A 114,438-nucleotide genomic window follows, 5' to 3' on the forward strand; every position below is an offset into this window, starting at 1 on the left:
CCGGCCGCGTGGGGGGGGCCCGGGGTGGGGCAGCACGGGGGGGCGCCCGCCGCCGGGGACGCGGCCCGCCGCTCCGAGCGGCGGGTGGCCGCGGCGGAGGAGGTGACCCGGGTGCTGGCCGCGCCCGACGCGCGCAGCCGCAGCGGCCGGATGGCGGACGGCTCGACCGGCACGGTGGTGGTCTCGCGCGGGCTGAACCAGGCGGCCTTCCTCGCCTCGGGGCTGCCCGAGCCGCCCGCCGGGCGGATCTACCAGCTGTGGTTCAGCGACGGCGGCACCATGCGCCCGGCCGGTCTGATGGACTCCTCGGGCCGGAGCGCGGCGGCGGTCCTCAGTGGTGCGGTCGGGAAGGCGTCGGCGATGGGGGTGACGATCGAACCGGCCGGAGGGTCGAAGGCGCCGACGAGCGATCCGCTGGTCCTGTTGACGTTCCCCCCGGCGTGACGCTTCCCCCGGCGCGACGTCTCCCCCGGCGTGCCGTTTCCCCGGCGTGCCGTTTCCCTCGGCACGAGCGGGCGACATCGGGCGAAATGCGCCGATCCGCGGGGCCGCGTGGGGTAAGGGAGAGGGATGAGCACGTCCCTCTCCGTCTTCACCTCCGATCTGCGACTGTCCGACAACCCCGTGCTGCGCGGCGCGACGGGCTCCGCGGAGCGGGTCGTTCCGCTGTTCGTCGTGGACCGCGACCTGGCCGGGACCGGGTTCGCCGTCCCCAACCGGGTGGCGTTCCTGGCGGATGCGCTGGCCGACCTCGACGCGGGCCTGCGCAGACGCAGTGGGCGGCTGGTGGTCCGCGAGGGCGAGGCGGTGGCCGAGATCCTGCGGGCGGCGCGGCAGACGGACGCGGACGAGGTGCATATCGCGGGCGGGGTGAGCGGCTACGCCACCCGCCGCGAGCGGCGGCTGCGCGAGGCGCTGGAGGCGGACGGACGGCGGCTGCGGGTGCACGGCGCGGTGGTGACGGCGGTCGAACCGGGCGAGGTGACCCCGGCGGGCAGGGACCACTTCGCGGTCTTCACCCCGTACTTCCGCGCCTGGCAGCGGGCCGGGCTCCGGCAGCCGCTCACCGCGCCGCGCACGGTCGATGTGCCGTCCGGGGCGCGCTCGGAGCCGGTGGCGGCGGTCACCTCGCTCGCCCCGGGCAGCCCCTCCCCCGGGCTGCCCGAGGGCGGGGAGACGGCGGGCCGCCGCCGTATGCGCTCCTGGTGGCGGTCGGGTTTGAGGAGTTACGCCGACCGGCAGGACGACCTGGCGGGCGACGCGACCTCCCGGCTCTCCCCGTATCTGCACTTCGGCTGTCTGTCCCCGGCGGAGCTGGTGCACCGGGCGCGGGAGGCGGGCGGACCGGGCGCCGACGCCTTCGTACGGCAGCTGGCCTGGCGGGACTTCCACCATCAGGTGCTGGCCGCCCGGCCGGACGCCGCGCACGCCGACTACCGCCCGCGGGGTGACCGGTGGCGGGAGGACACCGCGGAGGTCGCGGCCTGGAAGGCGGGGCGCACCGGCTATCCGCTGGTCGACGCGGGGATGCGGCAGCTGCGCCACGAGGGCTGGATGCACAACCGGGCGCGGCTGCTGGTGGCGAGCTTCCTCACCAAGACGCTCTACCAGGACTGGCGGATCGGCGCCCGGCACTTCCTGGACCTGCTGGTGGACGGGGATGTGGCCAACAACCAGCTGAACTGGCAGTGGGCGGCGGGCACCGGCACCGACACCCGCCCGAACCGGGTCCTCAACCCGCTGGCGCAGGCCCGGCGGTTCGACCCGGACGGCACGTATGTGCGGCGCTGGGTGCCGGAGCTGGCCGAGGTGGCGGGCTCCGGCGTCCATACGCCCTGGCGGCTGCCGAAGGCCGAGCGGGACCGGCTGGACTACCCCGACCCGATCGTGGACCTCCAGGAGGGGCTGGCCCGCTTCCGGCACGCCCGGGAATGACCTCCGAGGTCAGCCCGGACCTCTGGGGTCCGTACGGCCGGTCAGTCGGCGCGGGCGCCGTGCTGCGGGGCGATCTCCTCGATCCGGCCGGCGAGCTCGAAGTCGAGCGCGGTCACCTTGCCGCCGACGCTGTGGGTGTTCACCGAGACGCCGACCTTGTTGTAGCCGAGGGTCAGATCGGAGTGGTGGTCGAGCTCCTCCTGGATCGTGGCGATCTCCGCCACCAGCCCGGCCGCCTGCGGATGGCCCTTGAAGACATACGTCCGTGAGAGCCGGTCGTCCGCGAACGACCAGCCGGGAAGCGGCTCCAGACGGCGCTGGATCTCCTGCTCTGTGAGCGGCTGGACCGCCATGACACATCCCTTCGTCGCGGGTGACCGGTGGCCCCTCCACCCTGCCATGGGCACCGCCCGCCGTCGGCTACCTTCGGCTCATGACGACTGCCGCGCCGCCCCGGGTGGGCACACTGCTGCGCGAGTGGCGGGACCGCCGCCGGATCAGCCAGCTGGAGCTCGCGCTGCGCGCCGACTCCTCCGCCCGTCACATCAGCTTCATCGAGACCGGCCGGTCGCGGCCCAGCCAGGAGATGGTGCTCCGGCTCGCCGACCATCTCGACGTCCCCGTCCGCGAGCGCAACGCCCTGCTGATCGCCGCCGGTTACGCCCCGCACTATCCGGAGCGGTCGGTGGACGACCCGTCGATGAACGCCCTGCGCGAATCCCTGGAGCGGCTGCTGACCGGCTATGAGCCGTTTCCCGCGCTGGTGGTGGACGGCACCTATCAGGTGCTGGCGGCCAACGGGGGTATCGCGGCGCTCCTGGAAGGGGTGGCGGACCATCTGCTGAAGCCCCCGCTGAACGCGATGCGCCTCACCCTCCACCCCGAGGGGCTCGCCCCGCGCATCCGCAACCTCCGCGAATGGCGCGGCCATCTGCTGGACCAGATGGACCGGCAGCTGGCGCTGATGCGCTCCTCGCCGCTGCGCGCGCTGTACGACGAGGTGGCCGCCTATCCGCTGCCCGAGACCGGCGGCCGGGAGACGGCGACCGCCGGTGACACCCCGCCCTTCGCCCTGCCGATGATGATCGAGCACGGCGGGCGGGTGCTGTCGTTCATCTCGACGATCGCGACCTTCAACACCCCCATGGACGTCACGGTCTCCGAGCTGGCCATCGAGACCTTCCTCCCGGCCGACCCGGAGACCGCCGCCGCCCTGGGCGGGTTCAGCCGGTCGTAGGGACCCGGTCCAGGAAGCCGAGGACGGTGCGGATCCGGCCGTCCTCGGCCAGGGTGATCACATCGGTCGCGGCGACCGGCGCCGAGCCGTCGGCCGTGGAGACCAGCTCCCAGCTGAAGCGGGCCATGTCGTGGTGGCCGTCCACGGCGCCGGTGAGCCGGAACTCGCAGCCGGGGAACTGCTTCTGGGCCCCGGCGATGACGGCGGCCAGCTGCTCATGGCCGCGCGCCTCCGCCAGCGGGTCGGTGTAGCCGCCGTCCTCGGTCCAGGCCGCGGCGACGGCCTTGGCGACGGCCTCGGGGCCGGTGGCGTTCCATGCCTCGAAGTAGCGGGCGACGGCGGTGTCGTACTGCGTCATCTGGTCACTCCTCCATTGAAATGCCCTGGTTGGCATCGGATCCCGGACCGGAGGGCGCCAGCCCGGAACCCGATGCCTCAACCCTGCCGCCGCCGCGCGCGGGGGTCGATTACCGCCCAGGTAATGGAGGTGCGGAAGCCCCTGGCGCATACCGCCCGGAGGTGGCTCAGGAGCGCTGTGACTCCACCAGCGCGATGGTCGCCCAACGGCCCGAAGAACGACCCTCCCAGCGGCCGGACCAGAAAGGCCACCGGGAAAGTCGCGAGGGAGGAGAGCACCTGGGCCGTGCCATTTCCGGGCGGGAAGAACACTTTGCCGACGGTGACCGCGCGACAGCGGCGCTCATGGCCTGCCCGGCGTGCCACAGGCCACCCATGACGAGGGCCACGGCGCTCCAGGAACGTTCGACCCCGGCCCGAGCAGGGCCGGGCATCTTCAGGAAAACGCGGCGGGTTGCTTTACCGTTTCTTGGCCTTCCCCAGACCTATCCCGCGCAGACGTGACACCGTGCCGCAACGCCGAAAGGCACCGAACTCAAGGGGACATCATGCGCTACGGCAATGCCCTCCGAAATGCCGTCAGTTCGCCTCCCACCACTCCTCTCATCGGCATCTACGACATGTACTCGGCGTCCATCGCCGCACAGCACTACAACGGCTTCTTCGTATCCGGATTCGGGTTCGCCGCATCGCATTACGGGCTTCCCGATATCGGCTTCATCGCCTGGCCCGACATGCTCGCCTTCGTGGAGCGGCTGCGGCTCGCCTTCCCCGAACACCATCTGCTCGTGGACATCGACGACGGCTATGTGGACGCCGAGGTCGCCTGCCATGTGGTGCAGCGGCTGGAGCGCACCGGGGCTTCCGGGGTGATCCTGGAGGACCAGCGGCGCCCGCGCCGCTGCGGCCACGCGGACGGCAAGCTGATCCTCCCGCTCGAGGAGTACCTCGAAAAGCTCCAGCTGGTGCTGAGCAGCAGGAAGGACATGGTGGTGGTGGCGCGGACGGACGCCACCGAGGAGTCCGAGATCCTGCGCCGGGCGGCCGCGCTGGCGGAGACCGAAGCGGATGTCGTCCTCGTGGACGGGGTGCGCAGCGTGGAGTGGATCCGCAAGGTCCGCACGGTCATCGGCGACAAACCCCTGCTGTTCAACCAGATCGCGGGCGGGAAGTCGCCGAGGCTCTCCCTGTCCGAGCTGACCGAACTGGGGGTGGATGTCGCCATCTACAGCACACCCTGTCTGTTCGCCGCCCATGGGGCGATCGACGGGGCGCTGAGCGATCTCAAAACGGCGGACGGGCGGCTGCCGGACGCCCGGAAGTCCGGATCCATCGGGGTCAAGGGCGCCACGGAGCTGCTGGAGAAGAACATCAGCAGGCACCATGGGGTCCTTCGTCCCGCCAGGGTCTGAGCCGAGGACGCGATATGCCCTCATTCCTCGGGCCCGGCCCCGGCCGCCACCGTAAGCCGGGCAAGGACACCGGCTCGCCCCGCCCGTCCGGCTCGCCCCGTCCGTCCAGGGCCGGGTTCGTCCTCGCGGCCGCCGCGAGTCTGCTGTGCGCGGTCCCCGCCACGGCCACGACCCCACCCGCGGGCGGCACCCGGCGGGACGACTGCGGGCCTGACCACACTCCCGCGGTCGTCACCGGGCCGCACAGCGGTCTGGTGGTCATCGACAACTCCGGTGCGGACTCCTGGCTGGAGGTCGACCGCACCCTCAACACCCTGCTGCTGAGCCGTGGCACGGCGGGCAGCGATCACGACGGGGGCGGCGGCGCCATCGACATCCTGGCCGGCGACATCGCCGGCGCGGATCGGGTGCTGCCGCAGATCGGCCATCCCCCGTGGCAGGACGGAAGCGGTGATTGAGGTGGGGCGGAAGTCCTGGCCACTGTCGTGGCCGGGCCGGCTCGGGAGGGCGGTGGACCCCTATGTCGCCGCCCTCCTCGGGACGGTCGCGCTGGCGGCGCTGCTGCCCGCGAGCGGGGCGGCGGCCACGGCCGTCGGCAGCGCCGCGGACATCGCGATCGGGCTGCTCTTCTTCCTCTACGGTTCGCGGCTGTCCACCCGTGAGGCGCTGGGCGGACTGCGGCAGTGGAGACTGCACCTGGTGGTGGGCGCGAGCACCTTCGTGCTCTTCCCGCTGCTGGGGCTGGCCGCGGGCGGCCTCGCCCCGTTCCTCCTCACCGACCGGCTCTACACCGGTCTGCTCTTCCTGTGTGTCGTGCCCTCGACCGTCCAGTCCTCGGTCGCGCTCACCTCCACCGCCCGGGGCAATGTCCCGGCCGCCATCTGCGCGGGCACGTACTCCAGCCTGCTCGGCATGATCGTCACCCCGCTGCTCGCGGCGTGGCTGATCGGCTCGGACGTCCGCTTCTCGGCCGACGGGCTGCTGGCCATCGCCACCCAGCTGCTGCTCCCCTTCCTGGCCGGGCAGGCGCTGCGCCGCTGGACCGCGTCCTTCATCGGCCGCCACAAGAAGGTGCTCGCCCTCCTGGACCGGGGCTCGATCCTGCTGGTGGTCTACACGGCGTTCAGCCGGGGCATGACGGAGGGCCTCTGGAACCAGATCACCCCGGCCCGGCTGTTCGGGCTGCTGGGGCTGGCCGGGGCGGTGCTGGGGCTGGCCCTCACCACGACGTCGTTCGCCGCACGGCGGCTGGGCTTCGGCCGGGAGGACCGCGTCACCATCGTCTTCTGCGGCTCCAACAAATCCCTGGCCACGGGGTTGCCCATGGCCGCGGTGCTGTTCGGTGACGCGGCCGGGCCGGTGATCCTGCCGCTGATGCTCTTCCACCAGCTGCAATTGATGGTGTGCGCGATCATCGCGGGCCGCTGGTCCCGCCGGGCGCCGGAGGCCGCCACGGCTTCCGGCGAGCGTGTCCAGATCCCCGAGTCGACCGGGTAGCGGGAGGAGGAGCGGGCGGCGCCCAGGCACATCGGGCGATCACCACGATGGCCGCGTCGTCGTTGACGGCCCCGCCGGTGTGCCGGAGCAGATCGGCGTGGAGATAGTCCACCAGCGACTGCGGGCTGCCGCCCTTCCAGCACGCGAGCCGTTCGGGCAGCGGATAGAAGGCGCCGCTCTCGTCCCGGGCCTCCACGACGCCGTCGGTGTGCAGCACCAGAAGGTCGCCGTACTCGAAGCGGAACATCTCGACCTGGAAGTCGCCCTCCTCGGGCGGCTCCATGCCCAGCGGCACCGCGGGCTCGCGCACGTCCAGCGTCGCGATCTCGCCCTTGTGGAGCAGCAGGGGTGAGGGATGTCCGCAGTTCACCATCCCGGTCACCGGGCCGTCGTCGTAGACGTCCAGCATCACCGCGGTCACGAAGGACTCCAGGGACTTCCGCTCGTCACCGCCGGTCTGCTGCCAGTTCCAGCACATGGCGCTGCCCAGGTGGGTGGCGATGCCCGGCAGTGAGAGATTGTGGTAGGCCGACCCCTGGAAGGCCCCGATCAGCACGGCGGCGTCGCCGACCGCGGCCAGCCCCTTTCCCCGTACGTCCCCGATGACCAGCCGGGTCGCCCGCTCGGTGCGGACGGCCGCGTACAGATCACCGCCGATCTGGGCCTCCTCGTCGGAAGCGAGATACAGCGAGGCGATATTCAGCTCCCCGATCCGTTCGGGGAGCGGCCGCAACAGCACCTCCTGCGCCGCCACGGCCACCGAACGGACCTGTCTCAGCCGGCGTCGGTGCCGGTCGGTGGCATAGCGGAAGCTCGTCACCAGCCCGGATATCAAGAACAGGGCGACGATCTGCGCCTGGTGGTTGGAGGTCTCCAGACCGCCGTGGAACACACCGATGATGATCTGGGCCACCACCGCGAGGGAGCCGATCGCGGCGGTTCCGCCCGCGCCCGCGAAGGACGCGGTGATCGCGGGTGCCGCGATCAGAAAGGGGCCGAGGTGGACGGTCGGCGGCATGTGGAGGTCGATCACCGTGACCGCGAGGATGATGACGAGCGGGACGGCGAACAGCGCCCGGCTCGACCGCGAATCCCCACCGATACGGGTGAGGTCGGGCGGAACGCGCATATCTCCTCCTTACACCCGATACGGGCGGGCGCCGAAACCGCGTCCACGAGATGGTCGCGGTACGCGCTCGGACGACGCGGCGTCCGCGCCCTCCGGCGCCCGGCTCTCGCGCCGCGCCGAAATCAGCGGGTTTTGTCCGGCACCACCCGGCTGACCACGGTAAACGGCGCGGCGGGCGCTCCGTCCCACCGGGAGTCCCGCACAGTGCGAGCCGGGCCGGACGCCTTGGGCGGCCCGGTGTCGACGGGCACCTCGGCGTCCGTCGCCCCCTCCGCCGACCGGCCCTCCGCCACCGGTTGCTCCGCCGCCGGGGCATCCTCCGCCGCCGATGCGTACGTCTCCCCCGCGGCCGCCGTCTCCCTGTCCGGCACCTGGGGTCCGTACGCCTCCTCCAGCCAGCGCCGCAGCACGCGGTGCACCTGCTCCGCCCCGACCAGCTCCTCCCCCGCCGCCACCGGCGGGGTCAGCCCGGCGGGCCACAGCAGAAAGGGGTGCCCCTGCTCCCCGCCGAGCCCCCCGTGCGAGCCGATCTGCTCCTCGAAGGCGTGCACCGTGCCGCGCGCCGGGTGATAGGCGGAGTTGACCATGATGTCGGGGGTGTTCCGGAAGTGCGCGGTGCGGCGTACGGCGGCCTCCGCACCGGGGCCGAAGACCGTGAGCGGGCTCGTCCCGAGGACCTCCCCGGTGTCCAGCCGGTGCTCGGCGCCGCGCGGGCCCAGGACCACCGCGCCGTGTGCCTCGGACCGTACGAGCACGAAGCCCACCCCGGGGTGGTCGGCGAGCGTGCGCAGCAGCGCGGGGTGGCGGGCGTCGATCTGCTCGCGGCTCATCCGCCCCGGTACATCGGGGAAGGAGACCAGGCCCAGATTTCCGGACGCGAGCACGATCGGAACGGAGACGGCGGTGTCGTGGGCGCTGACGACATCGGCGGCACCCCGTCCGGCGCACCGCACCTCCCCGTCCGCCCCGGGCTTCTCCGGCCGGTGCAGCGCCGCCCGCCCCGCCTCGCGCGCCTCGGCCCCGCTCGGGGTCCGCCCGGCACGCCGCGAGACGGGCAGCCCGCAGCCGGCCCGCACCAGGTCCTCCAGCCTCAGCCCATACGCCCCCGCGAAGGTCTCGCCGGGGCTCTGCCCATGGTCGGACAGCAGCACGATGCGGTAGTCGCGCGGTGCGTGCTCGGCGACCTTGGCGATCAGCGCGATGGAGCGGTCCAGCCGGGCGAGCACCTGCCGGGCGTCGCGGCTGCGCGGCCCCGAGTGGTGGGCCACCTCGTCGTACGCCACCAGGTCGGCGTAGATCGCGGTACGGCCCGAGAGGATGTCGCCCATCACCGCCGTCACCACCACGTCCCGCTCCACGACGGTGGCGAACGCCCGGATGAACGGATACAGCCCGCCCCGTTTGACCCGGGGCGTCTCGCGGCGCAGCTTGGCGCGCGTGGACTGGCAGATCTCGCGGACCACCTCGGCCAGGAACGACACGGCGGTGCGGGTCGCGTTGGCGGGGTCGGAGAAGTACGCGAAGTATCCGGAGCGGGAGCGGTTGTGCTTACCGCGCCGCGCGGCGACCGAGAGGACCAGGGCCAGCTGATCGGCGCCGCCGGTGAACAGGTTGCCCCGGCTCGCCCCGTCCATCGTCAGGAGCCCCTCGTGCCCCGCCCGGGCGGCCGCGCGGCGTTGAAGCACCGCCGCGCTGGTCGGCCGGTTGCTCACCATCACCTCCCGGGTCTTCTTCTCGTACCAGCGGAAGGCGGGCACGTCCTCGTTGGAGCCGTGCAGGATGCCGAGTTGGCTGGCGCCGGTCTGGCTGGACCAGTCGGTGCGCCAGGGCGTGACCTTGTGGCTGCCACGGATCCAGCCCGCGACGGTGGGCATCACCGGGGGCCGGTTCTCGCGCTCCCGCAGCGCCTCCCTCAGCACCGCGTGCCCCACCCCGTCGAGCTGGAGGAACACCGTCCCCGGGGGCTGTTCGCTCCCCCCGTCCTCACCGAGCCGCCTTCTGCGCCGCCCGGCCAGCCGCGCCAGCCGCCGCCGGTAGGCGCCGTCGTCCCGCACGGTCAGGAAGGTGCTGGTCGCCGATGACGCGGCGGACATCACGGCCGCGACCACGACGGCGGTCTCGGGTTCGGCGGCACCGCGCCCGTCCGGGATCAGGCTGAGGGCGAGCAGCAGCATCGAGCCGTTGAGCACGAACACCAGCAGCCCCAGCACCAGCGCGGGCATCAGCAGCAACGCCCGTACGAGCAGCGGCCACACCAGCGCGCTGAGCACCCCGAAGGCGCCCGCGCCGCTGGCCGCCGTGATGGCGATCTGCGTCGCGCTGTCACCGTCACCTGACTTCAAGCGGAATTCGGGGAGGATCCCGGCGAGCGCCAGCATCGTGAGCGTGGACACCGCCCACACCGCCGTCACCCGCAGCAGGGTTCCCCCCACGACCTTCCATCGGGGCTTCTGCACGCCGCGGCCTCACTTCACGTCACCGGCCCGCACCATGCGCGCGAACCGGCCTCAAGCGTGGCACAGCGCCCCCGCGACCCGGCGGACACCGGGTTACCAGGACCGATCGATTCCGCTTACGGCAGCCCATGAGCTCGCCAGGAGCGCGACACGTCGCGCGCGTCGCTACGAGTACCGGGAAATCGGCCGGGCTACGGGACCCGGCAACCGGCCGAGCTACGGGGACCAGGAATCGGCCGGATCGTCCAGCCACACCCGCCGACCGGCGGGGCCGGGCCCGACCGTAAGGCCGAAGCGGGCGTGGTCCGGCCTGCCATGGCCGACCCACCACCCGTACGCGGCCTCGACCTCATCCCACAGCCGACGCTCCCCCGCCTGCCACACCCGCGCCTCCGCCTCCCCCTCGCGGAATACGACGCACGCCCAGGAGCGGTCGGTCAGCCCGTAGAACCACACGGCTCGCGCGCCCTCGTGCGGGGCGGCCACGACCTGAACGCAATGCCGCACCCGGAGCCCCAGCGCGAAGGGCAGGGCGGAGTACGGCGGGGTGAGGAACTCCCCCTCGGGGATGCCGGTGGTGGACGCATCAGCGCCCCCGTCCTCGTCCATGACGTAATGCTTGTGCGGCGGCAGCGACAGCCGCTGGCCACGCAGCTTCATGAACTCGACGGGGCCGGTGAAACGCCCCGACGCCGTCCCGTCCCGGCGCACCACCAGCCGGGCCACGGCGTCCGCGTGGGTGTAATGCGTGCCCCAGGGGGCGACGATCAGGCCCCCGGGCCGCGTCTGCTCGATCCACGCCCCAGGGATCTCCCGGACGCCGACGGTGGCCAGGACCCGGTCATACGGTGCGTTGCCCGCGCAGCCCTTCGCACCGTCACCGAGCACGACGTGCGGGTGCAGCCCGGCCGTGTCCAGCCGTGCGCCCGCATGGCGCGAGACGGAAGGATCCACCTCGACCGTGGTGACCTTACGGCCGCCACAGCGATGCGCCAGCGCCCCGGCCGTCTCCCCCGTACCGGTGCCCACGTCGAGCACGGCCATGCCCTCGTCCACGGCCAGGTCCCGCAGCAAGGCATAGACGACGGAGGGCATGGAAGACGAGCTGGTCGACACCCGGCCCGGCCCGGGGCCGGTGTGCTCGCCGTCGTCCCACTGCGTCACGATGGGCGCATCGCTGTCGGCAGCGGCGAACCAGGCGTCCGGCTCCTCGGCCTTGTCGACGGCGACGGCCTTCTGTGTCCGCGTGTCGAACGGCCACATCAACTCCGGCAGAAACGCGGCCCGGTCAACAGCGGCGAAGGTCGGCGCCCAGCCCTCCCCCATCGCCCCCGCACCGAGAAGCACCCGCCCCAGCGCGGCCCGGCCAGGCCGGTCGATGCCCTCGAACGTCATGCGACCTTGGGCGGGTTCGGCACGCCGGGTCCACCGTCGGGCGTCGGCGGCGGATGCGGGCCGGGGTAGGGCTGACCAGGCAGCTTGTCACCGTTTCCGCCATCGTTTCGGCCCCGGATGATCCGCGACATCGACGCTCTCCCCTCCGTCCAGCCGAGCGGCCGATCCCGCTCGGGCCTCACCTCTCATCACCATAGGACTCATCCCTCAAGTCCCGCCCGAACCCAGCCGCCCATCACTCGCCTCGCGGTGATCGTTCGTCATGGGCCAATTCGCTGATCCGCAGCGCGGCGATCGTGGCGCCGAGTCCGCACGCCGCCGCCGCGAGGACGAGGGTCGGCCAGGCGCCCGCCTGCTGGGCCAGGACTCCGGTGGCCATGGTCCCGGCGGCGATGCCGAGTTCCTCGCCCGCGACCATCCACATCATGGACGCGACGGCCGTGCCACGGGGTGCGTGTGCGTCCAGCAGCTCGAACAGGCAGACCGTCATGGGGGCGAACGCCGCCCCGGCGAGGGTGAGGAGGATCGCGATGAGCGGAGGTGCCGATATGGCGGCCAGAAAGGCCAGGAGCAGTGCGAGCCAGGTGAGGGCGGTGAGATAGCCAGTGGCGGACCGGGCCGCGCGGTCGCGGGTGCCGAAGCGCGCGCCGGCGAGTGCGCTGCCCAGGCCCAGGCAGGCGAACATCCAGCCCGCGCCCGCCGCCGAACCACTCTCGGCGGCACGGGCGGGAAGGCCGACCGTCAGTGCCCCGAGGCAGACTCCGACGCAGACGTTGGTGAGGAGCAGCAGCCGCAGCGCGGGCGAGCCGAGGACGCCACGGCTGCCGGTGTCCCGGGCGGAAGCGGCGCGGGCGGAGAGGGCCGGAGGGTGTGACATCACCAGGCACGAGCCCGCCACCAGGAGCACCCCGGCGACGATCACCCCGAGCCGAGGGGACCGCACGGCCACCGCCGCCGCGACGAGCGGGCCGCAGATCTTGGTCACCTCGGTGAGGACTGCTTCGAGCGCGTAAGCGCCGCGCAGCAGGTCATGAGGGACGGCCCGCGCCCACAGGGAGCGTGTGCTCGCCACGATGGGCGGCGCGCTCGCCCCGGCGAGCGCGCCGGAGAGCACCAGCTGTGTGGTCGCCGTGGCCGTCACCAGACCGGCCACGGCGAGCGCGGTGAGCACGGCCATGGCCCCCATGGGCCATCGTTGCCCATGACGGTCCACCAGTCTGCCCCGGAGCGGCGCCGTCACGGTGCCGCCGACGCTCCAGGCCCCGGCCACGATCCCCGCGTCCAGGAACGAGCCCGACGAGCCGTGCCCGAGCAGGACGGTGGCCAGGGGGAAGACCGCAAAGCCCAGTTTTCCGGTGGTGGAGGCGAACATCAGCCGCCGAGCCGATCCATGTCGCATCAGTTCCGCATAGGCGCGCATCGCCGTACGTTCGCGCGTCGCGGCCGAGGCGGTCCAGGGGGGCGTGAGAGACTCGGCCGATGATTATCGAACGTGCGTACGCACATATTGACTCGGGGTCGCGGGAGGAGGAGGGGTGGCCCTGGTCCGTGCCGTGTGTGCGGGGCCTGCTGGCGGACGGGCTGCGGTTCACCGCGCCCGTGACGTTTCTCGTCGGGGAGAACGGGTCGGGCAAGCCGACCCTGGTCGAGGGCCTCGCGGAGGGGTTCGGGCTGGACTCGTACGGTGGCTCGCACCATTGGCGTTACGCCAGCCACTACGCCAAGTCGGCGCTGGGTGCGCGGACCCGCTTCGACGCGGCACCGCCGGCGCGGACATCGTGGAAGTCGGCGAGCACGGGATGCGGCGGGTGGCCTGGAGCGAGCTGGCCCTGGTCGACCACTGGCGCCGCTATCTCGCCGATCCGCAGAGCTATCTGCGGCATGTCCTGGAGTGAGCGTCGGGGCCGTTTGTCGTTTGCCGTCTGCGGCGCCGTTTCGCGCCTTCGGCGCATTTGAGCATGGGGGCGGGCAGGTGGGGAGCGCGGGCCGCGTCGCCGGCCGCCGGGCCAGTGGGAAGCCGGGCCCGGTGGCGGCTTCCGCAGTCAGGGGCTTGGGCCGACGCCGGACAACCCTGCCGGGGTAGGGCACCCTCCGGAGATTGCTTGACTTATTAGTTGCGCCAGGTCAAGCGTTTTTGAGGGAGGTACCCGGAGGGGCCACGCCGTACGGCCAGCAGTCCGGGCCGACCCCGGCACCCGAGCCCGGATGCCGCCACTCGCCACGCCCCCAACTGCCCGGCGGTCGGCAACGCGGCCCCCGCCCCGGCACCCCCGACCCATGCTCAATCGCGCCGAAGGCGCGAGACGGCGCCGCGCCTGGCCGAGTACCGCTACAGGCGGATCCGGGCCCAGACCGTTTTGCCGACGACGCGTTCCCGGACGCCCCATGTCTCGGCGAGGGCGTCCACGATCGCCAGGCCGCGTCCGGATTCGTCGTCCGGTGCCGGGTCCGCCAGGGTAGGGCGCCCCTCGCGGGGGTCGGACACCTCGACCCCGACCATTTTTTCTGCGTCGTATGCGATACGCACTTCGAAGTACCGCCCCGGTACGCGTCCATGGCAAACGGCGTTGGTCGCCAGCTCGCAGACGACGAGCAGGACGAGGGCCGCCGAGCTCCGCTCCAGGCCCCAGGCGCGGAGAGCGGCGTCGGCGGCGCGGCGGGCATGGGGGATAGACAGGGGGACGGGCGTAAACCTCTGCTTCCAGCCATGGAGCGGGTTTACGTCGTGACTTTCCGCGTTCATGCTCCCACTGTCAGTACAGGCGGGCTACCTTCACCAGTAACAGAGCGTCGACTGCGGCGACCGACAACTCTGGTCGAAAGCACGTTGATTGGTGTTGAGGGTTGTTGAGGGGGTGGCCCGCGTGGCCCAGTCGAAGAAGAAGGACTCCGCTCCGCCGACCGTGCAGTACTTCGCCGCTGTCCTGCGGCTTCCGCGGGAGCGGGCGGGGCTGACCCAGGACGAGTTGGGTGCGCTGATGAACTACACGGGGTCGGCGGTGAGCGCGGTCGAGACGTGCGCCAAGCCGCCGACGGACGAGTTCATCGACGCGGCCGAGAAGGCGCTGGACGCGGGTGGGTTGCTGAGGTCTGCGATCAAGTATCTGAAGCTTGAGCGGTATCCCGCTCACTTCCAGGGTTTCGTTCAGCTGGAGCAGGAAGCGCTGAGTGTGTCGTCGTACTGCACGCACCTGATCGACGGTCTGCTCCAGACCAAGGAGTACGCCCGCGCGCTGTTCGACTACGCATTCCCGCCGGTTGACGAGGAGGAGGTGGAACTGCTGGTCGCGGCTCGCATGGACCGCAAGGCACTCCTCGATCGCAAGCCGGTAGCAGTGGTGAGCGTCATCCTCGAAGAGGGGGTGCTTCGCCGATTGATCGGCGGTCCAGACATCATGCGTCCGCAGTACGAGCGCCTCATCGCATGCGCTGCCCGCTCCAATGTCGTCGTCCAGGTCATGCCGATGAGCCGAGCCGGACACGCTGGGCTGGCGGGTCCGATGACCTTGCTCGAGACCCCAGATGAGACACCGCTTGTCTATCTGGAAGGACAAGGCAAGAGCATCCTGGTGTCGAAATCGGACGAGGTTGGGGTCCTCGCTCGCCGCTATGCCATGATCAGGTCCCAGGCTCTCGGGCCAGAGGAATCCGTCGTGTTCATCGAGCAGTTGATGGGTGAGCTATGAGCAGACTCGTGTGGTTCAAGAGCAGCTACAGCGACAACACGGGCGGCCAGTGCATCGAAGTCGCCTACGACTGGCACAAATCGAGCTACAGCGATTCCGGCGGCGGCCAGTGCATCGAGGTCGCCACCACCCCCACCACCGTCCACATACGGGACTCCAAGAACCCTGAGGGTCCCAACCTCCGTATATCCGCCGCCGCCTGGGCGGGCTTCCTCGCCGTCGTCACCGGTTGATCAATGGCCGGAAGGCCGACCGCACATCGGCCGTCGACGCCTTGACGTACTGGTCCCCCGGTGGGCCGAGATCCGTGGGGCCGTACGTGGTGTACCTGAGCTTCTGGGGGCAGCTCGCGCCGTTGATCTCCACCGTGCGGTGGGCCACCGGCTTTCCGGTCCGCAGTTCGTAGACCTTCACCGGGATCTCGATCTTGTGGAACGTCACGTCCCTGGGGAAGTTAGGGGAGATCTTGCTCTCGTAGGGGCAGGTCCGGACGGGGGTGCCCTCCTTCTCCTCGTCCGCGCAGACCACCAGGACCGCCTTCTTGACGTCGGTGGTCCGCCAGCCGGACGGGAGCTTCCTCGTGTACGTGTCGTTGCCGTAGAACAGCGCGCGGTTGGTGCCCCTGCCGTATGGGGCGGCGCCGCTGTACTTCGCCGGCCGGGAGCAGTACGAGGGCTGGGTGTCGGTCGAGCCTTCCAGCAGGCTTCGGACGTGTCCCAGCTCGATGGTCAGCGTCGCCCGCCGGACCCCCTTGCGGGCCTTGGCCGCGAGGTCGTCGTGGGGGTACTGGTCGAGCAGCTGCCGGTAGCGGGTCCGTGCCCTCTTCCAGTCGTGGGCCGCCGTCAGGTCATCACCGCATCCGAGGAGCGCCGCGGGCGCGGTCCGCCGTACGGCGTCGGCGGACCGGTCCAGCGCGTCGTGGGTCGGCTCGCGGTGGCGGAGCCAGTCGGTGACGGTGACGGTGCGGCAGGGGTTCTTGGCGGGGAGGCCGTCGAGGAACCCGTCCAGCACCCGGCCGACCGTCTTCTCGTTGCCGGGTTTCGCGAGGACCGAGGCCAGGGTGTCGAAGCCCGTCTCCAGGGCCCGGGTGTCACCCGTCAGCCCGGAGGTCAGCAGGGTCCGGGCGGTCCGCAGCCGGTGACAGGCGTCGACGATCGCGTCACCGCGGGTGGTGAGCGGGGCGTCGGCCAGCCGGGTGCCGAACCACGCCTTGTCCTTGGCGCTCAACACCCGTGCGCAGTCACCGCGTTCACGGGCCTCGGCCATGCTCCGCCCGATCCCGGCGGCGTCGTACCGCAGCAGCCCCACGACCAGCAGCACCGGCACCGTGACACCGAGCGCCACCAGCCGCTGCCGGCGCAGCGTGACCCGACGCCTCCGTCCGCCCGCCAGGAACCAGCCGTGTGCGATGACGGCCGCCCACCAGATCAGCACGGCGAACTCGCACCACGGCCGGGCCACCGCGAGCAGGACGGCGAGCAGGGCGACGGTGATCGCGCCGGCGGCGACGGCGAACCCGCGCCGCCCCAGCATCAGATAGCCGGCCCCGAGCAGAGAGGCGTTGCCGAGGGCGACGGCCACCGGATCGTGCGCCGCCCGGTCCCCCGGTGGCGCGGGCTCCGGCACGGCGTGCGCGGCGTGCGTCGGGTCTTCCATCCTGGTGTCTTCCCATCGCGGAACGGACGTGGGCCGACCCGTATGGTGCGCGCCGGCGCCCGGGACCGGTCCCGGGCGCCGGGCGGTCTAGGCCCGGCCGTGGGCCCGCTGTGCGCGGTGGGAGAGGGAGTCGATCACGACGGCGAGCAGCAGCACCCCGCCGGTGATCATGAATTGCACGGCGGTCTGGATGTCCATCAGCGCCACACCCGAGGCGATCGACTGGATGACCAGCACACCCAGCAGGGCGGACCAGGTGCTGCCGCGGCCGCCGAAGAGGCTGGTGCCGCCGATGACGGCCGCGGCGATGGCGTTCATCAGCAGGTCGGTGGTGACCGAGGTCTGGCTGACCGAGTTGATCCGGGAGGCCAGGAACAGACCGCCGATGGCGGCCATCGTGCTCGACATCATGAACGCCGAGGTCCGCACCCAGGCCACATTGATCCCGGCGCGGCGGGCCGCTTCGACCCCGCCGCCCAGCGCGAAGATCATCCGCCCGTAGGTCGTACGGCGCAGGACGTAGTCGAGGACGACCAGGACGACCAGGAAGATCAGGAGGGCGAGCGGCAGGCCCTGGAACCGGTTGAGCACATACGCGGCGGCGAAGGCGATCACCGCGAGCGCCCCCGTGCGCAGAGCGATCACGGCCGGGGGTCGGGTGGGCACTCCGGCGGCGCGGCGGCGCTTGACGCCCCGCCAGGCGGTCAGGAAGTACCCGGCCGTGCCGAGCGCCGCCAGTGCGTAGGCGGCGGCGACATCGGAGAAGTAGTAGTTGGTCAACTGGGCGACCAGGCCCTGATCGTTGAGGTTGATGGTGCCGTAGGTGCCCATGATGAAGAGCATCAGGCCGTACCACCCCAGCAGTCCGGCGAGGGTGACCACAAACGCGGGGACGCCGACCACGGCGGTGAAGAAGCCGTGGACGAAGCCGACCGCCGTACCGCAGAGCACGCCCAGGACGATGGCGGGTGGCTCGGCCATGCCGAGGTTGACGTTCAACACGGCGTACAGGGCGGAGGCCAGACCGCTCACCGAGCCCACCGACAGATCGATCTCGCCGACCAGCAGGACGAAGATCACGCCGAGCGCGAGCATGCCGGTGCCGACGATGTCCACGCTGAGGTTGGAGAGGTTGCGCGGGGAGAGGAAGTGCGGATTGAGGATCTGGAAGACGGCCCAGATCGCGAGCAGCCCGAGCACGACCGGGACGGAGCCGATCGTGCCGCCGCCCAGTCTGCGGCCGAACGTGTCGGCGAAGCGTACGGCCCCCCGTACCGTGGATCCACCGGGTACGCTCACAGCTCCCCTTCCCGCGCCACACGCCGCGTCACCGCGTTGTCGGAGGCGCCGGTGATGGAGGAGACGATCTGCTCCTGGGAGGTGGTGGTGACGTCGAAGAACCCGTTGTTACGGCCCAGGCGCAGCACCGCGACCCAGTCCGCGACGGCCTTGACATCGCCCAGGTTGTGACTGATCAGCAGCACCCCGAGCCCGCGCTCACGGAGCCGTTCCACCAGATCGAGTACCTGGGCGGTCTGTTCGATGCCCAGGGCGGCGGTGGGCTCGTCCAGCATCACCAGGCGCGGTTCGCCGAGCAGCGCCCGGGAGATGGCGACGGTCTGCCGCTGGCCTCCGGAGAGGGAGACGACGGGCCGGCGCACATCGGGGATGCGGATGGAGAGGGTCGCCAGCAGGGCCCGGGTGCGGCGCTCCATCTCCACCTCGTCCAGCACGCCGATCCGGCTGAGCTCGCGGCCGAGGAAGAGATTGCCGACGACATCGAGGTTGTCGCAGAGCGCGAGGTCCTGGTAGACGGTGGCGATCCCCAGGTGCTGGGCGTCGTGCGGGCGGCCGATATGGACGGGGTGGCCCCGCCATTCGACGGTGCCCGTGTCGGCCGGTTCGACGCCCGCGATCACCTTGACCAGAGTGGACTTTCCCGCGCCGTTGTCGCCCACCAGGGCGATGACCTCACCGGCGTGGATTTCCAGCTCGACGTCCGTGAGCGCCTGGACCGCGCCGAAGCGCTTGAAGACGCCACTCAGCGCCAGCAGGGGCGGGGCCGACGGTTGGGCCATCCGCTCCTCCCTTCATTCCGTCATGCGATTCGTTCCGCGTCGTGCTACGACCCGCCCGGGCCGATGAGCCCGGCCCTGCGGCAGTCATCCGCATACTTCTCGGTGCATATCTGATCGACGCGATACAGACGGTCCTTGATGACGGTGCTCTTTATGTTGTGCACGGTCACGGCCACCGGCCTGAGCAGCACCGTGGGTATGCCACGGACGGTCTCGTTGTCGACCCGCCGCGTCGCGATCCCGTTGAGCGACTTGCCCTGCCCCAGCGCGACGGCCATCTCCGCGGCGGTGTACGCCTCGGGCTTGAACGGCTTGTAGACGGTCATGTACTGCTCGCCCGAGAGGATCCGCTGGATGCCCGCGGCCTCGGCGTCCTGGCCGGTGGCCGGGGGGAGCGGCCGGATCCGGGCCGTCTTCATGGCGGTGATGGCGCCCGCGGCCAGGCCGTCGTTGGCGGCGAGGACGCCGTCGATGCCGTGGGGACCGAGGGCGGCGATGGCGGCGGTCATGTTGCGGTTGGCGTTCTCCGGCCGCCAGCCGACGGTCTCGTAGGACTTGGCGATCTTGACCTTGCCGCGGAGGACGGACCGCGCGCCCCGTTCGAACCAGCGCGCGTTGGGGTCGGTCGACGAGCCGTTCATCATGACGATCCGGCGGTCCTCGGCGTGCGGGCCCAGCGCCTTCAGCAGCGCCTTGCCCTGGAGCCTGCCGACCTCCGCGCCGTCGAAGGAGACATAGCCGGAGATGGGCCCCTGGGCGAGGCGGTCGTAGGCGACGACGGGGACGTTGGCGCGGCGGGCCTGGATCACGGAGTGGCGGACGGCCTTGGTGTCCACCGCGTCCAGAATGAGCACATCGACCCCGTTCGTGATCATCGCTTCGATCTGGTAGCGCTGGGCGGCCGGATCGTGCTGGGCGCTGGCGTAGTTCACTGTGCAGCGCGGGCACAGCTCCTTGACCCGCTTCTGGATCAGGGGCTTGTCGAACCGCTCGAAACGCACTATCTCGTTCTCCGGGAGCAGCAGGCCGATCCGCAGGGCCGCGCGATGGGTCCCGACCGCGCCGACCCTCTCGCCGACCTGGGCGGCCTTGCCGCAGGCGGCGAGGGACACGGCCAGCCCAAGACCCGCCGCGACGGCGACGGCCGCACGGAGGCGATCGCGCGTCAGGGAGCGCGTGCGGGAGCGCGGGCGCGCGGGCGTATCGGCGGACGTACGAGGGTGCGTACGGGAATGTGTCCGGAGGTGCGTCCACGAACGGCTCATCGACTCGTCCTCCTGTCTCTGGTCCGCGTGGCCCCCTCCGTCCGCCGTTCCTCCCACGGGGACGACAGCGAGATCTCACCCCACACCTGCTTGCCCCCGCTCAGCGGCACCGAGCCCCAGGTCTGCGACATCGCCTCGATGAGCAGCAGCCCCCGGCCGCCGGTGGCCTCCCAGTCCACGGCGGCCGGTTTGACGGGGGTGCGGGGCGACATGTCGTTCACCGCGATCCGCAGCCGGTCCGCGGTCAGCGTCAGACTCAGCCGCACCTCGCCCCGGGTGTGCACCAGGGCGTTGGTGACCAGCTCGGAGGTGACCAGCAGGGCCACGTCCAGATCGTCCTCCACACCCCAGTTGCGCAGGGTGCGCGCGGTGAAGCGGCGGGCGTGCATCACGGCGTCGGGCAGCCGCCACACCGTCCAGCTCGCCCGGGTGGGCCGCACCCGCATCCCGTCGTAGCGCAGCAACAGCAGCGCGACATCGTCCTCGCGGCGGCTGTCCCCGCCGAGCAGTTCGTCCGCCACCCCTCCGGGGTCGGCCGGGTCGGCGCGGGCGAGCGCCTGGCGCGCCCGGCGCACCCCGTCGTCCAGGTCGAGCCGGGCGGACTCGACCAAGCCGTCCGTGAACAGGGCGAGCAGGGTGCCGGAGGACAGCCCGGCGGCGGTCATCGGGAACTCGGCGTCCGCGACCACGCCCAGCGGCGGGCCGCCCTCGACGTCGAGCTCCTGGGTGGTGCCGTCCGGGAGGCGCAGCAGCGGCTGCATGTGTCCGGCCCGGACGAACCACGCCTCGCCCTCCTCCATGTCGAGGTCGGCGTAGCAGCAGGTCGCGAAGAGATCGGTCTCCATGCCGACGAGGAGGCGGTTGGCGTGCGCCACGGCCACATCGGGCGGATGGCCCTCCACGGCGTAGGCCCGGATGGCGGTGCGCATCTGGCCCATGATCGTGGCGGCCGCGGCGCTGTGGCCCTGCACATCGCCGATGACCAGCGCCACATGGCCGTCGGGCAGCGGGATCACGTCGTACCAGTCGCCGCCCACCTCCAAGCCCATCGTCGCGGGCAGATAGCGGGTGACGGCCACCCCTCCGGGCAGCTCCGGCAGCTTCCGGGGCAGCAGGCTGCGCTGGAGCATGGTGGCCAGTTCGTGCTCGGCGTCCAAGGAATGGGCGCGCACCAGGGCCTGCCCCACCAGACCGGCGGTCGCGGTCAGCAGCGAGCGCTCCTCCGGGCCGAACTCATGCCGCCGCTCCCATCCGATCAGGCACACCCCGACGATCCGGCCGTCCGCCGGGAGCGGGAGGACGGCGAGGCCGCCGGGGCCGATACCGGCGAGCCCGGGTTCGAGGTCGGCGCCTTCGGGCCAGATGCTGACCTGCCCCTCCCGCAGCGCCTCCGCCAGCGTGGGCAGGGCGTGGCTGGGCGGCTCGGGCCATTCGGACCGCCAGGCGGCCCGCCACACCTCGGGCCAGGCGGTGGGTTCGGCGGGGGCGAGGACGCCGACCACGAGCTGATCGGCCTGGGCCTCGGCGACCGCGACCCGGCCCGCCCCGAGCGGATCGCGCAGCGCGCCGACCACGGCCCGGCCCACGTCCCGGACGGTGGTGGCCCCGGCCAGGGCGGTGGACAACCGCTGCACCAGGGACACCTCGTCGGCGCTCGGCCGCAGATACGAGGTCTCCGCGACCACGCCGAGCATCCGCCGGGGTCTGCCGTCCGCCCCCGTCTCGATCCGGGCGCGCAGGCCCAGCCAGCGCAGCTCGCCGTTGGGCCGACGGATCCGGAACTCCTGCTGCGCGGTGCCGGAGGTCAGCAGGTCGGGTTCCAGGACCGTCATCAGGGCGGGCACATCGTCCGGGACGGTGACCGACAGCAGGGTCTCCACCCGTCCGTCGAAGTCCTCCGCGGCGATGCCGAAGAGTTCGAGCACCTGGGTGTCGGCGGTCATCCGCCCGCTGTCGAGGAGCAGGACGAACGAGCCGACCCGCAGCCGGTCCAGGGTCGGACCGGGCAGTTCGGGCCGCGGCCGGGTGAGCGCCTGCGGACCGGCCGCCTCGACCCCGGCGGCCACATGGTGGGCGTAGAGCTCGATGAAGCCACGGCGGTCGGCGTCGATACCGCCGGGCGCGTCGTCCACGACCACCAGACACCCCAGCCCCTTGCCGTCCCCGCCGAGCGGCAGCGCCCCCAGCGAGACACCGGGCGTGGTGGGGGGTTCGGGCGTGGTGGGGCCGGCCGGACCGTAGGCGGCGAGTTCGGTGGGGGTCAGCCACAGGGGGCGTCCGGCGCGGAAGGCATCGGCGACGGGCGAGCGCCCGGACACGGGGTAGTGGGCCGGCAGCGCGTACGACCGCCCGGCGCTGCGCACCGTCTCGGCCAACCGCAGCTCGGCACCTTCCGCGTCCAGCACATAGACAGCCACCAACGCGGTCCCCGTGAACGCCAGAACATGCCCGGTCACAGCACGCCTGCACCGCCTCCGTGCGTGAACCGCCGGTCTCATGGGCGTACCCGGGCCATTGAATCGGCCTCCGCGCGGCGACCGGACACGACCACCGGCGGGGCCTTCGCTGCCGCGCCCCCTCGAAAGGGATGGCGCCTCTCCTCAAAGCATGGCACAGCGGGCCGAACCCGGCCATCTCCCTCGCGGGGCGGGCGCGGCTGTATGCGGGCCGGATGAGGGCCGGATGAGGGGATGGGCGGGGGGCCGGGTGTGGGCCGGGCAGGCTCGACGCGGTCGGCGGTGCACGGGAGACTGAGCCCCATGGTGCGACTGCGGGCGGTCTCGACGGACGACTGGCCCCTGTGGCGGGACGCCCGCCTGGCCGCGCTGACCGAGGCGCCGCACGCCTTCAAGGCCCGGCTCGCCGACTGGCACCGCGGTGGCGAGGAGCGGTGGCGCGCCCGGCTGGAGCTGCCGGGCGCCTACCACGTCGTCGCCCTGCTGGACGGCCGGGCCGTCGGGATGGCGGGCGGCATGCCCGGGGACGGCGGGAGGCCGCCGGAGCTGAGGTCCGTCTGGGTCAGCCCCGAGGCGCGCGGCCACGGCGTCGGCGCCCTGCTGATCGGGGCGGTCGAGACCTGGGCCCTGCGGTCGGGCGCCACGGCGCTGCGGCTCGCGGTGCTCCCGGACAACGCGCCGGCGATCGCCCTCTACGAGCGGCATGGCTTCGTCGCCACCCGGGAGCCGGGTCCGGTGGCCGGGGTGTGCGTGCCCGTCCCGGCCCCCGGGACGATTGGCCACAACAGGGCCCTCCGTCGGCCCTCACCGTCGGCCCCCGTCGCCGGGGGCCCCGCCGTCGCGCCTGCGTCGGCGGACGGCTCGACCAGGGAGCTGGTCATGGAGAAGGCGCTCCGGCGGAGTTGAGCCCCGCCGCCTCAGTCCCCGGGGTCCACCCGGGACTTCGCCTCGGACGGCTCGGACGCCACCGCGGGGTCCTCCGGGAAATCCGCCGGGGACGAGGAGAGCAGCTCCGGCAGCGGGGTGTGCCGCGCCCCGGCGAGGAGGACGTCGAAGCCCCAGGCCAGCCGGTCCTGGGGAGAGCCGGACAGCAGCCGTGGGCCGAGTGCGGCGATATGCGGATGGGTCCGCGGTGAGACGTCCCGCACCACCGAGGCGAGCGCCCGCCAGTCGTCCTCGCTCTGGGGGGTGTCGCCGGGGGTCCGGTGGGCGTGCTCGGCGGCGGTCGCGGTGGCGAACTGGAGCAGCAGGTCGATCAGCCACGCGGCCCGGTCGGGCTCGATGCCGCCCTCGTCCAGCAGGGCGAGCAGCGCCTCCACCAGGTTCAGATAGTGCTTCCCGAAGAGGCGGGCCACCAGGGCGGACTGCGCGAGACCGGGGTACTCGAACAGCACCGAAGTGTACGAGGTGAGGATCCGCACCAGCCGGTCGTGCCAGTCCCCGGCCGCCCTCGCCGGGCTCAGGTCGACCTCGCCGAGGAGTTCGTCCAGGACCGCCGCGTGCAGCTCGGCCATGTTGCGCACGTACACGTAGAGCGAGGCCGGCCCGGTGTCCAGCTCCTTGGCCAGGCGGCGCATCGTGACCCGCTCCAGGCCCTCGGCGCGGATGAGTTCGACCGTGGTGGCGATGATGCCTTCGCGGGTCAGGGCCGGTTTCGCCGGACGTTCCCGGCGGCTCCGCGGGGCGGTGGGGTGCGCTGTCATGGCGCCATCGTACCCATTGGCGAACGCGTTCGTGACGAACGCGTTTGCCGCGAACGCGTTCGTCGCCCTACGCTCATGCCATCCGCCGCGTACCGGCGCCGAGCCGGGGCCGAGCCAGGGAGGCATCTCCATGTCCACAGCACCCCGTATCGCCATCGCCGGAGCAGGGCTGGGAGGGCTGACGCTGGCGCGTGTCCTGCACGTCCACGGCATCGCCTCGACCGTCTACGAGCTGGACGCGTCGGCGACCGCCCGCGACCAGGGCGGCTCGCTGGACATGGATCCGGAGTCCGGCCGGCAAGCCCTGCTGCACGCCGGTCTGCTCGAGGAGTTCCGGCCGCTCAGCCGCCCCGAGGACGGGGAGCTGCGCCTGCTCGGCAAGGACGCCACGGTCGGCTTCCGCATCCCCGCGCCGGAACCGGGCGAGGGGGACGAGGGCGAGGAGCGCCCCGAGATCGACCGCCGGGCGCTGAGGGATCTGCTGCTGCGCTCACTGCCCGAGGGGACGGTCCGCTGGGGCCACAAGGTCCGCTCGGCCTCCCCCGGCGCGGGGCGGCCCGCGCTCACCCTGTCCGACGGCCGGACCGTCGAGGCGGATCTGCTGGTCGGCGCGGACGGGGCGTGGTCCAGGATCCGGCCCCTGGTGTCCGAAGCCGACCCGGTCTACTCGGGGCTGTCGTACGTCGACTGTCTGCTGCGCGACGTCGACACCCGGCACCCCGCCGTCGCCGAACTCGTGGGCCGGGGAACGATGTTCGCCCTGGCGGACGAGAAGGGGCTGATCGCCCAGCGCAACGGCGGCGACCGGGTCCGCGTCTACGCCGCCGTCAAGGCGCCGGAGGAGTGGAGCCGTTCCGGCCTGATCGACCCCGCCGACCCGGTGGCGGCCAAGAAGCGGCTGCTGGACCTCTTCCCCGACTGGGACGAGGGGCTGCGCGCGCTGATCGCCGAAAGCGACGGCCCGCTCGTCGCCCGGCCCATCCACGCCCTGCCCATCGACCACCGCTGGGACCGGATGCCCGGTGTCACGCTCCTGGGCGACGCCGCCCATCTGATGTCCCCCTTCGCCGGGGCGGGCGCCAACCTCGCCATGCTCGACGGCGCGGAACTCGGCCTCGCCCTCGCCACCCACGACGATCTGGAGACGGCTCTGAACGCCTACGAGACACCCATGTTCCCGCGCGCCGAAGCGGCGGCCGCGCAGTCCGCCGACAACCTCACCGACTTCTTCCACCCGGACGGTCTGCGGATCGCACGCGAGACCTTCATCGCGCTCACCTCGGGCGGTGAGGCCCGATGACCACCCACCGGACCGGCGGATTCACGCTCGAGCCCTACCCCGGCCTCCCCCTGACGGTGCGGGACGTGGGCGCGGGCCGGCCCGTGCTCGTCCTGCACGGCGGTGGCGGGCCCGCCACCATGGCCGGTGTCGTGGACCACTTCGCCGCCACTTCCCGGGTGCTGGCGCCGACCCACCCGGGCTGGGAGGACACCCCGCGGCCCGAGTGGTTCTCGGACGTGGGCGACCTCGTCGAGACCTATCTGGACCTGTTGGACGACCACGATCTGCGCGATGTCCTGGTCATCGGCAGCTCCTTCGGCGGCTGGATCGCCTCCGAGATGACCGTGCGCGACCGGGGCCACCGCATCGGCGGGCTGATCATCACGGGCGCCTTCGGCACGGAGGTCGAGGGGCATGAGGTGCGGTTCCCCACCGCGCCGCCCGGCCCGCCGCCCGGTGAGGGGTCCGGCGCGCCCGCACCGCGCCGGGGCCCCTCGCCCGCGGCCCTCCAGGCGCTGGTGGCCTACGCGGGGCCGTCGAAGTCGGATCCGAAGCTGCTGCACCGGCTGGCCCGGGTGACCGTGCCCGCCCTCGCGGTGTGGGGAGCGGACGACACCGTCGTCCCGCCCGACTTCGGCCGCGCGTACGCCGCCGCCATCCCCGGGGCGCGCTTCGCGCTGATCCCGGGCGCGGGCCACCTCCCCACCCGGGAGGCCCCGGAGACCACCTTCGCCGCGATCGACGACTTCCTGGCCTCCATCGGGCGGTGAGCGCTCCACCGGGATGGTGTGGGAAGCGCAGTGGGATGCCGTCGCTCGACCGCGGCACCGTCGTGGCCGGACGCGCCCCTTCGGGGCGGCCATTCACCCTCTTCAGACGGGGCGGTCCTCAGGCGGGGCAGTCCTCAGGCGGGGCGGCCCAGCTCCTTGCGGAAGAGCTCCAGCACATTGCCGCCGAGGATCTTCTCGATGTCCCCCTCGGGAAGGCCCCTTCGGACCAGCGCCTCGGTCACCAGAGGCAGTCCGCGGGGGCCTTCGAGGCCGGGCACCAGCCACCGGGCGTACTCGACGTCCTCGCAGCAGGGCGGGGTGGTGTCCACACTGACCTCCTTGATGAAGTCCGGCCCCAGACCCACATGGCCGACGCCGATCACCTCGGCGATGTGGACGATGTGATCGGCCAGCCGGTCCACCGTGCGGTCGGCCTGGTCCATGGCCAGGAACTCACCGAGGAAGTTGACGCACACCGTGCCGCCGGTCGCGGCGATCCCGCGCAACTGCTCGTCGGTGAGGTTGCGATGGTGGTCGAGCAGGGCGCGGGCGGAAGAGTGGGTGGCCAGCACGGGGCGGGTGGCCAGCTCCAGCACATGGGCGACCCCGGAGGCGCCGAGATGGGAGACGTCGAAGAGGATGCCCAGACGCTCCATCTCCTTCAGCGCCAGGACCCCGGCCTCGGTGAGCCGACTCCCGGTGGCGTCCTCACCGCTGCCGTCGGCCAGGGCGGTACGGCCCCAGTGGGCGAGCGAGGCGATACGCACCCCGAGGCGGTGCAGGGTCGGCAGGAGCTCCACATTCGCGTCCAGCCCAGGGGCGCTCTCCAGCGCCAGCACCAGGGCGATCCGGCCGTCGGCGAGCGCCGCGTCGATGTCGTCGCCGTCCAGGCACAGCCGTACCTCGCCGGCGTTGCCCTCGGCGAGGGTGTGGGCGCACTCGATCATCCGCAGCGTCTCGCGCAGCGCGCCCTCGGGGCGGAACTGGTCGTCGATGAAGACCGGCAGCACCTGGAGGTCCACCCCGCCCTCGCGCAGCTGCGGCAGCCAGCGCTCCCGGAAGTAGCCGGCCCAGCGGTGCGGCGGGCGGGCGGTGACGGCTATCAGCAGGTCGTTATGGGCGTCGGCGACGACGGCGCGCCGGTGGAGTACATCGCTCATACGGGTGTCGATGGCCTTTCGTGGGACGGCGGGGAGGGGGACGGCGGCGGTCATGGTGACCTACGAACCGCCAGCCGGTCCATGGATTTTCCTGCGGCGGACGGGGATCGCCTCCCCGGCGTGGACACCGTGGACCCGGCGGACCCGGCGGACTGATCGTGGACGCGTTGGTCCGCCCCGCCCCCGGCCGCATCCAGTGGGGGTGGTGCCGAAGCAGAGCGCCGAGGCGATCGTCAGCAGCTCACCCATGGTCCGTACGGGCCTCGTCCCCGGCGGCGGACCCGGCGGCCGACCCGGCAGGGGATCCGGCCGCTGCCCGGGTGGCCGCCCGGTCCGCCGCGCCGACCGGGCACTCCACACCGTCGGGGGCGCAGGCGGCCCGGTCGCACAGCCGGCACATCCGGTCGGCCGAGCCGCTGCCCTGGCAGAGCCCGTCGAGCAGCTTCGCCAGCAGTGCGCCGAGGTCGCGGACCTCCGTGTCGCCGAGGCCGTCCAGCACCCCGGTGAGCCGGGAGGTTCGCGAGACCAGCAGCTGTCCGGCGGTCCGCCGCCCTTTGCCGGTGGGGTGGACCCCGGTCCAATTGCCGACCGTGCGCCGCCGCTCGACCAGCGCCTCCCGCTCCAGCCCGTCGACCATCCGCACCGCCGCGGACTGGGTGAGCCCCACCCGGCGGCCGAGCTCGGTCACGCTCACACCGGGGTCGGCGCGGAGCACGATCAGCGCGGCGGCCGCGCTCATGCTCAGACGGGAGGCGGCGGCCGGGGCGCCGAGCGGATCGTCCGTGATCGCCAGCGCCGTGGCTGGGTGAGCCGATGCGCCGCCCGGCGGGGTGAGAGGATCGGACACACGGCCCGAGGGACGGAGGCGGCAGATGTCGGTGGAGATCACCTGGTGGGGGCATGCCACCGCGACCGTGCGGGACTCCGGCGTACGGGTGCTGACCGATCCCCTCTTCGTACGGCGCCTGGCCCATCTGCGGCGCCGCCGCGGGGCCGTACCACCGGCGGCCGCGGCGGTGGTGGACGTGGCGCTGGTCTCGCATCTGCACGCCGACCATCTGCACCCCGGCTCGCTGGCCAAACTGCCGCCCGGCACCCGGCTGGTGGTGCCACGCGGGGCCGGGCGGGCGGTGCCCGGGCTGCGGCGGGTGGTGGCGGCGCGGGGGCTGCGGGTGACCGAGATGGTGCCGGGGGACGTGTGCGCGGTCGGCGAGGTGCGGATCCGGGCGGTTCCGGCCGCGCACGACGGACGGCGGCTGCCGTACGGGCCGAGCCGGGTGCCCGCGCTGGGGTATGTGCTCAGCGGCGAGTCGACCACGTACTTCGCGGGGGACACCGGGCTGTTCGACCGGATGCCGGAGGCGGTGGGCCCGTGCGATGTGGCGCTGCTTCCGGTGGGCGGCTGGGGACCCTACCTCGGCCCCGGCCATCTCGACGCGGGCCGCGCCGCACAGGCGCTGGCGCGGCTGGGGGCACGCTGCGCGGTGCCGGTGCACTACGGGACGTACTGGCCGATCGGGATGGACGCCATCCGTCCGCATGAATTCCACTCCCCCGGCGAGGACTTCGTGCGCCACGCCGGGCGGCTGGCCCCCGACACGGTGGTGCACCGGCTGGGGCACGGGGAGTGCGTCCGGCTGGAGCCCGCCAGGTGATGGGGGATCTGGCGGATCTCGCGCGGAGCGTGCCGTCCGAGTCGACCCAGCAGGCGGTGGGGTACCCCTCGCTGTTCCTGCTGGTGGTGTTCGGGTCGCTGGTGCCGGTGGTGCCCACCGGAGCGGTGGTCTCCTCGGCGGCCGTGGTCGCCATCCACCAGACCGCTCCCCCGCTGTCGCTGCTGGTGGTCTTCGGGGTGGGCGCGCTGGCGGCCTTCTCCGGCGATGTGATGCTCTACTGGCTCGGGCGGCGCGGAGTGCGCTCGAAGAACGGCTCGCGATGGCTGGAGCGGATCCACGACCACGCGGCGCCGGAGCGGCTGAACCAGGCGCGGGAGCGGCTGGAGGAGCACGGGGTGGCGGTTCTGGTGCTGTCCCGGCTGATCCCGGCGGGGCGGATACCGGTGATGCTGGCCTGTTTGCTGGCCCGCTGGCCGCTGCGGAGGTTCGCACGGGGCGCCGGACCCGCGGCGCTGGCCTGGGCGGCCACGTACCAGCTGATCGGGATCCTGGGCGGCTCGCTCTTCCCCGAACCGTGGGAGGGCGTGGCGGCGGCCGTGGTGCTGACGGTGGCGATCAGCACGACCCCCGCGCTGTGGCGACGGCTACGGCGCCGTACCCCGCACGACGCCCGGAGCGAGGCCCGGAGCGAGGCCGCGGGCTGACGCCCCTTCGCCCCGGACCGGGCCCGACGGCCCGGCCCGTTCCGGCAACACCCCTGCCGCACCGGCCCGCCCGGCGCGCCTTACGCGGCGGGGCTCGCCACCCCGGCCGCCCCGCCCACCCCGGCCGCCTGGCGCGGCGGCCCGGCACCCGGCGCGGCGGCCCGTCACCCTGAGCCGAGGGCACCCGGGACAGCGGCATCCAGGACAGCGGCACCCAGGAAGACCGGGTCAGCCGTCGAGGCGCAGGACCTCGCGCAGCGCACACGTCAGCGCGGCCTCCGGGTCGGGCACCGAGCGCTCCACCCGCCAGGCGACGAAGCCGTCGGGGCGGACCAGGACCGCTCCGTCGGGGGCGGTGCCGTGGAGTTCGGCCCAGTCCACACCCGGTTCGGGGGCCAGTTCATGGTCGGGTCCTTCGCCCACCCGGTAGCAGTCCAGTGGTACGCCGAGGGCGTCGGCGGCGCGTTGGCCCGCCTCGTACCAGGAGGCGCCGCCGGGTCCGGTGAGCAGTACACAGGTGCGCTCGTACAGATCGAGGGTGGACAGCCGCACCCCGCAGCGGTGCACCCACATATGGGGCGCGCGGCCGCCGGGTTCGGCCGAGACCTCGAACTGGTCGGGCACCGCGGGCGCGGCGGGGTCGGCGCCGACGACCGCGCCGCGCACATAGCGGTAGCCCATGGCGACCGCCATCACATTGCTCTGCGGGCCCTCGGTGGCGGGTGCCGAGTAGCCGGGGTGGCTGTGCTCGGCCGAACGGGCGGCGGCGCGGGCGCTGGTGGCCTTGGCGACCGGCCGCCGCTCCATGCCGTAGGTCTCCAGGAGTCCGGGGCCCGCCCAGCCGCCCATGACGGCGGCGATCTTCCAAGCCAGGTTGTGGGCGTCCTGGATACCGGTGTTGGAGCCGAAGGCGCCGGTGGGCGACATCTCGTGGGCGGAGTCCCCGGCGAGGAAGACCCGGCCGTCGGAGTAGTGGTCCGCGACCCGCTCGGCCGCGTGCCAGGGCGCCTTTCCGGTGACCTCGACCTCCAGGTCGGGCATGCCGACGGCGGTGCGGATGTGCCGGGCGCAGCGCTCGTCGTCGAACGCCTCCAGCGGCTCGCCGTGCTCGGGGTGCCAGGGGGCGTGGAAGACCCACTGCTCCTGGTTGTCGACCGGCAGCAGCGCCCCGTCGGCCTCCGGGTTGGTGAGGTAGCAGGCGATGAAGTGGCGGTCCCCGACGGCGTCCGCGAGCCGCTTGGCGCGGAAGGTGACGGACACGTTGTGGAACAGCTCACCGCGTCCGCTCTGCCCGATGCCGAGCGCCTCGCGCACCGGGCTGCGGGGGCCGTCGGCGGCGATGAGGTAGTCGGCGCGGACCGTGGAGCGCCGCTCGGACCTGCGGTCCAGAAGCGTGGCGGTGACCCCGTCCGGGTCCTGCTCGAAGGAGATCAGCTCGGTGGAGAACCGCAGCTCGCCACCGAGTCCCTGGGCCGCGTCCAACAGCACCGGCTCCAGGTCGTTCTGGCTGCACAGACACCATCCGGCGGGGCTGATCCGGGCGGCCTTGCCACCCGGATCCATCTCCCGGAAGAGCCAGTTGCCCTCGGTACCGGTCAGGGACGGGGTCTGGAGGATTCCGTGGTTGTCGGCCAGGACGGACGCTGCCTCGCGGATCGCGGACTCCACTCCGGCGGTGCGGAACAGTTCCATCGTCCGGATGTTGTTCCCCCGTCCGCGCGGGTGGTGCGAGGTGCGCGGATGTTTTTCGACCAGCAGATGACCGATCCCCAGTCGGCCCAGGAACAGTGAGGCGGACAGGCCCACCAGGGAGCCGCCCGCGATGAGGACGGGCACACGCTCAGCATTGTCGGCAAGACGGTTCATTGTGCTGCTATGCCCGGTGTTTCCGGGCTCCTCCGGGGCGCTGACCAGGCGTCGCTCGGATGGCTCACATATCTCGCGCCATTGGTGGGAGCGTCCCACGATCGTCTAACGAGCGGGTGTCCTCGATGCCCGGAAGGACGCGTCCGCGAAATAAGGAGTGGAATATGAGCACCCTGTCCGACATTCCGGAGACCACGGTGAACCAGTCACCGACGACCGTGGAATCCGCTCTCACCGACACCAGATTGCGCGTCGTCTTGCTGGTGCAGGTCAACAGCGGTGCCGAGCAGCGCTTTCTCCGTGCCTACGATCAGCTGTCCCAGCAGGTGGCCGCGGTGCCCGGGCACATCAGCGACCAGCTGTGCCAGTCGATCGAGAATCCCTCGCAGTGGCTGATCACCAGCGAATGGGAAAGCGCCCCTCCGTTCCTCGCCTGGGTGGACAGCCCCGCGCACCGGGAGATGGTCAAGCCCTTCCACGGCTGTGTGGAGGACACCCGCTCACTGCGGTTCAGCATCCTGCGGGAGACCCTGACCGCCGGATCCGCACCGGTCGATGTCACCACCCGGGGTGTCGACGCCGCGCTGCGGGTCGGCGACGGGCTGGTCCGGCAGGCGCTCACCTTCACGGTGAAGCCCGGCAGCGAGGACGCCGTCGCCAAGATCCTCGCCGATTACGCCTCCCCCGAGGCACGGGTCGACGAGGCCACCCGGCTCTCCCGCACCTCCGTGTTCATGAGCGCCAACCGGGTGGTGCGGGCCGTGGAGGTCAAGGGCGATCTGACCGCGGCGCTGCGCTTCGTGGCCCGGCAGCCGGAGATCAGGGCCGTCGAGGAGGCCATCAATCCGTATCTGGAGGAGGACCGCAACCTCGACGACCCCGGCTCGGCACGGGAGTTCTTCGCACGAGCCTCCCTTCCGGTGGTCCACCACATGACGACCGGCGGGCCGCGCCCCGCCCAGGGCGTCCACCGCCACGCCCTGATCTACCCGGTCAAGACCGGCTGTGGACCGGCGGTGGCCAGTCTGCTGGCCCGCCAGGACGAGCTGGCGGTGAACAAGGAGATGGCCGCGGAGCAGTCCGCCAAGACCCTGCTGAGCAGCACCATCTTCCAGCGTGACGACATCGTGGTCCGGCTGGTGGACCTGAGCGTGCCGCTGGACCACCTCCCGGCCATGGCGGCCGGTGTGAGCGGACGGCGGGCGGCCGCCGTGCTGGGCCGCCTCCTCGACCTCGGGGCGGACGGGGCGGTGATCGATCTGTCGGTCGACGACGGGCTGCGCCGCTTCCTCGCCGGCTGCGACATGACCCCGATCACCGACCGCCAGGCGGCGGACCACTGACGACGTCTCTCCCCCTTCGCACCTTTCCACCCCCTTGGCGCGGACCGCGCAACGCTACCTGGAGGAAGCCATCATGACCACGCAGTCCCCTCTCGTCGTCGACCTCGCCGCGGTCGCCCCCAACCGTCGGCGCGGTGGCGACGTGCGCGCCATGCTCACCCCGACCCTGGTGGGCGCCACGAGCGGCTTCATGGGGATGGCCATCGTGGGGCCCGGTGAGCGGGTCGCCGAGCACTACCACCCGTACTCCGAGGAGTTCGTGTACGTCGTCAGCGGCGATATGGAGGTGGACCTGGACGGTGAGGCGCATCCCCTCCGCCCCGACCAGGCGCTCCTGATCCCCATCAACATGCGCCACCGGTTCCGCAACGTGGGCACCACCGAGGCCCGGATGGTCTTCCACCTCGGGCCCCTGGCGCCGCGCCCCGAGCTCGGTCATGTGGACACCGAGGCCGCGGAACCCGCCGAGGCGACGTCGTGACCCGACGGGTGGTGGTCACCGGGCTCGGCGTCGTCGCCCCTGGCGGGCCAGGCGTTCCGGCGTTCTGGGACATGCTCACCGCGGGCCGTACGGCCACCCGCAACATCACGCTCTTCGACGCGGAGCGGTTCCGCTCCCGCATCGCCGCCGAATGCGACTTCGACCCGCTGGCCGGCGGTCTGAGCTTCGAGCAGATCGAACGCTCGGACCGCTATGTGCAGTTCGCCCTGGTGGCCGCCCAGGAGGCGGTCCGGGACTCCGGTCTGGACCTCCAGGCGCTCAACCCCTGGCGGATAGGGGTCTCACTGGGCAGCGCGGTCGCCGCCTCCACCCGGCTTGAGCAGGACTACGTCAAGGTCAGCGACGCCGGTGAGCACTGGGATGTGGACCACCGCAAGGCGGGTCCGCACCTTCAGCACGCGTTCTCCCCGAGCGCGCTGTCCTCCGGGGTGGCGGAGCTGACCGGGGCGCAGGGCCCGGTGCAGTCGGTCTCCACCGGCTGCACCTCCGGTCTGGACGCCATCGGATACGCCTTCCAGGCGATCGAGGAGCGGCGGGCCGATGTGTGCGTCGCCGGGGCCGCGGACTCGCCGATCACCCCGCTGACCGTGGCCTGCTTCGACTCGATCAAGGCCACCTCGGCCAACAACGACAACGCGGCCACCGCGTCCCGGCCGTTCGACGCCCACCGGGACGGCTTCGTCCTCGGCGAGGGCGCCGCGGTGCTGGTCCTGGAGGAGCTGGAGCACGCCCGTGCCCGAGGGGCCCGGGTGTACTGCGAGTTCCGGGGGTTCGCCACCTACGGCAACGCCTACCACATGACCGGTCTGACCCGGGAAGGGCTGGAGATGTCCGAGGCGATCGACCACGCCCTCGGCCACGCCCGCGTCAACAGCTCCGACGTCGACTACGTCAACGCGCACGGCTCGGGCACCAAGCAGAACGACCGCCATGAGACGGCGGCCGTGAAGCGGTCCCTGGGCGAGCACGCGTACAAGACCCCCATGAGCTCGATCAAGTCCATGGTGGGCCATTCCCTGGGGGCGATCGGCGCCATCGAGGTGGTCGCCTGCGCCATGGCCCTCGCCCATGGCGTGGTGCCGCCGACGGCCAACTACGAGACCCCCGACCCCGAATGCGACCTCGACTACGTCCCGCGCACCGCCCGCGCCCTCCCGCTGCGCAATGTGCTGTCGGTCGGCAGCGGGTTCGGCGGCTTCCAGTCCGCGGTGGTGCTGAGCCGGGCGGACGGGAGTGCGGCATGAAATCCCCGATGAGCGCCCGTACCCGGGGCGCGGCCGTCACCGGTATCGGTGTGATCGCCCCGGGCGGGGTGGGCACCGACGCCTTCTGGAAGGCCACCCGGGAGGGCATCACCTTCCTCGACCGGATCTCCCGCGAGGGCAGTGAGCACTTCCCGGTCCGGATCGGCGGCCAGGTCCGCGGGTTCGATCCGGGCTCGATGATCGAGGAGCGCTTCCTCGTCCAGACCGACCGCTTCACCCACTTCGCGATGGCCTCGGCCGATCTCGCGCTGGACGACGCCCGGCTGCCGGTGGACGACATGTCGCCGTTCGCCGTGGGCGTGGTGACCGCCGCCGGTTCCGGGGGCGGTGAGTTCGGCCAGCGGGAGCTCCAGCAGCTGTACGGCAAGGGGCCGCGCTATGTGGGCCCGTACCAGTCCATCGCGTGGTTCTACGCGGCCAGCACCGGCCAGGTCTCCATCCGGGGCGGGTTCAAGGGCCCCTGCGGAGTGGTGGCGAACGACGAGGCCGGCGGCCTGGAAGCGCTGGCGCACGCCCGCCGGTCCATCCGGCGGGGGGCGGACGCGGTGGTGGCGGGCGCCTCCGAGGCGTCGCTGGCGCCGTACTCCATCGTCTGCATGCTCGGCTGGGACGAGCTGAGCCGGGCCCGTGACGCGGGCCGGGCCTATCTGCCGTTCACCGAGGACGCCTGCGGTTTCGCGCCCGGCGAGGGCGGGGCGATGCTGGTCGTGGAGGAGGAGGGGGCCGCCCGGCGCCGCGGGGTGCGGATCCGGGGCTTCATCGCGGGCTACGGCTCGACCTTCACCGGGCCGTCCCGGTGGGAGCGGTCGCGGGAGGGGCTCGCCCAGGCCATCCGGGTGGCCCTGGAGGACGCGGAGTGCGCCCCGGAGGAGATCGACGTGGTCTTCGCCGACGCCCTCGGCGTGCCCGAGGCGGACCGCGCCGAGGCGCTGGCGATCGCCGACGCCCTGGGGCCGCACGGCACCCGGGTCCCGGTGACCGCGCCGAAGACCGGCTTCGGCCGGGTGCACTGCGCGGCTCCCACGGTGGACGTGGTGGCCGCGCTGCTCGCGATGGAGCACCGCGTCGTGCCCCCGACCCCGTACGTCACCGACGTCTGCCATGACCTCGACCTCGTCACCCGCAGCTCCCGCCCCGCCGAGCCGCGGACGGCGCTGGTGCTCAGCCGAGGGCTCATGGGTTGCAACGCGGCGCTCGTGCTCCGCGGACCGGAAGGAGATTACTGATGTCCACTCAACTGTCCTACGGGGAGCTGGCCACGCTGATGAAGCGGTGCGCCGGGCTCACCGTCGACCCGGACATGATGCAGGCCCGGCCGGACTCCACCTTCGAGGAGTACGGCCTGGACTCGCTCGGTCTGCTCGCCATCGTGGGCGAGCTGGAGAACCGTTACGGCACCCCGATCGAACCGGGCGCCGAAAGCTGCAAGACCCCCGGTGACTTCCTCGACGTCATCAACACCTCACTCACAGGAGCATGAAGATGGCAGGCCACACCGACAACGAGGTCATGATCAAGGCACCGTTCGACCTCGTCTGGGACATGACCAACGACCTGGAGAACTGGCCGGAGCTGTTCAGCGAGTACGCCTCGGTCGAGGTGCTCCAGCGGACCGGTGACACCACCACCTTCCGCCTCACCATGCACCCCGACGAGGACGGCAAGGTCTGGAGCTGGGTCTCCGAGCGGGAGACCGCCCGCGATGTGCGCACGGTCTGGGCGCGCCGCGTGGAGCCCGGCCCCTTCGCGTACATGAACATCCGCTGGGAGTACGAGGAGGAGTCCGAGGGCACCCGCATGCGCTGGACCCAGGACTTCGAGATGCGGCCCGAGGCCCCGGTCGACGATCCCACGATGACGGATCACATCAACCGCAACTCCCGTATCCAGATGGATCTGATCCGGGACAAGATCGAGCAGCGGGCCCGGGAAACGGTGGGGGCGTGACCATGTACCGCACCATGATCGTGGCCAAGATGCAGCGGGACGCGGCTCCCCAGGTCGCCAAGATCTTCGCGGAGTCCGACCGCGGCGAGCTGCCCAAGCTGATCGGCGTCACCGGCCGCAGCCTCTTCCAGTTCGGCGATGTGTATCTGCATCTGATCGAGGCCGAGCGGCCGCCGGCCACCGAGGTCACCAAGTACGCCAAGCACCCGGAGTTCCGCGACGTCAGCACGCGCCTCCAGCCCTATATGCAGGCGTACGACCCGGAGACCTGGCGCGAGCCCAAGGACGCCATGGCGCACGAGTTCTACCGCTGGGACCGCACTCAGGGGTAGCGCAGCGCCGCACGGGGCCGCCGACGGAGTTCACACCTCCCGGCGGCCCTTTTCGTCATCCGCCTCGGTTTCATTATGCGCGGCGGATGAAAATCTCACACTACTGGGCTCATCGGAATGATGTCTGCTGAAAAGGTGAAAGGGCATCAGCCCGTTCGCGCGGCAAATGAGTGATCATTGCGCTTATCTCCACCCAGAGGGCTTACAACCGAGCAGATCGCAGGCCGCGCCGAGTGGCAGGGGGAGCCCTCTTCGCTGACGGTGGTTGAGACGCCGATGCGATCCCTTTATCTGGCAAATAGTCAGTATCGCGACGGCGCCGGAAGGAATGGCTCATGCGATCTACTCGCGCACTCTTCACCGGGGCGGCGATTGCCGCCACCCTGACCCTGGGCGCCCCCGCCGCCGCGTTCGCCGCCGACGTCTCGGACCCGGGCGGTCACGGTGGGTACTCGAGCAGCCAGGAGTCCTCCGAGGACGGCTACGGCCAGGGCGGCAGCTCCTGGAAGGACAAGGACGACCACGGCCGCGAGGAAGGCCGGGAAGACCACGGCAAGGAAGAAGAGCACGGCAAGGAGGACCCGGGCAAGGACGAGGGCGAGGGCGAGGACTGGTCCGGCCGGGGCAAGGACGAGGGCAAGGAGCACGACCCCGGCCGCGACCACGACCGCGACTGGTCCGACAAGAAGGACGACCACGACTGGTCCGGTGGCTCCTGGCAGGACCACGAGAAGGGCGAGAAGCCGCGCGGTGGCGTTCACACCGGTGGTGGCGGTCTGGCCAACACGGGCAGCGGCATGGCCGCCGGCTCGGTCCTGCTCCTCGGTGGTCTGGGCGCCGGCGCCTACGCCCTGCGTCGCCGCAAGCCGACCGGCACCGCGATCTGAGCCTGACTCTTCGTATTCTGTGCTGCCGTGGCACCTCCGCCGAGCGGTGGTGCCACGGCAGTTCCACGAGCGCTATGAGAAAAGCGGCCGCGAGAAAAGCGCCTTGGGCAAAGCACTGCGAGACGAAGCACTGCGAGACAAGGCGTTGTAAGACAAGGCGCTGTAAGAAAGGCGAACACCCCTATGGGAAAGCCGGCCAAGCAGGGCGCTGCCGATGGCAACACCCGTATCCTCCGCTGGGCCGCCGCGTCGGCCCTCATCGGCGTATTCCTCATCTACAACTCCGTTGACGCCGCCTCCCAGAACACTCCGTCGGTGGCCCGGCCCACGGCCAGCGCCCCCGCGTCCATCTCCGAACCGGAGAGCGACACCTCGAACGAGGACGAGTACGCGGACTCCTCGGAGTCACAGACCGCCCCCGAGTCCCGTCCGGGACCCGCGCTGCCGCGCTCCCCCGCGTCCCATCTGGACATCCCCTCGATCGGGGTGAGCGCGCCCTTCGTCCCCCTGGCGCTCGACGCCGCGGGTGTGCTGGTCCCGCCCCCGGACACCGAGCAGAACCTGGTGGGCTGGTACGAGGGCGGCCCCTCGCCCGGTGAGCGCGGCAACGCCATCGTGGCCGGCCATGTGGACACCAAGGTCGGCCCCGCGGTGTTCGCCACCCTCAGCCAGCTCAAGCCGAAGGGCAAGGTGGCCATCACCCGCGAGGACGGGATCGTGGCGACCTTCGTGGTCGACAAGATCAAGACGTTCAAGAAGAACGCCTTCCCGGACGAGAAGGTCTACGGGGACACCTCCAACGCCCAGCTGCGGCTGATCACCTGCGGCGGGGTCTATGACCACACGGCCAAGGACTACACGGCCAATGTGGTGGTGTTCGCGCACCTCAGCTCGTACCGGTACAGCTGACGCGCCGAGCGCTCCGCGGGAAGCGCGCCGATACGCCACGGTGCCCGCGTCGTCGAGGAAGGACGACGCGGGCACCGTGGCGTTGGTGTGCCGCTAGCGGCGGGCCGTGGCGGGCACCGTGGAGTCGAAGGCGTGCAGCGCGCCGTTGACGGGCCGGATGTCGGTCACGTTCAGACCGGCCTCGGTCATCCGCGCCACCATGCTGCTCTCGGTGTGCTTCCGGCCGCCCACATTGAGCAGCAGGAACAGATCCATCGCGGTGGTGAAGGAGGAGAGGCTGTTGTCGACGAGATTCTCGATGACGACCACCCTGGCGCCGGGCCGCGCCGCCGCGACCACGTTGGCGAGCGTCCGGCGGGTGCTCTCGTCGTCCCATTCGAGGATGTTCTTGATGATGTAGAGGTCGGCCTCGACGGGGACCTCACGGCGGCAGTCGCCGGGTACCAGCGTCGCCCGCGAGGCCAGGGCCCCGCCGTCCCGCAGCCGCGGATCGGCGTTCGCCACCACCTGCGGCAGATCCAGCAGCGCACCGTGCAGCGCCGGGTGCCGCTCCAGCAGGCTGGCCAGCACATGCCCCTGGCCGCCGCCGATGTCCACCACCCCCTTGACCCCGTCGAGTTCGAGGAAGGCGGCGACGTCGGCTGCGGACTGCCGGCTGGAGGTGGTCATCGCGGCGTCGAACACCCGGGCCGACTCGGGCGCGTCCTCATGGAGATAGGCGAAGAAGTCCTTGCCGTAGATCTCCTTGGCGACACAGCCGCCGGTGCGCACCGCCCGGTCCAGCAGCGGCCACGCGTCCCAGGTCCATGGCTCGGTGCACCACAGGGCGATGTTCCGCAGGCTGCCCGGGGTGTCCTCGCGCAGCAGCCGGGACATCTCGGTGTGCCGGAAGCGGCCGTCGTCGCTCTCGGCGAAGATCTGGCAGCAGGCCAGGGAGCGCAGCAGCCGGCGCAGCGGATCGGGCTCGACGTCCACGGCGGAGGCCAGTTCGCCGATGGAGGCGGGCCGCTCCCCCAGCGCGTCGGGGATCCGCAGCCGGACCGCGGCGCGTACCGAGGCCGCGCGCGCGGCGCCGAAGACGATCTCGCGCAGCCGCATGGGCGGCGGGAGCGCGGCCGGTGGGGGCTGTGCCGCGGAAGCGGAGGTGGTGTCCACAGTGGTCATCACGCCGCCTCTCAGCACCGGCCCGTGGGCGCGGACAGCTCACAGACGTTGTCGGTGAAGGTGTTGTCGGGGCCCTTGTCCCGGTCGGCCAGGTCGGCGGGCTGGTTGCCGCTCAGCACGTTCCGGCTGATGGCGTTCTTGGCGTTGGGGGCGCCGACGACGCTGGTGTAGAGCACGATCCCGCCGGACATGGGCGAGGTGCCCACGTTGCCGTTCACCTGGTTGCCCGTCACCCGGGTGCCCTCGGTGCCGGTGAGCACGATGCCGGCGCCCTGGATGAAGGGGAGCCGGTCGGTGGCCTCGCAGTAGGCGTTGTTCTCGAAGACGGAGTTGTGGCGGACGTTCAGGTCCCCGGCGCGCGGGGTCGATTCGTCGCCGACGATGAACACCCCGGCGCAGTTGCCGGTGATGGTGTTCCGCTCCACCGTGAGGTCGCGCAGCCGGCGGACCACGACACCGGTCCGGTTGCCGCTGAGCTCATTGCCGGCCACCAGGGTGCCCAGGGCGTCGGTGGCGCCGCCCTCGGCGTCGATGGTGTTGGCCAGGAAGACGCCGGACTGCTTGTTGTTCCGCGAGACGTTGTCGGCGAAGGTGCCGCGGGTGGACATCTCCTGACCCATGCCCTGCTGGCCGTTGGCCTCGGAGACGGTGTCCCGTACGGTCATCCGGTCGGTGCCGGAGCCCCAGATGCCGTTCTTGGGGAAGCCGGTGACCTTCAGTGAGCCGATCCGTACATCCGAGACGGGGTCTTCGGCCGTCCCGGTGACGCAGATGCCGTGGCCGGCCTCGCCGCAGGCGTTGTCCGAGGGCTTCTCGGCCGGGGAGAGCACGGTGGACTCGCCCGCGCCGAGCAGGGTCAGCCGGTCGGTGGTGATCTGGATGTTCTCCCGGTAGGTGCCGGGACGGATCTCGATGGTGTCGCCGGGCGCGGCGGCGTCCACGGCGGCCTGGATGGACTGGCCCGGCTGGACCACATGGCGGGTGGCCGCCTGGTCGGCGGGGGCGGCGTGGGCCGCGGGGAGCTGGGCGAGTTCGATGACGACGACGGCCGTGAGGCCCGCGAGGTGACGAAGTTTAGGTGTGCGCATGAACAGGAAGCTAGGTGCGCTCCACACCACTCGCCACTTATGTCCCATCCATCAGCTACGCACAGGATTACCCCACTTGGCCCCCTGGGGCACGCTCTCCCACGACGGCCGGGCGGCCTATTCGAGCACGCGGGACGCCCCGACCGGCAGATCCCACAGCTCCTCGCGCGGCCGGCCGGTGGCCTCCCAGGCGGCGCGGATCCGGTGCAGCGGCTCCAGGGGCGGCTCGGCCGAGAGCAGGAAGGTGGACCAGTGCATGGGCGCCAGCACCCGCGCCCCCAGGTCCCGATGCGCCCGTACGGCCTGCTCCGGATCAGTGTGCACCCCGCTCAGCATCCAGCGCGGCTCATAGGCGCCGATGGGCAGCAGCGCCACGTCGATACCCGGATAACGGCGGCCGATCTGCTGGAACCAGTGGCCGTAGCCGGTGTCCCCGGCGAAGTACACCCGCTGTCCGCCCGGCGCGGTGAGGACCCATCCGCCCCACAGCGAGCGGCAGGTGTCGGTGAGGGTGCGCTTGCTCCAGTGGTGGGCCGGGACGAAGTCGAAGCGCACCGGGCCGTCCGCGCCGGGCAGTTCGGCCGCCTCCCACCAGTCGAGCTCGGTCACCCGGGTGAATCCGCGGGCCCGGAACCAGCGGGCGAGCCCGGCGGGGACGAAGACCGGCGTCGCCGTCGGCAGCCGTCTGACCGTGGGCGCGTCCAGATGGTCGAAGTGGTTGTGGCTGATGACGACCGCGTCGACGGGCGGCAGATCCTCCCAGCGGACCCCCACCGGAGTGACCCGGGCCGGGGTGCCGAGGATCCTGCGGGCCCAGACCGGGTCGGTGAGCACGGTGAGCCCGCCGATCCGCAGCACCCAACTGGCGTGCCCCGCCCAGGTGAGCGCGGTTTCGCCGGGGCCGGTGAGCGGCGGCGGACCCGGTTCGAAGGGCAGCTCGGGGATCTCCCGGAGGCTCTCCAGGGGCGGCCTGAGCCGGCCCTCCCGGGCCAGCCGGGCCAGCGCCCGCACCCCCGGCAGCGGGGAGGTGAGCCGGTCGGCGAACGACCGCGGCCAGCGGCGGCTCTCGCCCAGCGGACGCGGGGCGGCCGGTTCGGGGGCGACCGTCTCGGGGATGCCCAGCTCCGGGACGCCCGGCGCGGGCGCGGCCGGGGCCAGCCGGGGCCGGGCGGCGGCGCCGGGTTTGGCGCGGCGCCGCTCCGCCGGTTCCGCCGGTTCGGCCTGCTCGGCGTGGTCGGTCATGGCCTGGCTCCCTTCCGTATCTGGGCCGGCCCTTCCCGCCGGCATGTCATGGCCCGGGGCGGCTCAGGGCACCGGGCCGTCCTCGATCAGGTCGCGGAAGGCCGTCTCGAAGTCGGCCAACGCCGTGGCCACATGGGGCAGTTCCAGTGGATCGGGCGCCTGGAGCGCCCGCAGCCGCGACTCCTCCGCCGCGCCGAGCAGCGGCAGGGTCGCCAGCCGGAGCCGCAAAGTGTGCGGGGGGTCGCCGAAACGATGGCCCCCGGCCACGCTCGGGCCGATCCGCCGGACCAGTTCGCGCTCCAGCTCCACCGAGTCGGTGATGCCACGGGCGGCGAGCACCCCGCGCAGCTCGTCGAGGTCGGCGTAGAGGTGCCGGCCGGCCTGCGGCGGGCGGGCCAGCGCCCCGACGGCGGTCAGCGCCCGGTAGACGGCCGCGGCCACGGCCCCGTGCGCACGGGACGCCGCCGCCATCCGGCCCCGGACCGGCTCCGGCTCGCCGAGGGCGTACGCGGCGGCCGCGGCGATGGACGTCGGCAGCCCGGAGCGTACGGCGGTGAGCAGGGACAGCACCCGGCCGCGCAGCTCCGCACCGCGCTCGGTGGCCGGGAACCGGGCGATCGCGGCGGGCCAGCCCGCCGGGGTGAAGGCGCTCACCAGGTCGGAGAGCACGATCACATGCTCGGGGCTCATCTCGGCGGGGCTCAGCAGCACCGTGCCCTGCGGATGGTGGACGGTGTCCCGCCAGGTCTCGTCGCTGACGATCAGCAGCCCCTCGGCCACGGCCGCCTCGCACACCTCGTGCAGCAGCTCGGGCGGGGCCACGGTGCCGGTGGGGTCGTCGGCCACCGACAGCAGCAGGACCCGGGGCACCCCGCCCTCGGCGCGGATCCTGCGGGCGGTCTCCAGCAGTGCGAACGGATCGGGCAGCCCACCGCATTCGGCCGGGACGGGCGCGTGGTGGGCCCGCCGGTCCACCAGCCGCACCAGCGGCGCGTACCAGGCGGCGCAGGGGCGGGGCAGCAGCACATCGCCGCCGGGCGCGGAGGCGAGCAGCGCCAGCAGCAGCGGCTCGGCGCCGGGGGCGACCACGACATGCTCCGGGTCGGTCCACAGCCCGCGCCGCGACCAGTAGCCACAGGCGGCCGAGCGCAGCTCCGCCGAGCCGCCGACCGGCTGCGGCGCGGTGTGACCGGCCGCCGCGACAAAGCTGTCCAGCAGCTCCGGGAGGACCGGCAGCCCGCCGTCGTCCCGGTCCGCCGGAGCCGGAGCGGTCCACTGCCGCTGCATCGTCCACACCTCCGCCCGTGTCCGGCGCGCCTCCGCCCACGTATGTCCACCTTCGCAGATCTCCGGCGCCGTTTCGCGGAAGGGGCCCGGGGGACCCGGGCGCCATGACAGCGATGCCGGAAGAACACGATGTGGTGGACGTGCTCACCGCGGACCACCGCACGGTGCGCACCCTCTTCGAGGGGTACCGCGCCACCATCGACCCGGAGCGGCGGCGGCAGCTGGTGCACCGGATGACGGTGGAGGTGGTGCGCCACTCGGTGGCCGAGGAGACCTATCTGTATCCCACGGTCCGCAAGGCGCTGCCGAACGGCGACCGGATCGCCGACGAGGAGATCGAGGAGCTGGCCGAGGCCGAGCGGATCCTGTCCGACCTGGACGCGGTGGACCCCGCGGACCGGATCTTCGACCCGCTGGTGCGGGATCTGATGGACGTGGTGTCCATGCATATCCGCGGCGAGGAGGACCTGGTCTTCCCCGAGCTGCGGGAGCGGCTCACCCCCGAGGAGCGGATGGTGCTGGGCCTGCGCGTCGGCGAGGCGGCGGCCGCGGCGCGGGGCGTGCCCCCGGTCAGCCCGGAGGGTCCCGGTCCGGGCCGGACGCTGGCCGACCGGGTCCGGGAGCGGCTGACCGGCCGAACGCGATGAGGTTCTCCTCCAGGCCGCGGCCGCGGGTGCGCACCACGGTCCCGGCGAGCTCCGCCAGCTTGCGGTTGGTCCGCTGGGAGAGGCGGCGCAGCAGGTCGAACGCCTGGTCCGCGTCGCAGCCCAGGACGTACATGCCGATGCCGCACGCCTGGTCGACCACCGGCCGGGTGCGCAGCGCCGTGTCCAGCTGGTCGACCTGGACCAGGGCGGCGCGGTAGAGCCGGTCCCGGGCCATGCTCTCGGTGGCCAGATCGCCGAGCAGTTCGGTGGCGCCCTGGGCGGCCTTGCCCAGGGGCCCTGGGCGCAGCCCGTAGACCGAGACGGCCACGGTGAGCCCGTCGCGGACGAAGGGCAGCGCGGCGGAGGACCGTACGCCCGCGTCCAGCGCCCGCGCCCGGTAGCGCGGCCAGCGGTCGTCGCGCAGCAGATCGTCGGCGCCCGCCGGGCGGCCGGTGTCCAGCGCCATGGGGATCGGGCCCTCGCCCGCGCTCAGCTGGACCGCCACCAGCGCGGACAGATCGGGGTGGGTGGCCGCCGTGGTCCGCTCGGCGGCCACACCGCCGGAGGGCGCATCGGCGAGTACGGCGGTGGCGGTGGCCCCGCAGCTGTCGGGGGTGCCCGCGGCGGCCTGCTCCGCCAGTTCGGCCAGGCCGCGCCCGAGGGAGGGCGCGTCGGTCTGACGGGCCACGCGGAGATGCGTACGGTCGGGCATCGCCGGATCCGCTCCTTTCGTCCTTTCGCCGCGGTGCGATGTGCTTGCTTCGCGGTGCGATGTGCTGGTCCGGCCCCGTCCTCCCGGGGCCCCGATTTTTCGCCTCTCCACGTCATTGGGGAGGAAAACAACGCCCATTCGGCCCGGTGGGGTCGGTCAGGCTACGGTGTGCCCATGCCAGGCGCACAGGAGTTTGGTGCGGAGCTCACGGACTTCCGCAGGCGGGTCGGGGAGTTGCGGACCGCTCGGGCGCTGCCCTCACAGGAGCGGCCGTCCCTGCTGGACGCCGCCCTCTTCGAGCTCCAGCACGCGGTGGACGTGCTGTGGCCGCGGTACGAGGAGCTGGCGGCCGCCACCCGTGGCCCCGGCGGTGGCCGCGCCGACCCGCAGGAGCAGCAGCTGCTGCGGGCGCTGTTCCAGCGGCTGCCGGTCGCGGCGGTGCTGCTGGACCGCGACGCCGTGGTGCGGCGCATGAACTTCGCCGCCACCCAGCTGTTCAACACCCGCGCCGGATACGCCACCGGGCGCCCGCTCACCACCTCGCTGCGGCAGGACGCGCAGGCGGCGCTGCGCTCGCAGGTCGCCGCGGTCGCGCGCGGCGAGGGCGACCGCAGCCTGACGGTGTGGCTGTCGCAGCCGACGGCCGACGGCGAGGCGCGGGTGACCCTGGCCGCGCTGCGGCCGCCGGGCGAGCCCCATCCGGCGGTGCTGGCGGCGTTCCAGCCCGGGATGGCCGACCCGTCGGGCGAGGGGGCGGCCGGGGCGCGGCGCCCGGAGTCCCGGCCGGATCTGGCGGAGGTGACCCGCCATGCCGAGCTGCTGGACCTGGTGGACGACATGGCGGCGGCGCTGCTGAGGACGGCGCTGACCGGAGCCGGTCCGGAGGCCGTGCTGGCCGGGGCCGCGGAGGTGCTGCACGGCCGGTTCGCCGACTGGGTGATCGCCGATCTGGTACCGGAGGCGGATCCGGGCGCCCCGCGCCGGGTGGTGGCGCTCGGCCCGCGGGACGCGGTGGGCGACCGTACCGCGTCCCTGGCCGAGCAGGACCCGGCGGACTGCCCCCTGGTGGTGGACGCGCTGCGCGACGGGGTCTCCGCGCTGCGGATGAGCCCGTACGACGCCGACGCCTTCGGGCAGGACGCCACGGGCGCGCCCGTGCTGGTGCGGGAGGAGGTCACCTCGCTGCTGTGCATACCCCTGCGCGCCTCCGCCACGGGCCCGGTCCGCGGGGCGCTCACGTTCTTCCGCACCGGCGGGCGCGGTGTCTTCGAGATGGCGGAGGCGGGCGTGGCGGACCGGATCGCCCGCCATATCGCCCTGGCCATGCCGCGCACCGCCCCGCGCGCGCCGGCCCCCGGGGCGTAACCCGCGCACATGGGCTCAGGCGGCACCGGGGCCGACCAGCCCGGCCGGGCGGGCGGTGCCCAGGGCGTCGTCATACGGATGCCGAAGATACGGATGCCGAAGTACACAGGGCCGCGTGCGCGTCTGATACGGCCATGCGGTATCAAACGAGGTTTCCTTCCCCGGGCGCCGGTTACCCGTCGCATCTGCCGGCGTCTGCCGGTATCCGCGCTCGAGGAGGGCCCCATGACCGAGTACGGCTATTTCCTGGCCGCCGAAGAACACGGGCCCGCGGAACTTGTCGAGCAGGCCCGGATGGCGGAGCAGGCCGGTTTCAGCCATCTGTGGATCTCGGACCACTACCACCCCTGGAACGAGGCCCAGGGCCAGTGCCCCTTCGTCTGGTCGGTGATCGGGGCGCTCTCACAGGCCACCAGCCTGCCCGTGCAGACCGCGGTGACCTGCCCCACCATCCGTATGCACCCGGCCATCGTGGCCCAGGCCGCCGCGACCAGCTCGGTGCTGCTCGAGGGCCGCTTCCGGCTGGGCGTGGGCACCGGCGCGGCACTGAACGAGCATGTGCTGGGCGAGCGCTGGCCGCCCGCGGCGATCCGGCTGGAGATGCTGGAGGAGGCCGTGCTGGTGATGCGCCAGCTGTTCGAGGGGCATCGCGTCACCCATCACGGCAAGCACTACACGGTGGAGAACGCACGGCTGTACACGCTGCCCGAGGAGCCGGTGCCCATCGACATCTCGGCCTATGGACCGGCCGCAGTGGCGCTGGCCGGGCGGGTCGGCGACGGCTTCATCACCATGGTCCCGGACGCGGAGCTGGTGGCGCGGTTCCGGCGCGGCAGCGGCGCCGGGGGCAGCAGCAAAGCGGCCCTCGGCGGGCTGAAGGTGTGCTACGGCCCGGACCCCGACGAGGCGCTGCGCACCGCCCACCGGCTGTGGCCGATCGAGGCGCTGCCCGCCGAGGTGCTGTCGACGCTGACCACACCGAGCCAGTTCGAGCAGGCCGCCGAGCTGGTCACCCCCGAGCGGATGGCCGGGAAGGTGGTCTGCGGGGATGACGTGGACGCGCACGTCGGCGCGCTGAGCGCCTACGGCGAGGCCGACTTCGACACCGTCTACATCAATCAGATCGGCCCCGACCAGCGCGGCTTCTTCGACTTCTACCGCACCAAGGTGCTGCCGCGGCTGACCGGCTGAGAACGGCCTCCCCACCGGGAACGGCCTCCCGCCCATGAGTACGGCTGAACCGCCCGAGAGGAGCGATGACCCACCATGACCATGAAAGTGGCCGACTACATCCTCGCCCGACTGTCCGAGTGGGGTGTCGAGCATGTGTTCGGCTACCCGGGGGACGGCATCAACGGTCTGCTCGCCGCATGGGGGCGGGCCGGGAACGAGCCCCGGTTCATCCAGGCCCGGCACGAGGAGATGGCCGCTTTCGAGGCCGTCGGCTACGCCAAGTTCAGCGGCCGCCTCGGTGTGTGCGCCGCCACCTCGGGCCCCGGCGCGATCCACCTGCTGAACGGGTTGTACGACGCCAAGCTGGACCATGTGCCGGTGGTGGCGCTGGTCGGCCAGACCCACCGCAGCGCGATGGGCGGCTCGTACCAGCAGGAGGTGGATCTGCACAGCCTGTTCAAGGACGTGGCCTCCGACTTCCTGGAGACCGTCACCGTCCCCGAGCAGCTGCCCAACGTCCTGGACCGGGCGATCCGCACCGCCTACGCCCGCCGCGCCCCCACCGCCGTGATCATCCCGGCGGATGTGCAGGAGCTCGACTACGCCGCGCCCACCCATGAGTTCAAGATGGTGCCCTCCAGCCTGGACCGCAGCGGCTGGTCCGCGGTGCCCTCCAGGACCTCGGTGGAGCGGGCCGCCGCGGTGCTGAACGCGGGCGAGCGGGTGGCGATCATGGTCGGCCAGGGCGCCGCCGGGGCGCGCGCCGAGGTCCAGCGGGTGGCCGAGACCCTCGGCGCGGGGGTCGCCAAGGCGCTGCTCGGCCTGGATGCGCTCAGCGATGAACTGCCCTATGTCACCGGCTCCATCGGACTGCTGGGCACCCGGCCCTCGTACGAGCTGATGCGGGACTGCGACACGCTGCTGACGATCGGCTCCAGCTTTCCGTACGCCCAGTTCCTGCCGGAGTTCGGCAAGGCGCGCGGCGTCCAGGTCGATCTCGATCCGCACATGATCGGGATGCGCTATCCGTACGAGGTCAACCTGGTCGGCGACGCGCGCGAGACCCTGCTGCGGCTGCTGCCGCTGCTGGAGCGCGAGGAGTCGCGCGACTGGCAGGAGGGGATCATCGCGGGGGTGCGGCGCTGGCGCGAGGTGATGGCGCGGCGCGCCGAGGTGTCCGCCGACCCGGTCAACCCCGAGTACGTGGCCCACTGCCTGGATCCGCTGCTGCCCACCGACGCCATCGTCACTTGCGACTCCGGCTCCGTCGCCAACTGGTACGCCCGCCATCTGCGGATGCGCGGCGAGATGCGCGCCTCGCTTTCGGGCACGCTGGCCACGATGGGCTGCGGTGTGCCGTACGCGATCGGCGCCAAGTTCGCCCGTCCGGACCGGCCGGCCGTCGCGCTGGTCGGGGACGGCGCGATGCAGATGAACGGCCTGGCGGAGCTGATCACGGTGGCCAAGTACCGCACCTCGTGGGAGGACCCCCGGCTGGTGGTCGGCGTCTGGAACAACCAGGACCTCAACCAGGTCACCTGGGAGATGCGGGCGATGGGCGGGGCACCGCAGTTCCTGCCCTCGCAGGAGCTTCCCGATGTCTCCTACGCGCGGTTCGCCGAATCGCTGGGCATGACCGGCATCCGGGTGGAGAAGCCCGAGCAGGTCGAGGGGGCGTGGCGCGAGGCGCTGAGCGCGGACGGCCCAGCGGTGGTGGAGTTCCGCACCGATCCGGCCGTACCGCCGATCCCGCCGCATGCCACCTGGGAGCAGATGGAGGCCACCGTCGGGTCGATCGTCAAGGGCGACACGGACCGGGCCGGCATGGTCCGCCAGGGGCTGAAGGCGAAGGTGCAGGAGTTCCTGCCGCACCGGAAGAAGGCTCCGGACGACTCCTGATGTTCCCGATGTTCCCGTTTCGACCCCGTCCCCGCTGGCTACCCGCCGCACCGGACGAATGCGATACCCGGACCGGAAGGACGTGAGCAGCAATGAAGGTCGCCTTTCTCGTCGCCCCCGAAGGCGTGGAGCAGGTCGAGCTGACCGACCCCTGGCAGGCGGTCCGGGACGCCGGGGGCACTCCCCGTCTGGTGTCCACCAAACCCGGCCGTATCCAGGCGTTCAACCACCTCGACAAGGCCGACACCTTCGAGGTCGACCAGGCGGTGAAGGACGCGACGGTCGAGGAGTACGACGCCCTGGTGCTGCCCGGCGGGGTCGCCAACCCCGACTTCCTGCGCCTGGACCGCAAGGCCGTCGCCTTCGCCAAGGGCTTCTTCGGCGCGGGCAAACCAGTGGCCGCGATCTGCCACGCCCCCTGGACGCTGGTGGAGGCCGATGTGGTGCGCGGCCGCACCCTGACCTCGTGGCCGAGCCTGCGGACCGATATCACCAACGCCGGCGGGACCTGGGTGGACGAGCAGGTCAAGGTCTGCACGGCCGGGCCCAACACCCTGATCACCAGCCGTAACCCCGATGATCTCAAGGCGTTCCGCGAGGCGTTCCTGGAGGAGTTCGCGAAGACGACGAAGGGAGCGGCACGATGACGGAGGACCGCAAGGAGCGGCAGCGCGAGAAGTACCGTGCCGCCGACCCCGCCGAAGGACCGCTGACCACCGACCAGGGCGTGGCGGTCGACCACACCGATGACTCCCTCACCGTGGGCGAACGCGGCCCCACCCTGATGGAGGACTTCCACTTCCGCGAAAAGGTCACCCACTTCGACCATGAGCGCATCCCGGAGCGGGTGGTGCACGCACGGGGCGCGGGCGCGTACGGCTACTTCGAGCCGTACGAGTCCTGTGCGGAGTTCACCCGCGCCGCCTTCCTCCAGGACCCGTCCGTGCGCACCCCGGTCTTCGTACGGTTCTCCACCGTGCAGGGGCCCCGGGGCTCGGCGGACACGGTGCGGGACGTACGGGGCTTCGCCACGAAGTTCTACACCTCGGAGGGCAACTACGACCTGGTCGGCAACAACATGCCGGTCTTCTTCATCCAGGACGGGATCAAGTTCCCCGACTTCGTGCACGCGCTCAAACCGGAGCCGCAGAACGAGATCCCGACCGGCGCCTCCGCCCATGACACGCTGTGGGACTTCGTCTCGCTCCAGCCCGAGACCATGCACATGATGATGTGGCTGATGTCGGACCGGGCGATTCCGCGCAGCTTCCGGATGATGCAGGGCTTCGGGGTGCACACCTTCCGCTTCGTGGACGCGCAGGGGCACGGCACCTTTGTGAAGTTCCACTGGAAGCCGAAGCTGGGCGTCCACTCGCTGGTGTGGGACGAGGCGCAGGAGTGCGCGGGCCGCGACCCCGACTTCAACCGGCGCGATCTGTGGCAGGCGATCGAGGCGGGGCAGTACCCCGAGTACGAGCTGGGGGTGCAGCTGGTCCCGGAGGAGGACGAGTTCAACTTCGACTTCGATCTGCTCGACGCCACGAAGATCATTCCGGAGGAGCAGGTGCCGGTGCGGCCGATCGGCCATATGGTCCTGGACCGCAACCCGGACAACTTCTTCGCGGAGACCGAGCAGGTGGCCTTCCATACCGGGAACGTCGTCCCCGGTATCGACTTCACCAACGACCCGCTGCTCCAGGCCCGGAACTTCTCGTACCTGGACACCCAGCTGATCCGGCTGGGCGGGCCCAACTTCTCACAGATCCCGGTCAACCAGCCGGTCGCCCCGGCCCGCACCAACCACCGGGACGGCTACCACCAGACCATGATCCACAAGGGCACCAGCTACTCCCCCAACTCACTCGGCGGAGGCTGCCCGGCCCTCGCCGGGGCGGACGGCTACGCCTTCTCCCACTACGCGGAGCGGGTCGAGGGCCATAAGATCCGCAAACGGAGCGAGTCCTTCAAGGACTTCTACAGCCAGGCCGCGCTGTTCTGGAACAGCATGACCGACTGGGAGCAGCGCCACATCGTGGAGGCTTTCCAATTCGAGCTGGGCAAGGTCGACGCGGTGCATGTGCGGGAACGCACCGTAGAACAGCTGGCCCATGTCGACTACGACCTCGCCTCACAGGTCGCCCAGGGCATCGGCGTGGCCATGCCGGAACCCGGCGCCAACAACCACAAACCCCAGGCCTCACCCGCGCTGAGCCTGGACAACCTGCACGGCGACGGCTCGATCCGCACCCGCCAGATCGCGGTGCTGGTCACCGACGGAGTCGACACCGGCCAGCTCGCCCAGGCCCAGGAGGCGCTCACCGCCCAGGGCGCCGTCGTCGAGGCGATCGCCCCGCACGACGGCAAGGTCCTCGGCGCCGACGGCAACGGCTACGCGGTCGACCGCGCCCTCCCCACCGTCGCCTCCGTCCTCTACGACGCCGTCCTCCTCCCCGGCGGCCCCACCGGCACCCCCGCCCTGGGCTCCGACAGCGCCGCCATGCGCTTCGTCCGCGACGCCTACCGCCACGGCAAACCCATCGGCGCCCTCGGCTCCGGCGTCGGCATCCTCTCCACCCTCGAACCCGAGGGCCTCCACATCGCCTCGGGCCACGGCCACGTCTGCACCGACCGCGGCGTCGTCACCGACACCACAACGGGCGCCGCCAGCGAAGACTTCACCCGAGCCTTCACAGAAGCCATAGCCGCCCACCGCCACTGGAACCGCCCACCGGTCCGCTGCTGAATTCCGCGGGCCGCGGTGGGGGGTGAGCGGCAGGGTTGTGGGCCGGAGAACGCCTCCGGCCCACACCCCTACCGGGGCGTCTTGCGCGAGGGCGCCTATTGGTCGAGGGCCCCTCTTGCGCGAGGGCGCCTTATGGGTGGGCCCCTGGCCCGCGCCCGGGCGTACCGGACGGGCCCGGGTACGAGTGCGGGTCGCGTCCGGTCGCGTCCGTTTGCCGGGGGCCGCCCGGGCGGGTGCGGGTCGCGCCCAGCTGATGGGCGCGACCGTGTGCTGGCCCGTTCGGCTCACTCGCGTCCGCGCATGGGGCGCGCCCCATGCGCGGGCCCCGCCGATGCGCGACGGGCCTCCGATGCGCGACGGGCCCCCACCTGTCCGGGGGCGCGCCGGTCTACGGATCCCGCCCGAGTGCTGGTCCGCCCGGATGCGGGGCCGCCTACGGATCGCTCCCGGCCGAGTCACGTCCGTGTACAGGTCCCGACCAACGGGCCGCACCCGGCTGCGTCGCGTCGTGAACGCGGCGCGCCCGACTGCGGAGCGCGTCCGTGTGCGGGTCGCGCCCGTGCGCGGCGGGCCCCGCCCGTCTGCGGATTCCACTCCGCATGCAGGGCGCTGCCAGCTGAGTCACGTCCGTCCGCGGGACCCGCCGGACTGCGGGACTCGCCCGCCTGGGGATCGCTCCCGGCCGAGTCACGGCCGTGGCCAGGTCCCGACGACGGGGCGCACCCGGCTGCGTCACGTCGTGTACGGGCCGGGCCCGACTGCGGATTCCGGCCGACTGCGGAGCGCGTCCGGGTGCGGGTCGCACTCGTCTTCGGGGCACGTCCAATGTGCGGATCCCTCCCGGCTGCGGGCGCTCACGGGTGGGGCGCGACTGGGTTGGGCCCTGCCCCGCTGCCGGGGCCCTCCCGGCAGCGAGGTGCGCCCCGCATTGATGAGGCGCTGTTATGCGGCCGCGGCCTTGGGCCGCATTTCAGCCTCTCCGGCGATTGAGGAGCGGGGTTCGGGGCGGAGTCCCGGTGGGGGGCCGGGGGCGGAGTTCCCGGTTTCGGGGAGGGGCGGGGTGGGGGAAGCCCCTACGGCTCACGCCCCAGCAACGCCAAAAGCCGAGCCTGCGCATCCGCCCCCCGCGGCGGCTCAACAGGCGCCGCGAAAAGCCCAGTCTCCTCCAGATCCGCCGCATACGGCGCGACCTCCCGCACCGAAAAGTCCACCAGCGGCTTCGGAATGCGCTCATCCGCCCCGATGGCCCGCGACAGATCCCACGCATGCACGGCCGCGTCAGCCGTCATCTGGGCGCAGTAGTTCGTGGCGGGGCTCTCCCCGTACGAGAGGTCGACCATCCGGTCCAGCGCCCCCGGCTCGCGGAAGGCGTCCCGTGCCGCGGCCGCCACCACGTCCCACGTGGCGACGGGGTCCTCACCGAGCAGATCGCCCTCCAGCTCATCGCTCTGGTCGGCGACGCTCGCCCCCTCCCGGACCAGCGGCGGCACCCACATCTGCTCGACCGCGAGATGGTTCACCAGGTCGCGCACGGTCCACTCGGTGCAGGGCGTCGGGTCGTCCCACTGATCGGGCCGGATCGTGTGCACCCGTTCGGTGAAGAGGTCCAGGGCCTCGCGATGCCTGACCAGCAGCGGATTCTCCGCCATGGGCGATCACCCCGTCTGAGGAGGATGAGGAGGCTGATGAGGATAGGGGGACTGTGGGGGCTGGGGAGCCGCCCCACCCTCCGGAGCCGCCCCAGCCCCCGGAGGCGTCCCGGACCCCGGAGGCGTCGGAGGCGCGGAGGGCCCGGAAGAATCGGCGGGCCCGGAAGGGGCGGAAGGCGCCGACGGCGCGGGCGGCCCAGCAGCCGCACCGGGCCCCGCCCCCCGCGCCGCGGAGGTCTTCAGCCACGCGGCCACGCCCAACAACAGCACGAAAACGATCAGCGCCGCCAACCACGCCGGAAGCGCGATGGCGAAGAGCAGTACCAGGCACGCCGTCAGCGCACCCCCGGCGTAGAGCGCGGCCGCCGCCGCGCCGCCGTAGAGCCGGAACGCGCGCCGCCCGGACCGCTCACGCAGCTCCCGGCGGACTTCTTCGCGGACGGCCCGTGCGACCGGCTCCGCCAGGTCCCCGGCCGTGGGCAGGCCCGCCTTCGGGTAGGCCGATTTGTCACTCATGTGCCGCCGGGTACCCGTGCCTCGCCCGCGTTAACACGCACACGGCACGGGTACACGGCCACATCCGCAAGGCACGGCGTCGGACGGGGCCCCTGATTTCCCACGTCCGACGCCGCTCCTCACTCCCTACGGGCCGCTCGGCCGCACGACGAGTCCCCATCCCCTGAGACCCTCAAACGTCGACCCCGAACCGGGCCCCAAACGTCCTGGACGACGTCGTCCTGACGACCTCGTGTCGATGCCGCCGAGACGGGTACGCGTGGGGGACCCGAAACCGGGACGCGACACCTGGAGGGAGTACATGCGAGGCGAGACGGCGATGGAGCGGTTCCGGGCGGGCCGGATGCCCTCGGGCGGGCGCGTGGAAGCCGCCGAGGGGGTTCCGGCGCTGGTCGACGCGGCGGGCGAACACCGCATAGGCTCGTTGCTGATACGCCCCGACGGGCCCGACCTCCACCGCGAGGTATGGGTGGGCACCGAACCGGACCAGCTGGCCTTGCGCCGTACCGATGTCCAGTATCCGGGCGACTCCCGGCCGTCCCCGGCCCGCGCCGACGACGCGCCGATCCGCTCGGCCGCGGTCACCGGCGCCGAGGTGCTGACGGTGTCGCCGTCGGCCGACGGGGGCACGAACGGCGGCGACATCCCGGTGGGCGGCCTCGGCGCGCTGCTGCGCTGGCCGTACGAGGGCGGCACGAGCGGCATGAACTGACACACCGCGACCCGATACACCGCGACCGACACACCCCCGGGAACGACCGACCCGGGAGACATACGGACCCGCTGAGGAAGGGGACCGACATGCAGCGAGGCAGCGATCGGCTGAGCGTCCACAAGGACGATGAGATGAAGCACGAGCTCCAGGGGCTGATCCGCTCCGGGCACCCGACCCGCGCCGAGGAGTGGCACGACCCGGAGCCGGCCGCCGACGACGACCCGGAGGTGACCCTGGGGCCGGTCCCGGCGCGGGGGACGACCGGTGAGGCCGAGGCGGTGCGGTTCGAGTTCGCGCGCCGACTGGGACGTACGTCGTTCCCCGCCGACCGTGAGGGGCTGCTGAGCGTCCTCGAGGACCGGCACGCACCGGACGGTCTGATCGCTCTGGCCGAGGAGCTGCCCACGGACCGGACGTTCCACACGGTGCAGGAGGTGGTCTCGGCGCTGGGGCTGCGCCCGAGCACGTAGGCCCGAGCACGTAGAAACGGCGCGCACGGCGCGTACGGCGTACGGCGCGTACACGTAGGGACCGCCACGCGGGGACGGTGCGCGGGGACGGTGCGTATCCGTCGCGCATAGCCCCGCCGCACGCGGGTACTGCGGGCAGCACATCACCCACGAAGGGGAGATGGACAGATGTCCCAGAACCCACCTCGCTATGTGCGGGAGGTCATGACGCGACCCGCGATCTGGGTGCACCCCGACGCCTCACTGGTGGAGGCCGCTCAGCTGATGCGCGCACAGGACATCGGCGATGTGCTGGTCGCCGGCGACGGGGAGCTGCTCGGTGTGCTCACCGACCGCGACATCACCCTGCGCGCCGTCGCCGAGGGCGTCGACCCCCTCGCCGTCACCTGCCATGCGGTATGCACTCCGCACCCGGTGACCATCGGCCCGGACGAGGAGGTGGCCGAGGCGGCCGCACGGATGCGGCGGCATGCGGTGGGACGGCTTCCGGTGGTCGAGGCGGGGCGTCCACTGGGCGTGATCAGCCTGGGCGATGTGCTGGAGCCGCCCTGAACACCGGCCATCACATTCCGCCGAAGGGGCGGTGGGGACCGAGTTCCCGCACCGCCCCTTCGGCATGAGGCAAAGCGGCCATGCGGCCCGGCGACCCCGTGGCCCTGCGACCCCGTGGCCCTGCGACCCCATGGCCTTGTGACCCGCACCGACCATGCCCGAATAGCGAGACAGATCTTCTCGTGATACGAGATGCCTTCTACGGTGGAGCCACCCGACCACCCGCTCACCGGTCCCCAAGGGGGAGTTCCGCCATGCCGAAGGACACCGCCGTCTACACCCACGGCCACCATGAGTCGGTGCTGCGCTCGCACACCTGGCGTACGGCGGCCAACTCCGCCGCGTATCTGACCGGCCATCTCCGGCCCCATATGCGGATCCTGGACATCGGCTGCGGCCCCGGCACGATCACCGCGGACCTGGCCGAGCTGGTCCCCCAGGGGCAGGTCACGGGCGTCGACGCCGAGGAGTCCGTCCTGGAGCGGGCCCGCGCCGTGGCCGAGGAGCGCGGGCTGGCGAATGTGTCGTTCGCGGTCGCCGACGTCCACGCCCTGGACCACCCCGACGACTCCTTCTGCGTGGTCCACGCCCATCAGGTGCTCCAGCACGTCGGCGACCCGGTGGGCGCGCTGCGCGAGATGCGACGGGTGTGCGCGCCCGGCGGGATCGTGGCGGTGCGCGACTCCGACTACGCCGCCATGACCTGGTATCCGTCCGTCCCCGGGCTGGACGGCTGGCTGGACCTCTACCGCCGGGTCGCGCGGGCCAACGGCGGTGAGCCGGACGCCGGTCGCAGGCTGCGCTCCTGGGCCCTGGAGGCGGGGTTCACCGACATCACCTCGACCGCCACGGCGTGGTGCTACGCCACCGAGGAGGAGCGGACGTGGTGGAGCGGCCTGTGGGCGGACCGCACGGTCGCCTCCTCCTACGCCCGGCTCGCGGTGGACGGCGGCCATGCCACCGAGGAGGAGCTGCGGTCGATCGCGGCGGCGTGGCGGACGTGGGGCGGGGCCACGGATGGATGGTTCGCCGTCCTGCACGGTGAGATCCTCTGCCGCGTCTGAGCAGTTCAACTAGGCTCGCCCGCATGGATATTCTGGGGACTTCACTGCGTGTGTGCGTCGACGATCTGGACTCGGCGATCGCCGCCTACGAACGGCTGACGGGGGCCGAGGCGGTGCGCTTCCAGCGCGGCCCGGTCGCGGTCGCGGCGGTCGGCCCTTTCTTTCTGATGAGCGGACCGGAGTCGGAGCTGTCGATTCTCCGCAAGATCACGGCGACGATCGCGGTGAAGGACGTGGACGAGGCGATCGCCGATCTCACGGCGGTCGGCGGGCAGATCGTCGCCGGTCCGCTGCCCGCGCCGGTGGGCCGCACGTTGGTGGCGCGCCACCCCGACGGCTCGATCTTCGAGTACGTCGACCGGAATCCGATGGCGTGACCCGCGCGTGAACGCTCCGTCCGGCAGACCCGTCAGGAGGGCGGTCCCGGATCCTCGGTGGGCTCCTCGTCGGCGAACTCCTCGTCCTCGTAGAGATCGTAGAGATCGTCCACATCGCGGAGCTCATCGCTCTTGATCCGGACCGCCTCCTCCTCGGCGGACAGCCCGCTGGTCGAGCCCTCCTGGGAGTAGACGTCCTGCTCGCGCGGGAGATCGGGGTCCGGCTCGTCGTAGAGCAGCCCCGCCGGTTCCGCCTCGGTGCCGACCGGCTCGCCCGTCTCCGGCTCCTCGTCGGTCAAACGCTCCTCGAGCGGCTCCCGCTCATGCGTCTCCGCGCTCGTGGTGTCCCGGTACACGGCGATCGTCGGCTCGTCCCCGGCCACGGGCAACTGCTCACGATCCCCAGCCCGCTGCTGCTCGGGCGTGCCGTCCTGGAGATCGGGCATCCCCTCGTCCTCGGGATCCGCCCCGGGATCATGCACTCTCCTCATCTCGGCGCCTCCTTCCCGCTCACGCACCACAGCGACATCCGCGTCAACATCCGCGCCCGGGTGCCCCTGGACGGGCAGTCCTATGCGGACGCGGACGTGAACCCGCGGCGCGACGCCCGAACCGGACAGACCGCGATACGGGAAGTCGGCGGCTGGCGGTCGCGCCCCGGCCAGCCCTCGTCCCGGGTGAGGCCGCCCGTTTTGAGCGCAAGCCGGACGGGCCGTTATGCGGACCCCAGGCCACGCCACGTGCAAGGCACAACCCGCCCGCGCGGGCGAGCCGGGCAGGCCCCGCACGGCCGCACACCACTCGCAGGACGCGGGCCACTTACGGCGCGACACCGGGCCATCCCCCTGGTCGCCGAAGACGTCCACCCCGGTGGCGAGGGCCACCGGGCATTCCGTGCACCACTCCTGGGAGAGGTATCACGGCCATGGCCGGAACGACCCATCGCGTCGGCATCCTGAGCAGCGGCAACATCTTCGGCCGGTATGTCACCAGTCTCGCCCGCTACCCGGAGCTGGGCATCGTGCGGGGGCCGGGCAGGCCGCCTCCGGGCGAGACCGTCTGTGGGCGCGCCCCGGACAGCGCCCGCCTCCCAGGCGCGCCGGTTGGGCCGCTCGCTCGGCGGCTCGGCGGAAGTCGGCCGCGGTTCGCAAGGCGCGCCAAAGGGGCGCGAGGCTGTGTCGATGTGTGGCTCCGCCGCGGCTGTGTCGATATGCGGCTCCGCCGCGCGGGCGATCGGCCACGACGGCGTCGCGGCCGGTCGACGGCAGCTCAGCGCGCTTCCAGCGGAGCCCTTGGTCGGGCAGCGCCCCTGACCCGCCCTGTGCGGGCCGTAGGCCCGCTACGCGGGGCGCATTCGGAATTCGTAGGGGGCGGGGAGCGGGTGCTCGGTCCTGGCTTGCGCCCGCGCCTCCTCGGTCAGTGGTTCTTCGGGCCCTGCCGCCAGGCGCTCCACGATCGCGTACCAGGTATCGCTCAACGCCTCGTCGCCCTCGCGCAGATCGCAGACCTCGAAGCCCTCGTCGAAGACGGCGCGGGCGGCCGGGGCGTCGCCCTGGGCCAGGAGCACCTGGGCGCGCAGCAGCCGGAAGCGGCCGCGTGCCCGGATGGCGGGCCGCAGTGCGTCGAGGACCGCCCGTGCGTCGTCGGCGCGGTCGGCCGCGAGCAGCGCGACGACCGCCTCCCGGCCGAGCGCCGCCTCGGCCGCCTCCGGGTCGGCCGCCTCCGGGTCGACCGCCTCCGGGTCGACCGGCTCGGCGGCGACGGGTGGTGCGGCCAGTGAGACGGCCGTCCCCTGCCCCGCTCCCGGTACCGGCTCCGGTCCCTGCCCCGCTCCCGCTCCCGATTCCTGCCCCGTACCCGCCGCTTCGAGCACCGGGGCCGCCTCCTCCGGCGGCGGGACGGCGGCGGCCGAGGCGAGGAGCAGCCGTACGGCGCGCAGCAGCCGCTCCGCCGCACGTGCCGGATGGCCCGCGGCGGTGTCGGCGACGGCCAGACAGCGCAGCGCCCAGGGCGTCTCCGCGCAGCGCAGCGACCGCTCCCAACTGCGTTCGGCCTGGGCGCGGTCGCCCGCGTGCCACTGGGCGACGCCCAGGTGGTACTCGGCGGCCGCGGTCGAGGGAGCCGCTTCGAGGAGATCGCGCCAGGCGGGCGCGACCAGGGACGCGCCGGGGTCGGCCTGGGAGGGGCCGGGCTCCCAGTCGGGGAGGGCGCCGGAGCGCAGCAGCCGGCGCCACGGCTCCTGCTCCTCCCCCAGTGTGCCCGGGTCGAAGGGCGTACCCGGCAGCTGGAACCCGCCGCGCTCGACCTCCAGCGCGCCCCACCCGGAGCCGGTCGCGAGGCGCTCCGCCGGTTCCGCGTCGGCGTGCGGACGCCACGCGGCGTAGGCCGCGTCGACCGCGGCGCGCGGCAGCGCCGCCTCCAGCCGGGTCTCGGCCTCGTGGCGGGCGGCCGCCCAGTCCGTGCCGTGGACGGCGGCCGGGTCTGCGGTCAGCGGACCGTACGCCTCCAGCCAGGCGAACTCCTCGTCCGCCTCCAGCGGGATGTGCTCCAGCTGGGTGCGGGCGAGCCCGGCCTGGATCTCGGCGTAGCCGCCGGTGCCGGGCTCGGTGAGCCACTGCTGCCAGCGCCGTCCGCCGGGGCCCGCGCCCCACACGAAGAGCTTGCGGCCGCGCAGCAGATCGGTGGAGGTCTGGACGAGGCCGCTGCCGTCGGCGTCGAGCGAGGCGATCCAGCGGCGGACGTCCTCGGGCAGCTCGTAGAAGTAGTCGGCGGGGTAGGCGCCGCGCAGCGGATAGGTGCGGTCGGCTCCGTCCCACTCGGGGACCGGCACCTTGCTCAGGGTGCGGGCGTAGCCGAAGTGCCAGGCGTCGTCGGCGGGGGCGAGGACGCGGGTGTGCTCGTCCTCGGGGACGGCGATGTTGGACCACCAGTAGACGGGGGCGGGCAGGTGGTGGGGGTTGCGGATCCGGACGCCCACGTAGAGGTACGCGGAGTGGGCGGGCAGCCACAGATCCACCTGGAAGGGCAGATCGCGCAGCCGCTCCCACTCCCACAGCCGCACCATCGCGCCCCCGTCGGCGGCGTCGGGGGCGGGAACGCGGGCGGCGTGCAGGGGTGAGCAGGAGAGGGTGGTGTGGCCGGTGGCGCCGATGTTCCACTCGATCCCGCCGGAGAACCAGGCACCGTTGAGGGCGAAGTCGGCGGGCTGGAGCACCGGGTTGCGGTAGAGCAGCTCCCGGTCGGCGGATGTGCCGGGGGTCTTGTGGATCAGTGAGTGGACCCGGCCGCCGAGCCCGGGCAGCACGGCGGCCCGCAGATGGTCGTTCTCCAGGACGATGGCGTCGAGCTCGGCGGGGGCGCGGTCACGGCCGTAGCCGTCGCGCAGCCGCACCGGCAGCACCGACCGCAGTGGCTCATAGGCGACCTGACGGGCCATATCGGCGGGGAGGGTGGCCCGGACGTGGTCGTCCACGTGGTGCACCTCGTCGAGGGGGCGCAGCGCGGGCAGGGGGTTGTCGGGCCCTACGGGGGCGGTGGGAAGGGTCAGGGTGGTACGTCGCACGATCGTGGCCACGGGCTGCCTCGCTCCGACTGCCTTGGGTCACCTCGGTGCGGCGACCGTCCGGTGACCATGGAACAACGCCGATGGGCCCGCTGAACAGAGCCGCTTCGGACCGATCATGGTGAGCCGTCAGCCAGGACCGGCAACGGGCCAGGACCCGCCCCCGGCCAGAACCCGCGCCCGGCCAGGACCTGTACCGGCTGGACCGGCGTAAGCCAGGACCGGCGCCAGCCAGGACCGGCGCCAGCCACGATCGGCGTAAGCCAGGACCGGCGCCAGCCACGATCGGCGTCGGCCACGATCGTCGGCCAGGACCGCCGTCAGTCAGGACCGCCGTCAGTCAGAACCACCACCGGCCATGACCACCGTTCAGTCGGCACCGGTCCGCTGGTCCAGCATGTCGCTGGTCATGGCCCAGCGCTCATGGTCACGCCAGGCGCCCTCGATATAGAGGAAGTCGGGGGAGAACCCCTCCAGCCGGAAGCCATGGCGCTTCACCAGCCCGATCGACGCCTTGTTGCCGGGCTGGATGTTGACCTCGACGCGGTGCAGCCCCAGCGGCCCGAAGGCATGGCGCAGTATGAGCCCGAGCCCCTCGGACATATAGCCCTGTCCGGCGGCGGGCGGAAAGGCGCCGTAGCCGATCGAGCCGCACTGGAAGGCGCCGCGCACAATGTTGTTGATGTTGATGAACCCGGCGATGTCACCCGTCTCCCGGACACAGACGAGAAAGCCCTCGCGGTCCTCGCGCTCCAGCTGACCGATGTAGTGCAGATAGGCCCGCTCAGTGGTGGGCAGGGTGAGCCAGGGGCGGTGGAACGCCGCGCTCTCCCGGGCGAGCCTGACGAACTCCGCACCATCCTCGCGGGTGGTGCGGCGGATGGCCGCCCGGGTTCCCTGGGTGACATACCGGACGTCAGGCATGCGGCAATGATGACAGCAGCGCCATGGCCGCCGCATAGCCGGAACCGCCCGGTATGGCCCCGTCCACGGCGATGTCGGTCATCTCCCACGGGCCGACCGGCACGGGGGAGAGCCCGGTGCCCACATAGTTGACCGCCGGGTCCCGGGAGAGTCCGGTGCCCAGGCCCTTGAGATACGCCTCCTTGCGGGTCCAGCAGCGGGCGAAGGCGGCGGACCGGCCGGCCGGTGCCAGCGCGTCCAGCTCGGCGCGCTCCTTCGGGTGCAGGCTCTCGGCGACCTGGTCGACCACCGACGCGGGCTGGAGCTTCTCCACGTCCACGCCGACCGGGGTGCCCGCGAAGGCGAAGAGCACCAGATCACCGGCGTGCGACATATTGAAGTGCAGGGGGGTGCCGGACACGGCGGGGCGGCCGTGCGGACCGCCGCAGCCGGGGCACGCCTCGCGGGTGAAGGGCACATCGGCCGGGGAGATGCCCAGATAGGCGCCGAGCAGCTCCCGCAGCCCCAGATGGGCCGCCGTATAGCGCTCGCGGTCCTCCGCCCGCAGGAACTTCCCGGCCCGCTCCCGCTCCCCGGCGTCCAGGATCGTGCCGGGCGCGCCCGCGTCCATGGCCGCGGTGTACCGGGAGACGCTGAGCAGCCAGGTCTCGGGCTCGCCGCCCTGCGGCCAGCCATCGGCGACGGCGGCGGGCAGCGGCTCGCGGCCGACGATGCGCGGGGCCGGTGAGGTGGTCAACTCGCTCCTCCAGTGGAGTTCGGGACCGCTGATTTCAGCAGCTCCAGGGTAGGCACATCGGATCTGATCAGCCCGAAGGTCTGGATGTACAGCGACAATTCGGCCTCCAGGGCGCGGATCATCGTATCGGCGCGGCGGAAGCCATGGCCCTCGCCTTCGAAGGTGAGGTACGCATGCGGGACGCCGCGCCCGGAGACCGCCTCCAGGAACCGCTCGCACTGCTCGGGCGGGCAGATGGTGTCGTCCAGCCCCTGGAGCAGCACAAAGGGCGAGCCGACACGGTCGGCCCGGTGGAGCGGGGAGCGCTCCCGGTAGCGGTCGGCCACCTCCGCGAACGGGCCGACCAGCGATTCGGTGTAGCGCGATTCGAAGTCATGGGTGCCCCCGGCGGCCCAGGAGACCAGGTCGAGGATGGGGTAGCTGACGGTGGCGCAGGCGTAGAGATCGGTGGCGGTGAGGGAGGCCGCCGCCGTCCAGCCGCCCGCGCTGCCGCCGCGGATCGCGAGCCGGGCGCGGTCGGCGATGCCCTCGTCGGCGAGCGCATCGGCGACGGCGGCGCAGTCCTCGACGTCGACCACGCCCCACCGCTCGCGCAGCCGCTCGCGATAGGCGCGGCCGTAGCCCGTGGAGCCCCCGTAGTTGACCTCGGCTACGCCGATGCCGCGTGAGGTGAAATAGGCGATCTCCAGGTCGAGCACGAGCGGGGCGCGGCCGGTGGGCCCGCCGTGGGCCCAGATCACATACGGCGGAAGCTCACCGTCCGGTGCGGTGTGGCCGGGGTGGTGCGGTGGGTAGAGCTGGGCGTGGATCTCCCGGCCGTCCGGTCCGGTGAAGGTGCGGGCCAGCGGCCGGGGGTAGTAGGCGGGGTCCACGGCGTCGGCGTGGGCGCTGCCGATGACCCGGGAGCGGCCGGTGCATACATCCAGCTCCACCACCTCATGGCCGCTGTACGGGCTCGCCGCGACGCCGACCACGCGGGTGCCGTTCACCGCCAGCGCCGGCTCCCATTCGGTCCATGGGCCCGGCACATCGGCGAGCTCGCCGGTCCGTGGGTCGAGGACGCCGAGAACCGGTGCGCCCCGGCCGTGCAGCACCGCGATCAGACCGCCGGCCAGCGGGGCGAACCAGCGGTGGCCCAGCTTCCACAGCGGCCCGGCGAAATCCTCCTCACGGGGGCACAGCTCCACCGGCCGTCCGCCCAGGGCCCCTTCCCGCCCACCGGCCGCCTCCGCCGGGGGCTCGGGGCGGTGCGGCTCTGGGCGGTGGGGCTCCAGAACGTGCGGCTCCAGACGGTGCAGATTCCACCAGCCGGTGCGGTCGGTGGCCGCAAACAGCGCACCGTCCTCGGCCCACTCGATCTGGGCGACCGACTCCTCCGGCCCGCCCAGCACCGCCCGGGCGTCGCCGAAGGAGCCGTCCTCCGCGACATCGGCCAGCATCACCTCCGTGCCGTCCCAGGGCATCCGGGGGTGGTCCCAGACGATCCAGGCGGCCCGCCGGCCGTCGGGCGAGAGCCGGGGCCCGGTGACGAAGCGATGCCGGTCGTCGGTCAGCTCGCGCACCGCCGCGCGGTCCCCGGCGGCCGAACCGTCCAGTGGCACGGCGGCGATCACCCGCCGCACATCCGTCGGCCCGAGGCCGGTGAACTCCTCCAGCACACACCACACTTCGCCGCGCTCGGGGTGAAGCACCGGATCCGCCCAGCGCAGCCCCTCCCCCACCGCCGACAGCGGGGTCAGCGGGCGCGGCGCGCCCCCGCCCGGGGCGTCCGGCTCATGGATGTACAACCGCTGGTCGGCGAAGTGGACGAACACCACCAGCGGGCCGCCGCGCACGCGGTCCACCGCGGCCCAGGGCATTCCGCCGTACCCCATCACCTTGCTGCGCACATTCCACGGCGGGGCCAGCACCGGGACCTCCGCGCCGTCGGTCCGCCGCCGGATCAGGGCGCGGCGGCCGCCCTCGCCTGGGCGCGGCGCGGTCCACCACACCTCCTCGCCGACCGTGCCCACATACTCCGGATGGCCGTCGTGCGAGGCGACGAGCGCGGCGTCGACCGGGGAGGGCCAGGCTCCGTAGGGGGCCGTGACGACCGTCTGCTGCTGCACCGTGATCCTCACGCCCTCTGTAGGAAGTGGTCGAGCACCCGGACGCCGAAGTTCAGGGCTTCCACCGGCACCCGCTCGTCCACGGCGTGGTAGAGCGCCTGGTAGTCGAAGCCCTCGGGCAGCCGCAGCGGCGAGAAGCCGTATCCGGCGATGCCCAGCCGGGAGAACTGCTTGGCGTCGGTGCCGCCCGACATGCAGTACGGCACGGCGCGGGCGCCCGGGTCGAAGTGCTCGACGGCGGCGCGCATCGCCCGGTACGTGGGGGTGTCCATCGGCGCCTCCAGCGGGGGCTCCCGGTGGTGGAACTCCCACTCGACATCCGGTCCGGTGAGCCGGTCGAGGGTGTCGTGGAACTCCTCCTCGCCGCCGGGCAGCAGCCGCCCGTCCACATAGGCGGTGGCGCTTCCCGGGATCACATTGACCTTGTAACCGGCCTCCAGCACCGTGGGGTTGGCGCTGTTGCGCACCGTGGGCTCGATCAGGGCGGCGGCGGGCCCCAGCTTGGCCAGCAGGGCGTCGACATCGAAGCCCGGGGCGTCCACATCGGCGGTGACGCCCTGGAGCTCGGCCAGTTCGGTGAGCGCGGCCTTCACCGTGGGCGTCAGCCGGACCGGCCAGCGGTGCTCACCGATCCGGGCGACGGCGGCGGCCAGGCGGCTGACCGCGTTGTCCCGGTTGGCCTTGGAGCCGTGTCCGGCGCGGCCGTGTGCGGTGAGCTTCAGCCAGGCCGTGCCGCGCTCCCCCGCCGCGATGGGGTAGATCCGCATACCGGGCCCGGCGTGGAAGGTGAAGGCCCCCGACTCGCTGATGCCCTCGGTGCAGCCCTCGAAGAGCTCGGCGTGGCTCTCGGCGAGGAAGCCCGAGCCCCAGGCGGCGCTGTCCTCCTCATCGGCGGTGAAGGCCAGCACGATGTCCCGGCGCGGCCGCACGCCCGCCCGCGCCCAGGCCCGGACGACCGCGAGCACCATCGCGTCCATGTTCTTCATGTCGATGGCGCCCCGGCCCCAGACGACCCCGTCGCGCACCTCCCCGGAGAAGGGGTGCACGGTCCAGTCGGCGGGCTCGGCGGGCACCACGTCCAGATGGCCGTGGACCAGCAGCGCGGGCGCGGACGGATCGGTGCCCTCGATGCGGGCCACCACATTGGTGCGCCCCGGCGACCGCTCCAGCAGGGTGGGCTCGATCTCCACATCGCCGAGCATCTCGGCCACGTACTCGGCGGCCGCGCGCTCCGAGCCGTCACCGCCGCCGCGGTTGGTGGTGTCGATCCTGATCAGGTCTGAGGTGAACCGCACCACCTCATCCAGCGCCTGGGCGTCGATCGCCTCGGGGCGGTCCGTGTCAGCCATATTGCTCCTCCACCGCGGCCGAGACGACCGTCGTGACGGCCTTGAAGCAGCGGATCCCCTCGTACATGGTCGGTGAGGTGTACGCGACGCGGCGCTCGCCGCTGCGCTCGACGCCCGGCACGACGCTCGCCGCCCCCACCAGATGCTCGGCGTCGAATTCCAGCTCCACGGTGAACGGCCCGCCGCGGGCGGGCTCATGGCGCACCGCCAGCACCGCCGCCTCCCGCGCGGCCGCCCGGATGTCCGCGGCCGTGCGGGCGGGGGTGCGGCACACCGCCGCATAGCGCGAGACATAGTCCTTGACCGCGACCGAACGGGCCTGGGGTGCATAGTCCCCGGCGTCCTCGCAGGTCTTGTCGTCGCCGGTCACCAGCACCACCGGCACTCCGTACTCGGCGGCCACCAGGGTGTTGAGCCGGCCTTCGCTCGCCCGCGCGCCGTTCACCCACACTCCCGTGATGGAGTTGGCGAGGTAGGTGTGGGCGAGGACGCCCTCGGTGCCCGCGCCGGTGTGATAGCCGACGAACGCCATACCGTCCACATCACCGTGCTGCACGCCCTCGACCATGCTCAGGCTCTTGTGCCGGCCGGTGAGCATCTGGGCGCGATCGTCCAGCTCCTCCAGCAGCAGATTGCGCATGCTCCAATGCGCCTCGTTGATGAGCACCTCGTCCGCACCGCCATCGAGGAACCCCGCGACGGCCGCGCTCACATCGGAGGTGAACAGACGGCGGCAGCGCTCCCACTGCGGGGTGCCGGGCAGCACATCGGCCGGCCAGGTCACGCCGGTGGCGCCCTCCATGTCGGCGCTGATGAGGATCTTCATGCCTCGTCACGTTACGCGCCGCGCCGGACCCGAACCACCCCTGTGGATAACTGGTCCAGTCCACCGTCGCGCCGGGCCCGCGCCCGCCCCGCCCAGCGGGTGTCGACCGCGCCCGAACCGCCCCGGGACCAGCGGTCCTACGCCCGCGACACCACGAACCAGCGGGCCGGCAGCTCGACCCGTGAACCGTCCGGCCACTGCTCCGTTTGGGCCAGCGCCGTCGGGCCCTCGGCCAGGATCTCAAGACCGGCCTCCGCCAGCACCTCCGGAACCTCCTTGTCCGCCGCGTCGGCCGGCCGCAGCCCGTGGTCGAAGACCCGGCGCAGCTTCGCCGGCGGACCTCCCGGGCCCGCCGCCAGCTCCGCCAGCACGGCCTTGGACTCCGCCGTCAGCTCCGCGACGAACCCCCGCCCGCGCCGCCCCAGCAGCGTGGCCACCGCCTCCGCGACCGGACGCCGGTCGGCGGCGTCGCTCTGGTGGATGACGGCGCGCATGTACACATTGGTGTCGCCGAGCTGCCGGGCCAGCTCCGCCACCCCGGCCGCGTCCGTCAGGTTCAGCTGCCGGTACTCCGCCGCGCCCGCCGGGTCGGCGCGCCGTGCGTGCTCCACCGCCCCAAGGGACAGATCGACGCCCACCGCCCGTCCGAAGCGGGAGGCCAGATAGCGGGTCTGGGTGCCGTTGCCGCAGCCCAGGTCGACGATCGGCAGCGACAGGTCGGCGTGCGGCGCCAGCAGGTCCAGATGCGGGGCGGCGCTGAGCGAGGGGTCCGCGTCCCAGATGGCCTCCCCCGGGACGTCCGAAGTCTCCCGCCAGTAGCTCTCCCATGCCTGCTGGTAGCGCTCCGAGACGCTCATCGCCGCTCCCCTGGGTGTGCCAACGCCTGCTCGAACCAGACCGTTTTACCGCGCCCCGTGCGGCTCGTACCCCACTCGCGTGCCAGTTCGCTGATCACCCGCAGTCCGCGTCCGCTCTCGTCCTCACCGTCCGCGCTTAGCAGCGTCGGCAGTTCGTGGTCGTCGTCGGTGACCTCGCACAGCAGGGCGTCGGTGCGGACCAGACGCAGCCGCACATGGTGGGTGTGGGCGTGCCGTATCGCGTTGGTCACCGCCTCGCTCACCAGAAGCTGGGCGGTCTCCACGGACTCCGGCAGCCCCCAGCTGAGCAGCCGCTCGCGGACGAGCCGGCGCGCCCGCCCGACCTCGCTGGGGTCCAGCGCGAGCCGCCACTGGGCGACATCCCCGGCCGGTATGCCGTTCAGCCGGGCCATCAGCAGCGCCACGTCGTCCTTACGGCCGCCACGGCCGTCCTTGTCCCGGGAGGCGGCGGCCAGCGCCCGGATGATGGTGTCGCACGCGTCGTCCATGGACGCCGCCGGATGCGCCGCGGACTCGCACAGCGCGGCGATCCCGGCGCCGATGTCCTGGCCGCGCACCTCGACCAGGCCGTCCGTGCACAGCACCAGCCGGTCGCCGGGCGCCACCCGCACCGTCACGGCCTCGAAGGGCACCCCGCCGACACCGATCGGGGCGCCGGTCGGCAGGTCCAGCAGTTCGCTGCGGCCGTCCTGGGCCCGTACAAGCACGGGCGGGATATGGCCCGCGTTGGCGAGCACCAGCTCGGAGCGGACGGGGTCGTAGACGGCGTACAGACAGGTGGCCAGATAGTGCTCACCGAGCCGCTGGGCCAGATCGTCGAGGTTGCGCAGCAGTTGAGCGGGCGGCAGGTCGAGCGCGGCCATGGTCTGCACCGCGGTGCGCAGCTGGCCCATCATCGCCGCCGAGGTGAGCCCGTGCCCCATGACGTCGCCGACCACCAGCGCGGTGCGCGACCCGGGCAGCTTGATGGCGTCGAACCAGTCGCCGCCGACCCGGCCGAGCCGGGTCCCGGGCAGATAGCGGGTGGCGGTGTCGCAGCCCGCCATGCGCGGGGTCACCTGGGGTAGCATGCTGTCCTGGAGCGTCTCGGCGACGCTCTCCTGGTAGGTGTACATACGCGCGTTGTCCAGGACGAGCCCGGCGCGGGCGGCCAGTTCGGCGCCGGTCGTGCGGTCCATCTCGTCGAACGGCTCACGCCCGGGGCGCCGCAGCAGCACCATGAAGCCCAGGACCACATCGCGCGCCTTGAGCGGCACGATCAGGATCGACCGCCCGTTGATCAGGGGCCTGAGGTCGCGCTTCTCGAACTGCCCGGCGATCCGGTCGCCCATCTCATCGCTGAGGTGCGGGATCAGGACCGGCTCACCCGTGACCATGCACCGGAAGAACGGGGTGTGCTCGGGAAACGCCATGCTCTCCCCGACCGGCACGGTGTCGTCCCAGCGGCCCGGTTCGTCGTTGTGCTCGACCCAGACGCGGTGCCAGACGGTGGTGACGTCGGGCGGGCCGTCGGGGAAACCCTCGCCCGCCAGGACCTGGGCGCGCAGATGGGTACCGGCGAAGTCCGCGAAGCGCGGCACGGCGGCGCTGGTCACCTCGCGGATCGTGCGGGTGAGGTCCAGGGAGGTGCCGATGCGCCCGCTGACCTCGTCGAGAAACTCCAGCCGCTGACGGACCGCCGCGTACTCCAGGTCCACACCGCCGGGGTCCGGCCACCGCTCGGGGGCGTGCGCCCCACCGTGTGCGCCGTCCGCCGTGACCGCGCTCCGCCGTACGGCGTCCTGGCGCGCCCGGCGCTCGCGGTAGCGGGGCATCCCCCAGTCCGGCGTGACCGGGACGCGCTCGTGGTGGCTGATCTCCAGCACCGGATAGCCCAGGTCAAGCACCTGGGCGACGATCCGGCCGGCCGTGGCCGGGCCCATGTTGGGCAGGATGTCCGGCAGTCGGCCGGCCAGCCGCTCGGCGCCGGGGAACTCGGTGTGCAGCGCGAACCCGGGCGCGATCCGCTCGTCCCGCCCCAGCGCGTCCCCGCCCACCCCCTTGGCGTCCACCGACAGCACCAGCAGCCGCTCCGGCCCGGGGCCCACCAGCGGATACGCCCACCACACCACGTCCACCTGGCCATGCGCCGGGTCCGCCATACGGGCCCGTCCCGCGGTGGGGTAGTACACGGTGCCGAGCAGCGAGTCGTCGAGCTCCGGCCTGCCCGCCGCGTCGGTGCGCACCTCCGCGCCGCGTAACGCCCCCGAGACCGGCATCAGATCGACGGCGGGACGGCCGACGGCCTGGCCGCGAGTGGGCCCGAAGAGCCTGTGCGCCCCCGAACTCCAGTGCGTGACACGCCCCTCGGCGTCGATGACGACCACCGCGAGCGGCATCCTCCCGTGGACACCCCCGCGCTGCTCCGGCACCGCCGGCGGCTCGCCCAGGCCGTCGTCGCGGCGCGACGTGCCGTACTCCATAGGCGGAAGACTCCTTCGCACGCAAGATCCGCGACAGCAGCTACCAACGGTACGGCTGTCGCGGGCGCCCGTGGGAGCCAATACCCGAATAGGTGTCATGTGCGGGGACGTGCGAGGGAGCCCCCGCCGGGAGGCGCTTTCGCGCACCTCCCGGCGGGGATGGCAGGCTCTAGTCCTCGTAGCCCAGTTGGAGATCGCGCTCGGTACGGCCGCCGCCCGCGACCTGGAGGACCGTCGCCACCGGCGGGTAGCCGGCCGCGATGACCGTGTACTCGCCCGCCGACAGATCGATGAACCGGAACGCGCCCTCCGGGCCCGTGGTCGCGGTGTCGACCACATTGCCCGCCGCGTCCAGCAGCGTGACCCTGGCGTCCTCCACCACCCGGCCCCCGGTGGCCCTGACGACCCCGCGCAGCACCGCGCCACCGGCCAGTTCGATGTCCTGCCGGGTCTCCCGGGCGGCCTGGACGGTGATGGGGAGGGCGGCGGGGCGGAACGCGGGGGCGCTGGCGGCCAGGGTGTACTCACCCGCCACCAACTCGTCCATCACATAACCCCCTTCACGGCCGCTGCGAGTGGCCGCCACGACCTCGCCGCGCACATCGGTCAGGGTGACGGTCGCCTCCCTTACGGGCGTGCCGTCCGCCGTAAGGACGGCACCGGCGAGCCGCCCCGCGCCGCCGAGGACCACGTCCAGTTCGACCGAGCGCTCCCCGACGGTGACGCTGACCGCCCTCGGCTGATGGCCGCCGGCCGCCGCGATCAGGACGTACGCCCCGGCGCCTGGCGTGCTCAGCGCATAGCGCCCGTCCTCCCCGGTGGCACCGCGCCCGATCTGACGTCCGCCGACGTCGATGAGGGTCAATGCGGCCCGTGGTACCGAGGTGCCGTCGTGGTGCTGGACCGTGCCGCAGACCGGGACGCCCGCGGTGGGCGGCGGCGCGGCGGCGGCCGCCCCGGCGTGCCGGGGCCCGGTGCCCGTGCGCGCGGCTGGCACCACGGGGTCTCGCAGATCTTGCGGGTCTTGCTGGACGGCATAGTCGGTGTGGGACACCAGAGGTTTCTCCTTCAGGAGGAAGGCGAGCAGGAAGCCCAGGACGAGCACCGGCACGAGATAGAGGAAGATCCGCGGCATGGCGTGGGCGTACGCCGCGATGTAGCCGTCGCGCAGGGGGCCCGGCATCGCGTGCACCATCTGCGGGGTGACCGAGTCGGGGTCGGGCAGACCGGACCCGTCTCCGCCGCGCCCGTACGCCGGCCCGGAGGGCAGATCGACCTTGAGGCGGTCGGCGAGCCGGTTGGCGAAAAGGGTGCCGAAGACGGCCGCGCCGACGCTGCCGCCGATCTGCCGGAAGTAGTTGTTGGCGCTGGTGGCGGAGCCGAGATCGGCGGCGGGCACGGAGTTCTGCACGGCGAGGACGAGCACCGGCAGGACGAGCCCGATGCCGAGCCCGAGGACGCCCATCCACAGGCTGTAGTCCTGGCGGGAGGTGTCCTCCTCCAGCCGGGAGAGCAGCCACATACCGGCGATGGAGATCAGCCCGCCGGTGACGGGGAAGACCTTGTAGCGGCCGGTGGCGCTGATCAGCTGGCCGGAGAGGATGGAGGCCAGCACCATGCCGCCCATCATGGGCACCATCAGCAGCCCCGACTCGGTGGCCGAGACGCCGTCGACCATCTGGAGGAAGGTCGGCAGATAGCTGGCGGCGCCGAAGAGGGCGATGCCGACGACGGCGCCGATCAGCCCGCTGACGCAGAAGACCGAATCGCGGAACAGCCGCATGGGGATGATCGGTTCGGGGACGACGGACTCCACGACGACGAAGAGGATGGCCGAACCCGCCGCACCCAGCGCGAGCCCGAGGATGACGCGGGAGCCCCACGCGTACTCCGTGCCGCCCCAACTCGTCAGCAGCACCGCACAGGTGGAGAACAGCGACAGGAACAGCGCGCCCAGATAGTCGAAGCGCGCCCGCCGCGGCGGCTCCGGCACCTTGAGGACGGCGGCCACGACGGCGAGGGTGACCAGCCCGAGGGGCACGTTGACGTAGAAGCACCAGCGCCAGGAGGCGTGGTCGGTGAAGAATCCGCCGAGCAGCGGCCCGGCCACCGAGGCGAGGCCGAACGCGGCGCCGATGAGCCCCATATACCGGCCGCGCTCCCTGGGGGGAACAATATCGGCCATGATCGCTTGGACGCCGATCATGAGACCACCGGCGCCCACGCCCTGTACCGCCCGGAATGCGATGAGCTCGTCCATTGTGCGTGACCAGCCCGCGAGCGCGGATCCGGCGACGAAGACGACGATCGCGAAGACGAAGACGCTCTTACGGCCGATGAGGTCGCCCAGCTTGCCGTAGAGCGGCAGCACGATGGTGACCGCGAGGAGGTAGGAGGTGACGGTCCAGGACATCTTGTCCAGACCGTGGAGTTCACCGACCACCTCGGGGAGGGCGGTGGCGACGATGGTCTGATCGAGAGCCGCGAGCAGCAGCGCGAGCATCAGCCCGAAGAAGACCGTCCGCACCCGGGCCGGGCTGAGCGGGACCGGCGCCGGTGCGGCGCCGTCGCCCGTCAGGGGCGCACCCGCCCCCGCGCCCCCGGCTCCGTCGGTCCCGTCATCGGTGGCGTGGACGGGAGGGCCCGCCGGTTCGTACCCCCCGCGCCGCTCGCGGCTCTCCCGCCGCTTCGGCACGGTGGCCCCGGTGGTCCCGGTGGTGCCGCCCACGTCCTTCTCCCCTCGTCACACCTGCGCCGCCCATTTCTCGCATCACGCGCAACCAGGGGCAAACAGCGACGAATCGCCGACGAGGGGCCGCCAACGGCATTACCCCCGGTGAGAGTGTGTACGGGGGTATGCCGGACCGCGGAGAAAACCACCCGAACCGGTGAGTGCGGCCTTCGGTCCGGGGGACGGGATCAGGACGCCTTGCGCGCTACTGGGCCGTCTCGGCGTCGAGCTTGGCCAGCAGCTCGTCGTAGATCCGGGCCAGCCCCTTGGGGGCGAAGGTCCGCTCGAAGAAGCCGCCGATACCGGTCGCACCGGTCCAGGTCGAGGTGACGACGACCCGCGACTTCCCCTCGCCCGCCGGGGTGACGGTCCAGGTGGTGACCATGGAGGAGTTGCGGTCCTTCTCGATCAGCTGGCCGTCGGCCGGCTCGGAGACCTCCAGCAGACAGTCGCGCACCCGCTTGCTGGTGGCCTGGAGCTTCCAGTGCACGACGGTGCCCTCACCGTCGCCGCCCTCGCGCACCTCGTACTCGCTGAACTGCTGCGGAAGCAGCCGGGGGCGGGTCTCGCGGTAATCGGCGAGCGCGTCGAACACATCCTCGGGCTTACCCGTGACGATCCGCTCCGTGGTGGCCTCGACCTGCCCCATCGCATTTCCTTCCGCACTCGAGGTGGCGCCATGAGCCGCGACGCCCTGACAGGCGCAAGCCAACCACCTCAGCGGCACCCGCCCAAATCCAGGGTTGACGAAAACCAATCAAACATGTGTTCTATTGTGGTAACGAGCGAGACCCGGAGGTGCCTGCGATGCGCTGGGACAATCTGACCCGAGACGACAAGGCGGCCGCCCCGGCCCTCTTCGCCGCCGACGCGGTGACCACCCGTACCTTCGACACCCCGGAGTTCCGCGGGATCACCTTCCATGAGATCCGCGCGCGCTCGATCATCAACCGGGTGCCCGGGGCCTCCCGGATGCCCTTCGAATGGACGGTGAACCCGTACCGCGGCTGCACCCACGCCTGCGTCTACTGCTTCGCGCGCAAGACGCACAGCTATCTCGACCTGGACACCGGCCTCGGCTTCGACTCCCAGATCGTGGTGAAGACCAACGCGCCGGAGCTGCTCCGCCACGAGCTGGCCTCCCGCCGCTGGACCGGTGAGCACATCGCCATGGGGACCAACGTGGACTGCTACCAGCGCGCCGAGGGCCGGTACCAGCTGATGCCCGGCATCCTCACGGCGCTCGCGGAGCGCGCCAACCCCTTCTCGATCCTCACCAAGGGCACCCTGATCCTGCGCGATCTGGAGCTGCTGCGGCGGGCCTCGCGCGTCACCGACATCGGCGTCTCCGTCTCGGTCGGCTTCACCGACGGCGAGCTGTGGCGCACCGTCGAACCGGGCACGCCCTCGCCCGAGCGGCGCCTGGACGTCGTACGGACGCTGTCCGCCCACGGGATCCCGTGCGGGGTGCTGATGGCCCCGGTGATCCCCTTCCTCAGCGACTCCCCCGAGCAGTTGCGGGCCACCGTAAGGGCGATCGCGGAGGCCGGGGCCACCTCCGTGACCCCGCTGGTGCTCCATCTGCGCCCGGGCGCGCGCGAGTGGTTCACCACCTGGCTCACCCACCACCACCCCCGGCTGCTGCGGCGGTACGACGCGCTGTACGAGGGCGGCTCCTACGCCCCGAAGTGGTACCAGCGGCGGATCACCGGGATGGTCCATGACTTCGCCGCCGAGTACGGCATCGGCCCGTACGCGGCGGGCACCCACCGCAATGTGCCCGAGGAGCCGGACGCCCGTGCCGACCCACCGCCACAGCCGGCCCAGCTGACGCTGCTGTGAGGACACGTGCGACCGCCGGCCCGGCCATCCCCGCTGTGATCCGGCCCGGCTGACGCTGCCGTGAGCACGCCTGCCGGCGTCGGCCCGGCCGTCCCTGCCCCGAGGTCCCGCCCCCGGCGCCCCCGCTCCCCTCACCGCACGCGCGTCTCACCCACCCCCCACCTTCTCCGCCGCGCCGCCCTTGCCCGCAGACTCCGGGGCGCCCCCGCCCGTGACGGCGCCCTCGCCGGTGATACGGGCGAGGGCGGCGGCGGCCGCCGCGCTGAGGCGTATGTGCTGGGCGGCGGTGGTCAGGGCCGGGATGGCGCGCTCGTCGCCGATCGCGCCCAGGCCCTCGACGCAGGCGCGGGCGATCGCCCAGTGCCGGTCGCGGGCCGCCAACTGCCGTTCCAGGGCGGCGACCAGAGCCGGTACGGACTCCGGGGCCCGCAGCTCCACCAGCAGCCGGATGGGGTGCAGGGAGTACGCGGTGCGCAGCGGGTTCGTGGCCAGGGCGGCGGCGGCCCGCGCGGTGCGCGGATCGCCGAGGCGGGCCAGCACCCGGGCGGCGGTCGCACAGCGGGCCGGCTCGCGGTAGTTGAGCAACAGGACAAGGGTTTCGAAGGCCCGGCGGTCTCCGGCGCTGCCGAGCACGAAGGCGGCCGTCTCCCGCGCCCACAGCGGCTGCTCCGGCGCGACGAGGATGCGGGCGAGCTGTTCACGCGCGCCGGGGGTGCCCTGGCGCACGAGCGCGAGCAGCGAGGCATGGGCCGCGGTTTCCTGAGGGGTTGAGAGCGAGGCCCGTACCCGCTCCGTCAGCGTCCGGAATTCATCGTCCATACGAGGTCTCCCCTCCCCGGTGAGCCGCGCCCCGGCGCACGGCCTCACTATTGAGCTCTGGCATCTTGGTTACCCGCGAGTTAAAGTGGCAACACGAGCAGCACCCCTGCTCCGGCGGCCTGGTGACGCAGCCGTCTTGTGTGACGTCGGTTCGGCAGTTCCAGAACAGCGAGTACGGCATGGCCCCGGGACAGGGCCGGCCGCGTGTCTCCCAGGGGCAGTCTCCTCCGTGCGGCGCTGTCCGTAAGGGAGCGTGCAAGCCCTTCCATCGGGGATTTGTGTCAGCCGCGTCAGCCCCCAGCGCATGTGTGGCGTGTACGGCGTCCGTGGCATGGCACGAGCTCCCCTCAGTCGTCACTTCATCCCCGCATCCGGGGAACACCCTCTGGAGTCCGCGATGGACCGTCTCCCACACACCGGCGTCAGCACTGCGTCCCCCTCTGATCTCTCCCCCTCCCAGGCCCCGCTCACTACTGTCGCCGTCGTCGGGCTCGGCACGATGGGCACCGGCATCGCCGAGATCCTGGCCCGGGCCGGCCGCGAGGTGATCGGTATCGACATCAGCGAAAGCGCCTGCCGCCGAGCCGTCACCGCGCTCGAGGTCGCCACCGCCCGCGCCGTGCACCGCGAGCGGATCGGCGAGCGCGAGCGCGCCGCGATCCTCGACCGCTTCCGTGTCTCCACCGATCTGCGTACCGCCGCCGGCGCCGAGCTGGTGATCGAGGTGGTGCCCGAGGACTACGGCACCAAGCGCGAGGTCTTCGCCGAGCTGGACACCGTCATCAGCCCCACCGCGGTCCTCGCGACCGGCACCAACGCCCTGTCGGTGACCCGGCTGGCCGCCGAATCCGCCCATCCGGAGCGGGTCTTGGGCCTGCACTTCTTCAATCCGGCGCCCGCGATGAAGCTCGTCGAGATCGTCTCCAGCGTGCTGACCGCCCCCGCGGCCGTCGAGGCGGTCACGGCGCTCGCCCTCGATCTGGGCAAGGAGCCGGTGGCGCTCGGCGACCGGCCGGGGTTCGTCGCCGACGGGCTGCTGTTCGGCTATCTCAACCAGGCCGCCGCGATGTACGAGGCCAGGTACGCGGCGCGGGAGGACATCGACGCCGCGATGAAACTCGGCTGCGGGCTGCCGATGGGCCCGCTGGCCCTGCTCGACCTGATCGGCGTCGACACCGCCCGGACCGTCCTGGAGGCCATGTACGCCGCCTCCGGCGACCGGCTGCACGCGCCCGCGCCCATCCTGGGGCAGCTCTCCCAGGCCGGTCTCACCGGCCGTAAGGCGGGCCGCGGCTTCTATACGTACGAGGCGCCGGGCAGCGGCACCGTCGTCCCGGACGCCGCGACGGCCGAGGGGCGGCACTCCGCGGAGGGCGCGCGCCCGGTGCACGCCGTCGGCGTCGCCGGCTCGGGCACGATGGCCGCCGGGATCGCCGAGGTCTTCACCAAGGCGGGCCTGGAGGTGGTGCTGGCCGGCCGGACCCGGGAGAAGGCCGCGGCGGCCAAGGCCCGCATAGGGAAATCCCTGGAACGTGCGGTGTCCAAGGGCCGGATGAGCGCTGAGGCCCGGGAGCGGGCGCTGGCGCGGATCACCCCGGCCGACACCCTCGACGCGTTCGCCGAGGTCGATCTTGCCGTGGAGGCGGTGGCCGAGGACCTGGCGGTCAAGCGGGAGCTCTTCCGGGTGCTGGACAAGGTCTGCAAACCGGGTGCGGTGCTGGCCACGACCACCTCCTCGCTGCCGGTCATCGCCTGCGCGCGGGCCACCTCCCGCCCGCAGGACGTGGTGGGTCTGCACTTCTTCAACCCGGCGCCCGCGATGAAGCTGGTCGAGGTGGTGCACACCGTGCTCACCGCGGACGATGTGCGCGCGACCGCGCACGCGGTGTGCGCGGCGGTGGGCAAGCATCCGGTGGACTGTGGCGACCGGGCGGGGTTCATCGTGAACGCCCTGCTCTTCCCGTACCTCAACAACGCCGTGAAGATGGTCCAGGAGCACTACGCCACCCCGGACGACATCGACGCCGCGATGAAGCTGGGCGGCGGCTATCCCATGGGTCCCTTCGAACTGCTCGACGTCGTGGGGCTCGATGTGTCGCTGGCCATCGAGCGGGTGCTGCACCGGGAGTTCCGTGAACCGGGCCTCGCACCGGCGCCGCTGCTGGAGCATCTGGTGGCCGCGGGGTGCCTGGGGCGCAAGACCGGGCGCGGCTTCCGCGAGTATGCCAAAGCCTGAATACGTCACCGGGTGGGGCGGACCGACTGAGTCCGGTTCCGGGTGGGGCGGACTGCTGGAACCTTCCGTCGGTCTGCCCCCGCACCGGCACTCACAAGCGTGTTACGTTCCCCACATGTCCCAGCCCGTGAAGGCCACGCGTACGGAGCGTACGAAGCGATCCCCCTCGTCCGGTGGCGGTGGGAGCGCGGGAAGTCGCCGCGCCGCGGCTCAGCGTCTGTCCATGCGCCGCAAACTCGCGGCCGCGGCGATGGAGTTGTTCGCGACGCAGGGGTACGAGGCGACGACCGTCGACGAGATCGCGGCCAGGGCGGGGGTGGCCCGGCGCACCTTCTTCCGGCACTTCCGCTCCAAGGAGGAGGCGATCTTCCCGGACCACGACGACACGCTGGTGCGGGCCGCCGAGGTGCTGGACGCGGCGCCTCCGCATGAGAACCCCCTGGACACCGTGTGCCGCGGGATCAAGGAGGTCATGCGGATGTACGCGTCCGCGCCGAGCGTCTCCGTGGAGCGCTACCAGCTGACCCGTGAGGTACCGGCGCTGCGGGAGCGGGAGATCGCCTCGGTGGCCCGCTACGAGCGGCTGTTCACCCGCTATCTGCTGGGCCACTTCGACGAGGGCGCCCACCACGACGGCGACGACGATCCGCTGCTGGCAGAGGTCGCCGCCTCGGCCGTGGTCACGGCCCACAACCATGTGCTGCGGCGCTGGCTGCGGGCGGGCGGCGAGGGCGATGTGGAGACCCAGCTGGACCACGCCTTCGCGATCGTCCGCGAAACCTTCGGGAGCGGCATCGGGGGGCGGCCCACCGTGGCCGGCGGCCGCCCCGCGGCGACGGTGTCGGCGACGAAGGAGGACGAGGTCATGGTGATGGTCGCGCGCACGGACGCGCCGCTGACCGAGGTGATGCGGACGATCCGGGAAGCGCTCAAGCGGTAGCGCTGCCGCTATGGGGGCCGGTCCGGGGGCTGGTTTGGGCTCGCTTCCTGGGGCCGGTGGCCCGCGTCTTGGGCTGAGGTCGTCCGCCCCATGCGGGCAGTTCGGCACCGCCGGACTTCGCCATCGGGCGACCCACCGTCGCGGCGGGGAGAGGGGGCCCGGCCGGGCCCCAGCCGGGCCGCGGGCCCAGCGGCCGGGCGGCCACCTCGCGCTGCCGCCGGTCCGGGCTCGCCTCTCGGGGCCGGTGGCCCGCGTCTTGGGCTGAGGTCGTCCGCCCCATACGGGCGGCTCGGCACCGCCGGACTTCGCCATCGGGCGACCCACCATCGCGGCGGGGAGAGGGGGCCCAGCCTGGCCCCAAAGCCAGCGCCCAGCGGGCCACCTCGGCGCCGCTGGTTTGGGTTCGCCTCCCGGGGCGGCTTGGGCCGGCGTCGTCCGCCCATGCGGGCGGTTCGGCAGCGCCGGGCCTCGTCGTCCGACGTCCCGCCGTCGCGGCGGAATGAGGGGGCCCGGCCGGGCCGCGGAGCCGACGTCTGATCGGTCATCTCGGCTCCGCCGCCGCTCTTGCTGGAGAAGGGCGGCTGGCCGTCCGTGCGCAAAACCCGACGGGCGCCGCCCGCCCTGCGGGCGGTCGTCTTGCTCATGTGTGCAGCGGAGATGACTACTGAGGGAATTTGTTGGCACCCAGTGTCTTGCGAGGTGGCACAGCGTGCCATACCGTGAGGGTGTCCGGGCGGCCGGCGCGCTGCCAACCTCCGTGCGCCGGCTGTCCCCGCAAGCCGCTTCGCGCGCCCGGACAACGCCTGCGTCACCAGGCACCCGGCGCCACCCGCGCCATATCGAGCACCACCTCCGCCGAACCGACGGCACCGCATCAGCATCACCCGTCACGAGCCCAGCGTTCCCTCAGGCGTCCCCCCGTGGACGCTTCGCCGGAGGCACCGATGAACGAGATACTTGACGCGATCCTGGCGTCGGACACAGCACCCGAGGATTTCGCGGCCCTGCCCATCCCCGAGTCGTACCGCGCGGTGACCGTGCGCAAGGACGAGGCCGAGATGTTCTCGGGCCTCACCACCCGGGAGAAGGACCCCCGCAAGTCACTGCACGTGGACGAGGTGCCGGTGCCCGAGCTGGGCCCCGGAGAGGCACTCGTCGCCGTGATGGCCAGCTCGGTCAACTACAACTCCGTGTGGACCTCGATCTTCGAGCCGCTGCCGACCTTCGGCTTCCTGGAGCGTTACGGCAAGCTCTCCCCCCTCGCCAAGCGGCACGACCTGCCGTACCACATCATCGGCTCCGACCTCGCGGGCGTCGTGCTGCGCACCGGCCCCGGCGTGAACGCCTGGCAGCCGGGCGCCGAGGTCGTCGCGCACTGTCTGTCGGTCGAGCTGGAGAGCGCCGACGGCCACAACGACACCATGCTCGACCCCGAACAGCGCATCTGGGGCTTCGAGACCAACTTCGGCGGGCTCGCCGAGATCGCCCTGGTCAAGTCCAACCAGCTGATGCCCAAGCCGGCCCATCTGAGCTGGGAGGAGGCGGCCGCCCCCGGCCTGGTCAACTCCACCGCCTACCGGCAGCTGGTCTCCCGTAACGGCGCCGGGATGAAGCAGGGCGACAACATCCTGATCTGGGGCGCGAGCGGCGGGCTGGGTTCCTACGCCACCCAGTACGCGCTGGCCGGCGGGGCCACCCCGGTCTGTGTGGTCTCCTCGCCGCGGAAGGCCGAGATCTGCCGGCGGATGGGCGCCGAGGCGATCATCGACCGCACCGCCGAGGACTACACGTTCTGGAAGGACGACGGCACCCAGGACCCGCGCGAGTGGAAGCGGCTCGGCAAGAAGATCCGCGAGCTGACCGGCGGCGAGGACGTGGACATCGTCTTCGAGCACCCCGGCCGGGAGACCTTCGGCGCGTCCGTCTATGTGACCCGTAAGGGCGGCACGATCGTCACCTGCGCATCGACCTCCGGCTACACCCATGAGTACGACAACCGCTATCTGTGGATGTCGCTGAAGCGGATCGTCGGCTCGCACTTCGCCAACTACCGCGAGGCGTGGGAGGCCAACCGCCTGATCGCCAAGGGCAAGATCCACCCGACGCTGTCCAGGACCTACCGGCTGGAGGACACCGGGCAGGCGGCGTACGACGTCCACCGCAACCGCCACCAGGGCAAGGTCGGCGTGCTGTGCCTGGCCCCCGAGGAGGGCATGGGCGTACGCGACCAGGCGATGCGCGACCAGCACATCGACGCCATCAACCTGTTCCGTGACGACTTGTCGGAGCGGACCAACGAACACAGCCGTGACGACTTGTCGGAGCGGACCAACAAGCACAGCCGTGACGACTTGTCGGAGCGGACCGCCAAGCGCAGCGAGGACGTCCGATGAGTGGCGCGCCCCGTCCCAAGGACCGGCCCTGGCTGATGCGGACCTACGCCGGGCACTCCACCGCCGAGGCGTCCAACGAGCTGTACCGGCGCAACCTGGCCAAGGGCCAGACCGGGCTCTCGGTCGCCTTCGACCTGCCGACCCAGACCGGCTACGACCCCGACCACATCCTCGCCCGGGGCGAGGTGGGCCGGGTCGGGGTCCCGGTCTCGCATCTGGGCGACATGCGACGGCTGTTCCAGGAGATCCCCCTGGAGCGGATGAACACCTCCATGACCATCAACGCGACCGCGATGTGGCTGCTGGCGCTCTACCAGGTCGTCGCGGAGGAGCACGGCGCCGATATCGCGAAGCTCCAGGGGACGACGCAGAACGACATCGTCAAGGAGTACCTCTCGCGCGGTACGCATGTCTTCCCGCCGGGCCCGAGCCTGCGGCTGACCACCGACATGATCGCGTACACGGTCCACCACATCCCCAAGTGGAACCCGATCAACATTTGCAGCTACCACCTCCAGGAGGCCGGGGCCACTCCGGTGCAGGAGATCGCCTTCGCGATGTCCACGGCGATCGCCGTACTGGACGCGGTCTTCGCCTCCGGGCAGGTTCCCGAGGACCGTAAGGGCGATGTGGTGGCCCGGATCTCCTTCTTCGTGAACGCGGGCGTCCGCTTCATCGAGGAGATGTGCAAGATGCGCGCCTTCGGCCGCATCTGGGACCGGATCACCCGGGAGCGGTACGGCATCGAGAACCCCAAGCACCGCCGGTTCCGCTACGGCGTCCAGGTGAACTCGCTCGGCCTGACCGAGGCCCAGCCGGAGAACAACGTCCAGCGCATCGTCCTGGAGATGCTGGCCGTCACCCTCTCCAAGGACGCCCGCGCCCGCGCCGTCCAGCTCCCGGCCTGGAACGAGGCGCTGGGCCTCCCCCGGCCCTGGGACCAGCAGTGGTCGCTGCGCATCCAGCAGGTCCTCGCCCATGAGAGCGATCTGCTGGAGTACGACGACATCTTCGAGGGCTCGAAGGTGATCGAGAGCAAGGTCGCCGCGCTGGTCGAGGAGGCCGAGGCGGAGATCGAGCGGATCCAGGAGATGGGCGGGGCGATGGCCGCCGTCGAGTCCGGCTACCTCAAGGCGCGGCTGGTGGCCTCCCACTCCGAGCGCAGGGCGCGGATCGAGGCGGGCGAGGAGAAGATCGTCGGCGTCAACTGCTACGAGTCCACCGAGCCCAATCCGCTCACCGCCGACCTCGACACCGCGATCATGACGGTGGACCCGGAGAACGAGGCGCGGGTGGTCTCGGCCCTGCACTCCTGGCGCGAGGAGCGTGACGAGGGCCCCGCCCAGGAGGCCCTCGCCGCCCTCCGTAAGGCCGCCGCGGGCACCGAGAACCTGATGGAGGCGACCCTGCGCTGCGCCCGCGCGGGCGTGACCACCGGGGAGTGGGCCTGGGCGCTGCGCGATGTCTTCGGCGAGTACCGCGCCCCCACCGGGGTCGGCGGCGCGCCGCTGACCGTCGCCACGGAGACGGGCTCCCCGCTGGCCTCCGTCCGCGAGAAGGTCGACAAGACGGTGGCCGAGCTGGGCGGCGGAAGGCTGCGGCTGCTGGTCGGCAAGCCCGGTCTCGACGGGCACAGCAACGGCGCCGAGCAGATCGCCGTACGGGCCAGGGACGCCGGCTTCGAGGTGGTCTACCAGGGCATCCGGCTCACCCCGGAGCAGATCGTCTCGGCGGCCGTGGCCGAGGACGTGCACTGCGTGGGGCTGTCCATCCTGTCCGGTTCACATGCCGAGCTGGTGCCCGATGTGCTGGATCGGCTGCGCGCCGCGGGCGCCCAGGACATCCCCGTCATCGTCGGCGGGATCATCCCGGCCGCGGACGCCGCCGCACTGCGCGCGGCCGGTGTCGCCGCAGTTTTCACCCCCAAGGACTTCGGCATCACGGAGATCATCGGCCGTATTGTCGATGAGATCCGCGCCGCGAACACGCTTCCCCCTCTGGAGGTTCTCGTATGACCGCCCCCGACCGTTCCGATGCGGCCAGCCGGCTGCGCCCGCGCCGCTCCTGCCTGGCCGTCCCCGGCTCCAATCCGCGCTTCCTGGAGAAGGCCCAGGGGCTCCCGGCCGACCAGGTCTTCCTGGACCTGGAGGACGCCTGTGCGCCGCTGGCCAAGGAGGACGCCCGGCACACCATCGTCAAGGCGCTGAACGAGGGCGACTGGACCGGTAAGACGCGCGTGGTACGGGTCAACGACTGGACCACCCACTGGACGTACCGGGACGTCATCACGGTGGTCGAGGGCGCGGGCCCCAACCTGGACTGCATCATGCTGCCCAAGGTGCAGGACGCCCAGCAGATCATCGCGCTGGACCTGCTGCTCACCCAGATCGAGAAGACCATGGGCTTCGAGATCGGGCGGATCGGCATCGAGGCGCAGATCGAGAACGCCAAGGGCCTGGTCAACGTGGACGAGATCGCCGGCGCCTCGCCGCGCCTGGAGACCATCGTCTTCGGCCCGGCCGACTTCATGGCGTCCATCAACATGAAGTCGCTGGTCGTGGGCGAGCAGCCGCCCGGCTACCCGGCGGACGCCTACCACTACATCCTGATGCGGATCCTGATGGCGGCCCGCACCCATGACCTCCAGGCGATCGACGGCCCCTACCTCCAGATCCGGAACGTGGACGGCTTCCGGGAGGTGGCCGGGCGCGCCGCCGCCCTCGGCTACGACGGCAAATGGGTGCTGCACCCCGGCCAGGTGGAGGCGGCCAATGAGGTCTTCTCGCCGTCGCAGGAGGACTACGACCACGCCGAGCTGATCCTGGACGCCTATGACTACTGCACCTCGGCGGAGGGCGGTATGAAGGGCTCGGCGATGCTCGGCGACGAGATGATCGACGAGGCCAGCCGCAAGATGGCCCTGGTCATCGCGGGCAAGGGCCGCGCGGCCGGGATGGCCCGTACGTCCACCTTCCAGCCCCCGGAGGCGTGAGCCATGCAGTTCGGCCGTACCTATGAGGAGTTCACGGTGGGGGACGTCTACCGGCACTGGCCGGGGAAGACGGTCACCGAGTACGACGACCACCTCTTCTGTCTGCTCACCATGAACCACCACCCGCTGCACATGGACAGCAACTACGCCGAGAAGACGACCGATTTCGGCAAGAACGTGGTGGTCGGGAACTACATCTACTCGCTGCTGCTGGGCATGTCCGTCCCCGATGTCTCCGGAAAGGCCATCGCCAATCTGGAGATCGAGTCGCTGCGCCATGTCGCGCCCACCTTCCACGGCGACACGATCTACGGCGAGACGACGGTGCTCGGCAAGACGCCGTCGAAGTCCAAAACGGACCGGGGCATCGTGCATGTGGAGACCAAGGGCTACAAGCAGGACGGCACCCTGGTCTGTGTCTTCCGGCGCAAGGTGATGGTGCCGACCGCCACATACATCAAGGAGCGCGGCGGCGAGCAGCCGGGCCGCCCGGAGCTGGGAGAGCAGTGATATGAGCCGCCTCGCACAGACGGAGGGCCTGACCGACATCCAGCGGGAGATCCTCTCCACGGTCAGGGATTTTGTCGACAAGGAGATCCTGCCGGTCGCGACCGAGTTGGAACATCGCGATGAATATCCGACGGCGATCGTGGAGGGGCTGAAGGAGCTCGGCGTCTTCGGGCTGATGATCCCGGAGGAATACGGCGGTCTGGGCGAGTCGCTGCTCACCTACGCGCTGTGCGTGGAGGAGATCGCACGCGGCTGGATGAGCGTCTCGGGCATCATCAACACCCACTTCATCGTGGCCTACATGCTCAAGCAGCACGGCACCGAGGAGCAGAAGGAGTATTTCCTTCCCAAGATGGCGCTGGGCGAGATCCGGGGCGCCTTCTCGATGTCGGAGCCGGGGCTGGGCTCGGATGTGTCGGCGATCACCAGCAAGGCGGTGCGGGACGGCGACGAGTACGTTCTGAACGGCCAGAAGATGTGGCTGACCAACGGCGGCACCGCCACCCTGGTGGCGGTCCTGTGCCGGACCGGCGAGGCCCAGGAGGGGGTCGCCCCGCACAAGGCGATGACCACCTTCCTGGTCGAGAAGGAGCCGGGCTTCGGCGAGGTCCGGCCCGGTCTGACCATCCCCGGCAAGATCGAGAAGATGGGCTACAAGGGGGTCGACACCACCGAGCTCATCATGGACGGACTGCGCATTCCGGCCGATCGGGTGCTCGGCGGGACGCCGAACCGAGGTTTTTACCAAATGATGGACGGAGTGGAGGTCGGCCGGGTGAATGTGGCCGCGCGCGGCTGTGGAGTGGCGCGGCGCGCATTCGAGCTGGGCGTTGCATACGCACAGCAGCGGCATACCTTCGGCAAGCCGATCGCCCAGCACCAGGCCATCCAGTTCAAACTGGCCGAAATGGGAACAAAGGTCGAGGCGGCTCATGCGATGATGGTCAATGCGGCCCGTAAGAAGGATTCGGGCGCGCGCAACGACCTCGAGGCGGGAATGGCGAAGTACCTGGCGTCGGAGTACTGCAAAGAGGTCGTGGAGGACGCCTTCCGCATCCACGGCGGGTACGGCTTCTCCAAGGAATACGAGATCGAGCGCCTCTACCGAGAGGCACCGATGCTTCTCATCGGCGAAGGAACCGCCGAGATTCAGAAAATGATTATTGGACGGAGACTCCTGGAGGAATACCGAACCCAAGACTGAACGTCCCTTTTGGGGTGGTATCCGAGAGAAGAAGGTCACACCGCGCCGAGGGTCTTCGGTCACTGACAAGCCACCGACAGGCCCTGGCGCTTGCCCAGTTACCGCTCGCAACCGATACCATCCCGGAAAGCCGCCGTCCCCAGTCTTGCGTCGCGGCATCCTCCGCTACGAAGGTCATCCATGCCCCACAGCCAATCCTCTGCACAACGCGGTCGCGTCCGCCTCGCGCGCGGAGCGTCGCCGTGGCTCCTACCGACCGTCGCCACCGCGGCGGTCAGCCTTGCTCGGGCCCGCCGCTCCGGACGCTGGACGGCGGTCGCCGTGCCCGCCACCGCGCTCGCGGCGGGCATGCTGTGGTTCTTCCGCGACCCCGAGAGAGAGATCACGCATGGCCGTGTGATCTCTCCGGCCGACGGTGTGGTGCAGAGCATCATGCCGTGGAAGGACGGGCGCACCCGCGTCGCCATCTTCATGAGCCCGCTCAATGTCCACGTCAACCGCGCCCCGCTGGCCGGCACGGTCACCTCCGTGGAGCACATCCCCGGTGGCTTCGTTCCCGCGTTCAACAAGGAGAGCGAGAACAACGAGCGGGTCGTCTGGCACTTCGACACCGAGCTCGGTGACATCGAGATGGTCCAGATCGCCGGTGCGGTAGCCCGGCGTATCGTGCCGTATGTGCCACAGGGCACCAAGGTCGAACAGGGTGAGCGGATCGGTCTCATCCGCTTCGGCTCGCGCGTCGACATCTACCTCCCCGAGGGTGTCGATGTCGCGGTCGAGGTCGGCCAGGCCACCACCGCGGGGGTGACTCGCCTTGACCGTGATTGATCCCGACACACAGGCCGCCTGGGTCCCGGAGGCCGATGTGGACGAGGCGGACGTCGACGAGACGGACGACATGCCGCTGTCGACGCGCCTGTCGATAGCCGACACGCTGACCCTGGGCAACGCCACCTGTGGCTTCCTCGCGGTCTACTTCACCACCACCGGCGTCCTCATCCCGCACCTCACGGGCAGCGAGGACGGCGGGATGACCCGGCACAGCGCCGCCTCCGCGGTCATGCTGATGCTGCTCGCCTCCGTCTTCGACCTCTTCGACGGGCTCGTCGCGCGGAAGCTGCGCAGCTCGGCGATGGGCGCGGAGCTGGACAACCTCTCCGACCTGATCAGCTTCGGCCTGGCGCCGGCGTACTTCGTGCTGGTCTGGGGGATGGTCTCCGACGACGCGTATCAGCGGGTCTCGGTGGTGGGCGCGATCGTGGTGCTGCTGGCGGTGGTGCTGCGGCTTGCCAGATTCTCCTGTGTCACGCTGCGTGACGGCGTCTTCCAGGGCATGCCCAGCCCCTTCGGCGCTCTGACCGTGGTCTCGGTGGTCCTGCTGGGCCTGCCGTTCGTGCCCACCCTGCTCGCGATCATCGGCGTCGCCTGGCTGATGGTGAGCCGTGTGGAGTACCCCAAGCCGCGCGGCCGGCTCGCGGTGGCCATGCTCAGCTGGATCGTCACCAGCATGGCCCTCCTGGCGGCCTGGGCCTTCGAGGCCCCCGGCGGTGAGCTGCTGCTCCAGTCGGCGTGCGCGCTCCAGGTCGTCATGGGCGCGGTGATTCCGCTGTTCGCCACGGCCCGCCGGGTGAACGCGTTCCGCGACAACCGCCGCGAGGCGAGGGCGGCGCAACTCCCCTAGCGCCGCCGTCCGACCGCACCAGCCCACCGGGGTGGGCCCGAACAAACCACTCGGGCCCACCCCGCTGCCGTGTCCGGGACCAGGGCTGGGCTGGGCTGCCGGGGGCTTGTTCCCCACCCCGCCCCTTCCCGAATCCGGGGGCAAGCCCCCGGCCCCCCGGCCAGGAGCCCCACCACCACGCGCCGGGCCCCGGCCAAGAGGCCCACCGCCAGGCGCCCCGCCCTCGGCCGAGAGGTCCACGACCGAGCGCCCGGTCCCCCGCCCCGGCACAGCCCACGCCCCGACCGCACGCCGGGCTCGCGGCCCGATGCCGTCCGAAGGACGAAGCCCGATCGCGAGTACCGGGCAGCCCGAACCGAACGCGGGGGCCGGGCCGGGGGCCAACCCGGGCAGCCTGCGCCCACAGAGCCCGGACGCGGCCTCGGAACGAGGGCAGAAGCGCAGCTCCCGTGCGGAGCCCGGGGTCACAGCCCGTAGGGTCCGGGGGTACGACCCAGCGAAGTCCACAGGGCACAGCCCTCGCGGGACTCGGGGCGCAGCCCCGGTCGGGGGCCGGGGGCTTACCCCCGGATTCGGGAAGGGGCGGGGTGGGGAACAAGCGCCCGGTGGCCCCCCATCTGGTTCGGGGTGCGGGCGCCATGTGGGGGCCGGGGTCTGCCCCAGTTCGGTGGGGAATGGGGGTCCGGCGGACCGCGCGCTGGCGGTTGGCCGCCGGGTGCAGTCCTCATGGAGGTCCGTGGCTGGGGTCAGGGGAGGAAGTCCTTGGCCAGGCGTTCTGCGGTGCGTTCCAGGAGGGGGCCCGCTTCGGCGATGCAGCGGGCCGGGTCCGGTTCCAGGTCCGTGAGGGCGTACGCGCGGCGGATGCCCGCGTTGCCCAGGGCCGCCGGGGCGAGGGCCAGGCGGCCGCAGACCGCGACCACTTCGATGCCGCGTGCGCGGGCCGCCGCCGCGACGCCCGCCGGGGCCTTGCCGTGCAGGGTCTGGTCGTCCAGCGAGCCCTCCCCCGTGATCACCAGGTCCGCGCCCTCCAGCGCGGTGGGGAAGCCGAGGACGTCGAGCATGACCTCGATGCCGGGGCGGAAGGTCGCGCCCAGGCCGACCAGGGCGCCGAAGCCCATGCCGCCCGCCGCGCCCGCGCCGGGCGCGAGGGCGTATTCGGCGGCCGGGGCGCCGACCGCGCGCTCCAGGACGCGTACGTAGTGGGCGAGGGCGGTGTCCAGGGCCGCCACATCGTCCTCGCCCGCGCCCTTCTGCGGGCCGTAGACCGCCGCCGCGCCCTTCGGGCCGGTCAGGGGGTTGTCGACATCGCTGGCCAGGACGGTCTCGGTGTCGGCGAGGCGCGGGTCGAGGCCGGACAGGTCGGCCGTGGCGAGGTCGCGCAGCGGGCCACCGCCCGGGGCGACGGGGGTGCCGTCCGCCCGCAGGAAGCGCGCGCCGAGCGCGCTGAGCATCCCCGCGCCGCCGTCCGTCGTGGCGCTGCCACCAACGCCGAAGACGATCGTGCGGGCGCCCGCGTCGAGCGCCGCTCGCAGGAGTTCCCCGCTGCCGTACGTGGTCGCCGTGAGTGGGGCGAAGACCCCCGCCGGGAGATGCCGCAGCCCGGACGCCTCGGCCATCTCCACCACGGCCGTGGCCCCGTGCAGCGCGTACGCCGCGGTCACCGGCGCGCCCAGCGGCCCGGTGACCCTCACCTCGCGCCGTTCGAACCCGGCCGCGACCGCCGCGTCCACCGTGCCGTCCCCGCCGTCGGCGACGGGCAGCGCCTCGATCCGCAAGCCCTCGCCGCCATGGGACGCGCCGCGGCGCAGCCCCGCCGTGACGCGTTCGGCGACCTCCACCGCCGTGAGCGAGCCCTTGAACTTGTCCGCGGCGATCAGTACGCGCCTCGGGGGCGTGGCCTGCCCCTCCGCCCACGTCCTGGTCCGTGCCGCGGCATCTGTCTTCGAAGCCCCCGGAGTTCCAGAAGCCCCCGGAGCCCCCGGAGTTCCCGGAGCCCCCGGAGCCTCCCGCGTCTTCGAAGTCTGCGATGCGTCCGTTGTCTCCGACGCGTCCGATGCCGTCGAAGCCTCCGTCGAAGCGTCCGTCACCTTGGTAACTCCTCGCATTCGCACAGGCGGTCGCGCCGTTGTGACCCTATCCGGCGCGGGCACACCGGTACACCCACCTCAGTTGGGTACACCTGGCCCATGACCCTCAGCGGGAGCGCACTCGCGGACCGGATCCACGGCGGCTGGCTCGGCCGGATCGCCGGGAACATGCTCGGCAAGCCCGTCGAAAACGGCGACCACTGGACCCGGGATCGCATCGACCGGTATCTGCGCCGCGCCGACGCCCTGCCGCTGACCGACTACCTCCCCGCGCTGGAGCCGCTGCCCGACCCGGTGGAGTTCGAGCTGCGCCCCGAGTGGCAGCGGTGCGTGCGCGGCCGGATCCAAGGCAGTTGCCGCGACGACGACGTGGACTACTCCGTCCTCGGCCTGCATCTGCTGGAGACCCACGGGCCCGGCTTCAGCACCGAGCAGGTCGGCGAGATGTGGCTGCTGCGGCTGCCGTATCTGCAAACGTTCACCGCCGAGCGGGCCGCCTACCGCAATCTCACGGCCGGGGTGAAACCGCCGCTCAGCGCGACCCTCGACAACCCCTACCAGGAGTGGATCGGCGCCCTGATCCGCGCCGACATCCACGGCTGGGTCAACCCCGGCGAACCACACCGGGCCGCCGCGATGGCCCGCCGCGACGCCGTCCTCTCCCACACCGGCAACGGGGTGTACGGGGCGATGTGGGCGGCCGCGCTGGTCGCGGCCGCGTTCACGGCGGACGGTCCGCGCGCCGCCGTCGCCAGCGCCCTGGACCGGATCCCGCCGCGCTGCCGGCTGGCCCGTACGGTGCGCCGGGCCATGTCCCTGTACGACGCGGGCGTGGCGTGGGCGGACGCGCTCGCCCAGCTGGAGAAGGAGACCGCCGGGCTGCACTGGATCCATGTGGTCCCCAACGCCGCCGTCCTCACGGCCGGGCTGCTCTACGGTGCGGGCGACTTCACCGCGACGATCGCCCTGACGGTGCGCGGCGGCCTGGACACCGACTCCAACGGCGCCACGGCCGGGTCGGTCGCGGGGGTGCTGTGCGGCGCGGCGGCCATCCCGCCGCAGTGGACCGAGCCACTGGAGGACCGGGTGCGCAGCGCCGTCTTCGGCTTCGACGGCGCCCGCATCAGCGACCTGGCGGCGCGTACGCACCGGCTGGCGGTCTCCTCGGCGGAGCGCTAGGGCCCGTCGGTGTCATCGGCGATCCTTACGTCTGTCGACGGCGCCAGCGGACCTCACGTCTGTGGACGCCGTCTCTGGGCCTTACGTCTGTCGACGCCGTCCGTGGGCCTTGAGCCTGTCCGTATCGACCGTGAGCCTTGAGTCCAGCGACGCCGTCAGCGGGCCGGATCGGCGATCCGGTCGAGCCACTCCCGCAGGAGGTTGCGTTCGGGCACGGTCAGGGCGTCGGTCCTGGGCAGTGCGGCGCGCAGGGTGACGGCGGCCGCGACGGGCCCGGGTTCGGCGGCCGCGGGCGCGTCCGTCGTGATCGCCGCGATGGCCGCCTCGCGCGCGGTACGGGACAGCTCCGGATCGCGGCGGGCCTCGGGCGTCGTGATGAGCGTGAGCGTCGTACCGCAGCCGGCGGCGTGGACGAGGGCCGCGGCGCGTTCCTCGGGGATGGCGAGCCGCCCCGCTTCGGCGATGCGCCGGATGAGCCGGGCGAGCACGTCGAAGGCGGCCACGGCGGCCGGTGAGGGCACTCCGGGGTGGTGTCCGCCGTACATCAGCGAGTACAGCGCCGGGTTGGCCAGGCCGAGGCCGATGTGCAGATCCCACCCGGCGCGCAGGTCCTCGACCGGGTCATCGCTGGCCTCGTGGACGGCCTTGCTGCTCAGGTACTCCGTGAAGCCGTACGCCACGACCGCGTCGAGCAGGCCCTGCTTGTCGCCGAAGAGCCGGTAGATGGTCGGCGGCTGCACTCCGGCCGCGGAGCTCACCGCCCGGGTCGAGACCGCGTCGGGCCCGCCGTCGGACAGCAGCCGGGCGGCGGCCGCGACGATGCGCTCGCGGTTCCCGTCCCGGGCGCCGTTCCCATCCCGCTCGCGGTTCCCGTCGCTGGGCGTGTCATGGCTCCCATCGCGGTTCGCCTCGTGGCTTGCCCCGCGGTTCGCGGCGTGGGTCCCGTCCGCCGCGGTGACGTCCTCGCTCTCCATACTTCCAACGATAACAGGATCACGTTAGCGGGCATTCGCTTCCAGTGATACGTTGATAGCAATATCAACGGAAACAATGGCAACACGCGGAGGAGATCGCCGTGATCATCGTTACCGGAGCCAATGGCCAGCTCGGCCGGATGGTCACCGAGCGGCTGCTGGAGCGCGTCCCCGCCAGGGAGATCGGCGTCAGTGTGCGCGACGTGGACGCGGCCCAGGACCTCGGCGCGAAGGGCGTACGCGTCCGCATGGGCGACTTCACCGGCCCGGCGACGCTCGCCCACGCCTTCGAGGGCGCTTCGAAGGTCCTGATCGTCTCGACGGACAGCACGGGCGAGACGGCCGTCCGGCACCACCGCACGGCCGTCGAGGCCGCGGCGAAGGCCGGGGCCCAGCGGATCCTCTACACGAGCCACATGGGCTCGAACCCGTCCTCCCCCTTCCCCCCGATGCCCGACCACGCCGCCACCGAGGAGGCGCTCCGGCAGTCCGGTGTCCCCTTCACCTCACTGCGCAACGGCTTCTACGCCTCATCGGCCGTGATGCTGATCAGCGCCGCGCTGGAGACGGGCGTCCTCGCCGCGCCCGAGGATGGGCCGGTCGCCTGGACCGCCCATACCGACCTCGCCGACGCGGCGGTCCTCGCCCTCACCGGCGAGACCCTCACCGGCGCGGCCTTGGACGGCCTGACCCCGGCGCTCACCGGCCCCGAGGCGATCGACATGGCAGGAATCGCGGACATCCTCACCCGGCTGATGGGCCGCCCGATCCGCCGCGTCGTCGTCTCCGACGCCGACTACCGTGCGCGGTTGCTCTCCGCGGGCCTCCCCGAGCACGCCGCCGACATGCTCGTCGGCCTCTTCGCCGCCAGCCGCGACGGCGACTTCGCCCCGGCCGACCCCACCCTCGCCGATCTCCTCGGCCGCCCGACGGTCCGTATGGAGGACTACCTGAAGTCGGCTCTCGCTCCGGCCCGGTGACGACGCGCCCGGAGCGAGGGGGACCCACTCGGCCCGGCCCACGGCAGGGCCGGGCCGCGTCGTCTCCCGGCCCCGCCCAAAGGGTGCGCCGGACGTGTCGGCCCTGCCCCGGCTGTCGCGCGTTCCAGGGGATACGGCCCGGCCCTATCCCCTGGAACGGGATACGGCCCGGCTGGAACGGGATACGGCCCGGCCGGCCGTCGCCCGGTCAGTGCTCCGCCGTCGCCCGGTCAGTGCTCCGCCGTGTCCCAGGCGCTGCCCAGCCAGCCGCCGTGGCTGTCGAGGAGGGCGACGAGGGCTGCGGTCACACGGTCGTCCCACCCGTCCGTCACGACCTTCAGCTCGAAGGCGGTTCCGGGGCCGCTGTGGAAGTCGAGGACGACCCTGCGGTCCAGCCGCCATCTGATGCGGCGCGGGGTGCGGGCCGGGTCGCCTCCGCCGTTGAGGACGCTGGCGATCACGATCAGCAGTTGGAGGGGCAGGAACAGCCACCAGACACCCCACCAGACCGGCCGCCCCTTGAAGCCGACGGCGGGCCGGGAGCCGGTCTGCTGGACGGTCCAGCGGGCGCGGAGGCCACCCTTCATCGCGGGGCGTCGGATGACGAGGGCCAGGGGTTCACCGGCGGCGCCCAGGACTTCGTACGTCGCGGGCCCACCCTTGGTGGCCGACTTGGTCGCCACCTGCGCGAACACCTGCCCGCGATGAGGGTCGGCCCAGAGGGTGAACGCGCGGGTGCCCTCCTTACCGGCGGCACGGTACTCGGGGAGCCCGCCGTCGGGTGGGTTCCGCCGCTCGGGGAAGGCCAGCGGGCGGCTGGTGCGGCCGCGGCGTGCGGGGCCGTCGGAGATCCGTATCGTCCAGGGGACGCCGCCTTCCGCGGACTCGTCCTCCTCCCCCACGGTCCGGCCGCTCAGCCATAGGAAACGTGCCATCCCCGTACTCCCCCGTCCGCAGCCTCCGACGCCGTGCCGGGCGGAGCCTACCTCTGCCCGTCCGGAGAAACGCGCTCGCCGTCGGCCGCGGCGCGTGCGTACGCTCGCCGCATGAGCAGCGAGACGACGCACCGGCCACTGGTGGCGATCCTCAGCGGGGCGGGCATCTCCACCGACTCCGGGATCCCCGACTACCGCGGTCCGCAAGGGCTGTGGCGGCGCGATCCCGAGGCCGAGAAGCTCGTGACGTACGAGTACTACATGACGGACCCGGAGATCCGGCGCCGCTCCTGGCTGATGCGGCGCGACAGCGAAGCGCTGCGCGCCCGGCCCAACGGGGCGCATGAGGCCGTCGCCCGGCTGGAGCGCTCGGGGGTGCCGGTGCGGGTGATCACCCAGAACGTGGACGGGCTGCACCAGATCGCCGGGATGCCCGCCCGCAAGGTGCTCGAACTGCACGGCACCGCGCGGGCCGTGCGGTGCACCCACTGCCAGGCGCGGTCCGGGATGGCGGAGGCGCTGGAGCGGGTCGCGGCGGGCGAGGCGGATCCGGTGTGCCGGGAGTGCGGCGGGATCCTGAAGTCGGCCACGGTGATGTTCGGGGAGAGCCTCGATCCGGACGTACTGACCGAGGCGGTCGCGGTAGCGCGGGCGTGCGACATCTTCATCGCGGTCGGCACCAGCCTCCAGGTGCAGCCCGCGGCCTCGCTCGCCGGGCTGGCCGCCGAGCACGGTGCCCGGCTGATCATCGTCAACGCCGAGCCCACGCCGTACGACGGGCTCGCGGACGAGGTCGTCCGAGAGCCCATCAGTGTGGCGCTGCCTGCTGTGTTGGAGCGGATCGCCGGTGGGGAGGGGGGTTGGTAGGGCGGCTGATCAGTGGTTTGGCAGTTCGATAGCTCAGCAGCTCGGCAGCTCGGCGCCTCGGCATCAGAAGAGGCCGGGCAACTGCTGGCCCGACTCGAACTCCAGCAGTCGGCGCTTGCGGTCCAGGCCGCCGCCGTAGCCGGTGAGGCTTCCGGTGGAGCCGACGACGCGGTGGCAGGGGACGATGATGCCGACCGGGTTCTTGCCGTTGGCCAGGCCCACCGCGCGGGACGCGGTCGGCTGCCCGATGCGGTCGGCCAGCCGGCCGTACGACCAGGTCTCGCCGTACGGGATGCGCCGCAGCTCGGCCCAGACGCGGCGCTGGAAGGGCGTGCCGTCCAGGTGCAGCGGCAGGTCGAACTCGGTCAGCTCGCCCGCGAAGTAGGCCGTGAGCTGGCGGAGAGTCTCGGCGAACGGGGTGTCGGCCGGGTCGCCGGGCGCGCCGAAGGTCTCCTCGGGTGGGCGGTGGCGCTGCTGGACCATGTAGAGGCCGGACAGTTCTGTGCCGGTGGCCACGAGGGTGAGGGGGCCGTAGGGGCTGTCGATGGTGGTGTGGGTGCGGGGCATGGGGTTCCTCGGCGGGGTTTGGGTGCGGGGTGGCGGCTTACCGTTGTGCCGGGCCGTTGTTTTGTTGCCGGGTGCGGGGCGGTCGGGGCGGCGGCTTCCCGTTGTATCGGGCCAGCGTCTCGTTGCCGGGTGCAGGCCGGTGGGCGCGGCGGCTTTCCGTTGTGCCGGGCCACCGTCTCGTTGCCGAGTGCGGGCCGGTGGGCGCGGCGGCTTTCCGTTGTGCCGGGCCACCGTCTCGTTGCCGAGTGCGGGCCGGTGGCCGGTTTGTGCCCACCCGTTCCGCCCCGCGGAACGATTGCCCACAAACCGGTGCGTCGCCCGGCCGGGTGCGTAGCAGCAGTCCGTCGTTTCGTTGCCGGGTGCGGGCCGGCAGTCCGTCGTTTCGTTGCTGGGTGTGGGGTGGTGGGTCGTCATGCTGCGGGGAGGCGGTTGATGGCGTGGGCGGGGTCCGTGGCCCATAGGTATTGGACGGCGTACGCGCGCCAGGGTCGCCAGCGTGCCGAGTGGCGGGTGAGGGCGCCGGGCGTGGCGGGCAGCCCCAGTTCGGCGGCGGCGCGGCGCACCCCGAGGTCGGTCGGGAGGAAGGCGTCCGGGTCGCCCAGGGCGCGCATCGCGATCACCTCGACGGTCCAGGGGCCGAGCCCCGGCAGCGCGCCCAGGCTCGCGCGGGCGTCGTCCCAGTCGCTGCCGACGCCGAGCGCGACCCGGCCCCCGGCGAGCGCGCCGACCAGCCCGGTGAGGGTGGTGCGGCGGGTACGGGGCATGGCCAGCTTCTCGGGGTCCAGCCCGGCGAGGGCCTGGGCGGACGGGAAGAGGTGGGTCAGACCGCCCGCCGGGTCCTCCACCGGCTCGCCGTGCGCCACGACCAGACGCCCCGCGTGGGTGCGGGCGGCCGCCGTGGACACCTGCTGCCCGAGCACGGCGCGCACCGCGAACTCGTCGGCGTCCACCGCGCGCGGCACCCGCCGCCCCGGTGCCTTGTCGACCAGCGGGGCCAGCTGGAGGTCTGTACGCAGCAGGTCGTCCACGGCGGCCGGGTCCGCGTCGAGGTCCAGCAGCCGCCGGCAGCGGCTGATCGCCCCGGCCAGGTCACGGAGGTCGGCGAGGGAGAGCTGGCAGGCGATGTGGTCCGGCCTCGGGCGCAAAGTGACCACCCCGGGCCCGTACGGCAGCCGCAGCGTGCGCCGGTACGCGCCGTCGCGCCACTCCTCGACACCGGGGACGGCGGTGGCGGCCAGGTGCCCGAAGAGGTTGTCCGGGCACAGCGGCGCACGGAACGGCAGCCGCAGCGTGAGCGCCCCCGGCACGCTGGCCCGCGGCCCGCGCCGCGCCCGCTGCCGCAGCTCGGTCGGGGCGAGCGCGAAGATCTCCCGTACGGTCTCGTTGAACGCGCGGACGCTGGCGAACCCGGCCGCGAAGGCGATGTCCGCCATCGGGAGCTCGCTGGTCTCGATGAGCAGCCGCGCGGTCTGCGCACGCTGCGCCCTGGCGAGCGCGAGCGGGCCCGCGCCGAGCTCGGCGAGCAGCTGCCGCTCGACCTGCCGGGTGCTGTAGCCGAGCCTGCCCGCCAGGCCAGGCACCCCGTCCCGGTCCACCACTCCGTCGGCGATCAGCCGCATCGCCCGCGCGACGAGGTCGGCGCGCTCGTTCCACTGCGGCGATCCGGGGCTGGCGTCCGGACGGCACCGCTTGCAGGCCCGGAACCCGGCCTGCTGGGCGGCCGCCGCGCTGGGGTAGAACCGCATGTTCTCGGGCTTGGGTCCGACCACCGGACAGCTCGGCCGGCAGTAGATCCCGGTGGTCACGACGGCGATGAAGAACCACCCGTCGAAGCGGGCGTCCTTCGCCTGTGCGGCGCGGAGGCACCGGTCGGTGTCGGTGTGCATGCGTCCAGCATCCGTCAGCGGGGCGGGTACGTTCTCGCGGGAATCCGACATCGACCTTGCCCGGGGAGTGCGCCATGGGCCTCGCCCGGGGAGTCCGACGTCCGCCTCGTCCGGGGAATGCGACATCGACCCCGCCCGGGGAGGCCGCCATCCACTTCGCCCAGGGATTGCGGCATCGACCCCGCCCGGGGAATCCGACGTCCACTCATCCGGGGATTGCGGCATCGACCCCGTCCAGGGAATCCGGCATCCACCTCGCCCAGGGACCCCACCATCCGCCTCGCCCGGCGGCGCCCGCCCGCGCCCGCCCAGCGCGACCGCGCCACGCCGGCCGCCCCGCGTCCGTCTCGCCCAGGGAGCCCGACGTCCACCCCGCCCAGGGACCCTGCCATCCGCCATACCCGGCGGCGCCCACCCGCACCCGCCCAGCACGACCGCGCCACGCCGGCCGCCCCGCGTCCATCTCGCCCAGGGACCCCGGCACCCACCTCGCCCAGGGACCCCACCATCCGCCACACCCGGCGGCGCCCACCCGCACCCGCCCAGCACGACCGCGCCACCTCGCGACACCGCCCCGCGTCCGTCGTTCCGGCGGTGTTTGGTGCGAAGGGGCAGACCGGGGGCCTGATGATCGGCATGATGAGGAATGTGACGGAACACCGTGAGATACCCCTGGCGAACGGCACGACCGTACGGCTGGAACTGGCCCCCGTGGGGGAGCCCTCCCCCGAGGACGCCTACGGCGGCGTGGGGGGCGTGACCCCGGTGGGGCGCAGGGCGCGGGCCGCGGCCACGCTCGCCAACGCCGGTCTGGGCGTCATCCTCGAAGGGCTTGGGTCGGTACTCCAGGAGGTGCACGACGCCGTCCGCTCGACTCCTCATCCGCCCGAGGAGTTCACCGTGCAGTTCGGGGTGCAGGTCGGCCAGGACCTCAAACTCGGCATCGTGGGCGCCAACGGCAATGCCAACTTGACCATTTCGGCCACCTGGAGGCCCTCGGCGGAATCCGGGCCGACGGTGCCGACGGTGCCGCCGCGGCCGTCCCACTCCAGCCCCACGGCCTGAGCCCATGGGGTGGTTCCACGCGCACGGGTCCTCGTCGCGGCCCGCGGTGTCCATTCTCGCCAAGGCCGACGGAAGACCGGCGGGCGCGGGCGTCCTGCTGCCCCGCCGCCACCTGCTGACCTGCGCCCATGTGGTCAACAGCGCCCTCGGAAAGGACATGCTGGCCCCGGATCACCCGGGCCCGATCGCCGTTTCCATACGGCTGCACACACCGGAGCACACCGTAGAGGCCGATGCCGAGCTGACGGTCTGGATACCGCCGCGGACCGACGACGGCGGCCTGGGCGCCTTCGAGTGGAACGGCGACCTCGCCGTACTGCGGCTGACCGGGGCCCTGCCGACCGCGGTCGAACCGCCGCGCTGGCACCCGATGGCCGAGCGCCAGCTCGTACGGGCCTGGCACGGCAGCGGTGAGCCCGGAGTCTTCGCCGATGCCGAAGTGAGCGAATGCGACGGGCGGTTCGGCTACTTCGACGGGGCCGAACGCACCCTGGACATCGAACCCGCCTACAGCGGTGGCCCGTTGTGGTCCAACGAGGAGAGCGCCGTCGTCGGGCTCGTGACGGCGAAGCTCCGCGTCCGGGGAACGCTGCGCCGCGCGTGGGGGATTCCCTGGCAGCGCGTCACACGCGAGCTGGACGACGCCGGGGCGGGCCATCTGCTGCCCCGGCAGCCCGCGGAGGACATACGCGACCACCCGGCCTACGGGGAGCTCGTCGCCCTGCTGGACGGGCCGCTGGCGCTGTCCGAGGGCTGGACTCGCTGCTGCCGGACGGTCGCCCGGCAGTGCGGCCTCGGCCATCGCGCCGACGGTCTGCCCTCGGCCGACGAGTTCGCCCATCTGCTGCTCACCCGGGCGCGAGCCCTGCCCGCGCTGGTCGAGGCGGTACGCGGCACGGCGGGCCCGGTGGCCGACGACCTCCTCGCCGTAGGACGCCGTCACGGGCTGCCCAAGCTGCTCTCGCCGGGCGAGCACGAGCGGCTGCTGGTCCAGCTGCGCGCCCTGTCCGCGACCGCGGCGGCCGGTGTCCCCGGGGCCGTAAGGGCGGCACTGCCGCTGGCGGCGCTGCCCACGGCGCTGCTCACCGGAGGGGACGGCGGCCACGGCTGTGACGGCGGGGTGGGCGGTCACGGCCGCCATGACGTCAACGGCGGGCAGCACGGCGAGCGGTTCGAGGCGCTCATCGCCCACCTGGAAGGGCTGCACGGGGACAGCTCGCCGGCCGACGACGGCGCCATGGCCGTGCCGGGGCTGCTGCGGGCCGTGGAGTTCGTGGCCGCGGGATGCTGTCCGGCGGACCAGGGCGCCGCGCTGCGGCGGTGGAACGCGGCGGTCGCCCGTCGCCTCGGCGTCCATGACGCCGCCCTGATGGACCGTCGCCACGACGCCGGGCAGTGGGCCCGGAGCGCCTCCCGGGGCGCCGCGCCCCGGGTGGTGGCGAAGCTGGACCCCTGCGGGCCCGCATCGGGCGGCGGCACGACGACGGCGGCGCGCGAGGAGCCCGAGCGCTATCGGCTGCGGCTGTGGTGCGACGACGGGGACGGGCTGCGCCAGATGTCGGACGACAGCGAACGGCCGCGTGGCGCCGAGGAGGTGGCCCAGGAGATCTTCGCCGCCGTGGGCTCGCTCCGTCGGCCCGACCCCTCGGGGCCGCGGCCCGTCATCGAGCTGATCGTGGACCGGGACGCCCTGGAGGTGCCCGTGGACCGCTGGAAGGCCGCGGGGCCGGGGGCGGTGCTCCCCATCCGGCTCGGCACCCCGTACCCCCTGGTCGTCAACTGCCCCGAGCTGCGCGAGCTGAACGGCGGCACGATGCTGGACCAGTGGCGGGAGCGCTGGACCCGGCTGGACGCCGAGGAGCCCCTGCACATCGACGACGCCACGGCCCCCGACCCCGAGGCGGTGTGCGGTCTGGTCATGGAGCGGCTCACCGCCCGGGTCACCATCGATGTGGCGGCCCACCGGCGCACCGGTGTGGTGCAGATGTGTCTCGCCGCGGGCGTTCCGGTGGTGCTGTGGGACCGCAGCGGGGAGCCGGAGTCCCCGGCGGTGCGCCACGCGGCGGGGATGAACGCCCGTGAACTGCCGGAAGCGGTACGGATCTACCGCACGAAGACCATGCAGAGGCCCGAGGAGTACACCGGGCGGCCGGTGCTCGCCTGGGCCGACGCCGGGCGGGCGCTGCCCCGGCTGGACCTCGCGGATCCCACGGAGTGACGGTGAGACGCGATGGCGGTGAGACGCGATGACGGCGGGACGCGGGGAGGGCGACGCGTGGGGAGAGTGAGGCGTGGTGACGGGACGTCAGGAGGCGTGCGATGTCCGCTGAGGCGGACCGAGAGGGAGGTTCCCCGATGAATCCACCGGAGCGGGACGACTGGCGGCTGTTCCGGGGAGACGGCGTGCCCCGGCATATGGAGATGCCACCCGCCCCGCCGTGGCGCCGCTTCGGCGGCGGGGAGCGGCCATCTCCCGAAGGGGAGCGGCCATCCCCGGAGGGGGAGCAGCCATCTCCCGAGGGGGAGCGGGCCGCCCCCGGCGAGGAACGGGCCGCCCCCGGCGGGGAGCAGGCGCCGCCCGCTTCCGGCCGGTCGCGCCCGGCGCCGTATCTCATCGCGCCCGAACACGCGGACGTGGTCAACGCCGCCCTCCATCTGCGGCGTCCACTGCTCGTCACCGGCAGCCCGGGGACCGGCAAGTCCTCGCTCGCGCGGGCGATCGCGCATGAGCTGGATCTGGGCGAGGTGCTGCGCTGGCCGGTCAACAGCCGTTCCACCGTGCAGGACGCGCTCTACCGCTACGACGCGATCGGGCGACTGCGCGAGACGGCCCTGCGGCGCGACCGCGACGAGGCCGAGCCCGACATCGGCAGCTTCGTACGGCTCGGGCCGCTGGGCACCGCGCTGGTGCCGGGCGAACGCCCCCGGGCGCTGCTCGTCGACGAGCTCGACAAGGGCGATGTCGACCTGCCGAACGACCTGCTGACCGTCTTCGAGGAGGGCGAGTTCGAGATCCCCGAGCTGGCCCGGCTGCCGGAGGACCAGTCGGTGGTGGAGGTGCTCACCGAGCGGCCGGGCGAACGGGCCACGGTCCGGCGGGGCCGGCTGGTGTGCGACGAGTTCCCGGTCGTGGTGATCACCAGCAACGGCGAACGCGACTTCCCGCCCGCCTTCCTCCGCCGCTGCGTACGTCTTGAGCTGCCCACCCCCGACGAGGGGCGGCTGCGGGCGATCGTCACCGCGCATCTGGGAGACGACGCGCTGGAGGAGGTCGATCAACTGCTGGACACCTTCCTCCGTCGGCGCGCGGCGCGTGAGCTGGCGACCGACCAGCTGCTGAACGCCGTGTTCCTACGGGCGGGCGGCATGGACGTGACGGCGGAGGGGCTGCTGGAAGCGGTGCTGCACCGGCTCGGCGGGGCGGTGTGACACATGGTGGGGGGCGGCACCGGGCGGTTGGGACGGCTTGACGAGGCGATGGCGATCCTCACCGCCGGCGGTCTCGAACTGTCCAGGGAGGAGCTGCTCGACGCGCTCTGGCTGGCCGGGCGGCTGCCCGAGGACGGCCCGGAGCGGGCGCCTCTGGCCCGCGCGGTGGCCCGCGGCGGAACGGCACTGCCCGCCACGCGCCCCGAGCCCGCCCGCCCCGCCGCCACGGCCTCAACGGCCGCACCCGTACAGCAAACCGAACAGCGGTCCGCCCAGCCGACCGCCCTGCCGTCCGAGCCCGCCCGTACGCCGCGGGCCAACGGCTCCGTACTCGGTGCCCAGCCGTCCGCCCCCGCGAAGCGGCAGCCGGACGGTCCGCGGGACCAGCGCCACGGCCTGACCCCTCCCCGCGACGATCGCCAACTGCGCGGTCTGTACGGCGGAAGCCAGGGGTCCGGTGCGGGCGGTGCGGAGGACGCGGCCGCCGACGCGCGGCGCGCGCTGCCGCTGCGCGTGCCCGAGGACAAGGCGCTGCACCAGGAGCTGTCCATCGGCCGCGCCCTGCGCCCGCTCAAACAGCACCGCCCCAATCCGCTCAGGCGGGAGTTCGACGAGGCCGCCACCGCCACGGCGCTCGCCGAGACCGGACTGCCGGACGTGGTGACCCGCCCCGCCCGCGAACGCTGGCTCGATCTCGCGCTCGTCATCGACGACGGGATGTCGATGCTGCTGTGGCGGCGGCTCGCCGTCGAGCTGCGCACCGTGCTCCAGCGCTCGGGCGCCTTCCGCGTCGTCCGGGTGCTGGGCCTGCGCACGCGCGGCGGCGACGCACCCGCGCTGCGCGCCCGGCCCTACGCCCCGGACGCTCCCCTGCTGCCCACGACGGCGCTGTCCGACCCGTCCGGGCACACGCTGGTGCTCGTGGTGAGCGACGGGGTGGGGGCCGCATGGCGCGACGGGCGGATGGGCCAGGTGCTGGCGCGCTGGGCGGGGGTCGGCCCCACGGCGGTGGTGCACGCGCTGCCGCCCCGGCTGTGGGAGGGGTCCGGGATCCGGGCGCGGCGCTGGCAGGTGCGGACCCGTAGACCGGGCTCGGCCAATACGGACTGGACGGTCGCGGACCCGGTGCTGCCCGCCGCCCTGGCGCGGTTCGAGGGGGTGCCGGTGCCGGTGCTGGAACCGGACGCCGGACCGCTGGCCGACTGGGCCCGGCTGATCGCCTCCGCGAGCGGTACGGCCGTCCTGCCGCTGCTCGACCCGGGGCGCGGCGGCCCCCGCCCCGCCCTGGCCGCCGCCCCGGGCCCGGCCGATGAGGTGGGCCGTGTCCAGCGCTTCCGGGACGCGGCGTCCCCGGAGGCGTACCGGCTGGCCGCCCATATGGCCGCCGTGGCCCCGCTGCCGGTGCCGGTGATGCGGATGGTGCAGAAGGCGGTGGACGGCCGGACCGACACCGGTCGTCTGGCCGAGGTGTTCCTGGGCGGGCTGATGCTGCCCGTCGAACCGCCCGCCTCGGCGGGGCAGGACCCGCTGCCGCCCGAGCACCGGCCCTTCACCTTCACCGACGCGGCCCAGCGGGCGCTGCTGGGCGCGGTGCCGCTGGCGGAGCTGGTCTCGACCAGTCGGCTGATCGGCCGTCGTCTTGAGCAACTGGCGGGCCGCTCACCGGACTTCCCGGCCTGGCTGGCCGACCCCGGCGGCAGCGACCGGCTACCGGCAGACGCCCGGCCCTTCAGCGCGGTGGAGCGACGGCTGGCGGCCCGGCTGGGGGCTCCGCCTCGGCCGTCGGTGTTCACGACGCCGACGGCGGCGGTGCGGTGGCGCCGTCTGGAACCCGGCGATCCGCACACGCTGGGTCCGTACCGGCTGACGATGGCCGGACCACCGGGAGCGCGGCTCACTCCGTATCTCGGCCAGGACGCCTACGACGCAGAGGCCGTCCTCCAGACCGCCCGCCATGCGCGGGGAGAGGCCGCCGCCGCACTGCTGGACGTGCAGGCGGAGGCGCTGCGCCGGATGGACGGCCGCTATGCCCGCCGTCTGCTGCGCGAGGGGCTGACCGACGACGTTCCGTGGATCGCGGAAGAAGCCTTCATCGGGGAACGGCTGGACTACGTCCTGCGCGGCTACGCCGAGCAGTGGGAGGACCGGCCGGACGACGCCCTCCTCGCCGGCCCCGAACGCTGGGACGGGCATACCGCCCTCGCGCTCGCCCGCAAGGTCGCGGACGCGGTGCGGACGTCCGAGGACGCGGGGGTGGTCCACGGCGACCTCAGCGTCAGCACCGTGCACATCGCCGGTGAGGACATCCTCCTGACCGGCTGGTCATCGGCCGCCATCGACGGGACGCCGTCCCCGGCGTCCGCCGGTGGCCGCCCACCGGCCCCCGAGGACAACGTCAAGGCGCTGGGGGACATCCTGCTGTGCCTCGGCGGCGGGGCACAGGCGCGTCGGCCCGCCCCTGGTCTCTACTTCATGCCGCGCTGGAGCAGCGCCGTCTGGGAGCCGCTCCGCGCCGTGGTGATGGCGTGCCGGGAGAATCCCCGCCGCCACACCGCGTACGGGATCTGGGAACTCCTTATGGACTTCCGGCCGGACGCCGCGCCGCCGCGGACCCGCGCCGAGCAGCCCTCGCCCCGCGCCCGCCGCCCCCTATTCCGTCCCGGGGGCCCCCTCGCTTGCTCGCGGTGCGGCAACCCACTGGAACCGGACAACCACTTCTGCGACGGGTGCGGGGTGGATCTGTACAGCTCTCCGCCGGTGTCGGCGCCGCCCGGCTCCGCTCGCGCTCCCCGCACGGAGCCGGGGAGCGCTCTGCCGTCGGTCGACGGGTATCGGGCCTACCGCAGGCTGGGCGGCAGCCAGGGGCGGGACGTCTATCTGGCCCGTCGGCCGGGCGCGCAGCGCGAAGTGGTGATACGCATGGCCCCGGGCGCCGGCCGGGAACTGCGGGCCGAGGCGGAGGCGCTGCGGCGGATGTCCGGGCATTACGCCCCCCGCCTCTTCGTCGATGCCTCGTCCTCCAACCCTCCGTGGCTGGTGATGGAATGCGTCCGACTCCCTGACGGCTCACCGGCCCCACCGCTGTCCTCGCTCCTCGGCCGGGAGCCCGACGGCTCGTCCAAGTTGGACCCCGTGCACGCCGCCACCATCGGCCTCCGCCTGGCCGAGGCGGTGAACATGTGCGCGCTCAAGGGCGTCGTGCCCGGGACCCTTACGCCGGACACCGTGCTCGTCACCGACCGCACGGTAAAACTCATCGGCTGGACCGACGCGAACCTCAACGACCGCCTCCCGGGAGCTCCCACCCCCGCGGACAGCGTCTACGCGCTGGGCAAGATTCTCCGCGCCCTGAGCGACTCGCAGCCGACCGCGCGGCTCTCCCAGGCCGGAGCCCTGTGGCAGAACCCCCTCTCGATCATCTCCGCCTGTCTGAACGAACAGCCGAGCAAGCGGCCGTCGGCGAGTCAGGTGGCGGACGTCTTCGTCAAGTCCCTGCCCACCGTGCGCGCATCCGCCCATACGCCGTACGAGGCCGAGACCCCGGCCGCCACTCCACCGCCGGACGGGACGCCGGACGCCGAGCCCGCCCCCACGATGGCAGCCGAGCCGCCGCCCTCTCGCTCCACACGCTCCCGCCTGGCCGCGCTCGTGGGGCTCGGCGGGCGGTCGGCCAAGGCGGAGCAGCGGCAGCGCAAGCTGGACCTCATCCGTACGCCGCTGCCGTCCTGCCACCGCATCGCGGTGATCAGCCCCCCCGTGAGTGCCGGGCGCACCGTCACGACCCTCACCCTGGGCGCGATCCTCGCGGGCGAACGCCAGAACGAGGTCATCGCGGTGGACGCGATGCCCGGCGGTGACACCCTCAGCAGCCGAGTCGATGCCCGGTCCGATTGGACCGTCCACAAGCTGGCCCGCGCCGACCTCCCCGGCGATGATGCCGACTCCATCCGGCGCTTCACCTCGCGGCTGCCCTCCGGGCTCGAGGTCCTCCTCGGAGACCCCACCCCGATCAGTCTCGTGGGCCGGGCGGCCCCGATCGACGACACGGAGTACCGCCACGTCATGGCCCTTCTGGCGAGGCACTACCCGATCGTCCTCAGCGACTCGGACACCGGCGCACTCCACGGCAGCATGCGGGGCATCCTCGATCTCGCCGACCAGTTGATCATCGTCACCACTCCCTTGGTGGAGCACATGAGGAGCGCGCACCGGACCCTGGACCGGCTGGCCGAGGACGGTCACGCGGATCTGGTGCGAGGCGCCATCACCGTGGTCAACATGTCGCACGACGTGCCCTGGACCCATTACTACGAGGGCCTCACCGCGGGGTTCCGGGACCGCTGCCGCGGCGTGGTCGTGGCGCCGTACGACGAGCATCTGGTGTCCCGGGGCGAGATCGACCTCCGCCGGCTCGCGTCCAGGACCCTCGACGCCTACCTCGACCTCGCCGCCCTGGTCGCGGAGGGGTTCCCCGGGGCCGGGGACTGAGCGGTCCGCGAAGGGCTTATCCTCTAGGCCATGTCGTCCGCCGATTTGATCCGCATCGTCTCCCGCTCCTCCCCCATGGCCCTCGCCCAGGTCGAGCGGGTCCGTACCGAGCTGGCCGCGCTGCGGCCGGGTGTCCGTACGGAGGTCGTGCCCGTCACCACCTCAGGCGACCGGTGGATGGGCGATCTGGCGAAGCTGGGCGGCAAGGGGGCGTTCACCAAGGAGGTGGACGCCGCGCTGCTGGCGGGCGAGGCGGATCTCGCCGTGCACTGCATCAAGGACGTGCCCGCCGACCGCCCGCTGCCCGCGGGCACGGTCTTCGCCGCGTACCTCAAGCGGGACGACATCCGCGACGCCGTGCTGCACCCGGGCGGGCTGCCCCTCGACGAGATGCCCGCGGGGACCCGGATCGGCACCTCGTCGGTGCGGCGCGTGGCCCAGCTGGCCATGAGCCATCCGCATCTGGAGTGCGTGCCGATGCGCGGCAACGCCAACCGGCGGCTGGAGAAGCTGGACGCGGGCGAATGCGACGCCCTGATGCTGGCCGTCTCCGGACTGGAGCGGATCGGCCGCACGGACCGGATCAGCGAGATCCTGTCGGTGGAGACCATGTGCCCGCCGATCGGGGCCGGGGTGCTGGGGCTCCAGTGCCGGGAGGACGACACCGAGACGATCGAGGCCGTGGCCGGGCTCGGCGAGGCCGGTGTGTGGAAAGAGGTCACCGCCGAGCGGATGCTGCTGCATGTGCTCCAGGGGCACTGCAACTCGCCGATCGCGGGATATGCCAGGGCCGAGCGCGACGGTCGGCTCTCGCTGCGCGCCCGGGTCTTCAGCCCGGACGGCAAGACGGTGCTGGACGCCCACGAGTGGGCGGGCCCGCTGGACCCGGCCACCCTGGGGACGTCGGTCGCGGTGGCGCTGCTGCGGCAGGGCGCCCGCGAGGTCATCGACACGATCCCGCACTGAGCGCTGAGCACTGAGCATCGAGCGCTGAGGTGGCAGCCGTCCCCTCCCGGGGTCCCGGGGGCTCTACCGCCCCCGCAGCCTCCGCCAGACCGCCCGCGCCGCGTGGTGGCCGGACATGCCGTGGACACCTGGCCCCGGTGGGGTCGCGGAGGAGCACAGGAAGACCGCCGGGTGGGCGGTGGCGTACGGGACGCGGGCCAGCTTGGGCCGTATGACCGCCTGGATGCCCTCGAAGGCGCCGCAGCCGATGTCGCCGTCGATGTAGTTGGCGTTGCGGGCGGCGAGTTCGGGCGGGCCGGCCACCGCGCGGGCCAGGACCAGATCGCGGAAGCCGGGCGCGAAGCGCTCGATCTGACGCTCGATCACCTCCGTGGCGTCGCCCCTCCAACCGCTGGGCACATGGCCGTACGCCCAGAAGGTGTGCTTGCCCTCCGGGGCCCGGGACGGGTCGAGGAGGGTCGGCTGAGAGGTGATCAGGAACGGTACGGAGGGGTCCCGGCCGTCGACGGCGGCCCGCAGCGCCGCGCCGATCTCGCCCGAGGTGGGGCCGATATGGACGGTGCCCGCGCGCCGGGCGTCGGGCGCGGTCCAGGGCACCGGACCGGACAGCGCGTAGTCGATTTTGAAGGCGCCGGCGCCGTAGCGGTAGTGGCGGTAGGCGTTGCCGAGACCGGCGATACGGGCCAGGGCGCGCGGTGAGGTGTCGAAGATGTACGCACGGGCGGGCGGCAGCTCGTCGAGCCGCTTGACCTCGGTGGAGACATGGATCTTCCCGCCGTGTTCGCGCAGGTACGCCCCCAGCGCGTTCACGATCGACTGGGAGCCGCCGCGCGGAATCGGCCAGCCGACCTCATGGGCCGCGACGGCGAACATCAGGGCGGGTCCGCCGGTGGCCACCGCGCTGGTCGGCGCGATGGCATGCCCGGCCAACCCGGCGAACAGGGCCCGCGCCTTCTCGTCGCGGAAGCGCAGCGGACCGGCGAGCAGCGAGACCGGCAGCAGCGCATGCAGCCCGAAGCGGGCCCAGGTGATCGGGTCGCGGGGCACCCCGTCCCAGTGGGTGCGCAGCATATCGGGGGCGAGGGTGGCCCAGCGGCCGAGGTAGGGCGCGATCAGCCGGCGGTAGGTACCGGCGTCGCGCGGGCCGAGCGACATGGCCGTCTCGCCGACCGAGCGGGCGAGCACGGCGGCCGTGCCGTCCGGGAAGGGGTGGGCCAGCGGCAGTTCGGGGTGCAGCCACTCCAGGCCGTACCGGGCGAGCGGCATCCGATCGAAGGCCGGGGAGCCGATGGCGAGGGGGTGCACGGCGGAACAGGGGTCGTGCCGGAAGCCGGGGAGGGTCAGCTCTTCGGTGCGTGAGCCCCCGCCGATGGTGTCCGCGGCCTCGAAGATCTCCACCGCGCAGCCGCGGCGGGCGAGTTCGACGGCCGCGGTCAGCCCGTTCGGCCCGGCACCCACGACTACCGCGTCGAGCATGGACGGCACATGGCCCCCTCGTCCTTGAGGAATCGTTGGAACGATCAGCCGGCGGCGGCCAGCAGGTCCAGGATATGCCGAACGGCCGCCTCGTCCCTGGCCGCCGTGAAAGGAAGGGCATTGCCCCCGGCGATCCGGAACGGCTCGCCGCCGAGCGTGGCCTGCGCCCCGCCCGCCTCTCCGACCAGCAGCAGCCCGGCGGCGTGGTCCCAGGCGTTCTCCCAGGTGAAGGCGACGGCGTCGAGCAGCCCCCGGGCCACGTTCAGATACTCCAGACCGGCCGAACCGCAGGGGCGCACCTCAACTCCCGGCGCCCGCAGGCTCGCCAGGGTGCGCTTCTCCGCGTCGGTGGTGAAGTCGAAGTGGGAGACGGCCACGTGGAGGGGCGCGCCGGGCTCGGGGGAGCCGCAGTGGATCGGCTCGCCGTTGAGCAGCGCGCCCCCGCCCCGGCGGGCGATCGCCATCTGGTCGAGCACCGGGGCGTAGGTCCAGGACGCGAGGAGCTCTTCACCCTGCGCGAGGGTGACCAGCGTCGCGAAACCGGGGTCGCCGTGGACGAACTGCCGGGTGCCGTCGACCGGATCGACGATCCATACGGGCGCGTCGCCGCCGAGGTGGCTGAGCACGGCCGGGTCGGCGTGCACCGCCTCCTCGCCCACCACCACGGAGCCGGGCAGCAGCTTGGTGAGGGCGTCGGTCAGACGCTCCTCGGCCTGCCGGTCGGCGATGGTCACCAGGTCGTGCGGGCCGTTCTTCTCGACGATCTCATGGGCGGCGAGCTGCCGGAAGCGCGGCATGACCTCGTCGGCGACCGCCATGCGGATCGCCTCCTCCACCGCGCCGAGATCACCGGCGAGAAATTCATCGATCATGCGTTCATCGAATCATGCCTCTGCGACGGCAGATGGCACAGCGGCTGACGTGCGGTGTCATCGAGGTGAAGGGAGCGATCGCCGCGAAACGCCCGGATCCGCGTTTCGCCCGGCATCGCGGTCCACCCCCTCGATAGGGGGAACGGGCGGGCTGCCGGGCGGGGTGCCGGGCGGGCGGTCACGGCACGCGTTCGGCGGGCTGCCGGGCGGTCACGGCACACGCTCGGCGGGCTGGTCGGCGGCCGGTTCCGGGCTGGGCTCCGCCGGGTGGCGGGTCCGGACGCCGGTGGTGAGCAGGCCCAGCGTCACGATGGCGAGGCCGCATCCGGCCATGATCGCCCAGCCCAGATGGCTGGCCCCGGGGAATCCGGAGCCGAAGGGGCCATGTACCCGGGCGGTGGAGACCGAGCCGAGGACGGCCACGCCGAGGGCCGCCCCCACCTGGCGGCCGGTGGAGGTGACCGCGGCGGCCACCCCCGCCTGGGAGCGCGGCATCCCGGAGACGGCGGAGTAGGTGAGCGGGGCGTCGAGCATGCCGAAGCCGATGCCGAACGCCACATAGGCGATGACGAGGTACCAGATCGGGGTGTCGGCCCGCACCTGGGTCAGCAGCAGTCCGCACCCCGCCGTACCGGCACCGGCGATCACCATGGGGATGCGCGGGCCGCGGGCGCCGACGATACGGCCCGCGAGCGGTGAGGAGACCAGCGTCATGGCCGCCATCGGCAGCGTGAGCAGCCCGGTGTGCAGCGGCGAGAAGTCCTTGACGTCCTGGAGGTACAGGGCGTTCAGGAAGAGGAACCCGGCGAGCGCGGCGAAGCCGCACACCGCGGAGGCGATGGCGCCGCTGAAGGAGGGGCTGCGGAAGAAGCGGACGTCCAGCAGCGGTTCGGCGCGGCGGAGTTCATAGCGGATGAGGGTCACGGCGGCCACGACGGCAACGGTGAAGCAGCCGACGATCAGCGCCGAGCCCCAGCCCCTGACCGGGCCCTCGATGATGCCGAACGTCAGCGTCGCGAGCAGCGCGATCACCAGCAGCTGCCCCACCGGATCGAGCCTGCGCGGCCGCGGGGCCTTGGACTCGGGGACGAAGAGCGAGGTGAGGATCAGCGCGAGGGCGGCGACCGGGAGGTTGACCCAGAAGACGGCCTGCCAGCCGGTCGAGTCCACCAGCGCACCGCCGACGACGGGGCCCAGCGCGATGCTCACCCCCGCGACCGCGCCCCACAGCCCGATCGCCCTGGCCCGCTCCCTCAGATCGGTGAAGGTGTTGGCGATGATCGAGACCGCGACGGGGTTGAGCATGGCGCCGCCCATGGCCTGGACCATCCGGAAGGCGATGAGCGAACCGGTGTCGGAAGCCAGCCCGCACAGCAGCGACCCCAGGCTGAACAGCAGCAGCCCGCTCTGAAAGGTTCTGCGCCTGCCGAACCGGTCGGCCATGGAGCCGGAGAGCATCAGCAGGCTGGCGAGCACCACGGTGTAGGCGTCCACCGTCCACTGGAGCCCCGAGGGCGTGGCGTCCAGGTCCTTCTGGATGGACGGCAGGGCGAGGTTCACGATGGTGGTGTCGAGGCCCACCATGAACAGGCTGATACAGCAGATCCCCAGGATCAGCCACTTGTGGCGGTCGTGCGGCAGCGGACGGCCCCGTCCGCTGTCCGCGTGGTCCGGGGCGGCTGGGCTCGTGGCGCCGACCATGGTTCGCCTCCTGATCGGGGCGGGTCATGCCCCGGCACACGGGCCGTTACGACCTCCGCATCGAAACGGCCCGTCCCGCCGGGGGTGTCCTCGCCTGGTTCCGGACTATGCCTTGCGGCCGGTGATCACGACGGTGTCCGCGCCGAGGGGCAGCCGTCCGGAGGGCTCGATGCCCACCGCGCGGAACCACTCCTCGTACTCGGCGCCCGTGTAGACCATGCCCTCACCGGAGGCGATGGTGTGGAAGTACGCGGACAGCAGCGCCGCCCGCTCGGGTCCGGTGCCGTCGTCGTCCTGGCGCGGGGTGACCACGTAGATCCCGCCGCCGGGCGGGAGGGCGCGGGCGGCCTTGGCGAGGAGCGCCTGGACCCGCTCGGGGGACCATATCTCCAGGAAGTGGGCGAAGAGCACACCGTCGCAGCCGGTCGGGAACTCGTCGTTGAATGCGTCGAGGCTCACCGCTCGCACCCGGTCGGCCAGCCCGAGCTTCTCGACCTTCTCGTTGGCGGCCGTCGCGATCGAGGGGAGATCGCCGATGGTGATGCGCAGATCCGGCCAGCGGGCGGCGAAGTTGGTGGCGTTGATGGCCGTTCCGCCGCCGACGTCCAGGAGATGGGCGCACCCGGAGAGGTCCAGCTTCTCTCCCAGTTCGGCGCCCACGAGCCTGCTCACCGAGGACATCATGGTGTGGAATGTGGCTTCCAGTTCCGGATTTTCGGCGAGCCGCCCGTAGAGGGTGGGCGCCGTTCCCGGAATCTCCCGCCGCAAGCCGATGTTGGTGTCTTCCTTGAGGGATTCACAGAACCAGGCCATCGCCCGGTAGATACCGTGTTGTTCCCAGGGAATGTTGGAGGCGGGCGCCTCGTCGAAGTCGGCGGTCAGCGGCTTCGAGAGAGGGGTGGTGTGATAGCCGTCACCGTCCTTGCCCAAAAGCCCGAATACCGTACAGCCGAGAAGGAGGATACGAGTGGGCTGCTCCTTGAGGCCCAGCCGTCCGGCGATCTCCCGTACGGCCAGACCGGGCTCCTTCTCCACCAACGCGAAGAGCCCTAACTGGAATGCCGCGCTCAGGAACTGAAACCGATAGTGGGCCTTGTAGAGCCCTCTGAGCTCCACCTCTATCGGTACCTCGGTTTGCGTCATGCCCAACCCTTCTGTGACAAGGAGTCGTTCAGCCGACGGCACATCAGAGCACAAAATCCGAGGTGATTGTAACCATATTCGAAGGCTTCGGGGAGCGAGCGCCTTTCGCTCTCCGGCCATAGTCGGCGAGTGGCCGAATAAACGGAATTAACCCCTCCTTGAGAAAAGGCCCCTTGCCGGGAAGTGAGGCGCTTCAGCGAGAGGGTGGGCCACGGGGAGGGGGGACGGAACGGACGAGGGCCGTGCGGGGCCCGGAGGCCGGCCGGTGGTCCACCACCGGCCGGCGGGTGTCAGCCGGTGAGCGCGGGGATGACGCGCTCGCCGTACGCGTCGAGCGTGCGCTCCTTCGCGTCGTGCATCGCGTAGACGGCGAACTGGTCGACCCCCAGGTCGCGCAGCCGCTCCAGCTTCTCGATATGCGCCTCGGCCGGGCCGAGCAGGCAGAACCGGTCCACGATCTCGTCGGGGACGAAGGCCGTGTCCGGGTTTCCGGTGCGGCCGTGGTGGGCGTAGTCGTACCCCTGCCGCTCCTTGATGTACGCGGTCAGGGACTCGGGTACGGCGCCGGAGTGGTCGCCGTAGCGGGACACCAGGTCGGCCACGTGGTTGCCGACCATGCCGCCGAACCAGCGACACTGCTCACGGGCGTGGTCGAGGTCGTCGCCGATATACGCGGGGGCGGCGACGCAGATGGTGAGCGCGTCCGGATCGCGCCCGGCCTCGGCGGCCGCGGTACGCACCGCCTTGACCATCCACTCCGTCAGGAAGGGGTCGGCGAGCTGGAGGATGAAGCCGTCGGCCTTCCGCCCGGCCAGCGCGAGCGCCTTGGGGCCGTACGCCGCCATCCACACCGGCAGCTCGCTGTTCTCGATCCAGGGGATGCGCATCCGGCTGCCGTCCACGACGGCCTCCCTGCCCTCCGCCAGATCGCGGATGGCGTCGATGGCGTCGCCGAGACGGGCGAGGGTGTTGGGTCTGCGCCCCGCCACCCGCAGCGCGGAGTCGCCGCGGCCGATACCGCAGACGGTGCGGTTGCCGTACATCTCGTTGAGGGTGGCGAAGGTGGAGGCGGTCACCTCCCAGGTGCGGGTGGACGGATTGGTGACCATGGGGCCGACGATCAGCCGCTCGGTCCGGGCCAGGATCTGGCTGTAGATGACGAACGGCTCCTGCCACAGCACGGCGGAGTCGAACGTCCAGCCGTAGCCGAAGCCGTTGCGCTCGGCGCGGCGCATCAGCTCGACGACGGCCGAGGCGGGTGGATCGGTCTGCAACACGAGTCCGAAGTCCATGCTCGCTCCCTGGCTCAGCTCAGGTACTGACAGGTGTCGCGCGAGAGGAACCGGCCGTGCCCGGCGCGCCCGGTGTACTCCCGCCCGTCGATGACGGGGACACCGCGCGAGAGCACGGTCTCGACCCGCCCGGTGATCTGCTTGCCCTCGTACGCCGAGTAGTCGACGTTCATATGGTGGGTCTCGGCGGACAGGGTCTGCCGGGCCAGCGGATCGTAGACGACGATGTCGGCGTCGGCCCCGGGGGCGATGGTGCCCTTGCGCGGATAGAGGCCGAACATCCTGGCCGGGGTGGCGCAGGCGATCTCGATCCAGCGGCGGCGGGAGATATGGCCGTCCACCACGGCCTGGTGGAGCAGGTCCATCCGGTGCTCCACGCCCGGCATCCCGTTGGGGATCTTGGAGAAGTCGCCCCGGCCCAGCTCCTTCTGCCCGGCGAAGCAGAACGGGCAGTGGTCGGTGGAGACCACCTGGAGGTCGTTGGTCCGCAGCCCCCGCCACAGCGCCGCCTGGTGCTCGGCGGGCCGCAGCGGGGTGGAGCAGACGTACTTGGCGCCCTCGAAGTCCGGCTCGGCGAGGTTGTCCGTGGACAGGAACAGATACTGCGGACAGGTCTCGCCGAAAACCGGAAGCCCCAGGTCACGGGCGTGGGTCAGCTCGGCCACGGCCTCCTCGGCCGACACATGGACCACATACAGCGGGGCGCCGGCCACTCGGGCGAGCTGGATGGCGCGGTGGGTCGCCTCCGACTCCAGCAGCGCCTTGCGGACCTCACCGTGGTAGCGGGGGTCGGTCCTGCCCTCGGCCAGGGCCTGCTCCACCAGGACGTC

At 72.4% G+C, this 114,438-nt stretch carries 96 protein-coding genes and 2 pseudogenes (1 of these 98 only partly in view); 52 read left to right on the plus strand and 46 right to left on the minus strand.

The annotated features are described in order from the left end of the window. Together NQU54_RS19050 and NQU54_RS19055 are read left to right on the plus strand one after the other, a co-directional pair. Positions 1-444, plus strand: a 444-nt coding sequence (locus NQU54_RS19050) for an anti-sigma factor (RefSeq protein ID WP_257632085.1), incomplete at its 5' end; no start/stop codon positions are given. Between the two features lie 126 nt (positions 445-570). Further along, entirely contained in the window at positions 571-1,935 is a 1,365-nt protein-coding gene (locus NQU54_RS19055; RefSeq protein WP_257632086.1) for a cryptochrome/photolyase family protein, read from the plus strand. A gap of 41 nt (positions 1,936-1,976) precedes the next feature. On the opposite strand, the gene NQU54_RS19060 is transcribed toward NQU54_RS19055, so the two are convergent. Beyond that, the gene (locus NQU54_RS19060; RefSeq protein ID WP_257632087.1) at positions 1,977-2,288 is read right to left on the minus strand and encodes a 4a-hydroxytetrahydrobiopterin dehydratase; all 312 of its coding nucleotides are present in this window, start codon (positions 2,286-2,288) and stop codon (positions 1,977-1,979) included. Between the two features lie 80 nt (positions 2,289-2,368). Between NQU54_RS19060 and NQU54_RS19065 the strand changes: the two genes are divergently transcribed. Continuing rightward, positions 2,369-3,172: a helix-turn-helix domain-containing protein gene (locus NQU54_RS19065; protein ID WP_147967299.1), complete on the plus strand. Its 804-nt coding sequence runs from the start codon at positions 2,369-2,371 to the stop codon at positions 3,170-3,172. On the opposite strand, the gene NQU54_RS19070 is transcribed toward NQU54_RS19065, so the two are convergent. Beyond that, positions 3,159-3,530 carry a nuclear transport factor 2 family protein gene (locus NQU54_RS19070; RefSeq protein WP_257632088.1) on the minus strand — a complete coding sequence of 124 codons (372 nt, stop codon included), beginning with the start codon at positions 3,528-3,530 and terminating at the stop codon, positions 3,159-3,161. The two genes, NQU54_RS19065 and NQU54_RS19070, sit on opposite strands and share 14 nt — an antisense overlap. Positions 3,531-4,077: 547 nt before the next feature. On the opposite strand from NQU54_RS19070, the gene NQU54_RS19075 reads away from it, so the two are divergent. From NQU54_RS19075 to NQU54_RS19085, 3 genes are read left to right on the plus strand one after another with little or no spacing between them, the layout of a single operon-like run. Next, the gene (locus NQU54_RS19075; RefSeq protein WP_257632089.1) at positions 4,078-4,941 is read left to right on the plus strand and encodes an isocitrate lyase/PEP mutase family protein; all 864 of its coding nucleotides are present in this window, start codon (positions 4,078-4,080) and stop codon (positions 4,939-4,941) included. 14 nt (positions 4,942-4,955) lie between these two features. Next, positions 4,956-5,399 (plus strand): hypothetical protein, encoded by a 444-nt coding sequence (locus tag NQU54_RS19080; protein ID WP_257632090.1) that lies wholly within the window; start codon positions 4,956-4,958, stop codon positions 5,397-5,399. 52 nt (positions 5,400-5,451) lie between these two features. Next, positions 5,452-6,438 carry a bile acid:sodium symporter family protein gene (locus NQU54_RS19085; protein WP_372505940.1) on the plus strand — a complete coding sequence of 329 codons (987 nt, stop codon included), beginning with the start codon at positions 5,452-5,454 and terminating at the stop codon, positions 6,436-6,438. Here the strand turns inward: NQU54_RS19085 and NQU54_RS19090 are convergent. The 4 genes from NQU54_RS19090 to NQU54_RS19105 form a co-directional block, all read right to left on the minus strand. Further along, the gene (locus NQU54_RS19090; RefSeq protein WP_257632092.1) at positions 6,353-7,567 is read right to left on the minus strand and encodes a PP2C family protein-serine/threonine phosphatase; all 1,215 of its coding nucleotides are present in this window, start codon (positions 7,565-7,567) and stop codon (positions 6,353-6,355) included. The two genes, NQU54_RS19085 and NQU54_RS19090, sit on opposite strands and share 86 nt — an antisense overlap. Positions 7,568-7,689: 122 nt before the next feature. Then, positions 7,690-10,023: a phage holin family protein gene (locus NQU54_RS19095; RefSeq protein WP_257632093.1), complete on the minus strand. Its 2,334-nt coding sequence runs from the start codon at positions 10,021-10,023 to the stop codon at positions 7,690-7,692. Between the two features lie 216 nt (positions 10,024-10,239). Next, positions 10,240-11,418: a methyltransferase domain-containing protein gene (locus NQU54_RS19100; RefSeq protein WP_257632094.1), complete on the minus strand. Its 1,179-nt coding sequence runs from the start codon at positions 11,416-11,418 to the stop codon at positions 10,240-10,242. A 235-nt stretch (positions 11,419-11,653) separates the two neighbouring features. After that, positions 11,654-12,817, minus strand: a complete 1,164-nt coding sequence (locus NQU54_RS19105; RefSeq protein WP_257632095.1) for an MFS transporter — start codon at positions 12,815-12,817, stop codon at positions 11,654-11,656. Between the two features lie 80 nt (positions 12,818-12,897). On the opposite strand from NQU54_RS19105, the pseudogene NQU54_RS19110 reads away from it, so the two are divergent. After that, a pseudogene (locus NQU54_RS19110) lies at positions 12,898-13,313 on the plus strand (hypothetical protein). Positions 13,314-13,747: 434 nt separating this feature from the next. On the opposite strand, the gene NQU54_RS19115 reads toward NQU54_RS19110, so the two are convergent. Next, on the minus strand, positions 13,748-14,161 hold the full coding sequence (locus NQU54_RS19115) for an ATP-binding protein (RefSeq protein WP_257632096.1): 414 nt from the start codon (positions 14,159-14,161) through the stop codon (positions 13,748-13,750). Between the two features lie 121 nt (positions 14,162-14,282). On the opposite strand from NQU54_RS19115, the gene NQU54_RS19120 reads away from it, so the two are divergent. Together NQU54_RS19120 and NQU54_RS19125 are read left to right on the plus strand one after the other, a co-directional pair. Beyond that, positions 14,283-15,104 carry a helix-turn-helix domain-containing protein gene (locus NQU54_RS19120; RefSeq protein WP_257632097.1) on the plus strand — a complete coding sequence of 274 codons (822 nt, stop codon included), beginning with the start codon at positions 14,283-14,285 and terminating at the stop codon, positions 15,102-15,104. Then, positions 15,101-15,337 (plus strand): DUF397 domain-containing protein, encoded by a 237-nt coding sequence (locus NQU54_RS19125; RefSeq protein WP_257632098.1) that lies wholly within the window; start codon positions 15,101-15,103, stop codon positions 15,335-15,337. The genes NQU54_RS19120 and NQU54_RS19125 overlap by 4 nt, the downstream gene beginning before the upstream one ends. Here the strand turns inward: NQU54_RS19125 and NQU54_RS19130 are convergent. The 5 genes from NQU54_RS19130 to NQU54_RS19150 all read right to left on the minus strand — a co-directional run bounded on the left by NQU54_RS19130 (position 15,327) and on the right by NQU54_RS19150 (position 22,559). Beyond that, positions 15,327-16,760: a tetratricopeptide repeat protein gene (locus tag NQU54_RS19130; protein ID WP_257632099.1), complete on the minus strand. Its 1,434-nt coding sequence runs from the start codon at positions 16,758-16,760 to the stop codon at positions 15,327-15,329. The two genes, NQU54_RS19125 and NQU54_RS19130, sit on opposite strands and share 11 nt — an antisense overlap. Before the next feature lie 87 nt (positions 16,761-16,847). Next, positions 16,848-18,059: a sugar ABC transporter permease gene (locus NQU54_RS19135; protein ID WP_372505942.1), complete on the minus strand. Its 1,212-nt coding sequence runs from the start codon at positions 18,057-18,059 to the stop codon at positions 16,848-16,850. Continuing rightward, entirely contained in the window at positions 18,056-18,838 is a 783-nt protein-coding gene (locus tag NQU54_RS19140) for an ATP-binding cassette domain-containing protein (protein WP_099015365.1), read from the minus strand. The genes NQU54_RS19135 and NQU54_RS19140 overlap by 4 nt, the downstream gene beginning before the upstream one ends. Positions 18,839-18,882: 44 nt before the next feature. Next, a complete protein-coding gene (locus NQU54_RS19145) occupies positions 18,883-20,103 on the minus strand; it encodes a sugar ABC transporter substrate-binding protein (protein ID WP_257632100.1) in 1,221 nt (406 codons plus the stop codon). Further along, the gene (locus NQU54_RS19150) at positions 20,100-22,559 is read right to left on the minus strand and encodes a SpoIIE family protein phosphatase (protein WP_257632101.1); all 2,460 of its coding nucleotides are present in this window, start codon (positions 22,557-22,559) and stop codon (positions 20,100-20,102) included. Before NQU54_RS19150 ends, NQU54_RS19145 begins: the two co-directional genes overlap by 4 nt. 303 nt (positions 22,560-22,862) lie before the next feature. On the opposite strand from NQU54_RS19150, the pseudogene NQU54_RS19155 reads away from it, so the two are divergent. After that, a pseudogene (locus tag NQU54_RS19155) lies at positions 22,863-23,303 on the plus strand (GNAT family N-acetyltransferase); the annotation flags it as partial. A gap of 173 nt (positions 23,304-23,476) precedes the next feature. Here the strand turns inward: NQU54_RS19155 and NQU54_RS19160 are convergent. Further along, positions 23,477-24,262, minus strand: coding sequence for a TetR/AcrR family transcriptional regulator (locus tag NQU54_RS19160; protein WP_257632102.1), 786 nt, complete (start codon positions 24,260-24,262; stop codon positions 23,477-23,479). Positions 24,263-24,392: 130 nt separating this feature from the next. Here NQU54_RS19160 and NQU54_RS19165 point away from each other — a divergent pair, with 130 nt between their 5' ends. Next, positions 24,393-25,562 (plus strand): FAD-dependent oxidoreductase, encoded by a 1,170-nt coding sequence (locus NQU54_RS19165; protein ID WP_167503859.1) that lies wholly within the window; start codon positions 24,393-24,395, stop codon positions 25,560-25,562. Next, positions 25,559-26,314, plus strand: a complete 756-nt coding sequence (locus NQU54_RS19170; RefSeq protein ID WP_257632103.1) for an alpha/beta fold hydrolase — start codon at positions 25,559-25,561, stop codon at positions 26,312-26,314. The genes NQU54_RS19165 and NQU54_RS19170 overlap by 4 nt, the downstream gene beginning before the upstream one ends. Before the next feature lie 134 nt (positions 26,315-26,448). Here the strand turns inward: NQU54_RS19170 and NQU54_RS19175 are convergent, their stop codons facing one another. Together NQU54_RS19175 and NQU54_RS19180 are read right to left on the minus strand one after the other, a co-directional pair. Further along, positions 26,449-27,474: a dipeptidase gene (locus NQU54_RS19175; protein WP_257632104.1), complete on the minus strand. Its 1,026-nt coding sequence runs from the start codon at positions 27,472-27,474 to the stop codon at positions 26,449-26,451. 241 nt (positions 27,475-27,715) lie between these two features. Continuing rightward, positions 27,716-28,321, minus strand: coding sequence for a MarR family winged helix-turn-helix transcriptional regulator (locus NQU54_RS19180; protein WP_257632105.1), 606 nt, complete (start codon positions 28,319-28,321; stop codon positions 27,716-27,718). A 25-nt stretch (positions 28,322-28,346) separates the two neighbouring features. Here NQU54_RS19180 and NQU54_RS19185 point away from each other — a divergent pair, with 25 nt between their 5' ends. Both NQU54_RS19185 and NQU54_RS19190 read left to right on the plus strand, forming a co-directional pair. Then, positions 28,347-29,129: an MBL fold metallo-hydrolase gene (locus NQU54_RS19185; RefSeq protein WP_257632106.1), complete on the plus strand. Its 783-nt coding sequence runs from the start codon at positions 28,347-28,349 to the stop codon at positions 29,127-29,129. Beyond that, positions 29,129-29,794, plus strand: coding sequence for a DedA family protein (locus NQU54_RS19190; protein WP_257632107.1), 666 nt, complete (start codon positions 29,129-29,131; stop codon positions 29,792-29,794). The genes NQU54_RS19185 and NQU54_RS19190 overlap by 1 nt, the downstream gene beginning before the upstream one ends. 228 nt (positions 29,795-30,022) lie before the next feature. Here the strand turns inward: NQU54_RS19190 and NQU54_RS19195 are convergent, their stop codons facing one another. After that, positions 30,023-31,660 carry an FAD-dependent oxidoreductase gene (locus tag NQU54_RS19195; protein WP_257632108.1) on the minus strand — a complete coding sequence of 546 codons (1,638 nt, stop codon included), beginning with the start codon at positions 31,658-31,660 and terminating at the stop codon, positions 30,023-30,025. 164 nt (positions 31,661-31,824) lie between these two features. Here NQU54_RS19195 and NQU54_RS19200 point away from each other — a divergent pair, with 164 nt between their 5' ends. The 9 genes from NQU54_RS19200 to NQU54_RS19240 all read left to right on the plus strand — a co-directional run bounded on the left by NQU54_RS19200 (position 31,825) and on the right by NQU54_RS19240 (position 38,845). Continuing rightward, positions 31,825-33,003, plus strand: coding sequence for a SchA/CurD-like domain-containing protein (locus NQU54_RS19200; protein ID WP_257632109.1), 1,179 nt, complete (start codon positions 31,825-31,827; stop codon positions 33,001-33,003). 73 nt (positions 33,004-33,076) lie between these two features. Continuing rightward, positions 33,077-33,484 carry a cupin domain-containing protein gene (locus NQU54_RS19205; protein WP_069866998.1) on the plus strand — a complete coding sequence of 136 codons (408 nt, stop codon included), beginning with the start codon at positions 33,077-33,079 and terminating at the stop codon, positions 33,482-33,484. Beyond that, complete coding sequence (locus NQU54_RS19210; RefSeq protein ID WP_257632110.1) at positions 33,481-34,749, plus strand: beta-ketoacyl-[acyl-carrier-protein] synthase family protein; 1,269 nt, start codon at positions 33,481-33,483, stop codon at positions 34,747-34,749. Before NQU54_RS19205 ends, NQU54_RS19210 begins: the two co-directional genes overlap by 4 nt. A gap of 8 nt (positions 34,750-34,757) precedes the next feature. Continuing rightward, a complete protein-coding gene (locus NQU54_RS19215) occupies positions 34,758-35,996 on the plus strand; it encodes a ketosynthase chain-length factor (RefSeq protein ID WP_257632111.1) in 1,239 nt (412 codons plus the stop codon). Beyond that, positions 35,996-36,250 (plus strand): acyl carrier protein, encoded by a 255-nt coding sequence (locus tag NQU54_RS19220; protein ID WP_069867001.1) that lies wholly within the window; start codon positions 35,996-35,998, stop codon positions 36,248-36,250. The genes NQU54_RS19215 and NQU54_RS19220 overlap by 1 nt, the downstream gene beginning before the upstream one ends. Before the next feature lie 2 nt (positions 36,251-36,252). After that, the gene (locus NQU54_RS19225) at positions 36,253-36,717 is read left to right on the plus strand and encodes an SRPBCC family protein (RefSeq protein WP_257632112.1); all 465 of its coding nucleotides are present in this window, start codon (positions 36,253-36,255) and stop codon (positions 36,715-36,717) included. Between the two features lie 2 nt (positions 36,718-36,719). Continuing rightward, on the plus strand, positions 36,720-37,049 hold the full coding sequence (locus NQU54_RS19230) for a TcmI family type II polyketide cyclase (protein WP_069867203.1): 330 nt from the start codon (positions 36,720-36,722) through the stop codon (positions 37,047-37,049). A 335-nt stretch (positions 37,050-37,384) separates the two neighbouring features. Further along, on the plus strand, positions 37,385-37,936 hold the full coding sequence (locus NQU54_RS19235) for a hypothetical protein (RefSeq protein WP_257632113.1): 552 nt from the start codon (positions 37,385-37,387) through the stop codon (positions 37,934-37,936). Positions 37,937-38,119: 183 nt separating this feature from the next. Beyond that, complete coding sequence (locus NQU54_RS19240) at positions 38,120-38,845, plus strand: class F sortase (RefSeq protein WP_069867004.1); 726 nt, start codon at positions 38,120-38,122, stop codon at positions 38,843-38,845. A 93-nt stretch (positions 38,846-38,938) separates the two neighbouring features. Here the strand turns inward: NQU54_RS19240 and NQU54_RS19245 are convergent, their stop codons facing one another. The 4 genes from NQU54_RS19245 to NQU54_RS19260 form a co-directional block, all read right to left on the minus strand. After that, on the minus strand, positions 38,939-40,009 hold the full coding sequence (locus tag NQU54_RS19245; protein ID WP_257632114.1) for a methyltransferase: 1,071 nt from the start codon (positions 40,007-40,009) through the stop codon (positions 38,939-38,941). 11 nt (positions 40,010-40,020) lie between these two features. After that, positions 40,021-41,097, minus strand: coding sequence for a right-handed parallel beta-helix repeat-containing protein (locus NQU54_RS19250; protein WP_099015353.1), 1,077 nt, complete (start codon positions 41,095-41,097; stop codon positions 40,021-40,023). 117 nt (positions 41,098-41,214) lie between these two features. Beyond that, the gene (locus tag NQU54_RS19255; protein WP_257632115.1) at positions 41,215-42,339 is read right to left on the minus strand and encodes an MBL fold metallo-hydrolase; all 1,125 of its coding nucleotides are present in this window, start codon (positions 42,337-42,339) and stop codon (positions 41,215-41,217) included. A 63-nt stretch (positions 42,340-42,402) separates the two neighbouring features. Further along, on the minus strand, positions 42,403-43,626 hold the full coding sequence (locus NQU54_RS19260) for an aminotransferase class I/II-fold pyridoxal phosphate-dependent enzyme (protein WP_257632116.1): 1,224 nt from the start codon (positions 43,624-43,626) through the stop codon (positions 42,403-42,405). Positions 43,627-43,730: 104 nt separating this feature from the next. Here NQU54_RS19260 and NQU54_RS19265 point away from each other — a divergent pair, with 104 nt between their 5' ends. After that, entirely contained in the window at positions 43,731-44,273 is a 543-nt protein-coding gene (locus NQU54_RS19265; protein WP_257632117.1) for a hemerythrin domain-containing protein, read from the plus strand. Here the strand turns inward: NQU54_RS19265 and NQU54_RS19270 are convergent. Beyond that, complete coding sequence (locus NQU54_RS19270; protein WP_257632118.1) at positions 44,197-44,985, minus strand: ANTAR domain-containing response regulator; 789 nt, start codon at positions 44,983-44,985, stop codon at positions 44,197-44,199. The two genes, NQU54_RS19265 and NQU54_RS19270, sit on opposite strands and share 77 nt — an antisense overlap. A 174-nt stretch (positions 44,986-45,159) precedes the next feature. Here NQU54_RS19270 and NQU54_RS19275 point away from each other — a divergent pair, with 174 nt between their 5' ends. From NQU54_RS19275 to NQU54_RS19295, 5 genes are all read left to right on the plus strand, one after another. Further along, positions 45,160-46,350, plus strand: coding sequence for a PAS domain-containing protein (locus tag NQU54_RS19275; RefSeq protein WP_257632119.1), 1,191 nt, complete (start codon positions 45,160-45,162; stop codon positions 46,348-46,350). Between the two features lie 225 nt (positions 46,351-46,575). Further along, positions 46,576-47,541, plus strand: coding sequence for a TIGR03557 family F420-dependent LLM class oxidoreductase (locus tag NQU54_RS19280; protein ID WP_257632120.1), 966 nt, complete (start codon positions 46,576-46,578; stop codon positions 47,539-47,541). Between the two features lie 75 nt (positions 47,542-47,616). Then, positions 47,617-49,422 (plus strand): thiamine pyrophosphate-requiring protein, encoded by a 1,806-nt coding sequence (locus tag NQU54_RS19285; RefSeq protein ID WP_257632121.1) that lies wholly within the window; start codon positions 47,617-47,619, stop codon positions 49,420-49,422. Between the two features lie 92 nt (positions 49,423-49,514). Further along, on the plus strand, positions 49,515-50,069 hold the full coding sequence (locus NQU54_RS19290) for a type 1 glutamine amidotransferase domain-containing protein (RefSeq protein WP_257632122.1): 555 nt from the start codon (positions 49,515-49,517) through the stop codon (positions 50,067-50,069). Continuing rightward, complete coding sequence (locus NQU54_RS19295) at positions 50,066-52,165, plus strand: catalase (RefSeq protein WP_257632123.1); 2,100 nt, start codon at positions 50,066-50,068, stop codon at positions 52,163-52,165. Before NQU54_RS19290 ends, NQU54_RS19295 begins: the two co-directional genes overlap by 4 nt. Before the next feature lie 1,073 nt (positions 52,166-53,238). Here NQU54_RS19295 and NQU54_RS19300 read toward each other — a convergent pair. Both NQU54_RS19300 and NQU54_RS19305 read right to left on the minus strand, forming a co-directional pair. Next, positions 53,239-53,814, minus strand: coding sequence for a TIGR03086 family metal-binding protein (locus tag NQU54_RS19300; protein WP_257632124.1), 576 nt, complete (start codon positions 53,812-53,814; stop codon positions 53,239-53,241). A gap of 6 nt (positions 53,815-53,820) precedes the next feature. Further along, the gene (locus NQU54_RS19305) at positions 53,821-54,330 is read right to left on the minus strand and encodes a phage holin family protein (protein WP_257632125.1); all 510 of its coding nucleotides are present in this window, start codon (positions 54,328-54,330) and stop codon (positions 53,821-53,823) included. A 301-nt stretch (positions 54,331-54,631) separates the two neighbouring features. Here NQU54_RS19305 and NQU54_RS19310 point away from each other — a divergent pair, with 301 nt between their 5' ends. The 5 genes from NQU54_RS19310 (at position 54,632) to NQU54_RS19330 (ending at position 57,508) form a co-directional block, all read left to right on the plus strand. Then, positions 54,632-55,042 (plus strand): hypothetical protein, encoded by a 411-nt coding sequence (locus tag NQU54_RS19310; protein ID WP_306278858.1) that lies wholly within the window; start codon positions 54,632-54,634, stop codon positions 55,040-55,042. An 89-nt stretch (positions 55,043-55,131) separates the two neighbouring features. After that, positions 55,132-55,515 carry a DUF2795 domain-containing protein gene (locus tag NQU54_RS19315; RefSeq protein WP_069867017.1) on the plus strand — a complete coding sequence of 128 codons (384 nt, stop codon included), beginning with the start codon at positions 55,132-55,134 and terminating at the stop codon, positions 55,513-55,515. A 168-nt stretch (positions 55,516-55,683) separates the two neighbouring features. Then, a complete protein-coding gene (locus NQU54_RS19320; protein WP_069867018.1) occupies positions 55,684-56,067 on the plus strand; it encodes a CBS domain-containing protein in 384 nt (127 codons plus the stop codon). A gap of 254 nt (positions 56,068-56,321) precedes the next feature. Next, positions 56,322-57,131: a class I SAM-dependent methyltransferase gene (locus tag NQU54_RS19325; protein ID WP_069867019.1), complete on the plus strand. Its 810-nt coding sequence runs from the start codon at positions 56,322-56,324 to the stop codon at positions 57,129-57,131. Positions 57,132-57,154: 23 nt separating this feature from the next. Next, on the plus strand, positions 57,155-57,508 hold the full coding sequence (locus NQU54_RS19330; protein ID WP_069867020.1) for a VOC family protein: 354 nt from the start codon (positions 57,155-57,157) through the stop codon (positions 57,506-57,508). A gap of 32 nt (positions 57,509-57,540) precedes the next feature. Here the strand turns inward: NQU54_RS19330 and NQU54_RS19335 are convergent, their stop codons facing one another. The 11 genes from NQU54_RS19335 to NQU54_RS19385 all read right to left on the minus strand — a co-directional run bounded on the left by NQU54_RS19335 (position 57,541) and on the right by NQU54_RS19385 (position 73,733). Next, positions 57,541-57,999 carry a hypothetical protein gene (locus tag NQU54_RS19335; RefSeq protein WP_257632126.1) on the minus strand — a complete coding sequence of 153 codons (459 nt, stop codon included), beginning with the start codon at positions 57,997-57,999 and terminating at the stop codon, positions 57,541-57,543. Between the two features lie 848 nt (positions 58,000-58,847). Continuing rightward, on the minus strand, positions 58,848-61,082 hold the full coding sequence (locus tag NQU54_RS19340; protein ID WP_257632127.1) for a DUF5107 domain-containing protein: 2,235 nt from the start codon (positions 61,080-61,082) through the stop codon (positions 58,848-58,850). A gap of 357 nt (positions 61,083-61,439) precedes the next feature. Further along, on the minus strand, positions 61,440-61,994 hold the full coding sequence (locus tag NQU54_RS19345; protein WP_257632128.1) for a GNAT family N-acetyltransferase: 555 nt from the start codon (positions 61,992-61,994) through the stop codon (positions 61,440-61,442). Beyond that, positions 61,987-62,730 (minus strand): 4'-phosphopantetheinyl transferase family protein, encoded by a 744-nt coding sequence (locus NQU54_RS19350; RefSeq protein WP_257632129.1) that lies wholly within the window; start codon positions 62,728-62,730, stop codon positions 61,987-61,989. The genes NQU54_RS19345 and NQU54_RS19350 overlap by 8 nt, the downstream gene beginning before the upstream one ends. Continuing rightward, positions 62,727-64,838, minus strand: coding sequence for a S9 family peptidase (locus tag NQU54_RS19355; protein ID WP_257632130.1), 2,112 nt, complete (start codon positions 64,836-64,838; stop codon positions 62,727-62,729). Before NQU54_RS19355 ends, NQU54_RS19350 begins: the two co-directional genes overlap by 4 nt. 8 nt (positions 64,839-64,846) lie before the next feature. Further along, a complete protein-coding gene (locus NQU54_RS19360) occupies positions 64,847-66,187 on the minus strand; it encodes a M20/M25/M40 family metallo-hydrolase (RefSeq protein WP_257632131.1) in 1,341 nt (446 codons plus the stop codon). Further along, on the minus strand, positions 66,180-67,013 hold the full coding sequence (locus tag NQU54_RS19365) for a M55 family metallopeptidase (protein ID WP_167503833.1): 834 nt from the start codon (positions 67,011-67,013) through the stop codon (positions 66,180-66,182). The genes NQU54_RS19360 and NQU54_RS19365 overlap by 8 nt, the downstream gene beginning before the upstream one ends. A gap of 137 nt (positions 67,014-67,150) precedes the next feature. Further along, the gene (locus NQU54_RS19370; RefSeq protein WP_257632132.1) at positions 67,151-67,870 is read right to left on the minus strand and encodes a class I SAM-dependent methyltransferase; all 720 of its coding nucleotides are present in this window, start codon (positions 67,868-67,870) and stop codon (positions 67,151-67,153) included. Beyond that, entirely contained in the window at positions 67,867-70,353 is a 2,487-nt protein-coding gene (locus NQU54_RS19375; RefSeq protein WP_257632133.1) for an ATP-binding SpoIIE family protein phosphatase, read from the minus strand. Before NQU54_RS19375 ends, NQU54_RS19370 begins: the two co-directional genes overlap by 4 nt. Positions 70,354-70,522: 169 nt before the next feature. Next, complete coding sequence (locus NQU54_RS19380; protein WP_257632175.1) at positions 70,523-72,931, minus strand: MFS transporter; 2,409 nt, start codon at positions 72,929-72,931, stop codon at positions 70,523-70,525. A 358-nt stretch (positions 72,932-73,289) separates the two neighbouring features. After that, complete coding sequence (locus tag NQU54_RS19385; RefSeq protein ID WP_069867029.1) at positions 73,290-73,733, minus strand: SRPBCC family protein; 444 nt, start codon at positions 73,731-73,733, stop codon at positions 73,290-73,292. 158 nt (positions 73,734-73,891) lie between these two features. Here NQU54_RS19385 and NQU54_RS19390 point away from each other — a divergent pair, with 158 nt between their 5' ends. Next, the gene (locus tag NQU54_RS19390) at positions 73,892-74,926 is read left to right on the plus strand and encodes an Rv2578c family radical SAM protein (protein ID WP_257632134.1); all 1,035 of its coding nucleotides are present in this window, start codon (positions 73,892-73,894) and stop codon (positions 74,924-74,926) included. 147 nt (positions 74,927-75,073) lie between these two features. Here NQU54_RS19390 and NQU54_RS19395 read toward each other — a convergent pair whose 3' ends face one another. After that, positions 75,074-75,745 carry a HEAT repeat domain-containing protein gene (locus NQU54_RS19395; RefSeq protein ID WP_257632135.1) on the minus strand — a complete coding sequence of 224 codons (672 nt, stop codon included), beginning with the start codon at positions 75,743-75,745 and terminating at the stop codon, positions 75,074-75,076. A 397-nt stretch (positions 75,746-76,142) separates the two neighbouring features. Here NQU54_RS19395 and NQU54_RS19400 point away from each other — a divergent pair, with 397 nt between their 5' ends. The 9 genes from NQU54_RS19400 to pssA all read left to right on the plus strand — a co-directional run bounded on the left by NQU54_RS19400 (position 76,143) and on the right by pssA (position 87,701). Next, positions 76,143-77,981: a 3-hydroxyacyl-CoA dehydrogenase family protein gene (locus tag NQU54_RS19400; RefSeq protein ID WP_257632136.1), complete on the plus strand. Its 1,839-nt coding sequence runs from the start codon at positions 76,143-76,145 to the stop codon at positions 77,979-77,981. Positions 77,982-78,096: 115 nt separating this feature from the next. Beyond that, entirely contained in the window at positions 78,097-78,921 is an 825-nt protein-coding gene (locus tag NQU54_RS19405; protein ID WP_257632137.1) for a TetR family transcriptional regulator, read from the plus strand. Between the two features lie 944 nt (positions 78,922-79,865). Continuing rightward, positions 79,866-81,314: a crotonyl-CoA carboxylase/reductase gene (gene ccrA / locus NQU54_RS19410; protein ID WP_257632138.1), complete on the plus strand. Its 1,449-nt coding sequence runs from the start codon at positions 79,866-79,868 to the stop codon at positions 81,312-81,314. Next, positions 81,311-83,329: an ethylmalonyl-CoA mutase gene (locus NQU54_RS19415; protein WP_257632139.1), complete on the plus strand. Its 2,019-nt coding sequence runs from the start codon at positions 81,311-81,313 to the stop codon at positions 83,327-83,329. Before ccrA ends, NQU54_RS19415 begins: the two co-directional genes overlap by 4 nt. Beyond that, positions 83,326-84,306 (plus strand): HpcH/HpaI aldolase/citrate lyase family protein, encoded by a 981-nt coding sequence (locus tag NQU54_RS19420; protein ID WP_069867036.1) that lies wholly within the window; start codon positions 83,326-83,328, stop codon positions 84,304-84,306. The genes NQU54_RS19415 and NQU54_RS19420 overlap by 4 nt, the downstream gene beginning before the upstream one ends. Positions 84,307-84,309: 3 nt before the next feature. After that, positions 84,310-84,816 (plus strand): MaoC family dehydratase, encoded by a 507-nt coding sequence (locus tag NQU54_RS19425; protein WP_100805820.1) that lies wholly within the window; start codon positions 84,310-84,312, stop codon positions 84,814-84,816. Position 84,817: 1 nt separating this feature from the next. Further along, positions 84,818-86,020 carry an acyl-CoA dehydrogenase family protein gene (locus tag NQU54_RS19430; protein ID WP_167503826.1) on the plus strand — a complete coding sequence of 401 codons (1,203 nt, stop codon included), beginning with the start codon at positions 84,818-84,820 and terminating at the stop codon, positions 86,018-86,020. A 180-nt stretch (positions 86,021-86,200) separates the two neighbouring features. After that, positions 86,201-86,848 (plus strand): phosphatidylserine decarboxylase, encoded by a 648-nt coding sequence (locus NQU54_RS19435; protein WP_069867039.1) that lies wholly within the window; start codon positions 86,201-86,203, stop codon positions 86,846-86,848. Then, positions 86,835-87,701, plus strand: a complete 867-nt coding sequence (pssA, locus tag NQU54_RS19440) for a CDP-diacylglycerol--serine O-phosphatidyltransferase (RefSeq protein ID WP_257632140.1) — start codon at positions 86,835-86,837, stop codon at positions 87,699-87,701. The genes NQU54_RS19435 and pssA overlap by 14 nt, the downstream gene beginning before the upstream one ends. A gap of 746 nt (positions 87,702-88,447) precedes the next feature. On the opposite strand, the gene NQU54_RS19445 is transcribed toward pssA, so the two are convergent. After that, positions 88,448-89,578, minus strand: coding sequence for a glycerate kinase family protein (locus NQU54_RS19445; protein ID WP_372505945.1), 1,131 nt, complete (start codon positions 89,576-89,578; stop codon positions 88,448-88,450). A gap of 309 nt (positions 89,579-89,887) precedes the next feature. On the opposite strand from NQU54_RS19445, the gene NQU54_RS19450 reads away from it, so the two are divergent. Next, positions 89,888-90,967: an ADP-ribosylglycohydrolase family protein gene (locus NQU54_RS19450; RefSeq protein WP_257632142.1), complete on the plus strand. Its 1,080-nt coding sequence runs from the start codon at positions 89,888-89,890 to the stop codon at positions 90,965-90,967. A gap of 155 nt (positions 90,968-91,122) precedes the next feature. Here the strand turns inward: NQU54_RS19450 and NQU54_RS19455 are convergent, their stop codons facing one another. Continuing rightward, positions 91,123-91,941, minus strand: a complete 819-nt coding sequence (locus NQU54_RS19455; protein ID WP_257632143.1) for a TetR/AcrR family transcriptional regulator — start codon at positions 91,939-91,941, stop codon at positions 91,123-91,125. 101 nt (positions 91,942-92,042) lie between these two features. Between NQU54_RS19455 and NQU54_RS19460 the strand changes: the two genes are divergently transcribed. Next, entirely contained in the window at positions 92,043-92,921 is an 879-nt protein-coding gene (locus NQU54_RS19460; protein ID WP_257632144.1) for an NAD(P)H-binding protein, read from the plus strand. A gap of 230 nt (positions 92,922-93,151) precedes the next feature. Here NQU54_RS19460 and NQU54_RS19465 read toward each other — a convergent pair whose 3' ends face one another. Beyond that, positions 93,152-93,856, minus strand: coding sequence for a hypothetical protein (locus NQU54_RS19465; protein ID WP_257632145.1), 705 nt, complete (start codon positions 93,854-93,856; stop codon positions 93,152-93,154). A 111-nt stretch (positions 93,857-93,967) separates the two neighbouring features. Here NQU54_RS19465 and NQU54_RS19470 point away from each other — a divergent pair, with 111 nt between their 5' ends. Next, positions 93,968-94,723 (plus strand): SIR2 family NAD-dependent protein deacylase, encoded by a 756-nt coding sequence (locus NQU54_RS19470; protein ID WP_257632146.1) that lies wholly within the window; start codon positions 93,968-93,970, stop codon positions 94,721-94,723. Between the two features lie 63 nt (positions 94,724-94,786). On the opposite strand, the gene NQU54_RS19475 is transcribed toward NQU54_RS19470, so the two are convergent. Both NQU54_RS19475 and NQU54_RS19480 read right to left on the minus strand, forming a co-directional pair. Continuing rightward, complete coding sequence (locus NQU54_RS19475) at positions 94,787-95,290, minus strand: methylated-DNA--[protein]-cysteine S-methyltransferase (RefSeq protein WP_257632147.1); 504 nt, start codon at positions 95,288-95,290, stop codon at positions 94,787-94,789. 410 nt (positions 95,291-95,700) lie between these two features. Next, on the minus strand, positions 95,701-97,176 hold the full coding sequence (locus NQU54_RS19480) for a DNA-3-methyladenine glycosylase 2 family protein (protein ID WP_257632148.1): 1,476 nt from the start codon (positions 97,174-97,176) through the stop codon (positions 95,701-95,703). A gap of 639 nt (positions 97,177-97,815) precedes the next feature. On the opposite strand from NQU54_RS19480, the gene NQU54_RS19485 reads away from it, so the two are divergent. The 5 genes from NQU54_RS19485 to hemC all read left to right on the plus strand — a co-directional run bounded on the left by NQU54_RS19485 (position 97,816) and on the right by hemC (position 107,124). Further along, positions 97,816-98,241: a CU044_2847 family protein gene (locus NQU54_RS19485; protein ID WP_257632149.1), complete on the plus strand. Its 426-nt coding sequence runs from the start codon at positions 97,816-97,818 to the stop codon at positions 98,239-98,241. 4 nt (positions 98,242-98,245) lie between these two features. Continuing rightward, positions 98,246-100,459 carry a VMAP-C domain-containing protein gene (locus NQU54_RS19490; RefSeq protein WP_257632150.1) on the plus strand — a complete coding sequence of 738 codons (2,214 nt, stop codon included), beginning with the start codon at positions 98,246-98,248 and terminating at the stop codon, positions 100,457-100,459. A gap of 137 nt (positions 100,460-100,596) precedes the next feature. Beyond that, positions 100,597-101,670, plus strand: a complete 1,074-nt coding sequence (locus NQU54_RS19495; protein ID WP_257632151.1) for an AAA family ATPase — start codon at positions 100,597-100,599, stop codon at positions 101,668-101,670. 3 nt (positions 101,671-101,673) lie between these two features. After that, positions 101,674-106,158, plus strand: a complete 4,485-nt coding sequence (locus NQU54_RS19500) for an SAV_2336 N-terminal domain-related protein (protein WP_257632152.1) — start codon at positions 101,674-101,676, stop codon at positions 106,156-106,158. 30 nt (positions 106,159-106,188) lie between these two features. After that, positions 106,189-107,124, plus strand: coding sequence for a hydroxymethylbilane synthase (gene hemC / locus NQU54_RS19505; RefSeq protein ID WP_257632153.1), 936 nt, complete (start codon positions 106,189-106,191; stop codon positions 107,122-107,124). A 63-nt stretch (positions 107,125-107,187) separates the two neighbouring features. On the opposite strand, the gene NQU54_RS19510 is transcribed toward hemC, so the two are convergent. The 6 genes from NQU54_RS19510 to hydA all read right to left on the minus strand — a co-directional run. Next, complete coding sequence (locus NQU54_RS19510; RefSeq protein ID WP_257632154.1) at positions 107,188-108,600, minus strand: phytoene desaturase family protein; 1,413 nt, start codon at positions 108,598-108,600, stop codon at positions 107,188-107,190. Between the two features lie 44 nt (positions 108,601-108,644). Then, positions 108,645-109,472, minus strand: coding sequence for an inositol monophosphatase family protein (locus NQU54_RS19515; RefSeq protein WP_257632155.1), 828 nt, complete (start codon positions 109,470-109,472; stop codon positions 108,645-108,647). 210 nt (positions 109,473-109,682) lie between these two features. Beyond that, positions 109,683-111,173, minus strand: coding sequence for an MFS transporter (locus tag NQU54_RS19520; protein WP_257632156.1), 1,491 nt, complete (start codon positions 111,171-111,173; stop codon positions 109,683-109,685). Positions 111,174-111,278: 105 nt separating this feature from the next. After that, positions 111,279-112,316, minus strand: coding sequence for a methyltransferase (locus NQU54_RS19525; RefSeq protein WP_257632157.1), 1,038 nt, complete (start codon positions 112,314-112,316; stop codon positions 111,279-111,281). Positions 112,317-112,606: 290 nt separating this feature from the next. Beyond that, positions 112,607-113,608 carry a TIGR03842 family LLM class F420-dependent oxidoreductase gene (locus tag NQU54_RS19530; protein ID WP_257632158.1) on the minus strand — a complete coding sequence of 334 codons (1,002 nt, stop codon included), beginning with the start codon at positions 113,606-113,608 and terminating at the stop codon, positions 112,607-112,609. A 14-nt stretch (positions 113,609-113,622) separates the two neighbouring features. Further along, positions 113,623-114,438 carry the 3' portion of a dihydropyrimidinase gene (hydA, locus tag NQU54_RS19535; protein WP_257632159.1) on the minus strand. The gene runs 585 nt beyond the window's last position, so 816 of the gene's 1,401 nt are visible here — the last part of the coding sequence; its start codon lies off the right edge, out of view; its stop codon occupies positions 113,623-113,625.

This window comes from Streptomyces malaysiensis subsp. samsunensis (assembly GCF_024519315.1).
GTDB classification, from domain to species: domain Bacteria; phylum Actinomycetota; class Actinomycetes; order Streptomycetales; family Streptomycetaceae; genus Streptomyces; species Streptomyces malaysiensis.

Coding starts and splice junctions, on each gene's coding strand:
- NQU54_RS19055 (WP_257632086.1), top strand. CDS start 571: ATGAGCACGTCCCTCTCCGTCTTCACCTCCGATCTGCGACTGTCCGAC.
- NQU54_RS19060 (WP_257632087.1), bottom strand. CDS start 2,288: ATGGCGGTCCAGCCGCTCACAGAGCAGGAGATCCAGCGCCGTCTGGAG.
- NQU54_RS19065 (WP_147967299.1), top strand. CDS start 2,369: ATGACGACTGCCGCGCCGCCCCGGGTGGGCACACTGCTGCGCGAGTGG.
- NQU54_RS19070 (WP_257632088.1), bottom strand. CDS start 3,530: ATGACGCAGTACGACACCGCCGTCGCCCGCTACTTCGAGGCATGGAAC.
- NQU54_RS19075 (WP_257632089.1), top strand. CDS start 4,078: ATGCGCTACGGCAATGCCCTCCGAAATGCCGTCAGTTCGCCTCCCACC.
- NQU54_RS19080 (WP_257632090.1), top strand. CDS start 4,956: ATGCCCTCATTCCTCGGGCCCGGCCCCGGCCGCCACCGTAAGCCGGGC.
- NQU54_RS19090 (WP_257632092.1), bottom strand. CDS start 7,567: ATGCGCGTTCCGCCCGACCTCACCCGTATCGGTGGGGATTCGCGGTCG.
- NQU54_RS19100 (WP_257632094.1), bottom strand. CDS start 11,418: ATGACGTTCGAGGGCATCGACCGGCCTGGCCGGGCCGCGCTGGGGCGG.
- NQU54_RS19105 (WP_257632095.1), bottom strand. CDS start 12,817: ATGCGACATGGATCGGCTCGGCGGCTGATGTTCGCCTCCACCACCGGA.
- NQU54_RS19115 (WP_257632096.1), bottom strand. CDS start 14,161: ATGAACGCGGAAAGTCACGACGTAAACCCGCTCCATGGCTGGAAGCAG.
- NQU54_RS19125 (WP_257632098.1), top strand. CDS start 15,101: ATGAGCAGACTCGTGTGGTTCAAGAGCAGCTACAGCGACAACACGGGC.
- NQU54_RS19130 (WP_257632099.1), bottom strand. CDS start 16,760: ATGGAAGACCCGACGCACGCCGCGCACGCCGTGCCGGAGCCCGCGCCA.
- NQU54_RS19140 (WP_099015365.1), bottom strand. CDS start 18,838: ATGGCCCAACCGTCGGCCCCGCCCCTGCTGGCGCTGAGTGGCGTCTTC.
- NQU54_RS19145 (WP_257632100.1), bottom strand. CDS start 20,103: ATGAGCCGTTCGTGGACGCACCTCCGGACACATTCCCGTACGCACCCT.
- NQU54_RS19160 (WP_257632102.1), bottom strand. CDS start 24,262: ATGACAGCGCACCCCACCGCCCCGCGGAGCCGCCGGGAACGTCCGGCG.
- NQU54_RS19165 (WP_167503859.1), top strand. CDS start 24,393: ATGTCCACAGCACCCCGTATCGCCATCGCCGGAGCAGGGCTGGGAGGG.
- NQU54_RS19170 (WP_257632103.1), top strand. CDS start 25,559: ATGACCACCCACCGGACCGGCGGATTCACGCTCGAGCCCTACCCCGGC.
- NQU54_RS19175 (WP_257632104.1), bottom strand. CDS start 27,474: ATGAGCGATGTACTCCACCGGCGCGCCGTCGTCGCCGACGCCCATAAC.
- NQU54_RS19185 (WP_257632106.1), top strand. CDS start 28,347: ATGTCGGTGGAGATCACCTGGTGGGGGCATGCCACCGCGACCGTGCGG.
- NQU54_RS19190 (WP_257632107.1), top strand. CDS start 29,129: ATGGGGGATCTGGCGGATCTCGCGCGGAGCGTGCCGTCCGAGTCGACC.
- NQU54_RS19195 (WP_257632108.1), bottom strand. CDS start 31,660: ATGAACCGTCTTGCCGACAATGCTGAGCGTGTGCCCGTCCTCATCGCG.
- NQU54_RS19200 (WP_257632109.1), top strand. CDS start 31,825: ATGAGCACCCTGTCCGACATTCCGGAGACCACGGTGAACCAGTCACCG.
- NQU54_RS19205 (WP_069866998.1), top strand. CDS start 33,077: ATGACCACGCAGTCCCCTCTCGTCGTCGACCTCGCCGCGGTCGCCCCC.
- NQU54_RS19215 (WP_257632111.1), top strand. CDS start 34,758: ATGAGCGCCCGTACCCGGGGCGCGGCCGTCACCGGTATCGGTGTGATC.
- NQU54_RS19220 (WP_069867001.1), top strand. CDS start 35,996: ATGTCCACTCAACTGTCCTACGGGGAGCTGGCCACGCTGATGAAGCGG.
- NQU54_RS19225 (WP_257632112.1), top strand. CDS start 36,253: ATGGCAGGCCACACCGACAACGAGGTCATGATCAAGGCACCGTTCGAC.
- NQU54_RS19230 (WP_069867203.1), top strand. CDS start 36,720: ATGTACCGCACCATGATCGTGGCCAAGATGCAGCGGGACGCGGCTCCC.
- NQU54_RS19235 (WP_257632113.1), top strand. CDS start 37,385: ATGCGATCTACTCGCGCACTCTTCACCGGGGCGGCGATTGCCGCCACC.
- NQU54_RS19240 (WP_069867004.1), top strand. CDS start 38,120: ATGGGAAAGCCGGCCAAGCAGGGCGCTGCCGATGGCAACACCCGTATC.
- NQU54_RS19245 (WP_257632114.1), bottom strand. CDS start 40,009: ATGACCACTGTGGACACCACCTCCGCTTCCGCGGCACAGCCCCCACCG.
- NQU54_RS19250 (WP_099015353.1), bottom strand. CDS start 41,097: ATGCGCACACCTAAACTTCGTCACCTCGCGGGCCTCACGGCCGTCGTC.
- NQU54_RS19255 (WP_257632115.1), bottom strand. CDS start 42,339: ATGACCGACCACGCCGAGCAGGCCGAACCGGCGGAACCGGCGGAGCGG.
- NQU54_RS19260 (WP_257632116.1), bottom strand. CDS start 43,626: ATGCAGCGGCAGTGGACCGCTCCGGCTCCGGCGGACCGGGACGACGGC.
- NQU54_RS19265 (WP_257632117.1), top strand. CDS start 43,731: ATGACAGCGATGCCGGAAGAACACGATGTGGTGGACGTGCTCACCGCG.
- NQU54_RS19270 (WP_257632118.1), bottom strand. CDS start 44,985: ATGCCCGACCGTACGCATCTCCGCGTGGCCCGTCAGACCGACGCGCCC.
- NQU54_RS19275 (WP_257632119.1), top strand. CDS start 45,160: ATGCCAGGCGCACAGGAGTTTGGTGCGGAGCTCACGGACTTCCGCAGG.
- NQU54_RS19280 (WP_257632120.1), top strand. CDS start 46,576: ATGACCGAGTACGGCTATTTCCTGGCCGCCGAAGAACACGGGCCCGCG.
- NQU54_RS19285 (WP_257632121.1), top strand. CDS start 47,617: ATGACCATGAAAGTGGCCGACTACATCCTCGCCCGACTGTCCGAGTGG.
- NQU54_RS19290 (WP_257632122.1), top strand. CDS start 49,515: ATGAAGGTCGCCTTTCTCGTCGCCCCCGAAGGCGTGGAGCAGGTCGAG.
- NQU54_RS19295 (WP_257632123.1), top strand. CDS start 50,066: ATGACGGAGGACCGCAAGGAGCGGCAGCGCGAGAAGTACCGTGCCGCC.
- NQU54_RS19300 (WP_257632124.1), bottom strand. CDS start 53,814: ATGGCGGAGAATCCGCTGCTGGTCAGGCATCGCGAGGCCCTGGACCTC.
- NQU54_RS19305 (WP_257632125.1), bottom strand. CDS start 54,330: ATGAGTGACAAATCGGCCTACCCGAAGGCGGGCCTGCCCACGGCCGGG.
- NQU54_RS19310 (WP_306278858.1), top strand. CDS start 54,632: ATGCGAGGCGAGACGGCGATGGAGCGGTTCCGGGCGGGCCGGATGCCC.
- NQU54_RS19315 (WP_069867017.1), top strand. CDS start 55,132: ATGCAGCGAGGCAGCGATCGGCTGAGCGTCCACAAGGACGATGAGATG.
- NQU54_RS19320 (WP_069867018.1), top strand. CDS start 55,684: ATGTCCCAGAACCCACCTCGCTATGTGCGGGAGGTCATGACGCGACCC.
- NQU54_RS19325 (WP_069867019.1), top strand. CDS start 56,322: ATGCCGAAGGACACCGCCGTCTACACCCACGGCCACCATGAGTCGGTG.
- NQU54_RS19330 (WP_069867020.1), top strand. CDS start 57,155: ATGGATATTCTGGGGACTTCACTGCGTGTGTGCGTCGACGATCTGGAC.
- NQU54_RS19335 (WP_257632126.1), bottom strand. CDS start 57,999: ATGAGGAGAGTGCATGATCCCGGGGCGGATCCCGAGGACGAGGGGATG.
- NQU54_RS19345 (WP_257632128.1), bottom strand. CDS start 61,994: ATGCCTGACGTCCGGTATGTCACCCAGGGAACCCGGGCGGCCATCCGC.
- NQU54_RS19360 (WP_257632131.1), bottom strand. CDS start 66,187: ATGGCTGACACGGACCGCCCCGAGGCGATCGACGCCCAGGCGCTGGAT.
- NQU54_RS19365 (WP_167503833.1), bottom strand. CDS start 67,013: ATGAAGATCCTCATCAGCGCCGACATGGAGGGCGCCACCGGCGTGACC.
- NQU54_RS19370 (WP_257632132.1), bottom strand. CDS start 67,870: ATGAGCGTCTCGGAGCGCTACCAGCAGGCATGGGAGAGCTACTGGCGG.
- NQU54_RS19375 (WP_257632133.1), bottom strand. CDS start 70,353: ATGGAGTACGGCACGTCGCGCCGCGACGACGGCCTGGGCGAGCCGCCG.
- NQU54_RS19385 (WP_069867029.1), bottom strand. CDS start 73,733: ATGGGGCAGGTCGAGGCCACCACGGAGCGGATCGTCACGGGTAAGCCC.
- NQU54_RS19390 (WP_257632134.1), top strand. CDS start 73,892: ATGCGCTGGGACAATCTGACCCGAGACGACAAGGCGGCCGCCCCGGCC.
- NQU54_RS19395 (WP_257632135.1), bottom strand. CDS start 75,745: ATGGACGATGAATTCCGGACGCTGACGGAGCGGGTACGGGCCTCGCTC.
- NQU54_RS19400 (WP_257632136.1), top strand. CDS start 76,143: ATGGACCGTCTCCCACACACCGGCGTCAGCACTGCGTCCCCCTCTGAT.
- NQU54_RS19405 (WP_257632137.1), top strand. CDS start 78,097: ATGTCCCAGCCCGTGAAGGCCACGCGTACGGAGCGTACGAAGCGATCC.
- ccrA (WP_257632138.1), top strand. CDS start 79,866: ATGAACGAGATACTTGACGCGATCCTGGCGTCGGACACAGCACCCGAG.
- NQU54_RS19415 (WP_257632139.1), top strand. CDS start 81,311: ATGAGTGGCGCGCCCCGTCCCAAGGACCGGCCCTGGCTGATGCGGACC.
- NQU54_RS19420 (WP_069867036.1), top strand. CDS start 83,326: ATGACCGCCCCCGACCGTTCCGATGCGGCCAGCCGGCTGCGCCCGCGC.
- NQU54_RS19425 (WP_100805820.1), top strand. CDS start 84,310: ATGCAGTTCGGCCGTACCTATGAGGAGTTCACGGTGGGGGACGTCTAC.
- NQU54_RS19430 (WP_167503826.1), top strand. CDS start 84,818: ATGAGCCGCCTCGCACAGACGGAGGGCCTGACCGACATCCAGCGGGAG.
- NQU54_RS19435 (WP_069867039.1), top strand. CDS start 86,201: ATGCCCCACAGCCAATCCTCTGCACAACGCGGTCGCGTCCGCCTCGCG.
- NQU54_RS19450 (WP_257632142.1), top strand. CDS start 89,888: ATGACCCTCAGCGGGAGCGCACTCGCGGACCGGATCCACGGCGGCTGG.
- NQU54_RS19455 (WP_257632143.1), bottom strand. CDS start 91,941: ATGGAGAGCGAGGACGTCACCGCGGCGGACGGGACCCACGCCGCGAAC.
- NQU54_RS19465 (WP_257632145.1), bottom strand. CDS start 93,856: ATGGCACGTTTCCTATGGCTGAGCGGCCGGACCGTGGGGGAGGAGGAC.
- NQU54_RS19470 (WP_257632146.1), top strand. CDS start 93,968: ATGAGCAGCGAGACGACGCACCGGCCACTGGTGGCGATCCTCAGCGGG.
- NQU54_RS19475 (WP_257632147.1), bottom strand. CDS start 95,290: ATGCCCCGCACCCACACCACCATCGACAGCCCCTACGGCCCCCTCACC.
- NQU54_RS19480 (WP_257632148.1), bottom strand. CDS start 97,176: ATGCACACCGACACCGACCGGTGCCTCCGCGCCGCACAGGCGAAGGAC.
- NQU54_RS19485 (WP_257632149.1), top strand. CDS start 97,816: ATGAGGAATGTGACGGAACACCGTGAGATACCCCTGGCGAACGGCACG.
- NQU54_RS19490 (WP_257632150.1), top strand. CDS start 98,246: ATGGGGTGGTTCCACGCGCACGGGTCCTCGTCGCGGCCCGCGGTGTCC.
- NQU54_RS19495 (WP_257632151.1), top strand. CDS start 100,597: ATGAATCCACCGGAGCGGGACGACTGGCGGCTGTTCCGGGGAGACGGC.
- NQU54_RS19500 (WP_257632152.1), top strand. CDS start 101,674: ATGGTGGGGGGCGGCACCGGGCGGTTGGGACGGCTTGACGAGGCGATG.
- hemC (WP_257632153.1), top strand. CDS start 106,189: ATGTCGTCCGCCGATTTGATCCGCATCGTCTCCCGCTCCTCCCCCATG.
- NQU54_RS19510 (WP_257632154.1), bottom strand. CDS start 108,600: ATGCTCGACGCGGTAGTCGTGGGTGCCGGGCCGAACGGGCTGACCGCG.
- NQU54_RS19515 (WP_257632155.1), bottom strand. CDS start 109,472: ATGATCGATGAATTTCTCGCCGGTGATCTCGGCGCGGTGGAGGAGGCG.
- NQU54_RS19520 (WP_257632156.1), bottom strand. CDS start 111,173: ATGGTCGGCGCCACGAGCCCAGCCGCCCCGGACCACGCGGACAGCGGA.
- NQU54_RS19525 (WP_257632157.1), bottom strand. CDS start 112,316: ATGACGCAAACCGAGGTACCGATAGAGGTGGAGCTCAGAGGGCTCTAC.
- NQU54_RS19530 (WP_257632158.1), bottom strand. CDS start 113,608: ATGGACTTCGGACTCGTGTTGCAGACCGATCCACCCGCCTCGGCCGTC.